The 113542-nt window shown below is 65.4% G+C and carries 103 protein-coding genes, 2 other RNA genes and 3 pseudogenes (2 of these 108 only partly in view); 47 read left to right on the plus strand and 61 right to left on the minus strand.

Annotated elements, in window-relative coordinates; genetic code table 11:
* Window positions 1–261, minus strand: the beginning of a protein-coding gene (locus HLH45_RS06005; RefSeq protein WP_008572264.1) for an isovaleryl-CoA dehydrogenase. 903 nt of this gene lie to the left of the window's left edge; only the first 261 of its 1164 coding nucleotides appear in the window; its start codon is at window positions 259–261; the stop codon falls past the left edge of the window.
* 128 nt (window positions 262–389) lie between these two features.
* Here HLH45_RS06005 and HLH45_RS06010 point away from each other — a divergent pair, with 128 nt between their 5' ends.
* The 3 genes from HLH45_RS06010 to HLH45_RS06020 all read left to right on the plus strand — a co-directional run bounded on the left by HLH45_RS06010 (window position 390) and on the right by HLH45_RS06020 (window position 1992).
* Entirely contained in the window at window positions 390–1010 is a 621-nt protein-coding gene (locus HLH45_RS06010; protein WP_014089035.1) for a TetR/AcrR family transcriptional regulator, read from the plus strand.
* An 86-nt stretch (window positions 1011–1096) separates the two neighbouring features.
* Complete coding sequence (locus HLH45_RS06015) at window positions 1097–1471, plus strand: hypothetical protein (protein WP_008572267.1); 375 nt, start codon at window positions 1097–1099, stop codon at window positions 1469–1471.
* Window positions 1468–1992 (plus strand): RES family NAD+ phosphorylase, encoded by a 525-nt coding sequence (locus tag HLH45_RS06020; protein ID WP_008572268.1) that lies wholly within the window; start codon window positions 1468–1470, stop codon window positions 1990–1992. The genes HLH45_RS06015 and HLH45_RS06020 overlap by 4 nt, the downstream gene beginning before the upstream one ends.
* A gap of 106 nt (window positions 1993–2098) precedes the next feature.
* Here HLH45_RS06020 and HLH45_RS06025 read toward each other — a convergent pair whose 3' ends face one another.
* The 4 genes from HLH45_RS06025 to HLH45_RS06040 all read right to left on the minus strand — a co-directional run bounded on the left by HLH45_RS06025 (window position 2099) and on the right by HLH45_RS06040 (window position 5178).
* Window positions 2099–2434 (minus strand): DUF3325 domain-containing protein, encoded by a 336-nt coding sequence (locus tag HLH45_RS06025; protein ID WP_008572270.1) that lies wholly within the window; start codon window positions 2432–2434, stop codon window positions 2099–2101.
* Window positions 2431–4050, minus strand: coding sequence for a PepSY-associated TM helix domain-containing protein (locus HLH45_RS06030; protein WP_008572272.1), 1620 nt, complete (start codon window positions 4048–4050; stop codon window positions 2431–2433). The genes HLH45_RS06025 and HLH45_RS06030 overlap by 4 nt, the downstream gene beginning before the upstream one ends.
* Window positions 4047–4358: a DUF3649 domain-containing protein gene (locus HLH45_RS06035; protein ID WP_008572273.1), complete on the minus strand. Its 312-nt coding sequence runs from the start codon at window positions 4356–4358 to the stop codon at window positions 4047–4049. Before HLH45_RS06035 ends, HLH45_RS06030 begins: the two co-directional genes overlap by 4 nt.
* Window positions 4359–4533: 175 nt before the next feature.
* Window positions 4534–5178 carry a DUF4198 domain-containing protein gene (locus HLH45_RS06040; protein WP_008572279.1) on the minus strand — a complete coding sequence of 215 codons (645 nt, stop codon included), beginning with the start codon at window positions 5176–5178 and terminating at the stop codon, window positions 4534–4536.
* Between the two features lie 282 nt (window positions 5179–5460).
* On the opposite strand from HLH45_RS06040, the gene HLH45_RS06045 reads away from it, so the two are divergent.
* The 3 genes from HLH45_RS06045 (at window position 5461) to HLH45_RS06055 (ending at window position 8473) form a co-directional block, all read left to right on the plus strand.
* The gene (locus HLH45_RS06045; protein WP_008572280.1) at window positions 5461–5979 is read left to right on the plus strand and encodes a c-type cytochrome; all 519 of its coding nucleotides are present in this window, start codon (window positions 5461–5463) and stop codon (window positions 5977–5979) included.
* A gap of 276 nt (window positions 5980–6255) precedes the next feature.
* On the plus strand, window positions 6256–7974 hold the full coding sequence (locus HLH45_RS06050) for an ExeM/NucH family extracellular endonuclease (RefSeq protein ID WP_008572281.1): 1719 nt from the start codon (window positions 6256–6258) through the stop codon (window positions 7972–7974).
* A 253-nt stretch (window positions 7975–8227) separates the two neighbouring features.
* Window positions 8228–8473 carry an SHOCT domain-containing protein gene (locus tag HLH45_RS06055; RefSeq protein WP_074038650.1) on the plus strand — a complete coding sequence of 82 codons (246 nt, stop codon included), beginning with the start codon at window positions 8228–8230 and terminating at the stop codon, window positions 8471–8473.
* Window positions 8474–8563: 90 nt separating this feature from the next.
* On the opposite strand, the gene HLH45_RS06060 is transcribed toward HLH45_RS06055, so the two are convergent.
* The gene (locus HLH45_RS06060; RefSeq protein WP_008572283.1) at window positions 8564–8950 is read right to left on the minus strand and encodes a MerC family mercury resistance protein; all 387 of its coding nucleotides are present in this window, start codon (window positions 8948–8950) and stop codon (window positions 8564–8566) included.
* Between the two features lie 52 nt (window positions 8951–9002).
* Here HLH45_RS06060 and HLH45_RS06065 point away from each other — a divergent pair, with 52 nt between their 5' ends.
* Window positions 9003–10328, plus strand: a complete 1326-nt coding sequence (locus tag HLH45_RS06065; RefSeq protein ID WP_008572284.1) for a GTP-binding protein — start codon at window positions 9003–9005, stop codon at window positions 10326–10328.
* 163 nt (window positions 10329–10491) lie between these two features.
* On the opposite strand, the gene xopR is transcribed toward HLH45_RS06065, so the two are convergent.
* On the minus strand, window positions 10492–11706 hold the full coding sequence (gene xopR / locus HLH45_RS21925; RefSeq protein WP_074053275.1) for a type III secretion system effector protein XopR: 1215 nt from the start codon (window positions 11704–11706) through the stop codon (window positions 10492–10494).
* Window positions 11707–11802: 96 nt separating this feature from the next.
* Window positions 11803–12678, minus strand: a complete 876-nt coding sequence (locus tag HLH45_RS06075) for an EamA family transporter (protein ID WP_008572304.1) — start codon at window positions 12676–12678, stop codon at window positions 11803–11805.
* A 66-nt stretch (window positions 12679–12744) separates the two neighbouring features.
* On the opposite strand from HLH45_RS06075, the gene HLH45_RS06080 reads away from it, so the two are divergent.
* The 4 genes from HLH45_RS06080 to HLH45_RS06095 all read left to right on the plus strand — a co-directional run bounded on the left by HLH45_RS06080 (window position 12745) and on the right by HLH45_RS06095 (window position 15972).
* Window positions 12745–13407 (plus strand): alpha/beta hydrolase, encoded by a 663-nt coding sequence (locus HLH45_RS06080; RefSeq protein ID WP_014089045.1) that lies wholly within the window; start codon window positions 12745–12747, stop codon window positions 13405–13407.
* Between the two features lie 81 nt (window positions 13408–13488).
* Window positions 13489–14583, plus strand: coding sequence for a cell division protein ZapE (zapE, locus tag HLH45_RS06085; protein ID WP_033478637.1), 1095 nt, complete (start codon window positions 13489–13491; stop codon window positions 14581–14583).
* Window positions 14584–14982: 399 nt separating this feature from the next.
* Window positions 14983–15444: a MarR family winged helix-turn-helix transcriptional regulator gene (locus HLH45_RS06090; RefSeq protein WP_005912321.1), complete on the plus strand. Its 462-nt coding sequence runs from the start codon at window positions 14983–14985 to the stop codon at window positions 15442–15444.
* A gap of 99 nt (window positions 15445–15543) precedes the next feature.
* The gene (locus HLH45_RS06095) at window positions 15544–15972 is read left to right on the plus strand and encodes an organic hydroperoxide resistance protein (RefSeq protein WP_008572311.1); all 429 of its coding nucleotides are present in this window, start codon (window positions 15544–15546) and stop codon (window positions 15970–15972) included.
* 234 nt (window positions 15973–16206) lie between these two features.
* On the opposite strand, the gene HLH45_RS06100 is transcribed toward HLH45_RS06095, so the two are convergent.
* The gene (locus tag HLH45_RS06100; protein ID WP_033478646.1) at window positions 16207–17010 is read right to left on the minus strand and encodes a DUF2884 family protein; all 804 of its coding nucleotides are present in this window, start codon (window positions 17008–17010) and stop codon (window positions 16207–16209) included.
* Window positions 17011–17228: 218 nt separating this feature from the next.
* Between HLH45_RS06100 and HLH45_RS06105 the strand changes: the two genes are divergently transcribed.
* A complete protein-coding gene (locus HLH45_RS06105) occupies window positions 17229–17645 on the plus strand; it encodes a hypothetical protein (RefSeq protein ID WP_008572318.1) in 417 nt (138 codons plus the stop codon).
* A gap of 299 nt (window positions 17646–17944) precedes the next feature.
* Here the strand turns inward: HLH45_RS06105 and xopE are convergent, their stop codons facing one another.
* From xopE to HLH45_RS06120, 3 genes are all read right to left on the minus strand, one after another.
* A complete protein-coding gene (gene xopE, locus HLH45_RS06110; RefSeq protein WP_008572319.1) occupies window positions 17945–19147 on the minus strand; it encodes a XopE/AvrPphe family type III secretion system effector in 1203 nt (400 codons plus the stop codon).
* Window positions 19148–19327: 180 nt separating this feature from the next.
* Complete coding sequence (locus tag HLH45_RS06115) at window positions 19328–20356, minus strand: NADPH-dependent curcumin/dihydrocurcumin reductase (RefSeq protein WP_008572320.1); 1029 nt, start codon at window positions 20354–20356, stop codon at window positions 19328–19330.
* 134 nt (window positions 20357–20490) lie between these two features.
* Complete coding sequence (locus tag HLH45_RS06120) at window positions 20491–21462, minus strand: aldo/keto reductase (RefSeq protein ID WP_008572321.1); 972 nt, start codon at window positions 21460–21462, stop codon at window positions 20491–20493.
* A 234-nt stretch (window positions 21463–21696) separates the two neighbouring features.
* Here HLH45_RS06120 and HLH45_RS06125 point away from each other — a divergent pair, with 234 nt between their 5' ends.
* Together HLH45_RS06125 and HLH45_RS06130 are read left to right on the plus strand one after the other, a co-directional pair.
* Window positions 21697–22551: a class I SAM-dependent methyltransferase gene (locus HLH45_RS06125; protein WP_008572322.1), complete on the plus strand. Its 855-nt coding sequence runs from the start codon at window positions 21697–21699 to the stop codon at window positions 22549–22551.
* 93 nt (window positions 22552–22644) lie between these two features.
* Window positions 22645–23217, plus strand: a complete 573-nt coding sequence (locus HLH45_RS06130; protein ID WP_008572323.1) for a pseudouridine synthase — start codon at window positions 22645–22647, stop codon at window positions 23215–23217.
* Between the two features lie 330 nt (window positions 23218–23547).
* Here HLH45_RS06130 and HLH45_RS06135 read toward each other — a convergent pair whose 3' ends face one another.
* Both HLH45_RS06135 and hrpB read right to left on the minus strand, forming a co-directional pair.
* Window positions 23548–23979, minus strand: coding sequence for a hypothetical protein (locus tag HLH45_RS06135; RefSeq protein ID WP_008572324.1), 432 nt, complete (start codon window positions 23977–23979; stop codon window positions 23548–23550).
* A gap of 465 nt (window positions 23980–24444) precedes the next feature.
* A complete protein-coding gene (gene hrpB / locus HLH45_RS06140) occupies window positions 24445–26946 on the minus strand; it encodes an ATP-dependent helicase HrpB (protein ID WP_008572326.1) in 2502 nt (833 codons plus the stop codon).
* A 231-nt stretch (window positions 26947–27177) separates the two neighbouring features.
* Here hrpB and HLH45_RS06145 point away from each other — a divergent pair, with 231 nt between their 5' ends.
* Complete coding sequence (locus HLH45_RS06145; protein WP_008572328.1) at window positions 27178–27462, plus strand: hypothetical protein; 285 nt, start codon at window positions 27178–27180, stop codon at window positions 27460–27462.
* 176 nt (window positions 27463–27638) lie between these two features.
* Here the strand turns inward: HLH45_RS06145 and HLH45_RS06150 are convergent, their stop codons facing one another.
* The 9 genes and pseudogenes from HLH45_RS06150 to HLH45_RS06190 all read right to left on the minus strand — a co-directional run bounded on the left by HLH45_RS06150 (window position 27639) and on the right by HLH45_RS06190 (window position 35759).
* Window positions 27639–28112 carry a YehS family protein gene (locus HLH45_RS06150; RefSeq protein ID WP_003489391.1) on the minus strand — a complete coding sequence of 158 codons (474 nt, stop codon included), beginning with the start codon at window positions 28110–28112 and terminating at the stop codon, window positions 27639–27641.
* Window positions 28113–28279: 167 nt separating this feature from the next.
* Window positions 28280–28639, minus strand: a complete 360-nt coding sequence (uraH, locus tag HLH45_RS06155; protein WP_029818319.1) for a hydroxyisourate hydrolase — start codon at window positions 28637–28639, stop codon at window positions 28280–28282.
* Window positions 28609–30030: an FAD-dependent urate hydroxylase HpyO gene (hpyO, locus tag HLH45_RS06160; protein ID WP_008572332.1), complete on the minus strand. Its 1422-nt coding sequence runs from the start codon at window positions 30028–30030 to the stop codon at window positions 28609–28611. Before hpyO ends, uraH begins: the two co-directional genes overlap by 31 nt.
* Window positions 30027–30518: a 2-oxo-4-hydroxy-4-carboxy-5-ureidoimidazoline decarboxylase gene (uraD, locus tag HLH45_RS06165; RefSeq protein ID WP_008572333.1), complete on the minus strand. Its 492-nt coding sequence runs from the start codon at window positions 30516–30518 to the stop codon at window positions 30027–30029. Before uraD ends, hpyO begins: the two co-directional genes overlap by 4 nt.
* Window positions 30515–30910, minus strand: a pseudogene (gene hpxZ / locus HLH45_RS06170) (oxalurate catabolism protein HpxZ). Before hpxZ ends, uraD begins: the two are co-directional and overlap by 4 nt.
* Entirely contained in the window at window positions 30907–31797 is an 891-nt protein-coding gene (gene puuE, locus HLH45_RS06175) for an allantoinase PuuE (protein ID WP_008572337.1), read from the minus strand. The pseudogene hpxZ and the gene puuE overlap by 4 nt, the downstream one beginning before the upstream one ends.
* Window positions 31794–33050, minus strand: coding sequence for a (S)-ureidoglycine--glyoxylate transaminase (locus HLH45_RS06180; RefSeq protein ID WP_008572338.1), 1257 nt, complete (start codon window positions 33048–33050; stop codon window positions 31794–31796). Before HLH45_RS06180 ends, puuE begins: the two co-directional genes overlap by 4 nt.
* Window positions 33040–34260, minus strand: a complete 1221-nt coding sequence (locus HLH45_RS06185) for an allantoate amidohydrolase (RefSeq protein ID WP_228996816.1) — start codon at window positions 34258–34260, stop codon at window positions 33040–33042. Before HLH45_RS06185 ends, HLH45_RS06180 begins: the two co-directional genes overlap by 11 nt.
* Window positions 34261–34826: 566 nt before the next feature.
* The gene (locus tag HLH45_RS06190; RefSeq protein ID WP_008572345.1) at window positions 34827–35759 is read right to left on the minus strand and encodes a LysR family transcriptional regulator; all 933 of its coding nucleotides are present in this window, start codon (window positions 35757–35759) and stop codon (window positions 34827–34829) included.
* Between the two features lie 366 nt (window positions 35760–36125).
* Between HLH45_RS06190 and HLH45_RS06195 the strand changes: the two genes are divergently transcribed.
* Both HLH45_RS06195 and HLH45_RS06200 read left to right on the plus strand, forming a co-directional pair.
* Window positions 36126–37013, plus strand: a complete 888-nt coding sequence (locus HLH45_RS06195; RefSeq protein WP_011346013.1) for an alpha/beta fold hydrolase — start codon at window positions 36126–36128, stop codon at window positions 37011–37013.
* Between the two features lie 240 nt (window positions 37014–37253).
* Window positions 37254–37330, plus strand: a non-coding RNA gene (locus HLH45_RS06200) — sX9 sRNA.
* A 4-nt stretch (window positions 37331–37334) separates the two neighbouring features.
* Here HLH45_RS06200 and gvpU read toward each other — a convergent pair.
* The 8 genes from gvpU to HLH45_RS06240 form a co-directional block, all read right to left on the minus strand.
* Window positions 37335–37793 (minus strand): gas vesicle accessory protein GvpU, encoded by a 459-nt coding sequence (gene gvpU / locus HLH45_RS06205; protein ID WP_008572349.1) that lies wholly within the window; start codon window positions 37791–37793, stop codon window positions 37335–37337.
* A gap of 223 nt (window positions 37794–38016) precedes the next feature.
* Window positions 38017–39597: a gamma-glutamyltransferase family protein gene (locus tag HLH45_RS06210; RefSeq protein ID WP_008572350.1), complete on the minus strand. Its 1581-nt coding sequence runs from the start codon at window positions 39595–39597 to the stop codon at window positions 38017–38019.
* The gene (locus HLH45_RS06215) at window positions 39597–41057 is read right to left on the minus strand and encodes an AtzE family amidohydrolase (RefSeq protein WP_046931963.1); all 1461 of its coding nucleotides are present in this window, start codon (window positions 41055–41057) and stop codon (window positions 39597–39599) included. Before HLH45_RS06215 ends, HLH45_RS06210 begins: the two co-directional genes overlap by 1 nt.
* Before the next feature lie 438 nt (window positions 41058–41495).
* A complete protein-coding gene (locus tag HLH45_RS06220; protein ID WP_046931962.1) occupies window positions 41496–42638 on the minus strand; it encodes a nucleoside hydrolase in 1143 nt (380 codons plus the stop codon).
* Window positions 42639–42788: 150 nt separating this feature from the next.
* Entirely contained in the window at window positions 42789–44339 is a 1551-nt protein-coding gene (locus tag HLH45_RS06225; RefSeq protein WP_033478995.1) for an adenosine deaminase family protein, read from the minus strand.
* A gap of 127 nt (window positions 44340–44466) precedes the next feature.
* Window positions 44467–45780: an NCS2 family permease gene (locus HLH45_RS06230; protein WP_033478996.1), complete on the minus strand. Its 1314-nt coding sequence runs from the start codon at window positions 45778–45780 to the stop codon at window positions 44467–44469.
* Window positions 45781–46145: 365 nt separating this feature from the next.
* A complete protein-coding gene (locus tag HLH45_RS06235; protein WP_008575629.1) occupies window positions 46146–47102 on the minus strand; it encodes a PDR/VanB family oxidoreductase in 957 nt (318 codons plus the stop codon).
* Between the two features lie 17 nt (window positions 47103–47119).
* Window positions 47120–48172, minus strand: coding sequence for a Rieske 2Fe-2S domain-containing protein (locus HLH45_RS06240; RefSeq protein WP_008575627.1), 1053 nt, complete (start codon window positions 48170–48172; stop codon window positions 47120–47122).
* Between the two features lie 125 nt (window positions 48173–48297).
* Here HLH45_RS06240 and HLH45_RS06245 point away from each other — a divergent pair, with 125 nt between their 5' ends.
* Window positions 48298–49215 carry a LysR family transcriptional regulator gene (locus tag HLH45_RS06245; RefSeq protein WP_008575625.1) on the plus strand — a complete coding sequence of 306 codons (918 nt, stop codon included), beginning with the start codon at window positions 48298–48300 and terminating at the stop codon, window positions 49213–49215.
* Between the two features lie 211 nt (window positions 49216–49426).
* Entirely contained in the window at window positions 49427–50239 is an 813-nt protein-coding gene (locus HLH45_RS06250) for a TatD family hydrolase (RefSeq protein WP_008575623.1), read from the plus strand.
* Window positions 50240–50376: 137 nt separating this feature from the next.
* Here HLH45_RS06250 and HLH45_RS06255 read toward each other — a convergent pair whose 3' ends face one another.
* Window positions 50377–51045, minus strand: a complete 669-nt coding sequence (locus HLH45_RS06255; RefSeq protein WP_008575621.1) for a VOC family protein — start codon at window positions 51043–51045, stop codon at window positions 50377–50379.
* Between the two features lie 332 nt (window positions 51046–51377).
* Here HLH45_RS06255 and HLH45_RS06260 point away from each other — a divergent pair, with 332 nt between their 5' ends.
* Entirely contained in the window at window positions 51378–52256 is an 879-nt protein-coding gene (locus tag HLH45_RS06260; RefSeq protein ID WP_008575620.1) for a hypothetical protein, read from the plus strand.
* Window positions 52257–52542: 286 nt separating this feature from the next.
* Here the strand turns inward: HLH45_RS06260 and HLH45_RS06265 are convergent, their stop codons facing one another.
* Complete coding sequence (locus HLH45_RS06265; RefSeq protein WP_008575617.1) at window positions 52543–53430, minus strand: LysR family transcriptional regulator; 888 nt, start codon at window positions 53428–53430, stop codon at window positions 52543–52545.
* 96 nt (window positions 53431–53526) lie between these two features.
* Between HLH45_RS06265 and HLH45_RS06270 the strand changes: the two genes are divergently transcribed.
* Complete coding sequence (locus HLH45_RS06270; protein WP_031420749.1) at window positions 53527–54807, plus strand: MFS transporter; 1281 nt, start codon at window positions 53527–53529, stop codon at window positions 54805–54807.
* Between the two features lie 19 nt (window positions 54808–54826).
* Here HLH45_RS06270 and HLH45_RS06275 read toward each other — a convergent pair whose 3' ends face one another.
* Window positions 54827–55255 carry a MerR family transcriptional regulator gene (locus HLH45_RS06275; protein WP_008575614.1) on the minus strand — a complete coding sequence of 143 codons (429 nt, stop codon included), beginning with the start codon at window positions 55253–55255 and terminating at the stop codon, window positions 54827–54829.
* An 89-nt stretch (window positions 55256–55344) separates the two neighbouring features.
* Here HLH45_RS06275 and HLH45_RS06280 point away from each other — a divergent pair, with 89 nt between their 5' ends.
* The 6 genes from HLH45_RS06280 (at window position 55345) to purU (ending at window position 61212) form a co-directional block, all read left to right on the plus strand.
* Entirely contained in the window at window positions 55345–56265 is a 921-nt protein-coding gene (locus HLH45_RS06280; RefSeq protein WP_046931961.1) for an alpha/beta fold hydrolase, read from the plus strand.
* A gap of 278 nt (window positions 56266–56543) precedes the next feature.
* Window positions 56544–57425: an NAD-dependent protein deacetylase gene (locus HLH45_RS06285; RefSeq protein ID WP_033479224.1), complete on the plus strand. Its 882-nt coding sequence runs from the start codon at window positions 56544–56546 to the stop codon at window positions 57423–57425.
* A gap of 59 nt (window positions 57426–57484) precedes the next feature.
* Window positions 57485–58603, plus strand: a complete 1119-nt coding sequence (locus HLH45_RS06290; RefSeq protein ID WP_008574873.1) for an NADH:flavin oxidoreductase/NADH oxidase — start codon at window positions 57485–57487, stop codon at window positions 58601–58603.
* A gap of 34 nt (window positions 58604–58637) precedes the next feature.
* Window positions 58638–59516 carry an NAD(P)-dependent oxidoreductase gene (locus HLH45_RS06295; protein WP_008574876.1) on the plus strand — a complete coding sequence of 293 codons (879 nt, stop codon included), beginning with the start codon at window positions 58638–58640 and terminating at the stop codon, window positions 59514–59516.
* Between the two features lie 213 nt (window positions 59517–59729).
* Window positions 59730–60122 carry an XVIPCD domain-containing protein gene (locus HLH45_RS06300; protein ID WP_008574877.1) on the plus strand — a complete coding sequence of 131 codons (393 nt, stop codon included), beginning with the start codon at window positions 59730–59732 and terminating at the stop codon, window positions 60120–60122.
* Window positions 60123–60333: 211 nt separating this feature from the next.
* Complete coding sequence (purU, locus tag HLH45_RS06305) at window positions 60334–61212, plus strand: formyltetrahydrofolate deformylase (RefSeq protein WP_171309876.1); 879 nt, start codon at window positions 60334–60336, stop codon at window positions 61210–61212.
* Window positions 61213–61326: 114 nt separating this feature from the next.
* Here the strand turns inward: purU and HLH45_RS06310 are convergent, their stop codons facing one another.
* Both HLH45_RS06310 and baeS read right to left on the minus strand, forming a co-directional pair.
* The gene (locus HLH45_RS06310; RefSeq protein WP_008574880.1) at window positions 61327–62010 is read right to left on the minus strand and encodes a response regulator; all 684 of its coding nucleotides are present in this window, start codon (window positions 62008–62010) and stop codon (window positions 61327–61329) included.
* The gene (baeS, locus tag HLH45_RS06315; RefSeq protein WP_008574883.1) at window positions 62007–63386 is read right to left on the minus strand and encodes a sensor histidine kinase efflux regulator BaeS; all 1380 of its coding nucleotides are present in this window, start codon (window positions 63384–63386) and stop codon (window positions 62007–62009) included. Before baeS ends, HLH45_RS06310 begins: the two co-directional genes overlap by 4 nt.
* Before the next feature lie 160 nt (window positions 63387–63546).
* Between baeS and HLH45_RS06320 the strand changes: the two genes are divergently transcribed.
* From HLH45_RS06320 to HLH45_RS06330, 3 genes are read left to right on the plus strand one after another with little or no spacing between them, the layout of a single operon-like run.
* Window positions 63547–64770, plus strand: coding sequence for an efflux RND transporter periplasmic adaptor subunit (locus tag HLH45_RS06320; RefSeq protein WP_008574885.1), 1224 nt, complete (start codon window positions 63547–63549; stop codon window positions 64768–64770).
* Window positions 64771–64779: 9 nt separating this feature from the next.
* Entirely contained in the window at window positions 64780–67929 is a 3150-nt protein-coding gene (locus HLH45_RS06325) for an efflux RND transporter permease subunit (RefSeq protein ID WP_008574887.1), read from the plus strand.
* Window positions 67929–69377, plus strand: coding sequence for an efflux transporter outer membrane subunit (locus HLH45_RS06330; protein ID WP_008574889.1), 1449 nt, complete (start codon window positions 67929–67931; stop codon window positions 69375–69377). The genes HLH45_RS06325 and HLH45_RS06330 overlap by 1 nt, the downstream gene beginning before the upstream one ends.
* Before the next feature lie 235 nt (window positions 69378–69612).
* Here the strand turns inward: HLH45_RS06330 and HLH45_RS06335 are convergent, their stop codons facing one another.
* From HLH45_RS06335 to HLH45_RS06350, 4 genes are all read right to left on the minus strand, one after another.
* Window positions 69613–71574 (minus strand): choice-of-anchor X domain-containing protein, encoded by a 1962-nt coding sequence (locus tag HLH45_RS06335; RefSeq protein ID WP_008574891.1) that lies wholly within the window; start codon window positions 71572–71574, stop codon window positions 69613–69615.
* 415 nt (window positions 71575–71989) lie between these two features.
* On the minus strand, window positions 71990–72889 hold the full coding sequence (locus tag HLH45_RS06340; protein WP_008574893.1) for a methylenetetrahydrofolate reductase: 900 nt from the start codon (window positions 72887–72889) through the stop codon (window positions 71990–71992).
* Between the two features lie 107 nt (window positions 72890–72996).
* Complete coding sequence (locus tag HLH45_RS06345) at window positions 72997–73662, minus strand: epoxyqueuosine reductase QueH (RefSeq protein WP_011346036.1); 666 nt, start codon at window positions 73660–73662, stop codon at window positions 72997–72999.
* The gene (locus HLH45_RS06350) at window positions 73662–74576 is read right to left on the minus strand and encodes a LysR family transcriptional regulator (protein ID WP_008574897.1); all 915 of its coding nucleotides are present in this window, start codon (window positions 74574–74576) and stop codon (window positions 73662–73664) included. Before HLH45_RS06350 ends, HLH45_RS06345 begins: the two co-directional genes overlap by 1 nt.
* Window positions 74577–74764: 188 nt before the next feature.
* On the opposite strand from HLH45_RS06350, the gene msuE reads away from it, so the two are divergent.
* From msuE to HLH45_RS06370, 4 genes are all read left to right on the plus strand, one after another.
* The gene (gene msuE / locus HLH45_RS06355; RefSeq protein ID WP_008574899.1) at window positions 74765–75352 is read left to right on the plus strand and encodes an FMN reductase; all 588 of its coding nucleotides are present in this window, start codon (window positions 74765–74767) and stop codon (window positions 75350–75352) included.
* Between the two features lie 141 nt (window positions 75353–75493).
* Complete coding sequence (locus HLH45_RS06360; RefSeq protein WP_008574901.1) at window positions 75494–76477, plus strand: DUF1852 domain-containing protein; 984 nt, start codon at window positions 75494–75496, stop codon at window positions 76475–76477.
* Window positions 76478–76505: 28 nt separating this feature from the next.
* Window positions 76506–77534 (plus strand): methionine synthase, encoded by a 1029-nt coding sequence (locus HLH45_RS06365; protein ID WP_033478903.1) that lies wholly within the window; start codon window positions 76506–76508, stop codon window positions 77532–77534.
* Between the two features lie 60 nt (window positions 77535–77594).
* Window positions 77595–77671: non-coding RNA, sX9 sRNA (locus tag HLH45_RS06370), on the plus strand.
* Window positions 77672–77885: 214 nt separating this feature from the next.
* Here HLH45_RS06370 and kdgT read toward each other — a convergent pair.
* The 3 genes from kdgT to HLH45_RS06385 form a co-directional block, all read right to left on the minus strand.
* The gene (gene kdgT / locus HLH45_RS06375) at window positions 77886–78842 is read right to left on the minus strand and encodes a 2-keto-3-deoxygluconate transporter (protein ID WP_033478904.1); all 957 of its coding nucleotides are present in this window, start codon (window positions 78840–78842) and stop codon (window positions 77886–77888) included.
* Between the two features lie 153 nt (window positions 78843–78995).
* Window positions 78996–80453 (minus strand): OprO/OprP family phosphate-selective porin, encoded by a 1458-nt coding sequence (locus HLH45_RS06380; RefSeq protein WP_046931958.1) that lies wholly within the window; start codon window positions 80451–80453, stop codon window positions 78996–78998.
* 836 nt (window positions 80454–81289) lie between these two features.
* The gene (locus HLH45_RS06385; protein WP_008576182.1) at window positions 81290–82168 is read right to left on the minus strand and encodes an SDR family oxidoreductase; all 879 of its coding nucleotides are present in this window, start codon (window positions 82166–82168) and stop codon (window positions 81290–81292) included.
* 136 nt (window positions 82169–82304) lie between these two features.
* Between HLH45_RS06385 and HLH45_RS06390 the strand changes: the two genes are divergently transcribed.
* A complete protein-coding gene (locus tag HLH45_RS06390; RefSeq protein ID WP_008576183.1) occupies window positions 82305–82736 on the plus strand; it encodes a winged helix-turn-helix transcriptional regulator in 432 nt (143 codons plus the stop codon).
* A 193-nt stretch (window positions 82737–82929) separates the two neighbouring features.
* Here the strand turns inward: HLH45_RS06390 and HLH45_RS06395 are convergent, their stop codons facing one another.
* From HLH45_RS06395 to HLH45_RS06430, 8 genes are all read right to left on the minus strand, one after another.
* On the minus strand, window positions 82930–83205 hold the full coding sequence (locus HLH45_RS06395; RefSeq protein ID WP_008576184.1) for a hypothetical protein: 276 nt from the start codon (window positions 83203–83205) through the stop codon (window positions 82930–82932).
* Between the two features lie 489 nt (window positions 83206–83694).
* Entirely contained in the window at window positions 83695–84090 is a 396-nt protein-coding gene (locus tag HLH45_RS06400; RefSeq protein ID WP_008576186.1) for a hypothetical protein, read from the minus strand.
* A gap of 24 nt (window positions 84091–84114) precedes the next feature.
* Window positions 84115–84477 (minus strand): MAPEG family protein, encoded by a 363-nt coding sequence (locus tag HLH45_RS06405; RefSeq protein WP_033479071.1) that lies wholly within the window; start codon window positions 84475–84477, stop codon window positions 84115–84117.
* A 201-nt stretch (window positions 84478–84678) separates the two neighbouring features.
* The gene (locus HLH45_RS06410; RefSeq protein WP_008576190.1) at window positions 84679–85113 is read right to left on the minus strand and encodes a hypothetical protein; all 435 of its coding nucleotides are present in this window, start codon (window positions 85111–85113) and stop codon (window positions 84679–84681) included.
* Window positions 85114–85214: 101 nt separating this feature from the next.
* Window positions 85215–85559, minus strand: a complete 345-nt coding sequence (locus HLH45_RS06415; RefSeq protein ID WP_033479067.1) for a hypothetical protein — start codon at window positions 85557–85559, stop codon at window positions 85215–85217.
* A gap of 30 nt (window positions 85560–85589) precedes the next feature.
* Window positions 85590–86006 carry a hypothetical protein gene (locus tag HLH45_RS06420; RefSeq protein ID WP_008576194.1) on the minus strand — a complete coding sequence of 139 codons (417 nt, stop codon included), beginning with the start codon at window positions 86004–86006 and terminating at the stop codon, window positions 85590–85592.
* Window positions 86007–86742: 736 nt separating this feature from the next.
* Window positions 86743–87174 carry an SRPBCC family protein gene (locus tag HLH45_RS06425; RefSeq protein WP_033479073.1) on the minus strand — a complete coding sequence of 144 codons (432 nt, stop codon included), beginning with the start codon at window positions 87172–87174 and terminating at the stop codon, window positions 86743–86745.
* A 431-nt stretch (window positions 87175–87605) separates the two neighbouring features.
* Window positions 87606–88019: a hypothetical protein gene (locus HLH45_RS06430; protein WP_033479069.1), complete on the minus strand. Its 414-nt coding sequence runs from the start codon at window positions 88017–88019 to the stop codon at window positions 87606–87608.
* 96 nt (window positions 88020–88115) lie between these two features.
* Between HLH45_RS06430 and HLH45_RS06435 the strand changes: the two genes are divergently transcribed.
* A protein-coding gene (locus HLH45_RS06435) for an IS3-like element ISXca2 family transposase (RefSeq protein ID WP_087944180.1) occupies window positions 88116–89224 on the plus strand; the annotation gives its coding sequence in 2 pieces (ribosomal slippage) (window positions 88116–88368 and window positions 88368–89224; 1110 coding nt in all).
* Window positions 89225–89283: 59 nt separating this feature from the next.
* Here the strand turns inward: HLH45_RS06435 and HLH45_RS06440 are convergent.
* Window positions 89284–89568, minus strand: a complete 285-nt coding sequence (locus HLH45_RS06440; RefSeq protein WP_033479477.1) for a hypothetical protein — start codon at window positions 89566–89568, stop codon at window positions 89284–89286.
* A gap of 786 nt (window positions 89569–90354) precedes the next feature.
* Between HLH45_RS06440 and HLH45_RS06445 the strand changes: the two genes are divergently transcribed.
* Window positions 90355–91302 carry an integron integrase gene (locus HLH45_RS06445; protein WP_008577987.1) on the plus strand — a complete coding sequence of 316 codons (948 nt, stop codon included), beginning with the start codon at window positions 90355–90357 and terminating at the stop codon, window positions 91300–91302.
* Between the two features lie 274 nt (window positions 91303–91576).
* Here HLH45_RS06445 and ilvD read toward each other — a convergent pair whose 3' ends face one another.
* Window positions 91577–93415 carry a dihydroxy-acid dehydratase gene (ilvD, locus tag HLH45_RS06450; RefSeq protein ID WP_008577983.1) on the minus strand — a complete coding sequence of 613 codons (1839 nt, stop codon included), beginning with the start codon at window positions 93413–93415 and terminating at the stop codon, window positions 91577–91579.
* A 383-nt stretch (window positions 93416–93798) separates the two neighbouring features.
* On the opposite strand from ilvD, the gene HLH45_RS06455 reads away from it, so the two are divergent.
* The gene (locus HLH45_RS06455) at window positions 93799–95160 is read left to right on the plus strand and encodes a glycoside hydrolase family 5 protein (RefSeq protein ID WP_033479475.1); all 1362 of its coding nucleotides are present in this window, start codon (window positions 93799–93801) and stop codon (window positions 95158–95160) included.
* A gap of 126 nt (window positions 95161–95286) precedes the next feature.
* Complete coding sequence (locus HLH45_RS06460; protein ID WP_031420773.1) at window positions 95287–95475, plus strand: hypothetical protein; 189 nt, start codon at window positions 95287–95289, stop codon at window positions 95473–95475.
* 56 nt (window positions 95476–95531) lie between these two features.
* Here the strand turns inward: HLH45_RS06460 and HLH45_RS06465 are convergent, their stop codons facing one another.
* Window positions 95532–96077 (minus strand): gamma carbonic anhydrase family protein, encoded by a 546-nt coding sequence (locus HLH45_RS06465; RefSeq protein WP_008577979.1) that lies wholly within the window; start codon window positions 96075–96077, stop codon window positions 95532–95534.
* A pseudogene (locus HLH45_RS06470) lies at window positions 96074–96298 on the minus strand (hypothetical protein). The gene HLH45_RS06465 and the pseudogene HLH45_RS06470 overlap by 4 nt, the downstream one beginning before the upstream one ends.
* Before the next feature lie 240 nt (window positions 96299–96538).
* On the opposite strand from HLH45_RS06470, the gene HLH45_RS06475 reads away from it, so the two are divergent.
* From HLH45_RS06475 to HLH45_RS06500, 6 genes are all read left to right on the plus strand, one after another.
* Window positions 96539–97849: an MFS transporter gene (locus tag HLH45_RS06475; RefSeq protein ID WP_008577978.1), complete on the plus strand. Its 1311-nt coding sequence runs from the start codon at window positions 96539–96541 to the stop codon at window positions 97847–97849.
* 149 nt (window positions 97850–97998) lie between these two features.
* Window positions 97999–99246, plus strand: a complete 1248-nt coding sequence (locus HLH45_RS06480; RefSeq protein ID WP_008577977.1) for a cyclic di-GMP phosphodiesterase — start codon at window positions 97999–98001, stop codon at window positions 99244–99246.
* A gap of 382 nt (window positions 99247–99628) precedes the next feature.
* A complete protein-coding gene (locus HLH45_RS06485) occupies window positions 99629–100159 on the plus strand; it encodes a MarR family winged helix-turn-helix transcriptional regulator (RefSeq protein WP_011346056.1) in 531 nt (176 codons plus the stop codon).
* Between the two features lie 167 nt (window positions 100160–100326).
* Window positions 100327–101319: a SphA family protein gene (locus HLH45_RS06490; protein WP_008577975.1), complete on the plus strand. Its 993-nt coding sequence runs from the start codon at window positions 100327–100329 to the stop codon at window positions 101317–101319.
* Window positions 101320–101352: 33 nt separating this feature from the next.
* A complete protein-coding gene (locus HLH45_RS06495; protein ID WP_014089098.1) occupies window positions 101353–102120 on the plus strand; it encodes a coniferyl-alcohol dehydrogenase in 768 nt (255 codons plus the stop codon).
* Window positions 102121–102151: 31 nt separating this feature from the next.
* Window positions 102152–103633 (plus strand): benzaldehyde dehydrogenase, encoded by a 1482-nt coding sequence (locus tag HLH45_RS06500; RefSeq protein WP_008577973.1) that lies wholly within the window; start codon window positions 102152–102154, stop codon window positions 103631–103633.
* 270 nt (window positions 103634–103903) lie between these two features.
* On the opposite strand, the gene HLH45_RS06505 is transcribed toward HLH45_RS06500, so the two are convergent.
* On the minus strand, window positions 103904–104791 hold the full coding sequence (locus tag HLH45_RS06505) for a helix-turn-helix domain-containing protein (RefSeq protein ID WP_014089100.1): 888 nt from the start codon (window positions 104789–104791) through the stop codon (window positions 103904–103906).
* Window positions 104792–104887: 96 nt separating this feature from the next.
* Between HLH45_RS06505 and pobA the strand changes: the two genes are divergently transcribed.
* Together pobA and HLH45_RS06515 are read left to right on the plus strand one after the other, a co-directional pair.
* Complete coding sequence (gene pobA, locus HLH45_RS06510; RefSeq protein WP_008577971.1) at window positions 104888–106072, plus strand: 4-hydroxybenzoate 3-monooxygenase; 1185 nt, start codon at window positions 104888–104890, stop codon at window positions 106070–106072.
* Window positions 106073–106512: 440 nt separating this feature from the next.
* A complete protein-coding gene (locus tag HLH45_RS06515) occupies window positions 106513–107025 on the plus strand; it encodes a nuclear transport factor 2 family protein (RefSeq protein WP_014089102.1) in 513 nt (170 codons plus the stop codon).
* Window positions 107026–107140: 115 nt separating this feature from the next.
* Here HLH45_RS06515 and glpK read toward each other — a convergent pair whose 3' ends face one another.
* From glpK to HLH45_RS06540, 5 genes and pseudogenes are all read right to left on the minus strand, one after another.
* Complete coding sequence (gene glpK, locus HLH45_RS06520; protein ID WP_031420778.1) at window positions 107141–108640, minus strand: glycerol kinase GlpK; 1500 nt, start codon at window positions 108638–108640, stop codon at window positions 107141–107143.
* A gap of 139 nt (window positions 108641–108779) precedes the next feature.
* Window positions 108780–109601, minus strand: coding sequence for an MIP/aquaporin family protein (locus tag HLH45_RS06525; RefSeq protein WP_008577967.1), 822 nt, complete (start codon window positions 109599–109601; stop codon window positions 108780–108782).
* Window positions 109602–109775: 174 nt separating this feature from the next.
* Window positions 109776–111290, minus strand: a complete 1515-nt coding sequence (glpD, locus tag HLH45_RS06530) for a glycerol-3-phosphate dehydrogenase (RefSeq protein WP_008577966.1) — start codon at window positions 111288–111290, stop codon at window positions 109776–109778.
* 223 nt (window positions 111291–111513) lie between these two features.
* Window positions 111514–112341 carry a DeoR/GlpR family DNA-binding transcription regulator gene (locus HLH45_RS06535; protein ID WP_008577964.1) on the minus strand — a complete coding sequence of 276 codons (828 nt, stop codon included), beginning with the start codon at window positions 112339–112341 and terminating at the stop codon, window positions 111514–111516.
* Window positions 112342–112682: 341 nt separating this feature from the next.
* A pseudogene (locus tag HLH45_RS06540) lies at window positions 112683–113542 on the minus strand (PDR/VanB family oxidoreductase); it runs 123 nt beyond the window's last position.

The following is a 113542-nucleotide window of genomic DNA, read 5'->3' on the forward strand; positions in this document are numbered from 1 at the left end:
CGCACCGCCAGCGCGGGAGATTTCTTCCATCGCCACCACGTGCGCCAGATAGCCCATGCCGCTGCCGCCGTACGCGTCTTCTACGGTCAGACCGAGCAGCCCTTGTTCGCCGAGCAGGCGCCATAGCTGGGCGGGGAACACGTTATCGTGGTCGGCTGCCGCGGCCAGCGGAGCGATATGGTGGCTGGCGAAGGCGGCCACGCTTTCGCGCAGCAGGTCGATCTCTTCGCCAAGCTCGAAGTTCAAGGACGGCACATGCATGCAACAACTCCACAGGGATCGGGATGTGCCGGGTGGGAGCGGGCGGGCCGCGCGGCGGATGCGGCCAGACTAGCGGTCCGCAACAAAAAAGTGAACTAAAATTCAACTATTGAACCAAGAATCACACCATGGCTTATCGACGCTCCGCCCTGATGGAAGAACGCCTGGCCGGCAATCGCGAACGGATCCTGCACGCCGCCCGTGTCCTGATCGCCGAAGGCGGTTACCGCAATGCACCGGTCACCGCGGTGGCCGCGGCGGCGGGCGTATCGACCGGGCAGATTTATCGACATTTCCCGTCGAAAGCCGAACTTTTCGTAGAAGTTCTAAACGAAGCGGTACAGCGCGAGATGGCCATCCTGCGTGCCATTGCGGCCACCCAGGCCAGCGCAGCCGAGCGCCTGCGTAGCGCGATCGCCACTTTCGTACGGCGGGCGCTGGCCGGCCCGGCATTGGCGTACGCCTTCATCGCCGAGCCGGTGGAGAGCGAGGTCGACGCCGAGCGCATCCGCGGCCGCCGCCTGTTCGGTGAGGTGTTTCGCCAGCTGCTTGCCGAAGGCGTGGCGGCCGGGGAGTTTCCGCAGCAGTCGCTGGATGCCGCGGCTGCCTGCATCGTTGGCGCGTTTACCGAGGCCCTGGTGGGACCGATCGCCCCCAGCCGTGGTGACCCGCAACAGGGCGAGCAACTGGTCGAAGCGATCTGCGGCTTCTGTCTGCGCGCGGTGGGGGCAGCGCAAGCGCGCAGCTGACAGTGCACTGACCGAGCGCATGGATGTGCCTCCCAGATGCAGCTGACTGTGCATATACTGTGCACCTACCTTGCCGGAGCCGTGCGATGGTCGCCGTTCTCAATCCCCTGGCCTTGACCGAACGCCTGCGCGTGCCGGACCGAACCATCCTGTCGCCGTCGGCCATGGCCGGTCTGCTGGATCTTTCGCAACAGGAACTGGCCGACCTGGCCGGCGTGCATCGCAACAGCCTGCGCGTGCACCCTGAAAGCCCGCGCGTGCAGGACTTGCTGCGCAATCTGTCGCGGCTGCTGGTGGCGATGGCGCAGGTGCAACCGGACGAGCGCCAGGTGGTGTTCCACCTCAAGAACACGCCGATCCCCGCGTTCGAGTTCGCCACCTTGCTGGAAGTGGTCAAGCAGGGGCGCACCGACGATGCGCTGACCTATCTGCGCACGGTCGCCGCAGGGGCCGCCGGTTGAAGCTGAGCGCCCCGGCGCACTGCACGCTCTATCGCGCCTTTACCCCGCGCTGGGCCGCCGAACCGCTGAGCGGTGCCGGTGCGGCGCGCTCGGGTGGGCGCTTCAATCGCTTCGGCCAGCCGGCGCTCTATCTGTCGCTGCAACTGGAAACCGCCGCGGCCGAATATGCCCAGGCAGCCCCGTTCCTGCCACCGTTGACGCTGGTCAGCTACGCCGCCGATCTTCCGGCGCTGGCCGATCTGCGTTTGCTCGATGCCAGCTGGGATGCGGTGTGGGCCGACTGGGCCGACGACTGGCGCAAGGCGCTGGTCAACAAGATCGAACCGGTGAGCTGGGTGCTCGGCGACCTGTTGCGCGAAGCAGAGATTCCCGGCGCGATCTTCCCCAGCATGGCGCGGCCGGAAGGCGTCAACGTGGTGCTGTTTCTGGACATGCTGCAGCCCGAGCGCGTGCTGCAGGTGCTTGACGATGGCCGCCTGCCGCGCGATGGCCGCAGTTGGGGCGACCCGCCGACAGTTTAGCTCGGCGATTCCGTCGGCCGGTCACGCGTGTGCTTCATGCTGCTCGTTGCCGCCGGGTCGGCATGCAAACGCACGCAGTAGACCTCTGATCAGCCGCGAACCACCTTCAACCAATCAGCACCTGCATCACACCCGCCAGCACCGGCGCAGCCACTGCGGCCGGTACGATCGCGCCGCGCCGGTACGGCAGCAGCCACAGCGACAACACCGCTGCACTGGCGGTCAACGTGCCCAGCCACAGCACTGCGCCGATGCCCCAGCCCTGCGCATGCACCGCCAACGCGAAGGTGACACACAGCAGCAACCAACCCAGCACACGCAGTTGGCGCGACCGTGCAGTGCCCAGCAGGCGGCCGCGAAGTTCCAGTTGATGCTTGTCCATCGCCAGGCATAGCGCAGCAAAGCCGGAAAAATTCAGCGCCAGCAACAGCAACACGCTCATGCGCTTTCCTGGATCGGCGCGGTGTGCGGCACGGGCGTTGCGGCAGCCGCAGCGCGCGCGCGTCGTGCCGAAGCCGGCTGCGGCGCTTTCCAACGCTGCAGGCGAAAGGCGGCAATGCCTAGGCTAAGGCCCAGGAACAGGCACACCAGATCCACACCGGCCAGTGCCCATTGCCCGGCCGGCAGCGTCACGCCCAGATGCGCATCGGTGGTGATCGCGTTGAGCACCGGCACCAGCGCGAACAACGCCGCGCCCAGATAGAGCTGCCAGCTCCACATCGCACGCCGCGGCCACACGAATGCGGCCAGCAATGCCGTGGCCCACGCAGCAAAAAACACATTGGCCTCCATCGCTGCACGCGCATCCAGGCCGACCGGCAACACGCGGTTGGCCCAGAAGAAGCTGGCAAAGGCGATCGGCAAACCGGCCACGGTGCCGATATTGAGTGCATCCACCAGGCGCAGCCCGAAACCGATTCGCCCGGCTTTCAGATGCTTGGGGCGTTCTTTCACTGCCCACATCACCACGCCGCTGGCCACCATCAGGCAGCCCAGCAGGCCGGAGCCGAAAAACAGCGCGCGCAGCCATGGCCCGGCGAAATGGGCCAGATGCAGGCCCACCATCACCCCGCGCGTCTGGCTGGCACCGCCCGGCGGCCCGCTGCGTTGCAGGCGCTCGCCGCTCACTGCATCGAACAGGATGGAGGGCACGTCGGTGGAAAGGTTGTCGGCCAACTGGCTCACCCCGACGGCAGCGTGCGCATCGTTGGGCAGTGACACCGCCACATTGCTCACCTGGCCACCACGCCAGTCGCTGCGCGCACGTGCCACGAACTGCTCCAGCGGCAGCATGTGCGCCGGTACACCGGCGGCCTTGCGCGTATCGGCCACCCGGTTGGCCGCCTCGTCGTAGAAGCGCATCTCATCGCCGGCATAGCGCGCCTTGATGCCCCACGGCAGGTACATGAACATCAAGGTCACGATGCCGGTGTAGGTAATCATCGCGTGGTACGGCAGCGCGGTCACCGCGCTGACGTTGTGGAAATCCAGCCACGACCGTAGCCCCTTGCCGGGGCGGAAGGTGAAGAAATCCTTGAAGATTTTCTTGTGCGTGATCACCCCGCTGATGATCGCCACCAACATGAACATCGCGCAGAATCCCACGATGTAGCGCGCCCACATCACCGGTACGTAATGCAGGTCGAAATGCAGCCGGTAGAAGAACTCGCCGCCCAGCGTGTCGCGTGCGGCGATGTCCTTGCCGGTGGCCGGGTCGATGATGGCGGTGCCGTACATCTGCCGGCGCTCTGCCGGTTTGCCGTCGGCGGGCGCGGGATTCTGCCAGTACATGCTCACCACCGGAGTGCGCGGATCCGGCAAGGTGATGTTCCAGCTCACTGCATCGGCTGCGTGTGTCTGCAGATACTGCTCGGCACTGCGCAGCGCGGTGGCGGTGCTCACGGTGGTGGTGGGCAGTTCCGGGCGCATCCAGCGGCTGATTTCGTCGCGGTAATAACTGGCCGTGCCGCCCATGAAGATCAGCAGCAAGACCCAGCCGACCAGCAGCCCGGTCCAGGTGTGCAGCCACGCCATCGATTGGCGAAAGCCCTGCTTCATGCCGCGCTCCGTTGCAGCCACGTGGCCAACGCAAACATCAACGCCGCCGGCACCGCGATGCCGGCCCAGGCACGCCACACGCTGGCGGTGGCGAAGGCCCACAACGGCGCACACGCGCACACCACGATTCCGATCAGCATGCTGGTCAATACCGCTTCACTGCGCGGCATCGGCAGCACCAGCGCCAGCAACAGATTGGTGGCGCTGGCCAGCGCGTAGCCACCGAAGATGGCTGCCAGCGTGCGCGCAAGCACGCCCAGCCAGGGGCGCCTGAACCAGGCAAGCGGCAGGGGCGAGGCGCTGGACATCACGCCACCGCGCGCGATGGACGTGGGGCAACCGCCATACCGCAACGCAACGTTGCCCAGCCGGGCGGGCCGGCAACCGCAAGTGGTTCCCGCGTGTGGCATGGGACGCGCAAGCCCGGCGTCGCGGCCGCGCAGCGGCCGTTCCATGAGTGCGCGGGAGATGTGCCGACCACGCTTACTCGGCCAGGAACGTCAGCGTGCTGATGTGATGCACCATCGACACCTGCTTGCCGGCGATCTCGCGCTTCACCGGTTCCTTGTGGGTGGCCACCAGGATGTGACGGCCGGCGCGCAGCGTGGGCAGCGTCACCTGGCCCTTGGCATCGGAGGTCAGCGTCTTCTGCCACTTCTGCGGGTCGATCACCGTCACTTCCACCTTGGGCAGCGGCTTGTTGCGATAAAGCACGGTCAGCGTATTGCGATTGGCAGCGGTGGGGACCAGCTCGAAATCGAGCTTTGCAGCCGGTGTGGCACGGCCGGCGCGTGCGTAATAGCTCACCGTCTCGAAGCCGCCGGCTTCCCCCTTCCACGGCTCGAACACGCTGTCGTCGCTCAACCACGCATCGCCGCTGCCGGCCAGCGGCGCGGTCAGGAACTCGGTCCCGCGCTGCAGCGGGCCGGCTTTGCCGGCAGTGCCGAACACGTTCGGCTTGACCACGCGCTTGATCTCGTCTTCGCCGTGGTCCAGCGCGTCCTGCGCTGGTTCGCCGAAGAAGATGCGCACCGGGCCGCTGCCGTCGCGCTCGATCCAGATTTCGTGGGCCTGGGCAGACAGACTGATGCTGGCCAAGGCCAGGCAGGACAGCAGGAAGGACTTCATCGCGGCGACTCCTCAAGGACGGGACCGGCGAGGCGAGAACCGCGCCACCGTGGTTGTTGGGAATGATACGCAATTCCCACAACAGAGACCAATGCGCGGCATGCGGCGCTGCGGCAATTGGCCAGCCGAGGCGAGCGTGCCCGCGGACAGAAGCATCCGCCCACCGGGCGCGCAGCGCCCATCGCTGCGAAAACTGTCATACAGGCTGGTCAGACTGGCGCAAAGTGTGCTCTATACTCCGGCGCTAGCAGAGGTCTTCGACCAACAGCCAGGGGTGAGCGCGTGCGGAATTACGACCTCGAGTTCCTGAAAAAATTCTCGATGGTGATCGGTTTACTCGTGGTGATCACCCTGGGCCTGATCGCCCTGGCAGCGTATTTGCAACGCGCTATCCCCGACGAAGTCTCGCCCACCGCCGCAAAACGTGTGCAGCAACGCATTGCGCCTGCCGGTGCGGTGTATGCCGGCGCCACGGGCGCGTCCGCGCAGGCCGCAGCCCAGGCCGCGGCGCTGGCCAAGGCCGCCTCGCAGTCTGCTTACGGCGGTACGACCGACGGCAAGACCATCTTCAACAACCTGTGCACCGCCTGCCACACCACCGGTGTCGGCAAGGCGCCCACGCTGGACCATTCGCATTGGGATGCACGCATCGCACAGGGCAAGGACACCTTGTACAAGCACGCGATCGAGGGCTACACCGGTCCGGATGGCGGCATCATGCCTCCCAAGGGCGGCAACCCGGCGCTGACCGAAGAGCAGGTGCGCGCCACTGTCGATTGGATGCTGGGCAACCTCAAGTAAGGGCTCGGCAAGTCGGCGGAGGAGGATGGGTCTGCGATTCCCGCCTGGTACCGCGCATTGGCTGTGTTGCGCGCCTGATCAAACGCCTCGCGTGCAGAGGTGACCTAGGCGCTGCAGCACTGCATCAGTGCACGCGTTAGCCGCATCACGGTTGCGCAGCGTATGTGCCTGGCGGTCATTGACCATCGTTTGCTAGCCTGTTTCCGCGCTTTTTCGTTATCACGCGCCGCCTTTCCGGGCGGCGTTTGCGTTTGATCCACTCACTGGAGTCGTTCGATGTCGCCTCGCCCGCTGGTTGTGCTCGGTTTGGTTGGTCTGTTGGCCCCGTTGCTGTGCAGCGCCGCCGATGGTGCCGCGCAGCGGCTCTCGATTGCCGACGTGCAGGGCGAAGACAGCCGCAGCCCGTACGACGGTCGCGTGGTGGAGGTGGAAGCAATCGTCACCGCCGATACGCGCGCGGGGCTGGCCGGCCTGTTCGTGCAGCAGCCCGGGTTCGAACCGCGGCGCTCGCATGGCCTGTTCGTCACCGGGGCCGGCAATGCCGAGCTGGCGGTGGGCGACCGCGTGCGCATCGTCGGCACCGTGCGCGAGGTTTCGGCAGGTGGCGAGGCGAGCCTGACCACCGTGGACGCCAGCAGCATCGAGCGGCTTGCCAGTGGCCAGCCGGTGCCGGTGCGCATGCTCAGCGGCCCGCCGGCCAACTGGGAAGCGCTGGAAGGCGAGCACGTGCGCATCGCCTCGCTCACGCTCAATGGCAGCGACCGCCTGGATACGTACGGCGAGCTGGTCGCCGCGTTCGGCGGACGCCTGTGGCAGCCGAGCGAGGTCGCCGCTGCCGGCACGCCGGCGTTCGCGCAGGTGCAGGCCGATAACGCACGTCGTCGCGTGTTGCTGGACGATGCGCGCAACGGCCGCAGCCCCAAGACGGTGTCGTATCTGCCGGCCGATCCGGTGTTGCGCAGCGGCAGCCTGCTCAAATCGGTCGATGGCATCGTCGATCAACGCTACGACGGCAACTATCGCATCCAGGTGCTGAGCCCACTGACCTTGCCGGCGATGCCCACAGCCGTTGCGCCGCAGGTGGGCGGCGATCTGCGTATTGCCTCGTTCAACCTGGAGAATTTCTTCAACGGCAATGGCCGTGGCGGTGGCTTCCCGACCAAGCGTGGCGCACGCACGCACGAACAGTTCCAGGCGCAGCTGGCCAAGCTGGTCGCCACCATCGTGCCATTGGACGCCGACGTGGCTGCGTTGATGGAAGTGGAAAACGACGGCAACGGCGCCGATGCGGCGGTATCGCAACTGGTGGCCGCGCTCAACGCTGCCGGCAAGGACAAGGATTGGCAGTTCGTCGATACCGGCAGCGGCCCGGGCGACGATGCGATCCGGGTCGGCATCCTCTATCGCAGCTCGCAGGTCACCCCGGTCGGCAAGCCGGCCACGCTGACCGGCGGGCCGTTCGAGAACCACAGTCGCGTGCCGCTGGCGCAGGCGTTTCGCAGTGCGCGCGGAGCCACCTTCGTGGTGGTCGCCAATCACTTCAAGTCCAAAGGCTGCGGCAACGCCAGTGGTGCCGACGCCGATCAGCAGGACGGCCAGGCCTGCTGGAATGCCACCCGGACCGAATCGGCCAAGCGGTTGCACCAGTGGCTGCAGACCGACCCCACTGGCGCGCAGACCAAGCTCGCCGTGCTGCTGGGCGACTTCAATGCCTATGCGATGGAAATGCCGATGCGCAGCCTGCGCGCCAGCGGCTGGCAGGACGCGTTTGCAGTGGCTGGTGTGAAACAGCCCTACAGCTACGTTTACGACGGCCTGAGCGGGCGCCTGGACCATGCGTTGCTCAGCCCGGCGATGGCCAAGCAGCTGCGTGGCGCGGCCGAATGGCATATCAATGCCGATGTCATGGACGACGCCGGCTACGCCAAGCGCAACCTGCCCGGGCCGTGGCGCAGCTCCGATCACGACCCGGTGTTGCTGGCTTTTTCGTTGTAGCGCGATCTGGTGGGTCATGTTTACTAGTTTTCATCATCATCTGATCGGAGGAATAATGAAGTTTCTGTGTGTAGCGGCGCTGCTTTCTGTCAGCGTCACTGCTCTTGCAAAGGAGCCAACTCTGATCGGAGAAGGCAAGTACATGCTCGTCGAGCAGAACATCACGATCTTTGGAAGTTCAGACAAGATCGTTGCAAAGCTTATGCAGCAGGCTGGTAAGTTCTGTCAGGCCAAAAACGGGAAAGAGGCCTTTTTGCTTCAAAGAGATGGCTCGGAAGCTATTCCAGGCACGATTAACAACAGCGGCCATCTAAGGCAGGCCGCTCGCGGAGCAACGGGAACCATCTACTTTCAGTGTGGTGCACCTGAGCCCGTAGCGTCAGCTTCAGACAGCGCGGCCAAGTATGAGAATCTCGCAAAACTCAAAGCACTACTTGATGCTGGTGCAATTACGCATGGCGAGTACGACGCCGAGAAGAAGAAGCTCTTGGGCAATTGAGGATTAGCCAAGAATTCACTCGAGCCGAATCTGATTCTTGAGTCTTCCTGATGCAGACGTTGTGCACCTAGTTAGATTTGACCGCTAGGTCTAGCAGTGTGTGCGGCGACGCAGCCGCAGATTGAGCAGATGCGTGCTGGCCAGCAGCAGGCTGCCGGCGACCGTGACCGGTGTTTCCAGCGCATCGCCGACCAGACCGCTCGCTCCAATCACCAGCCCGGCCAGTCCGCACAGCGCCAGCACCCAGACCGGCGCCGGCAGGGCGTGCCGGCGATGCGTGCTCCATAGCGCGTAGCCGCTCAGCGGCACCGCCGCCGTGGCGAACATCACATGTATCCACTCGGCCCGGCTCCAGGCGCCCAGTAGCGGGAGCGTGGCGGCCAGCAGCGGCAGGGCGAGGCAATGCAACAGGCATAACCCGGACAAGGCGATGGCCGAGCTGTCCAGCAGGGAGGCGGTGGCGCGCATCAGAAGCATCCGGTCCAGTAAGTGTTATATAGTAACACTCCTTTCCCGCCAGGTTCTCAGGATGTCTCTGTCCCCCCAGCGCGATGCGCGCCTTCCCGTCACCGTGTTGTCCGGCTTTCTGGGTGCGGGCAAGACCACCTTGCTCAACCGCATCCTGCACAACCGCGACGGCTTGCGGGTGGCGGTCATCGTCAACGACATGAGCGAGGTCAACATCGACGCGCAGCTGGTTCGCGAGGGCGGCGCGGCGTTGCGGCGCACCGAAGAGACGCTGGTGGAATTCAGTAACGGCTGCATTTGCTGCACGCTGCGCGACGATCTGCTGCAGGAAGTGCGGCGGCTGGCCGAGCAGGGTCGCTACGACTATCTGCTGATCGAATCGACCGGTATTGCTGAGCCGATGCCGGTGGCAGCCACCTTCGCGGTGCGCGATGCCGATGGTTTCAGCCTGTCGGACATCGCCCGGCTGGACACCATGGTGACGGTGGTGGACGGCAGCCATTTCCTGGAAGACTTCGGCTCGGCTGCCACGCTGGCCGACCTGGGCCAGCAAGCCGGCCCGGACGACACGCGTGGGCTGGTGCAGTTGCTGGGCGAACAGGTGGAGTTCGCCGATGTGCTGGTGATCAGCAAGTGCGACCGCATCGACGCGCAGCAGCTGCAACGCCTTCGCGCCGTGTTGCGCGCGCTCAACCGCGACGCGGCAATTGTGGATGCCGCGCACGGCGAAGTGCCGCTGCAGCAGCTGCTGGACACCGGGCGTTTCGATTTCACCCGTGCGCAGCTGGCGCCGGGCTGGATGCAGGAGCTGCGCGGCCAGCACACGCCCGAGACCGAGGAATACGGCATCAGCAGCTTCGTGTACCGCGCACGCCGGCCATTCCATCCGCAGCGCTTCGCGCGCATGGTGCACAGCGGCTTGCCGCAGGTGATCCGCAGCAAGGGCTTCTTCTGGCTGGCCAGTCGCATGGATTGGGTGGGTGAACTGTCCAGCGTGGGCGGTGCCACCCAGACCAGCGCGGCCGGGTTCTGGTTCGCTGCGCGCCACCGTGTGGATGCGCAGTCGGTCGGCCAGCCGCTGCAGACCAGCGTCACGCCACTGCCATACACCGATATCGGCTGGCAGCGGCAACAGACGCAGTGCTGGACCGCGCCACTGCCGCAACCGCACGAGGTGGGCGATGCCAACGAATACGCCGCGATGCAGCGGTTGTGGCATCCGCTCTGGGGCGACCGCCGCCAGGAGCTGGCGGTGATCGGCGTGGACATGGATGCACCGCGCACACGCGCCGCGCTGGACGCGTGCCTGCTCAGCGACCAGGAACTACGGCAGGGGCCGGCGCAATGGCAACTGCTGGACGACCCATTTCCGCACTGGGCGCGTTGAAGGCAGCACTGCTGCCGCCCGACAGGCGAGCCGCGGACATCGCCAGTCCCATTGCACTGGCGAGATCGCAGTTTTGGTCAACGGCACGCTGTGTCGTGGCTGACGCCAGGGCGTGCGTGGGCGCTGGCGGTCCGCGGACGCTTTGCGCGCAACGACGACGCGCTCAATAGCCGTTGTTGATCGCCTCCTGATGGTCGTCGCGTTCGTTCTGCTCGGACAGCGCACGCTCCTGCGGCGTGGTGGGGATGCTGTCCATCAAGCGTGGCGCACCCATCCGATGCAACTGGTCGTCGGTGCGCTTGACCATGTCTTCCAGCGCCAGCACGTTGGTATAGCCCTGCATCATGCGTTCCAGGCGTCGGATCTTGTCGGGCGGAGCATCGCTCTCCTTCAAGGATTGCAGGCGCCGCTGCGCGCGCGTGTAATACCGTGCCATCTTGGTCATGTCGATATTTTCGCGGACCGCAAGCAACGCACGGCGATTGGACTGCATCACGTCATATTGGACCATGGCCAGCCGACTGCTGGTGGTCCTCGGCGCAGCGATCTTCTCCAATGGCGCCAGCGCCGCCAACATCCCATCGAGCTGCCGATCGCGCACGGCGTCGCGCTCGGCGATCAGGGCCGCTCGCATCTCGAACACCGACCTTTCCTGCGGGCTAGGCGCCCGGCGCTCCTTGTAGAGGCGCCGGCCGATGTGATGGCACTGCTCGTTGAGCGCGGCCAATTCCAGATTCATGTTGCGCACCGGGCGTAGCCGCCTGGACGGCGAGGGCGGAGCCGGTGTCGCCGCTTTCGGGGAAGCAGCCGGTGCCGGCCGCACGGGGAACGTCGGCTGCTGCGGCGGCCGTAGCGGTTCGCGCCTGGCCACGTTTGGAACCTGCTGCTGCCGCTGTTGCTCGGGAGCGCGTTGACGTTGCTGAAAGCGTTCTGACGCGCGTGGCGGCGACGGCGGTTGCTGCGGTGGCGCTGCTGTGTATATCGGCGCACGATTGCGCGGCTGAGGCATCGCCTCGGGCGCCTTCCATCGCGCATCGACGCCAGCCTGCAGTGCCGGTGGACGCGGGTGCGTGCCTTGCCTGGCAGCGTTCGGTGCCGATGTGGCCAGCGTAGGCTGGCTCTGCGCCGTTTTCGTGGCTGGCGCTCCCATGCACATCGACGGCAGCTGTTTGCGTAGCATGGCCAGCGACTTGCGTGCCGAAGCCAGCATGCCTTGCCGCGATTTGGCCGCGCCCTGCGCGGTGCCGGCCTTGGGCGCGTGAGACAGCAGGTGCGGCGACGGCGTCGCACCTGCTGTCGCTGCCGTATCGGTGGCTGCCGGATTGAACGGCTCCGGGGCAACCGGATGAGTGCTGCGAAAGAACGAAGTCAGGCGCATCACAAACTCCCGCGGGAATGCACGCTCATGCTAGCGACCGCCAACCGGCGCGGAAGGCGGATGGCGAACCGACGTCGCGCAGGCCGAAAGCGGGCGTCAACCCAGACGTATTCCCCAGGCGATCGCCGCGATGGCCGGTGCGGCCAGTGCCAGCCCCAACCAGCCGCGCAGGCCCAGGCGTTCGGCAAATCCCAATGTGCCCACCAGTGCCCCCAGCACGACCACACCCAGATTCATGCTGGCAAACACGGTCGCCGGGCTGTGCGGCAGCAGCTGGTGGGCACGTACGTAACACAGGATGTTGCCGAAATTGAGCGCACCCAACAGCACGCCGGCAAGCATGCTGCGGGTGCTCAGGCGTGCGCCACGTGCCCAACGCACGCTCTGCACGCCAAGCATCAGCAAGAAGGCCAGCGCAAAGCACAAGGTCAACGAGGTCAGCGATGGTGTCCCGGCCTGCGCGATGTGCTTGAGCAGCAGGTCGATGAGCGCAAAGCCCATCCAGACGCCAATCAGCCAGGGCAGGCCGGTTGTGCTCGGCAGCGGATCGGTCGCTAGGTGCTGACGGGGGCGTCGCACGATGCACACGATGGCCGCCATGCCCAGCGCAAGCCCTGCCAGTTTCCAGCCATTGACCGGTTCGCCGAAAACGGTGAAGGCGGCGGCCAACGAGAGCACCAGCGACAAGCGTTGCGCGACATCGGTGCGCACGACCCCGGCCACCGCGACCGACCGCGCCAGCACCAGGAAGATGGAAGGCAGCGCCACGGCCAACAGCAGCAACGCCAACCAGGGAGTGGTCGTGGCGCTTAGCGTGTCCAGCGCCGGATGCAGGATCAGCCAGGCCAGGAGTGCAGCGGTGGCGTAGTTCCAGGTAATGGCCTGAAACACGTCGATCCGGTGGCGTGGCGCAAGCTTCAACAGCACCGACACCAGGACACTGCAGACAACGGCAAACAGCAGAAAATGCATGGGCAACGCAACGAAGTGTGCAGGCAGGGCGATGAACGCGGCCGGCGGGGCGGCTATTATGCAGGCATGTCCAATCCCTCATTCCCCACCGAATCGGCTGCGTTGACCTTGGACGGGCCGGTCGGCCCGCTGGATGTCGCGGTCGATCTGCCCGAGCCGGATGTTGCCGCACACGCGGTCACCGCCATCTTCTGCCATCCGCTCTCCACCGAGGGCGGCAGCATGCACAACAAGGTCGTCACCATGGCCGCGCGCGCGCTGCGCGAGCTGGGCATCACCGTGGTGCGCTTCAATTTTCGCAGCGTCGGCAATTCGGCCGGCGCGTTCGACCATGGCGATGGCGAGCAGGACGACCTGCGTGCGGTTGCCGAGTGGGTGCGTGCGCAGCGGCCAGGCCACACGTTGTGGTTGGGCGGTTTCAGCTTCGGCGCGTATGTCTCGTTGCGCGCCGCCGGCTCGCTCGAACCGCAGGTGCTGATCTCGATCGCGCCGCCGGCCGGGCGCTGGGATTTCAGCGACATCCAGCCGCCGGCGCAATGGTTGGTGATCCAGGGCGATGCCGACGAGATCGTCGACCCGCAGGCGGTCTACGACTGGTTGGAAACGCTGGAGCAGCAACCCGAGCTGGTGCGCATGCCCGACACCAGCCATTTCTTCCACCGCAAATTGATCGACCTGCGCGGTGCGATCCAGCATGGTGTCCGGCGCTGGTTGCCGGCCGCAGCCTGACCGCGGCACGGCCCACGCGTATCGCCAGGCGATGCGCTGTTGAGCGGTCCGCGCAACAGCCGGCGGCCCGCGGAGAATGCAATGAGTGAGATGACCCCGTCGCAGCGCTACGCCGCCGGCGTACAACGCGGCGACTGGCGCGCCGACCCTGCGCAGCAGGCGGCCTTGGCCGAGCTGGACCGCATCCACGAGGCGCTGGTGGACAGCGCGCAAGATGGTTGGCTGGACCGGCTGTCGGCGTTCTGGAAAAAGCCCGAGCCGGTACGCGGCTTGTACTTCTGGGGCGGTGTCGGGCGCGGCAAGACCTTTCTGGTCGATCTGTTCTACGACGGCCTGCCGATCAAGCAGAAATACCGCACCCACTTCCACCGCTTCATGCGCGGCGTGCACGAGCAGTTGCGCGAGCACGCCGGGCAAAGCGATCCGCTGGCACGCATCGCCCAGCAGTGGCGCGAGAACCTGCGCGTGCTGGTGCTGGACGAATTCTTCGTTACCGATATCGGCGATGCGATGCTGCTGGCACGTTTGCTCGAACGCCTGTTCGCCGAAGGCGTGACGCTGGTGACCACGTCCAACACCGCGCCGGAAAACCTCTATGCCAACGGCTTGCAGCGCGACAGTTTCATGCCGGCGATCGGGTTGCTGCAGAAGTTCTGCGTGGAGCTCTACGCCGAAGGCACCGAGGATTACCGCATGCGCGCGCTGACGCGTTCGCCGGTGTATCGCGCGCCGTTGGATGCGCAGGCCGACGATTGGCTTGCGCAGCGGTGGCCCGAGTTGAGCGGCAACGCCGAGGCGCGTGCCGGCAATATCGAAATCGAGGCGCGCAAGATTCCGGTGCGCGCACGCGGCAAGAGCATCGCCTGGTTCGATTTTGCTGCGCTGTGCGAAGGCCCGCGCGGACCCAGCGACTACATCGAGATTGCGCGCGAGTTCACCACCGTGTTGCTGGGCGGTATTCCGCACTTCGACCGCATGAACGAAGACGCCGCGCGCCGCTTCGTCAACCTGATCGACGAGCTGTACGACCGCCATGTCAATCTGGTCTGCACCGCGCAAGACGCACCGCCGGCCCTATACAGCGGCCAGCGCCTGGCCGGTGCATTCGAGCGCACCGCTTCGCGCCTGATCGAAATGCAGAGCGCGGAGTATCTGGCAACGGCGCATCGCGCGTGAGTCGGTCATCGGATAGGCGATGACCTGTGCGATTGCCACTGCCGTGCATGTGCGGTGGTGGCACTGCACTGCCGGCAGCGTGACCGCTCAACTGCGGTTGACGACGATAGTCGGGTTGTTGCTGGTACGTCCTTCAATTCCTTCGTGGAGCCGATGAGGCGCCCCAGGTGATGCCGTGCGCATCCGGCGATCGTGATACGTGCCGCCGCCATGTCACGCGCGGCTGTGGCATCCCTGCCACAGCGCCTGATCCTGCAGCGCTACTGCGAAGGCCCCAGCTCCCAGCCAGCGTCCGAAGTTCTGGTCGCAATGGCCGATGGTCCCCTACGGAGCCAAGCCGCAGAGAACATCCCAAAAAATCGCTTGCAATTAGATTGTACACTATGTAAATTGCGCCCCATGGACACCGCCACGGCCACCACTGCCCGCACCGATGCGCTGCTGCAGCTCGACAACCAGCTGTGCTTTGCGTTGTATTCGGCCAACCTGGCGATGCACAAGCTCTACCGCGGCTTGCTGAAGGCGCTGGACCTGACCTACCCGCAGTACCTGGTCATGCTGGTGCTGTGGGAGACCGATGAACGCAGCGTGTCGGAGATCGGCGAGCGCCTGTACCTGGATTCGGCCACGCTCACGCCGTTGCTCAAGCGCCTGCAGGCGGCCGGGTTGGTGACCCGCACGCGTGCGGCCAACGACGAGCGCCAGGTCATCATCGCGTTGACCGAGACCGGCCGTGCGTTGCGCAGCAAGGCGGGCGCGGTACCGGAACAGGTGTTTTGTGCGTCGGCCTGTTCGTTGGACGAACTGCGTCAACTCAAGCAGGAACTGGAGAAGCTACGCTCCAGCCTTGGCGCCGGGTGAGCTTCCGGCATGTCCACTGTTTTGCAACGCGTCGTACACGATTCAATCGTCAACTATTGAACCCTCATGCGCCCCTCGCGCTCACCCTGGAGAACCACCATGGCCTCACCTGAAAAAGTCCTCTACACCGCCCACGCCACTGCCACCGGCGGCCGCGAAGGCCGTGCCGTGTCCTCGGACAAGGCGCTGGACGCCAAGCTGTCCACCCCGCGCGAGCTAGGCGGCGCCGGCGGCGACGGTACCAATCCGGAGCAGCTGTTCGCAGCCGGTTACGCTGCCTGTTTCATCGGTGCGATGAAGGCCGTGGCCGCACAGGACAAGCTCAAGCTGCCGGGCGAAGTGAGCATCGACAGCAGCGTGGGCATCGGACAGATTCCGGGCGGCTTCGGCATCGTCGTGGAACTGCGTATCGCCGTGCCGGGCATGGACAAGGCCGACCTGCAGGCGCTGGTCGACAAGGCGCACCAGGTTTGCCCGTACTCCAACGCAACCCGCGGCAATATCGACGTCACCCTGACCCTGGCGTAATGCAGGCCTGGCCGTGATGCGCAGTGCGTGTCACGGTTTCAACGACGGCCCGGCGCATGCGTCGGGCCGTTGTGCGTTGTGGCTTGAGAAGATTGCGGGTTCGCGCACGCGTTGCCCGGCGATGACGCGCCAGCGGGCACTTCGGCGTCGCCTGTCATGGCATGCGACGCGCGGCGTACGCACCGTGACGCACGGCAAGCGCATCGAGCAGACGTGCGCAAGGCGATACGCTGCTTAGCGCCTCGCCGTAGCCGCCACGCCAGTGGAAGCCACGACATCCGCCGGCTGCGGGTGCGCGTTGAGCTCCAGCATCTGCAGGCGCTCGCCGTTGAAGCGGTACTCCAGCGCTTGCTGCACGGCGTAGAGCGCTTGCGCCCGCACGCACAGGGTGCGGGCCTGCGCCTGGAGCGCGTCGCTGCGGCCCTGCATCTGCTGCTGCATCTGCGCATCCAGGTCCGCACCACGGCGTTCCATCTGCGCAGCGCGTCCGCTCATCACCGTCCACATCATGCTGCGGGTGAGGCTGCCGGCCAGCTCCTCGGCGGCATGTTCGACGTTGGCTTCAAAGCGTTCGTCGAACAACGCTTGCTCCCACCGTCCACGCCCGAGGCTGCCATCGACCTGCGCGCGTGCGGCTGCGCGCAGCTGCTCGACCTTGCGCTGCTGGCGCTCGCTGCCGGACAGCACGTGCACCACGCCATTGAGCGCATCGAACGTGATGTCAACCACCGACTGGGCAAGCGACGCCACCGCCGGCATCAACGTGCGCGTGCCTTGCTCCAGCTCGCGCAGGCGTTGCGCGTCGGCGGCGCTGACCGGCTGTGGTTGGCGGTCCACGTTGAGCTCGCCACCGTGGAAAAAGATCTCGCGCGGCAGGCCCTGTTTGCGGCGCAGCCAGATACCGCCGGTATCTGCGAGCACGTCGTAGGAGGTGCTGACAGTGCATTGCTGCGAGGACAGCCGCGGCGCTGCGGTCTGGGCCTGTGCGGCGCAGGCCACCAGCAGCCACAACGGTGCGAAAAACACGGTGCTGCGCATGCGGTGGCCTTGGAATCGGGCCTTCAGCATTGCGCACGGTGCAGGGCGCCGCCATGGGAAGGAAGTCAGGGTGCCGCCAGTGCGCGTCGATAGGCGGTTGCAGCGAAGCGTGAACCCGGTCGAGCATCGGCGCACTGACGGCATTCAAACGACGCGCTCACTTGATTCTCACGGCTGATGGTGTGAATTATGTTGCACAGCAGCATCGGAGCCACGCAATGCTCGACCCACGCATCGAAAAGGTAGACCTGGCGCTTACCGAGATTGCCCAGGACCCGTCGGAAAAGGTGGCGCTGTGGCAATGGGCATGCCGCGAGATGCTGCACGAGACGCTGATCGGCATGCACCAGCTTTCGCATCTGGCCGGCATCGCCCGGCAGGTGGCCACCGACTGGCGCGAGCCGGTGGATGTCATCGCTCCCGCAAAGCCCTACCTGGCCGCGTCGGCGCTTGCCGACCGCCGTCTGCCGCAGGTGCTCGACGGCCTGGGCAGCACGCACGACGACAACGACCGCGCCACCCTGTGGCGATTGCGTTACGCGAGCCTGATCGCCTCGACCCTGCAAGGCATGCAGGCGCTTGCCGAAAAGCACCGCATCGACCGCCAGGCGATGGCAATCGGGCCGTTGAACTAGCGGCGATCGGGCCGCACCCTCGTAATCGTGAGTGTCTTGCACGTAGCAGTCGACGCTTGCGCGGCCGGCAGAACGGGCGCGCGACCGAGCGGCATCACCGGATCATCTTCAACCCCAGGTTTTTCTGCACGATGGTGCATGACGGCGTGGTCTTGCCCTGAGGCTGCCGTGCGGCGCAGCCGCATTCCACCGTCTGCCACCAATGTCTTGCGCAGCACGTGAGTCCGGCGGGCCGCCACCGGCCTATCAGGGCAGCGATGAAAATGATCAGGCAGCTGCTCGTCTGAATCGAATGACGTTCATCTCGCTCCCACAACAGGCGGGCGCCACCCGCGTCGATACCAGAAAGCCTGCCTTGCATTGGTTCGGGCATTGGTGACAAAACGCTTCAGCCGTGTGTGAGAAGTTGGCGCCCAACTCAAGGGCGGGCGACCCAAGGCATCCAGGCGCGCTGCATCTTTCAGGATCGCTGTCGTCGTGCGCGGCGAGATGGGCTGTGCGTCATCCAGTCCGTAGGCTTGCCGCGCCGCATCGGCGGCCAGCGCCTTACGCGTCCGCGGCGATAACTCTTGCAGCCTCTGGCGCGTACTTTGGACCAGGTCGGGGGCGATGACCGGAGTTGAGGCATAGATCTTGCGAGGTACGGGCGGGGTGCGAACGACGCTCTCTACGCCGCGCAGATGTGCATGGAACTCGGTTTGCGGATCCTCGATTTCGGCTTGCAATGCGCGGGTCCTGGCCAGCGCATCGATTGCACCCGGCTTGTCGAAGCGCTCAATCGGATAGGTGGATGTGCGGTGGTATGTGCCGGCCCAGCGCGAATCCCTGAGTAGAACCGCCGGACCATCGGACCACGAGTCGAGAACGACGGCCGAGTCTTGGGCCTCTGCCGAGCCTGGAGGCTGGTACAGCGCGTACATGTGGGCGCACGCTTGGTCACAGACGTTGGTTATCTGCCCGCCACCCTCCATGCGGGCCGCATGCCGGCGTGTGTTGATCGCTGCGTTTTGGTCACAATTGCCTGCGCTGACAGCCAGCGCGCAACCTGCCATCAAATTGATGTCATGTTTCCCGGGCCAGTAAGACAGGAAACTGTAAGACAGGTAACTACAGGTGGAGCTGCGCCCATTGCTGAGCCGAAAATCGCTCTCGATATTGCCTCGTCCATGATGCAAGGCCAGCCGTGTCTCGTGCACGGTTGCCGTCGCGTCGGCCAGGCGTTGACGGTCGCGAACGTCTTCAATGGGCCTGCCGCTGAGGCGCATTCCGAGTTGGTAGGCGGCCTGCTGGACTTCGTGCGGCTGCAGGGTCGGTTTCCCGGAGCGCCTCCGCCTCGCACGGGCAGCGCCGAGTCTCGCCAAGCCCTGCAGGCTAGGCGGCACCGATGGCTCGGGTAAAGGCGCGGGGGCGGTGACCTGCTCTGAGGCAGGGCTTTCGGGATGCTCAGGTGACGCTGCCACGCTCGACCCAGACATCGCCGGCTTTGAAATGCATAGTCCCATGTCGCTCTCCGATCATTGAACCCCGCATCCAGTGTGGCAAGGTGCTCGGCGAACGTTGCTGGTTCGCCGAAGTCGTGTGTGGGATCACGAATGATTGGCGCTGGCGCCGCCGCGCATTGGGTTGCTTGGGAATGGAAAATCGCAAGCGCGAAGGGGCGTAGAGAGGCACGACGAATGCCGTTAGTCCAGAGCGACCACGGCCTTGCCGAAGTTCTTGCCGCGCAACACGTCGATCAGGCCCTGCGGGGCGCTGTCCAGGCCGTGCAGCACGTGCTCGCGGTACTGAATTTTGTCTTCGCGCAGCCACTGGCCCATTTCGCGCAGGAAGGCAGGCATCAGGCGGATGAAATCGTGCTGGATGAAGCCGCGCACCGTCAGGCGTTTGCGCAGCACCTGGCCCATGAAGTCGGGCAGGCGATCCGGGCCGGGGTGGGCTTGCCCGCGGCTGTTGTAGGTCGCGATCACGCCGCAGACCGGGATGCGTGCAAAGTCGTTGAGCTGCGGCAGCACCGCATCGAACACCTTGCCGCCAACGTTTTCGAAATAGATGTCGATGCCGTCCGGCGTTGCGGCGCGCAACTGCTCTGCAAAGTCGTCGGCGCGGTGGTCCAGCGCCACGTCCACCTGCAGCGTGTCACGCAGGTAACGTACTTTTTCTTCGCCACCGGCAATGGCGACCACGCGCAGGCCCTGCAGGCGTGCCAGCTGCGCCACCGTGGCGCCGACCGGGCCGCTGGCGGCAGCGACCACCAGCGTTTCGCCGGGCTGTGGCTTGCCGATTTCATGCAGGCCCGCATACGCGGTAAAGCCGGGCATGCCATAGACGCCGAGCGCGGTGCTCAGTGGCAGGCTGTCGTCCTTGGGCAGCTTGCGCAGGGGTGTCGTGGGGGTCAACAGGCTATGCGTCTGCCAGCCGCCGGGCAGCACCAGCAGATCGCCAGGCTGATAGTCGGCGTGATTGGACGCAATGACTTCGCCGACGGTGCCGCCTTCCATCACGGCATCGATGGCCACTGGCGCGGCGTAAGAGGGACCTTCGTCCATGCGGCCACGCATATACGGGTCCAGCGACAGGAAGCGATTGCGGACCAGAATCTGGTCGTGGCCGGTCGGTTCGACGGCGACCTCTTCGATGCGGAAATTGTCGGCGCTGGGTTCTCCGTGCGGGCGCGATGCCAGCACGATGCGGCGGTTGATGATGGACGTCATGGGGAATGGCTCGTAGGCAGTCCGCGCGTGGGCGGTCGGGTGAGCACGGCCGCTGTGCGGCTGCGCGGGAGAGTACTGTCACAGGCGCAGCAGGGTGCATGGTCGGCACACAACGCGACATGCCCCCTGATGCACTAGCGCGTTGCCGATGACTCCGGCGCGCTGGCGCTGTCCAGTTGCGCGATCTGATCGGCACTGAGCGCCACGCGTGCGGCTGCAAGCACATCGTGCAACTGGGTCACGCTGGTGGCGCTGACGATCGGCGCGGTCAGGCCGGGGCGTGCGATCAGCCAGGCCAGCGCAATCTGCGCAGGCGTTGCATTGTGCGTCACGGCCAGATCGTCCAGCGCCTGCAGGATGCGCAGGCCACGCGGGTTGACGTACTGCTTGACCACCGATGCACCGCGTGCGCTGCTCTTGCCGGCGTCGTCGGCGCTGCGATATTTGCCGGTGAGAAAGCCGCTGGCCAGCGAGTAATAGCTGATCACGCCCAGCTCGCGTTCGCGCACGAGGGGCTCCAGCTCGGCTTCGTAACCGGCGCGGTCGTACAGGTTGTATTCCGGCTGCAGGCTTTCGTAGCGCGGCAGCTTGTACTGCTCGGAAATATCCAGCGCATCGCGCAGGCGCGCAGCGCTGTAGTTGGACGCGCCGATCGCACGCACCTTGCCTTGCTCGATCAGTCGGCCGAATGCCGCCAGCGTGGCTTCCAGCGGAATCGATTCGTCGTCTTCGTGCGCCTGGTACAGATCGATCACATCGGTCTGCAGACGCGTCAGCGAATCTTCCACTGCTGCTGCGATGTTGTCCGGCGACAGGCCGGGATGCTCGCTCCACTTGGCGACCTTGGTGGCGATCAGCACCTTGTCGCGCTTGCCGCTGCGCGCAAGCCAGCGCCCGATGATGGTTTCCGATTCGCCGCCGCGATTGCCCGGTACCCAGCCGGAGTAAGCATCGGCCGTATCGATGAGATTGAAGCCGGCATCCACGAATGCATCGAGCAAGGCGAACGAGGTCGCCTCGTCCGCGCTCCAGCCGAACACATTGCCGCCGAAGACGATCGGTTGAACCTGCAGGCCGGAGCGGCCGAGTGCGCGGGGTTGGGTCATCTTGGATGCTCCTGATTCGAACTGGCAACAGGATAGTCACGCACACCGATGTTGCGTGTGACATCTGCGTGGATTCAGCGTTCCGCCGATCGTCCCCAGCAGCTCACAGGATCTGAACATGTCGGCGACGGGGGACGCGGCAACAGGCCTTGTGCGAATGCACGACGGGCACATGGCAGGCCCTGGAGCGCATGCTAGGCTCGCGCTACTTTTTCCCCGGATGAGGGTGCTGCGATGATCGGCAACAAGCTGGCCTGTGCATGTGTGATGGGTGTGGTGGTGGCGATGAGCGCGCCGCTGGCGATGGCGGTGAAGCCTGCCGATAGCGCGAGCTTGCCCGCGCCCGACGCCGCATTGCAGGCGGCCATCAACGGCAACTGGCGCGACCGCGTGTACGTGCAGCGCGATCAGTATCGCCATCCCGGTCAGACGTTGGCGTTCTTCGGCATCAAGCCGACCCAGACCGTCATCGAAATTACTCCCGGCGGCGGCTGGTATTCGGAAATCCTGGCGCCGTACCTGCGCGAAAAGGGCAAGTACGTGGCCGCGGTGGTCGACCCGGCGTCGGCACCGGAAGGCCGCAGCCGCGAATATGCGCAGCGTGCGCGCGACGAGCTGGAGAAGAAGTTCCATGCCAAGCCGGAGGTGTATGGCAAGCCCTCGCTCGTGTCGTATGTGCCCAAGTCGCCTTCCTTTGGCGTGGACAACTCCGCCGACCTGGTGCTGACCTTTCGCAACGTGCACAACTGGCGCATGGCCGGCACTGCCGAGGCGATGTTCGCCGGCTTCTACAAGGTGCTCAAGCCCGGCGGCGTGCTTGGCGTGGTCGAACATCGCGCCAAGGCCGATGTGCCGGCCGACGACAAGAGCGGCTACGTTGGCCAGGCACAGGTGATTGCAATGGCCGAAGCCGCCGGTTTCACCCTGGTTGGCAAGAGCGAGGTCAACGCCAACCCGCGCGACACCAAGGATTACCCGGGCGGTGTGTGGACGCTGCCGCCTAGCAACAGCCATGACAAGGCCGACGATGCCAAGTACCAGGCCATCGGCGAGAGCGACCGCATGACCTTGAAGTTCGTCAAGCGCTGACGCCCGGCTGCATGCCGGCGCGTTGCGCGTGTCGGCATGCAGATGTTTGACGTCATTAGGGCATGTGCAGCGCGTCGCGCAACAGGATTGGCAATGTTGGTGTTGTTGAACAAACCCTACGGTGTGCTCTCGCAATTCAGCGACCGCTCGCAGCCGCCCAAGCGCACGCTGGCCGAATTCGGCTTGCCGCCCGATGTGTATGCCGCAGGCCGTCTGGACCACGACAGCGAAGGCTTGCTGTTGCTGACCGACGACGGTGCATTGGCGCATCGGCTGACCGACCCGCGCCACAAACAGCCCAAGACGTACTGGGTCCAGGTGGAGGGCGCGCCGCAGCCCGAACAACTGCAGGCGTTGCGCGACGGGGTGGTGCTCAACGATGGACCCACCCGGCCGGCACAAGTGCGCATGCTCGACCAGGCACCGCAGCTGTGGCCGCGCGATCCTCCGGTGCGCGTGCGCAAGACCGTGCCCGATGCCTGGCTGGAGCTGCAGATCACCGAAGGCCGCAACCGTCAGGTGCGGCGCATGACCGCGGCGGTGGGCTTGCCGACCTTGCGCCTGGTGCGCGTGGCGATCGGCGATTGGCGGCTGGACGCGCTTGCACCTGGGCAGTGGCGCGCTGAAGACACGGCCAGCGCGCGCCCGCGCCGGAGCCGGCGCTGAAGTGTGGCATCTGTGGCGGGCGCGGTACGCGTGGCATTGCGTTAACGCGTGTAGCCGCTGACAGGACGTTCGCATCGCCAGCGGGCGCAACGACCGGAGCGTGTGAGCGGGCAGATCCTGTTCTTGTCTCCCGCTTCGCCTGAGCCACGCATGGCCGACCGTTATTCGATGGGTTCGATGGTCGTCCCATCATCTGACGCAGACGGCACACAGCGTGGGCCCCTCAATCGCTGACATCGGTGCATTGCGCTGCACGCAGACATGCATGCCACAAACGAAAAACGCCACGGCATCAGGCCGTGGCGTTTATGCATGACTTCGCGCGATGGCTTATTCGATGCCGTCGCTCGGGGTCACTGCACCGCGGCGCTGGTAGGCCGCACGGCGTGCGTTGGCATTGCTGGCATGTTCGCGATCCAGACGATGCACATTGCCGCCGAGCACCTGCTGGTCACGCTGACGCTTGCGGTACACCGCATAGCCGATCAGGCCCAGGCCTGCGACCGCGGCGGCAACCGTCACGGCCGGGTTGCGCTTGACCAGTTTGCTGGCGGCCTTGCCGCCGGTGCGCACTGCGCCGAGTGCGGCGCCGGTCTTGAGCCATTCGCTTGCGCTCGGTCCGAAATGACGCAGGCTGCTGCCGGCGTGGCGTGCCTGATCGCCCGCATTGGACGCGGCATGACGCAGCTGGTCGCCCGCAGTGCCGGCCAGTTCCAGGGCACGCTCCAGGGCGCGTTCGGTGATCACAGTCAGCTTGCTCATCGGAGGCGTTTCCTTTCTGAGTACGTGATCTGCAGTCTGTGCGCTGATGCGTATAGGCGGCGTTAGCGGGACCGGGTGCCGTTTGGCTTACGGTTAGGTAGTGCGCCGCGGTGGATTCCGAGTGCCCGCCTGTTTCACCGCCGCCGCGGGTCCGTGCGTTCAGGTGCCGCGTGGTTTTGCTCTGTGGGTTGCTGCAGCTGTCCGCGCCGCAGGAGATTTCGAGCGCCCTTCTGTTTCACCGCCGCCGCGGGTCTGTGCGTTTCAGGTGCCGCGTGGCTTTGCTCTGTGGGTTGCTGCAGCTGTCCGCGCCGCAGGAGATTGCGAGCGCCTGTCTGTTTCACCGCCGCCGCGGGTCCATGCGTTTCAGGTGCCGCGTGGCTTTGCTCTGTGGGTTGCGGCGGCTGTCCGCGCCGCAGGAGATTTCGAGCGCCCGTCTGTTTCACCGCCGCCGCGGGTCTGTGCGTTTCAGGTGCCGCGTGGTTTTGCTCTGTGGGTTGCTGCGGCTGTCCAGGGATCATCCGGCCACGGATGCCTCGGATACCTCCCCTTCATCTCTTTTTTAACGTCCGGATACGTATTCGCCCAGAAACTCTTCAAGTCCTGGGTCATCTGCAACGGCCGCCCGCCGGGCGACAGCAGGTGCAAGGTCAACCGGATACGGCCGTCGGCGATGCGTGGGGTTTCGGCCAGGCCGAACAGTTCCTGCAGTTTGACCGCCAGCACCGGCGGTAGCGGTTGGCCGGCGTGGTCGAGGGCATAGCTGATGGGGCGCTCCATGCCGGAAGGCACGCTGATGCGGGTGGGCGCATGGCGGTCGATCCACTGGCGGCGCTCCCAGGGCAGCGCGCTCTTCAGTGCTTCGCCCAGGCTGGCCTCATCCAGCGCGTCCAGGCGGGTCTTGCCGGCGAAGGCCGGGCGTAGCCAGGTGTCCAGCGTCTCCAGCAGTGCGGCATCGGAGAGATCAGGCAGCGCCAGCTCTGGCATCCATCTGTGCAGCGACTGCACGCGGGCGCGCCACTGCTGCAGGCTTTCTGTCCACGGCAGGGCGTCCAGGCCGAGTTGACGCACTGCGTCGGTGAGCGCGGCTGCGGCGTGGGCCGGGTCGACGCGGCCGGCCGGGCGGCTGTCGAGCACGATGCGGTCGAAGCTGGATTGGCGGCGGGCGACCAGGGCCCGTTTGTCCGCGTCCCACTGCACCACGTCCTGCTGCACGAAGCGCTCGGGCAGGCTGCGACGCAGGTAGGCTTCATCCACCGGCGCGGCGCGCAGCAACAGCGCATCCTTGGCTTCATAGCGCAGTTCGCTGGCCACCAGCCACGGTTCGCCGCGCAGATCGCTATGGTCGAACAGGCGCGCGCTGCGGCCGTTGGCGAGCAGGTAGCGCAGCGGGTCGGCCGGGTGGCGTGCGGCGATGCGATCGGGAAATGCGTGCGACAGCAGGTCGCCGAGCGCGTGCGCCTCCACGCTGGATGGCGGGGCGCTGTCGCAGCGCAGCCGGCGCCGCCATTGTTTGGCGGCGCTGTCGATGGCAGCCAGGCCGCCACGATCGGCGTCGGCCGCGCTGCGGCCCTGACGAAATGCCGCCAGCGCCCGCCAACGCGCGGCCAGCCCATCGCCACCCTGGCGCAGTGGGTCGCGCGCTTCCAGCAGCGCGGCCAGGTCGCAGGCCAGCGCCACACGCGGCGCATCGCCGGCCTGCGCCAGCATCGCCGCCAGGCGTGGATGCGTGCCCAGCGCGAGCATGCGCCGGCCGAGCGTGGTGATGCCGCCGCTTGCGGTGAGCGCGCCCAGCCGCTGCAGCAGCTCGTGCGCGGCGGCCAGTGCGCCACTGGGCGGCGCATCGACAAAGCGCAGTGCGCTGCTGCCCCAGGCGGCCAGTTCCAGCGCCAGGCCGGCCAGTTCCACCTGGGTGATCTCGGCACGGCGCTGCGGTTCCAGCCGTTGCGACTGCGGCCACAGCCGGTAGGCCCAGCCGCTGGCGACACGCCCGGCGCGGCCGGCGCGCTGGTCGGCCGAAGCCTGCGCAATGGCGGCCACGTCCAGCCGCGAAAACCCGCTGTTGGGGTCGTAATGCGGCTCGCGCGCCAGCCCGCTGTCGATCACCACGCGCACGCCGGGCAAGGTGACCGAAGATTCGGCCACGTTGGTGGCCAGCACCACGCGGCGGCGGCCTTGCGGGTCGGGCTGCAGTACCTCGCTTTGCGCCTCCACCGACAGCTCGCCGTGCAGCGGCAGCACCTGCACCGCCGGATCCAGCGCATCCTGCAGTGCGCGATGCACCCGCGCGATCTCGCGCTGGCCGGGCAAAAACACCAGCACGTCGCCGGGATGCGTGGACAACGCGTGCTCCACCGCGCGCCGCGTCTGCGGCTCCAGCGCTTCGTCGCGGCGCGCCGGAAAGTGCGCAATCTCCACCGGGAAACTGCGCCCGGCACTGCTCAGCCGCGGCGCTTCCAGAAAGCCGGCCAGGCGTTCGCCATCCAGCGTGGCCGACATCGCCACGATGCGCAGGTCATCGCGCACCTGCGCCTGCACATCCAGCGCCAGCGCCAGACCCAGGTCGCCGGCCAGATGGCGTTCGTGGAATTCGTCGAACAGCAGCGCGCCGACGCTTTCCAGCATGGGGTCGTCCTGGATCAGCCGGGTCAGGATGCCTTCGGTGACGACTTCGATGCGGGTGCGCGCGGAGGTCTTGTTCTCGAAGCGGATGCGGTACCCCACCGTTTCGCCGACCGGCTCGTCGAGCTGGCGCGCCATGAACAGCGCCGCGCTGCGGGCCGCCACGCGGCGCGGTTCGAGCATCACGATCCTGCGGCCGGCCAGCCACGGCGCGTCCAGCAACGCCAGCGGCACCTGGGTGGTCTTGCCGGCGCCGGGCGGGGCTTCCAGCACCAGCCGCGGATGCGCAGCGAGACTGTCGCGAATTTGCGGCAACAACGGGGAGATCGGAAAAGCAGGGTCGGTCATGCGCGGGAAGGATACGTTTGTGCTGCATAGAGTGCGACAGAGACCTGTGCGCAACTGCCGGCAGCCCGCTGCGTTCCGGCTCACCACGATACAGCGCACGAAACGCTCCACGCTGCAGCGAAACATTGGGTGCGAGAGACGTAATCGCAGCGCTAAATCGGAAATCCCCGTATCCCACTTGGTCAAGGTCTTTCCACAATCGGCAGGCCACTCCGCCAATCCAGAGACGCTATGAACGACTACGGTTCTTATCGCTACCTGCCTGCCGATGGTTGGTACGCTACCTATCCCCAAGTGACCGATACCGACCAGGTGCGCGTCTTCCAACGTGTGGCGCTATGGCGGGTTGCCCCGCACGGTACCATCGTGGGTCTGATCTCCTCGCCCGACGGCGACCAGGAGGACATCGAGTCGCAGCTTCTCAGTGCCCCGCGCGGACAAGGCGTCCACTACATCCACATGGATGATATGACCGAACAAGAACGCGAGCAGATCCGCAACAGACGTTTCAGCTGATCGCACCTGCTGCGTTTTGGGCGCCGTCACGCGTGATCTGACGACGACGGTACGGATGGCGCATGGCCATTCGTACCGTGGTGGCGATTTAGAGCGTGCGTGCGGTTCTCATGCTCTTGCGCCGACAAAGGGCATCCGCTGGACAAGCGCCAGCGGCCAAGCGCGTGCGCTGAAGATCATCCCGCTTCGCGCATCCGGGCGGTCAGGCCCTTGAGGAAGGCGCGCAGCAGCTGGTCGCCGCAGGGGCGGAAATTCTTGTGGCCGGGTTGGCGAAACAGTGCGGAGAGTTCCGGCTTGGACAGCGGGAAACCGGCGCTGGCGAAGATGGCGTGCATGTCGACGTCCTTCAATTCGAAGGCCACGCGCAGCTTCTTCAACACCAGGTTGTTGCCGACGCGGGTTTCCAGCGGGCGTGGCGGCTGGCTCTCGTCGCGGCCGCGGAAGCGCAGCACCAGGCCGTCGAGAAAACGCGCCAGCATCGCATCGGTGCAGGGCTCAAAGCCCGGCTCGTCTTCCTTCTTCAGCCAGGCCTGTACCTGCGGCTTGTCGAGCGCGAACTCGGGGTCGGCCAGGTGGGTGATGTCCACCACCTTGTCGTCGCTGAGGTCGAGCATGTAGCGGATGCTGCGCAGTACATCGTTGTGGATCATGACCGTTCCGGTGCCCCGGCCTGTCGCCGGAAAGCGGCCATTCTACGGGGCTTGAGTGAAACCGGTCTGACACTGTGCGCAGGCGGTCATGCGCACCGGCGGCGATGGAAGCGCAGGCCGTCGTGCAGACGGGCCCGAACTGCCTGCACCGCGGCACGACGCAGCGCTCAGCTGCCGCGATAGGTGGAGTACCCGTACGGTGACAGCAGCAGCGGGACATGGTAATGGCCGTCGTCGGCGATGCCGAAGGCGATCGGGATGCAGTCCAGGAACGGTGGATCGGCCAGCGCCATGCCGGTTGCCTGCCAATAGCGGGCGAGGTCGAATTCCAGCCGGTAGCGGCCCGGTTGCAGCGCGAGCGCGGCCAGGTCCGGGCAGCGACCGTCGGGATTGGTGACACCCTCGAAGTACAGCGTCTCGCTGGCGAAAAGCCGCAGCGGTACGCCGGCGGCGGGGCGGCCGCTGGCGGTGTCCAGCACGTGCGTGGACAGCGTGCTCATGCCACCGCCTGGGTGGGTTGCGGCCATTGGCCGACGAATTCGGGTTGGTCGTAGGCCAGGTAGCTGTCGACGATGGCCTGGCGGTCGTCCAGGAACAACTGGTCGGCCACTGCGCGGGCCAGCCGCGGCAGTGCCACCTTCAGCCCGGACAGCGCGGCGGCCGAAGGGCCGTGATTGATCAGCGCCGAATAGTTGAATGCGAACAGCCCATGCAGCAGCGCGGCATCGTCAGGCGTGCGTGGCAGCAGTTCGAACCCGGGGCCTAGATAGGGGTGTGCGTCCAGCACCGGATTGGCCTGGCCCGGCGGTGGCCGATAGCGGTCGCCCCAGCAGGCGATGCGCCCGGACAGCGCAGCCAGTTCCGGACGCAGCTGCGGATCGGTGACCAGGCCGGTGGCGATGGCAAGGAAATCAAAGCGGTGTTCGCGCTGCGGCGTGCGCACGACGATCTCGTCATCGCGTTCGGCCACGTCCAGCCACGGCGCGCCAAGATGCAGCGCGAAGCCGGCATGCGCACAGGCGCGCTGGAAGGTGTCGTTGGTGGGCGGTTGGTTGTGCGCGAAGAAGCTGGCCATCATCCGATACTTGTCTGCATCCGGCAGCGCCAGAAAACGCGGAATGATGCCGGCCTGTTCCATGTGCCGGAACGGATTGATGCGCGGCAATTCGCTACGCCGCACGAACACCTCGGCACTGGCCAGGCCCTGTTCCAGCGCAAAGCAGGCATTGTCGAAGGCCGAGGCGCCGCCGCCGAGAATGCCCACGCGCTTGCCGGCCAGTGCGGCGAAATCGATAGGGCCGGAGGTATGCGCGTAGCGCTGCGCGGGCAGCGCGCGGCTGATCCACGCGGGCACCACCCACTGGCCGCCGCCCTGGATGCCGGTGGCCAGAATCAGTTTGCGCGTGAGCAGGGGTGCGCCCATCGCCAGATGCAGGCGATGGATACCCGGTGCGAAGTCCGGCTCCACGCGGACCAGGCGGGTGGCGTTGCGCACCGGCAAGCGCAGCGTTGTGCGATACCAGCGCAGATAATCCATCCAGCGCGCGCGCGGAATCTTGTCCAGCGCGTCCCATGCGGCGCTGCCGTACTGCGCCTCCCACCACGCGCGGAAGGTGAGCGATGGCACGCCCAGATCGATCGAGGTGATGTGCTTGGGCGTGCGCAAGGTCTGCATGCGCGCGTAGGTCACCCACGGGCCTTCCTGGCCCGCCGGGTTTTCGTCGATCACCAGCAGGTTGTGCACACGCTCGCGTTGCAGCGCGAACGCCGCCCCCAGGCCGCTCTGCCCGGCGCCGACGATGATGACGTCGTAGACGTGCCCGCTCGGATGCACGCGCGGTTGCACCCAGGCATCGCCGCCGTGGGCCAGGCATTGCAGGTCGTGGGCGAGGGTACGTTCGAGGTGGGCCAGGCTCATGGCAGTGCCTCCAGGCGCAGGTGAACGATCTTGCCGATTTCGGCGATGGCGGTGGCGATCTCTGCATTGCGCGCGGCCTCCAGCCGCTGCGCCAGCGAAGCCAGAATGCCGGCCTTGTCGTGCAGCCGCACGCAGATCACGAACGGAAATCCGAAACGGTGGCGATAGGCCTGATTGAGCGCGTGGAAGCGCTTGAATTCGTCCTCGCTGAGCCGGTCCAGCCCGGCCGAAGCCTGCTCCGCGGCCGATGCTTCGGTGAGCGTGCGGTCGATCGCGGCCTTGCCGGCCAGCTCTGGGTGGGCGCGGATCAGTGCGACCTGATCTTGCGGCGATGCGTCGTAGACGACCTGCATCAGGCCGTGATGCACATCGGCCAACGGCCGCCGCCGCAGCGCACGTTCAACCACCCACGGCGAGTGCTCGAACAGGTCGCGGTAGCGCGCCAGGAAGGCGGCATCGTCCAGCGCGGGGTCGTCGACCACGCTCATGCGTGCGTGCCTTGCAACGAGACATGCGCAGCCACCACTTTCCAGCCGTCGGCAAAGCGCACCCAGCTCTGGCTTTGCCGCCCGCGTGCGCTGCTGCCCTCGCGAATGAACTCTGCGTGCGTAGTGGCAAAGTCATGCCCGAAGCCGTGTACCTACACATGTGCGAGCTGGCGTTGCGGCGAACCACCGCGGCCGCTGCGAAATGCGCGGATCGCATCGATGCCGTACAACACTTCGCCCACGCCATAGCGCACCGTGCTGGGCGCTGCATGAAACAGCGCATCCATCGCCGCGATGTCGTCGCGCATCAGCGCGGTTTCGTAGGCATGGAAGGCGGCCGTCACTTGCGCGATCACCTCGGGCAGATCGATCCGGGAGGCGGCAATGCTCATGCCGGGTGCACCTGCAGCCAATGGCGCGCAATATCGATGCGGCGCGCAATCCAGGCGTCGCCGCTGGCCAGTACATGATCGACAAAGCGCGCCAGCGCCGCCGCGCGTGCCGGCTTGCCCACGATGCGCCCGTGCAGGCCGATCGAAAGCATGCGCCCGCCTTCGCTGCGCAATTGTTCGAAGCTGTCGCGCAGATAACGGAAGAACGGCTCGCCATCGGCAAAGCCGTTATAGGCGACGAATTTCATATCGTTGGCATCCAGCGTGTACGGCACGATCAACTGCGCACGGCCGTGGCGGTGGTCGTAGTACGGCACATCGTCGGCGTAGCTGTCGGCGTCGTAGACGAAGCCGCCTTCCTCGGCAATCAGGCGGGCGGTGTTGGGGCTGGTGCGCCCCTGATACCAACCCAGCGGGCGGCTGCCGGTGACGCGCGTATGCACGGCGATGGCCTGCGCGATATGCGCGCGTTCGGTGGCCTCGTCCACGTGTTGATAATCGATCCAGCGCAGACCGTGACTGGCGATTTCCCACCGGGCCGCCTGCATCGCGGCCACCGCATCCGGATTGGATGCCAAGGCCTGCGCCACCCCGAACACCGTCATGGGCACGTTGCGTGCAGTGAACAAGCGATGCAGCCGCCAGAAGCCGGCGCGGCTGCCGTATTCGTACAGGCTTTCCATAGCCATGGCGCGTGCGCCGGGGTGCGCGTGTGCACCGACCATTTCGGACAGGAACGCTTCGGACCCGGCATCGCCATTGAGCACGCAGTTTTCTGCGCCTTCTTCGTAATTGATCACGAACTGCACTGCGATGCGCGCGCCGCCCGGCCATTGCGCCGCGGGCGGCGTGGCGCCATAGCCGAGCAGGTCGCGCGCAGCGTTCATGCCTGCGCTTCCGCGTGCCAGGCGGCCAGTGCCGCTTCCACCGCCAGGCCGTGCGTGCAGGCATCACCTTCGGCGCGCAGTACCGCTTCCAGTGCGGCCAGGGTGATCAGCACCTTGTGCTTCATGGCGTTGTAGCCCATCGCGCCGATGCGCCAGATCTTGCCCTGCAGCGGCCCGAACGCGGTGCCGATCTCGATCTCGAAATTCTCGCGCATGCGGCGGCGCACCGCCTCGCCGTCGATGCCGGGCGGAATCACCACGCCGGTGACATTGGTCATGCGATGCACATCGTCGCCGAACACTTCCAGCCCCAACGCGCGGATACCTGCACTGACCGCGCGCCCGGCCGCCGCGTGGCGCGCGCAGCGTGCATCCAGGCCTTCCTGCAGGGCCACGCGTGCGCATTCGCGGGCGCCGTACAGCATGGTGGTGGCTTCGGTGTGGTGATTGAGGCGCTTGTCCGACCAGTAATCCATGATCATCGCCAGGTCGAAATAGTTCGAGGCGATGCGCGGGCCGCTGCCGTTGGCGATGTCGGCGCGCACGATGCCGCGTTCGACATGGCGACGCGCGAAGATCGCTTCTGCGGCGCGCTCGGACACGGTGATCGGCGCCGAGCCGGATGGCCCGCCCAGGCATTTCTGCAAACCGCCGGTGACCACGTCCACCTCCCAGCGGTCGCTGGCGACGGGCATGCCGCCGATGGTGGCGGTGGCGTCCACATAACTCAGCGCGCCAGCTGCGCGGCACAGCGCGCCGAGGCCATCGAGCGGCTGGGCCATGGTGGTGGAGGTGTCGCCGTGCACGGTGGCCACCAGCTTGGGCGCCACGCGCTCGATCGCCTCGGCAATCGCGCCCAGCGGCAGCACCTGGCCCCATGGCGCATCCACCGTGTGGACCTCGGCGCCGAGGCGGCCCAGGATTTCGGTGAGCAACAGGCCGAAGCGGCCGAAGTTGAGCACCAGCACGCGCTCGCCCGGGCTGACCAGCGACACCAGCGCCGCTTCGATACCGGCGCGCGCGGTGCCATCGACCAGGAACGTCCAGCGGTTCTCGGTGCCGAACAACGGCCGATAGAGCGCCATCACCTCGTTCATGTAGGCGGTCATTTCCGGATCGAACTGCCCCAGCAGATCGGCGGCCATCGCACGCAGCACGCGCGGATGCGCATTGACCGGGCCCGGGCCCATCAACAGGCGCTGCGGGGGATCGAGTTCGCCAAAGGTGTGCAGCTGACGCAGATCAGGTGACAAGGGGTTCTCCCAGGTGTTCGATGAAATGGCGCATGACCGCCAGTGCAATCTCGGCATCGGCCGGATCGACATGCTCGTCCGGATGATGGCTGATCCCGCCGGCGCAGCGCACGAACAGCATCGCCGTAGGACACAGCGCTGCCATCACCATGGCATCGTGGCCCGCACCGGAGACCAGCTGGCGCGGTGCGATGCCTTGCGCGGCAACCGCATGTTCCAGCCGCGTGATCAGTGCCGGCGCGCAGGGGCTGGCAGCCAGTGTCTGCAGTGGCTCGATGGCGATGGCGATGCCGCGGTGGATGGCGATCTGCGCCAGTGCCTGTTCGATCTGATGCACGGCGGCATCGCGGCTCGCGTCGCTGCCGGCGCGCACGTCCAGCGTGCAGTCCACACGCCCCGGCACCACGTTGGTGGCGCCGGGTGCCATCTGCAGCGTGCCGACGGTGGCAACCAGATCGCTGCTGCCTACGCGCGCGATGCGCTCGATGGCCAGCAGCGCTTCGGCGGCGGCGCTCAACGCGTCGCGGCGCAGTGCCATGCTGGTGGTGCCGGCATGCCCGGCGCGGCCCTCGAAGCGCAGCGCGAAGCGCCGCTGGGCGGCGATGGCGCTGACGATGCCGAGCGGCAATCCTTCGGCTTCCAGTACCGGGCCTTGTTCGATATGCGTTTCCAGATACGCCAGCACGCTGCCCGGGGCGCGGGCGGCGTGCTGCACGTGGGCGATGTCCAGGTTCCACGCGGCCAGGGCGCTGGCCACCGTGACGCCGGCGGCGTCGGTGACCGCCAGCCTGGCGGGGTCGAGCGTGCCGGCCACCGCGCGGCTGCAGAACATGGACGCGGGAAAGCGCGAGCCTTCCTCGTCGCCGAAGGCGATGACCTCGATGGCGAACGGTAGCCTGCGCCCCTGTGCATGCAGCGCAGCGACGCATTCGATCCCGAGCAGGATGCCGAGCGGGCCGTCGTAGCGCCCGGCATCGCGCACGCTGTCCAGGTGGCTGCCGATCAGCAGCGCCGGCGTGTCTGGCCGCGTGCCGGCGTACCGGCCCACCAATGTGCCGAGGGGATCGATGCGCACCTGCATGCCGGCCGCCCTCATCCAGGTGCCCACCTGTTCCACCGTGGCGCGGTGGGCAGGACCAAGCCAGCCGCGGAATAGCCCGGTATCGCTATCGCTGTAGGGCGCAACGCCCAGCGCGTCGCAGCGTGCCACCGCACGCGCACCGCCAGGAGCGGTGAGGTCGGCGGTCGCTTGGCGGGACGGCAGGGCAGCGGGCATCGACAGGACCAACGGGGCTCGCGGAGCCTTCAACAGCGGTCCAGGAGCAGGCGGGAGAGGTGACGCTTGGACTATAGGGAGGCAGTCCTGTCGCCATCAAAGAGTTTTTTCGCGGGCTTGTGCTGCAAAAAATGCAATGCGGTACCTGGCCCGATGGCATGGGGCTGCCAGCGGCAGGCGTGCCCTTGCGAGAACCTCATCCGGCGAACGCGTGCGCGTGTCAGCGGCACCTCGGCCACGGTCTTGCCCGAACCGGTTGGCGGCAACGCCGCGAATGCACCGCAACGCCGTGGGTGCTGCGTCACGCGCAGCCCATGCGCCACACGCCGCGCGAAGGAAAACCTCGGAACGTGCTCATGGGGCGGGGGCGGCTGTTCATACAGTTCGGGAGGATCGCGCTGCAACTGCATCGGCCGATCGACTGCATGGCGCTGCTGCGGTCAGGCGCGCCTTTGCGCGCGTGCGGCAGCCAACGGCATGACGGGGCTGCCTGGCGCCGCTCAACCGCCGTCCGCACATCCAAGGTCGTGCCGTAACGCAGCCACGCACTCGTCCACGAAGGTGCGCACCTTCGACGAGCCGCGGCGGCCTTCGACATGGACCACGTGCACCGGTTCGGGCGCGATTTCGAAGGCATCCAGCACGCTGACCAGCGTTCCGTTTTGCAGGTGTTGGCGGACCTGGTAGGACGGCACTTGCGTGAGGCCCCACCCATCCACTGCGGCAACGATGGCGGCGTTGAATGCGCTGACGCTCAGGCGCGAGGCAACGTCCACCTCATGCGCACGGCCATCCAGACGAAACGCCCACTTGGGCGCGCGTTCGGCCGCGGAGGTGGAAATCGTTGCATGCTGCGGCAGCCTGTCCGGGTGCTGCGGTATGCCGTGTTCTGCAAGATAGCCGGGCGAGGCACAGACCATGCGACGGACGCTGCCGACCGGGATGGCAGTCAGCGACGAATCGGGCAACGTGCCGATCCGGATCGCCACATCGATGCCTTCCTCCAGCAGCGGCACGACGCGGTCCACCAGCAGTGTCCGTGCGCGCATCGCCGGGTAGCGGCTGAGGAAGTGCGCCACGACAGGTGTGACATGCAGTGCACCGAACATCTGCGGGGCAGTCACGGTGAGCAAGCCGCTGGGGAGCGTATGCAGCCCAGCGGCGCGGCTTTCGACATCCTCCAGCTCGGCCAACAGGCGCCGGCAGTCGCTTGCATACTGCTGGCCTGCCGCGGTGAACCGCATGGTGCGTGTGCTGCGCACCACCAGCAGCACGCCCAGCCGCGCTTCCAGCTGCGCGATGGTGCGCGTGACTGTGGCGGTGGAAATGCCGAGATGGCGTGCGACACCCGCAAAGCTGGTGTGCTCGGCCAGCGCGGCAAACAGCGTCATTTCCTGGATGCGGTCCACCTGCGCCTCGACTTCGACAATCACCTTCGACCGGGCACGCAGCCTAGCAGCCCGATGTGAGCAACCCCTGGATGCCGCATGCGCCATGCAGCGCATGCAAACGCAACAGTGGCCGCGGCATTGCGTGCGATGCAATGCTCAATTGAATCCCAGGGTGGTTCTCGTGCTGGACCGGCGCACCTAGCATGGCCGCCTTTCCACACGCTTTGCCGCACCAGCATGCACGCCGACCCACGCATCAATTCCCACCGGCAACATGCGCCGGCGTTACACGGGCGCCGCTCCATCCTGCGCCTGGGGTGGATTGGCACGGCACTGGCCCTGGGGGCCGGCAGATTGCGTGCAGCCGACACTTCCGGCGCATACACCCCACCACTTGACGGAGGCAGCATGTCCCACGACTCCACCCAGCGCATCAGGTATCGCACCCAGCAGGTTGGCGATGTCCAGGTGTTCTATCGCGAGGCAGGGCGCAAGGACGCACCGGTCCTGTTGCTGTTGCATGGGTTTCCCAGTGCCAGCCACATGTTCCGCGACCTGATGCCGCTGCTGGCAAGCCAATACCGTCTGATCGCCCCGGATCTCCCCGGCTTCGGCATGACCAAGGCACCGCCGCGTGGGCAGTTCGATTACACCTTCGAGGCGCTCTACAAGGTGATCGAAGGCTTTACCGACGCCTTGGGGCTGACGCGTTATGGCCTGTACCTGTTCGACTACGGTGCACCGGTCGGCTTCCGCCTTGCGGCCGCGCATCCGGAACGGGTGAGCGCCATCATCAGCCAGAACGGCAATGCCTACCTGGAGGGCTTCAGCGACCAATGGGACGCCTGGCAAGCCTACTGGCGTGAGCCAAGCGCCGCCAATCGCGAGGCCTGCCGTGCATCGTTGTCGCCGCAGACCATTCGTGAGTGGCAGTACGGTACCGGTGTCGCGCCCGGGGCACTGTCGCCGGACGGCTACATGCTGGATATCGCCTACATGGCGCGCCCGGGCGCCGAAGAGATCCAGCTCGACCTGATCCTGGATTACCGCAGCAACGTGGCAGCGTACCCGGCATTCCAAGCGTATTTTCGTACCCATCAGCCGCCATTGCTGGCCGTGTGGGGCAAGCACGACCCAGCCTTTATCCCGGCCGGCGCACAGGCCTACCGCAAGGATCTGCCAAAGGCCGAAGTGCACCTGCTGGACACGGGGCACTTTGCACTGGAGACGCATGCGGTGGAGATTGCGCACTCCATCAGTGAGTTCTTGTCGCGTACGCTCGCGCCGTCTGTATGACGCGTGGCCGTGTTGATGCCACTGCATCGCCAACGTGCGCTGAGGTCCAACGGCGCTGCCTGACACAGGATCGCCAAATGCTGCCGTTCTGGAGCGGCCTTGCACTGCTTCGAGATGTGGTTGGTAGTCCAGTGTGAGATGGCGCGCACTCACACTGGAGCAGACGGTACGGGGCTTGAAGCACCTAACAAAAACGACTGCGCCGCCGCCAGGCGGGCGCGGCCGGTGCCCGGAATCGGCATGTACCACACGTACACTGCGGTTCTGAGCGCGCCTTCCGCGCCCACCTGACGGCGGCGCGCGACGTGCTGTTGGCCGCGCTCAGTCTGCCGACAGCGACCCAAGGGTGAAGCCGGAAACCGCATTGACCTTGCCACGCCACAACACGCCACGGTTGCTTGGCAGCGGCTGGCCGCCCGGTGAGAAGCAACGCGCATCGATCAGGTGGATGAACTGCGGCGGCGTGCTGCTCTGCTGCGCATCGTCTTCGGAATCGTAGATGCTGGCGTGGCTGGCAAACGCGCGACGGATATCTTCTTTTTCATCGGCCGCGCCGGGGTAGGCCGCAGAGAACTCCTGCGCAAATGCCTCGAAATACCGCTTGCCGCTGACCAACTGGCCGGAAATGACGATGCCTTCGACAAACAGCGTGACGCCGAACTGCACGTCCGAGGTGTTGGCAATGCCGACCAGCTTCTGCAGATACCAATCCACGCTCTGGCCATCGAACGCCAACTTGACGTCTTCCAGCGACGGTTGATGTTGATCTTGGTCTGTCATGTTGCTCTCCTTGAGTGGATTGGACGACGCGTTAGCCGTAACGCAGATGTGGATGGCGCGCCCTTGGCGTGCCTAAGCATGGCACACGGATCGCCAAGGTTGCCGTGGTTGGGTTCGCTACGAAGGCTCCGGCACGACGGTCTTGCGACACATGGACACTTTCACCCGGTGCATGCCCATGGCGCGCATGGGGCGAGCGACCGCAGCGGAACGACCGCCCTAGTCACCACCCCGCCACCACCCCATCGGAGCGCGGATCACTGGCGCCGCTGATCACGCCATCGACCTCACGCACCAAGGCACCGGCATGCCCCATCACCGCGCTGTACGCCGGCAGCAGTTCCACCGCATGCCCGGCGTTGCGCAGGGCCTGCACCACGGCCGGGTCGAAGCGGTCTTCCAGCTTCAACGCCGTGCTGTCTTCGCCCCAGGTGCGGCCCAGCAGCCAGCGCGGTGCGCTGACCGCCTGCTGCAGCGGCATGCCGAAGCGGGCGTAGCGGGAGAACACGGCGGCCTGGGTTTGCGGTTGGCCTTCGCCGCCCATGGTGCCGTAGGCCATCACGCGGCCGTCGTCGAAGGTGGCCAGCGCCGGGTTGAGCGTGTGGAAGGGCTTGCGTCCCGGGGCGAGCGCATTCCAGCCATCGGGGGCGAGGCGGAAGCTGCAGCCTCGGTTCTGCCAGGTGATGCCGGTGCGCGGCAGCACCAGGCCGGAGCCGAATTCGAAGTAGGTGGACTGGATGCAACTGACCGCGCGGCCGTGCGCGTCGATGGCGCCGAACCAGACGGTGTCGCCTGCTTGCGAGGGCTGTGGCCACGGCAGTGCGGCGCTCATGTCGATGCGTGCGGCAAGCGCATCGAGTGCGGTGCTGTCGTCGAGCAGGGCTTGCGCGTCGAGCGTCATCCAGGCGGGGTCGCCCAGGTGTGCGTCGCGGATCAGGAACGCCTGCTTGCTGGCTTCGATCAGCCCGTGCAGGTGTGCGTAGCTGTCTGCGTCTTCCACCTTCAGGCGATCGAAGAGCGCCAGGATCAACAGCGAGGCAAGCCCCTGCGTGGGTGGCGCGTGGTTGTAGAGGCGCGCGCCCTGGATGACAACCGATAACGGCACGCTGACGTCGGCGCGATGGATCGCCAGGTCGTGTGCGCTGAGCGGGCTGTCCAATGCCTGCAGGTCTGCGGCGATATCGTGTGCGATCGCGCCACGATAGAAACTCTCCAGCCCTTCATCGGCGAGCCGCTGCAGGGTGCGCGCGAGCTGCGCCTGGTGCAGCAGCGCGCCTTCGCCCAGCGGGACGCCGTGCGGCTCGAAGATCTCGGCATAGGCGCCGGGTTGCAGACGCAGTTCTGCGCCCTTGCTGGCGGCGATCTGCGCCCCGCCCAGCGTGACCGGCACGCCGGCGCTGGCGTGATGGATCGCATCGCTCAACAGGCGTTGCAGCGACACGCTGCCGTTTGCCTGCTGCAGGGCCAGCGCCCAGCCGGAGACGGTGCCGGCCACGGTATTGGCCGCGCCTGGCCCGCGCCACGGAACGTGGGCGTGGCCGCGATAGAAATCCAGTGTTGCCGCCTGCGCCGCGCGGCCGCAGGCATCGATGGCATGCACGCGGCCATCGGGTTCGTGGATGAGCCAGAAGCCATCGCCGCCGATGCCGGTCATGTGCGGGTAGACCACCGCCAGGCAGGCGGCGGTGGCCACGACCGCTTCGACGGCATTGCCGCCGTCGCGCAAGACATCGCGCCCGGCCTGTGCGGCCAAGTGGTGCGGTGCGACCACCATGCCGCGGCGCGCGCGCAGGGTATGCACCATCAGCGTGACTCCGGCGGCGGGCTGAAGGCGAGCAGGCCGTCGCGTTCGAGTTGCGCGGCCAGCGCAAACAGGCGGTCTTCACGGCCGGGCGCGGCGATCAGTTGCACGCCCAGTGGCAGGCGCCCGGGACGCGGCAACGGTGCGGCCAGCACCGGGCAGGCGGCCAGGCCGAGTGGCTGGGTAAAAATGCCCAGGTTCGCGCGTGCGGAGACGGGCAAACCGTCGATCTGGATGGTGTCCTGGTCGATGCGTGGCGCCACGCACGGGGTGGCCGGCGCGATGAGCACCTCCACCTGGTCCCACAGCGCGTGCATGGCATCGGCAAACCATTGTGCGAAGCGGTGCGCATCGGCCACCGCGCTGGCGGGCAGCTGCAAGCCGGCGAGCAGGCGGTCGCGGGTGGCCGGGTCGAACTGCGCGCCGTGCGCGGTGAGTGCGCTGCGGTGACGATGCCCGCCTTCGGCAGCGGTCAGGACGAAGGCAGCGGCGCGTGCGCGTTCGGCCTCCGGCAGGTCGATCGACGAACGGCTGTTGCAGGCGGTGAGCAGGGCCTGCAGCCCGGCCTCCAGATCCGGATCCAGATTGCGTTCAAACCAGCCGCCCAACCGCGCGACACGCAGGTTGCCGGCATGGCACGAAGGCAGCGGCTGCCCGCGCAGTACCTCATGGATGCGGCGCAGGTCGGCCACCGAGGTGGCGAATGGGCCGGCCACGTCCAGTGCGTCGACAAACGGGAACACGCCATCCAGGGGCACGGCGCCGTGCGTGGGGCGCAGGCCGTAGATGCCGCACAGCGCGGCCGGCACGCGGATGGAACCATTGGTGTCCGAGCCAAGCGCGAACGGCACCAGCCCGGCCGCCACCGCAGCCGCCGAGCCGCCCGACGAGCCGCCCGCCAGGTGCTGGAGATCGTGTGGATTGGCGGTGGTGCCGTAATGCGCGTTGACGGTGGCAAAACCGTACGCGAATTCGTCCATGTTGGCGGTACCCACCAGCACGGCCCCGGCGTCGCTGAGCCGTTGCACCACCGCCGCATCGCGGCTGGCCGGCGGGCAGTGCGCACGCACCGCGGCGCCGGCGGTGGTGACCTGCCCGGCGACGTCGAACAGGTCCTTGACCACGAATGGCACGCCGGCCAACGCGCCCCCGTCGCTGCCCCCGGCAAGCGCGGCCTGCACGCGCGCGGCATCAGCCGCGGCACGCGCCGGCAGCAGGCGGGTGATGGCGCACAGGCGGTCGTTGGCCTGGTTGATGCGCGTCAGCGTCTGGGTGGCCAGTCGCGCGGCCAGCGTGGGCTGGCTGCGCGTGGTGCTGACGATGGAGGCAATCTGGCCGCGCGCACCGCCGCCCTCGTGTGCCGTTGCAGGCGGCGCATGGAAGCTGGCCAGCAGCTGCGCGTGCCCACGCAGCACTTCGGTATTGCGATCGACGCCTGCCTGCCATTGCGCGGGGAGTTGCATGGATCACCTGTTGGAAAGCGGGGATTGGGGAGTTGAGATTCGCTTGTGTGCTTGGCGTGCGGGTCGTGCAAACGTGCTGGCTGATGCGTTGAGAGCCGACACGAGGCTGTCGGGATTGCGCGTCACCGTTACGCGGTCGTTGTGACCGCAAAGACCGCAGACGTGCAGCTTCCGGCATTCGATCTAATCATGCAGCAGCGTCATCGCGTGTCTTTCTGTCTCACGTCCTGATCGAACGGCTCTCCCGCGGAGCGAGAAGGCACGGTTTGCGCGCCACCGGTGCGCGTGCATGGGAGCGTTCGCATCGCAAACGCGGGCTGGGGCGCTGGCGGCGTTGGGCGAGGCTGTCACGGCAGTTGGAGATGTGCCAGGCATTTGTTTCCACATTCCTCACCAGCGACTCTACCGATGCAGCACTGTCATCCGCATATCGAACCTTCATTCGCCCTGCGGGCACCTTGTTCCATCAAGGGGACCGAGGTCCGATGGGAAAAGGGGAAGTGGTAACCCCACTGCCGGTGGTTGCGGCGCGGTGAGGCGGTCGACCAGCAGCTGTTCGAATGCCGGCACGTCCACCGCATGCACCACCGTCTGCGCCTGCTCGCCCAGCCCGGGCTGATACCCCGGTGCCCACGACAAGATGTCGCCGTACCCGGCATCGAAGGCGGTGTTGGTGTCGACGTACAGCGTTTCGGTGCGGGTGGCCAAGTCGGGGCGCAGCCACACGGCCGTGGCCAGTTCGTCCCACATCGGAAAGCCCGGCTCGCGGCGGCGCAGTGCATGGCCAATCGTGGTGTCGGCCGCACTCATGCGCGCCAGCAACTCGGCGGTGAGTTCGGTGGCGGTGGAGGGGTCGACCGGCACCATGGTGATCTGCCGCCACGGCGCGCGCATGACGATGCTGGCCGCTTCCGGGTCCCAGCGGATATTGAATTCGCGTCGCGGCGAATTGACGAACTCGCGTGCGAATTGCTGCGCACTCACGCTGTTGCGTTGCTGCCGTGGATTGAGGCTGCCACCCATATAGACCAGCTCGCGCGCCAACGTGGCAAAGGACGGGTCCAGCGATTGCGCCAGTGCCAGGTTGGTCAACGGGCCGGTTGCGATGATGCTCACCTCGCCCGGGTATTGACGCACCATGCGCAGCATGAACAACGCGGCCGGCTCGTCTGCTGGGCGCACCACGCTGGGATTGCCCAACGCCAGCTCGGGCACCACATCGTGGGCGTGATAGCGCGGCGCGCTTTGCACGGTGTCGCCGTCCACCCAGTGCCTGGTCCATGCGCCTTTCCAGACGAGTTTGCCGTACAGCGCTTCCCAGCGCTCGGTGGCCAACTCGCTGTTGAGCAGCGGATGCACCGGGCCGGGAAGCACTGGAATCTGCGGATGGCCAGCCAGTTCCAGCAGGCGGCAGGTATGCGCCAGCGCCTCATCGCGCCAGATATTGCCGCTGACGGCACTGATGCCCAGCACCTGCACGTCGGGCGATTGCAACAGCAGCAGCTGTGCGGGCGTGAAGCCGTCGATGTCGTCTTCGAGAATGACGCGGCGTCTGGATGAGGGGCGGTGCGGATCGTTCATTGCGTTCTTGTCGTGGAAGGTTGAAGGCGTTGCAACGGCGATGGAGAGAGGCATTTGTAGGAGCTTGCCTGCGCGCGACGGTGCGTACCGGTAAAGTGCGTTCGTGCTCGGGCGCGCTCCTACGTTGCATATGTCATGTCGTTGTCGGTGCTATCTGTGTTGCAGCAATAGCGTGCGCTCGTACTGGGCCAGGTCGGTTTCCAGCTGCCATTGCAACCGCGCCTTTTCGCTGCCCTGGCGGAATGCGCGACAGGCAGCGTCATCGGTTTCGCGCTGCAACGCCGTGGCGCAGGCCTGCGCAACTTTACCGTCGGCATCCCACAGGCTGGTGCCCGGCAGGAAGCTGTAGGTGAGGCCATTGCGGGCCAGCTGTTTGAGCGTGGGGTAGTCGAGGCCTTGTTCCTGCATCGCGCGTTGGTACTCGTGGGTCATGTCCGCACGCGAGACGCCGGCATCGTCGGTGGACAACACCACCGGCACGCCGGCACGCAGATACAGCGCCAGCGGATGCGCCATGCCCTTGACGCCCAGGATCACATCGTTGCTGGTGAGGTTGATCTCCACCGCAACCTGTTCGCGTCGCATGCGTTGCAGCAGTGTCTCCGCATCGTCTTCGTAGGGCAGGTCCACGCCATGACCGATGCGGCGTGCACCGGCATCCACCGCCTGCCGAATATGCGAGCGCAGCTGCGCCGGCGGCACCAGCCCCAGCGCCAGCTCGCCGGCATGCAGCGACAGCGGCACACCGGGATAACGCGTTGCGAAGAAGCGGAACATCGCCATGTGCCGCGCGTAATCGGCCAGCGCCACTGGATTGTCTTCCGGCGCGACGATGTTCAGCGCCACCGCGCGGCTGCCGCCGGCCGCGATCAGCGCATGCGCCAGCGCCATCTGCCCGAACACCATCGGCTGCGGCAGCACGCGCAGCACATACGGAACATAGCGGTACTCGACCGTGCAGCCGGGGCGTGCATCGGCCTGGTCGCAACGCAGTACGCGCCGGACCTGCGCGTCGATGTCGGCAAGATCGCGTTGCGCGGCCTGCACCAGCGGCGCCAGGTCGGGCTGCAACGCACGCAGGTTGGCTGCGTCGTCCTCGCCCTTCCACGGCAGTAACTGCATGCGCTTGGCAGCCTGATCCATCTGCGGCGGGTTGGCGATGATTTCCACATACGGCACGCGGTCGCGTGCGGCCTGCTCCAGCACTGCGGCGACGGTGTCGGCAACGCGGGTGCGGACCACCGCATCGAACTTGCCGAAGGTGCTGAAGAACTGATCGTGGCCGCTGGGGTGCGTTGGGCCTGGCAGGAAGTTGCGCATCGACAGCGAATTCACCATCCGCCCGTACAGCGCGGCATTGCGGGTCGCCAGGCCGCCCGCCGGCTCCTGGCCGGCCCCGCAGGGCGGCGCGCGCAGGCTCAGGTCGTCCAGTTGCACGCAGGCGCCATCGTCGCTGGCCCACTGCAGATAGTCTTCCGCATACACCGAACCGGAGAGGTGGTTATGCAGGTCGCCACCTTTCGGCATGGCCTGCAGCCAAGTGCGTAGCTGTGCCGGCTGCGCGGCCGCCTCACGGAACAACTGCGCCACCTGCAGTTGGCGTTGTTGCGCAGGCGCAGGTGCTGGTGTTGGCCGTGCGTGCACGGCAACGGGCAAGCACGCCCACACGCTCAGGATCAGACAGCGGCGAACAAATGGCATGCAGGAGACTCGTTTGGAGAGACGGTGGCGTGCGACGGCCGGCGGCCCCATAGCTTGCCCACCAGCGCGATCCGAAGCCACCCACGTACGCGCCGGCAAGCAGGCCTGGAACACGTGGAGGCACGCATCATTCCAGCGCATAGCGCAGCACGAACAAGCCCGCGATGGCCCAGGTGGCCGGGTGCACCCCACGCCAGCGGCCGCTGCCGAGCCTGAGCGCGGCATAGGTGATGAAGCCGAACGCAAGCCCCGTCGCAATGGAATAGGTCAGCGGCATGGCGAGCATGCAGATGGCGGCCGGCAAGGCGTCGCCCACATCGTCCCACTGGATCTGCGTGCATTCGCGCAGCATCACCGAGGCCAGGTAGATCAGCGCGGGTGCGGTGGCGTAGGCCGGCACCATCGCGGCCAGCGGCGAGAACAGCAGGGCAAGCAAGAACAAGGCGGCAACCACCAGCGCGGTGAGGCCGGTGCGCCCGCCCACCTGCACGCCGGCGGCGCTTTCCACATAGGCAGTGGTGCTGGAGGTGCCGAGCAGCGAGCCGGCCAGGATGGCGGTACTGTCGGCAAGCAGCGCGCGGTCGAACTGGCGGCGCTGCGCGGGCGTGTGCAGCAGGCCGGCGCGTTGCGCCACACCCATCAGCGTGCCGGTGGCGTCGAACATTTCCACCAGCACGAACACCAGCACCACATGCAGCACCGCAGCGAGCGCACCGCCGCCGCCATGGCCGTGCAAGGCGCCGACGATATCCAGCTGCAGCAAGGTGGGCGCCAGGCTTGGCGGCAGCGCCAGGACGCCTTGGTAGCGCACCAGCCCCAACGCCAGCGCCGCGCCGGTCACCGCAAGAATGCCCAGCAACATGGCACCCCGCACGCGGCGCACTTCCAGCACGCCGATCAGCAGTAACCCGGCCAGCGCAAGCAGCGGCTCGGGCCGGTGCAGATCGCCCAAGGTCAGCAAGGTCTGTGGATGCGCCACCACCAGCCCGGCCTTCTGCAGCCCGATCAGGGCCAGGAACAAGCCAATGCCCGCCGCAATGGCGCTGCGCAAGGTGGGCGGAATGCCATCCACCAACCAGCGCCGCGCGCCGGTGACGGTGAGCAGCAGAAAGAGGCAGCCGGAAACGAACACCAGCCCCAGGGTCTGCTGCCAGCTGTAGCCCAATGTGCCGACCACGCTGAAGGCGAAGAACGCGTTCAAGCCCATGCCCGGCGCCATGCCGATGGGATAGTTGGCCAGCATGCCCATCAACAGCGAGCCGAGTGCGGCGGCCAGGCAGGTGGCGACGAACACCGCGCCGTGATCCATGCCGGTGGTGGCCAGGATGTCGGGATTGACGAAGACGATGTACGCCATCGTCAGGAAGGTGGTGGCACCGGCCAGCAGTTCGGTGCGCACGCTGCTGCCGTTGGCGGCAAGCGCAAAACCGGGCCAGCGCATCAGCATGCGCTCGGGGCGTACAGCCGGTTGACGGCAGGACAAACGAACATCGGCAGAGATCTCATCGATACGGGGCGGGGTGCGTGGCAGGGCACGCACGCGGGCGGCCCATCTTGCCCTGTTGCGCTGCGCTTGCCACGGGCATCGGGCACGGATTGCGCTGCAGGAGCGTTTGCACACAGGTGCGCGGAAGCGTCACGCGGCATCGCGCATCGTTGCGGCGCATGCCGCGCCGCCGCTGCACGCATGGCAGCGCACGTGCCGTGGGCGATGGCGCGCTGTGTCGCCTGCCATCGTGAAGGGCAAGCGAGGCGTCAGGCTGCGCGAGGTGAATGACAACCGCAATGGCGCCGCGACGACCGAGCTCAAAGATCCAGCACCAACTGTGGCGAGCGGCTGCGCGAACAGCACACGGTGATCTGCCGGTTGGCGGCGCGTTCGGCGTCGCTGAGCACGCTGTCGCGGTGATCTGGCGTGCCAGCCAGCACGCCGGTCAGACAGGCGCCGCACATGCCTTGTTCGCACGACAGCGGCACCTCGATACCGGCATCGCGCAAGGCGCTGGCGATGCTGCAATCGGCCGGCACCTGCACCACGCGGCCGCTGGCAGCCAGTTCCACCTCGAACGCGCTGTCGGCATCGTGGGCGAGGCTGGGCGCGGCGGCGAAGTGTTCGCGATGCAGTTGCGCCGCCGTCCAGCCATGCGCCTTTGCCAGCACGGTGAAGTGGTCCATGAACGCCGCCGGCCCGCACAGATACAGCTGGTCGCGCGCACGTGCCTGGCGCAGTTCCTCGGGCACATGCACGCGTGGACTCTGCCCGCCATCGCTCAGGTGCAGGTACACCTGCCCATGCGTAAAGCCTTGTTGCAGCCGCTGCGAAAACGCCACATCCGCATGCCGGCGTGCGTAGTAGTGCAGCACGAAGGGCTCGCCGCGCGCTTCCAGTGCTTGGGCCATCGACAGCAGCGGGGTGATGCCGATGCCGGCCGCCAGCAGCACATGGCGCTCGCCGGGGTGCAGCGGAAACAGATTGCGCGGTGTAGAGATGTGCAGGCGGTCGCCGGGCGCGAGCTGTTCGCACAGATGCCGCGAGCCGCCACGCGAGGCGTCTGCCAGCTTGACGCACAGCAGATAGTGGTCGCGCACATGCGGCGCGCTGGCGATCGAATACTGGCGAACCAAGCCATCCGGCAGATGCAGGTCGACATGCGCGCCGGCCTCGAAGGCCGGCAATTGCGCGCCCACCGGTTCCAGCCGGATCGCGCGCTGGCGGTGACCCTGATCGACGACGTCGGCAACGCGCACTTCATGCAGGCTCATGCGGGTGTCCTCGGCCGTCAGCGCAGGAAGAAGTCGCTATAGCCCTGGCTGCGCAGCCCGCGGCGATAGGCGATGGAACTGCGATCGGCGGGAATGTGCACTTCCAGCAGCGGGTCCAGCGGCAAATACTCCGGCCGCTGCGTTTCCACCATGGCGCGGTCTTCTTCGAACACGCGCAGGTTGAAGGCGTGCACGTCTTCCACCGGCAGATGGGTGTCGAAATTGCGCGCGATCGGCACCAGCAGCCGGGTGGTGTGCTTGGACACCGGGCTGGCGGCATTCATGATCACCAACCGCTTGCCCGGTACCGGGAAGTGGATGGTGAGCGTGGCGGTGAAGGGCAGATGCACCTCGAAATGACGTAGCCACTGGAAGGTCGGGTCCACGTCGGGCAGCGGCATGTCCACCGAATAGTTGGCCACGGTGCTCAGGTAATCGGCGTTGAAGCCGGTCGGCGTTTCGGTGGTGGTGTAGGCCGGCACCTCGCGTTTGTCCGGCTGGGCGAAGGTGGCGGTGTGCACGAAGGCGAAATGCGCCACGTCGATGAAGCCTTCCAGCTGGCGCGCGGCGCTGCCGCCGATGTCGAAGGCCGGGCAGACGATCTGCTGGAAGCCGTCTTCGTCCCAGCCCGGCATCGGTGGAATCTGGATGTCCGCATCGCTCACCCCGGCCGGCTTGGCCAGGCACACCCAGATCAGCCCGTAGCGTTCGGCCACCGCATAGGTGTGCAGACGCATCCTGGCCGGGATGTTCTGGCTGGGGCTGGCCGGGATATGGTTGCAGCGCCCGCCCGCGCCGAAGCGCAGGCCGTGATAGGCGCACACCACGCCGCCGCCATCGGCCGTGCCCATGCTCAGCGGCACCCCGCGGTGCGGGCAGACGTCGCGCGCGGCCACCAACTCGCTGCCCAGCCGGTACAACACCAGCGGCTCGTCCAGCAGGGTGGCCTTGAACGGCGCTTCGCTCACCTCGCTGCTCAGCGCCACCGCATGCCAGTGCCGGGCCAGGCGCTGCCAATCGGCGGCCTCGAAGGTGCAGTGCAGCGGCAGGGCGGGGACGGCGACATCCATGGGCGGTCTCTGGCGTGGGGCGGGAGCGGTGCCGGATTGACTCTAGGAAGCCGGGGGTGTGTGATCAAACATCGATTTTCAGCCCAGCCATTGCAAAAAATGCAACGCCAACCGAGCCCCGCCGCATGCTGACCTTTTCGCGCTTTACCCGGTATTTCATCGAAGTGGCCCGCTGCGGCAGCATCCGCAAGGCCTCCGAGGTGTTGCACGTGTCGGCGTCGGCGATCGACCGGCAGATTCTCAAGGCCGAGGAAGAACTGGGCGCCCAGCTGTTCGAGCGCCTGCCCGGCCGGTTGCGGCTCACCGCCGCCGGCGAGCTGTTGCTGGTGGACGTGCGCGGCTGGGAGAAGGCCTACGCACGCACCCTGGAGCGCTTCGACGAGCTCAAGGGCCTGCGCCGGGGGCATGTGGAGATCGCCATGATCGACGCGCTCAGCGAAGGCGTGGTGCCCGCGGCGGTGGCCGCGCTGGTGCAGGAGTACCCGGGCATCACCTTCAACCTGTCCACCGCGCGCAACCAGCGGGTGATGGAAATGGTGACCTCGGCCGATGTGGATATCGGCCTGCTGCTGGACCCGGTCAGCAGCGTGGACCTGGAGGTGCGCGCGTTTGCGGACATTCCGCTCGGCATTGCGATGCCGGTGGGGCACCCGTTGAGCACCCGTACCGAGCTGCAGCTGAGCGAGACGCTGGAGCACCGTCTGTTGCTGCCGGCCGCGCCGTTGATCGTCGGCGAGCACGCCAAGGTGCTGTACCAGCGCCAGCACATCGATGTGAAGCGGCTCACCCACTGCAACGACGTGCGCACCCTGCGCGGCCTGGTGCGTGCCGGCGCCGGCGTGGGGCTGATGTCGTGGCTGGACGCCGCCCCGGACGTGGCCGACGGGCGCCTGGCTTTCGTGCCGTTCCGCCAGCACCTGACCAAACCGATGACGCTGGCGCTGTGCGTGGCCCCGCAGCGGCAGCTCTCGCGCTCGGCGCAGCTGGCGATCCAGGCGCTGGCGGCAAAGATCGATGCGATGGCGGTGCCGGCGGTGGGGTGAGTGTGTCGCGCAGGCGGCCCTCATCCCTGCCCTTGCCCCGCAGGGGGAAAGATCGCGCGTTCGTGCAGGCTCGTGGCTGCAGGCACCGCTGACCGCATGCAGATCCCGTTGCGGATGTTCTTTCCCCCGCCTGCGGGAGCAGGTGCCCGCAGGGCGGATGAGCAACCTCACCCAGTACAATCACCCCTGTTCTTTCAGGCGACACCGCAGCATGCAATTGATCGATATCGGCGCCAACCTCACCCATGACGCGTTCGATCGCGATCGCGATGCGGTACTGCAACGCGCACGCGATGCCGGGGTGGCGCAGCTGGTGATTACCGGCGCCAGCCGCGAGCATTCGCCGCTGGCCCTGCAACTGGCGGAGCAACACCCCGGATTGCTGTACGCCACCGCCGGCGTGCATCCGCATCACGCAGTGGAATTCACTGCCGAATGCGAAGCGGAAATGCGCACCCTGCAGGCGCATCCGCAGGTGGTGGCAGTGGGCGAGTGTGGGCTGGATTACTTCCGCGATTTTGCGCCGCGCCCTGCGCAGCACAAGGCCTTCGAACGCCAGCTGCAGTTGGCCGCCGATAACGGCAAGCCGCTGTTCCTGCACCAGCGCGACGCGCATGAGGATTTCATCGCCATCATGCGCAGCTTCGAAGGCCGCCTGGGTGCGGCGGTGGTGCACTGCTTCACCGGCACGCGCGACGAACTGTTCGCGTATCTGGACCACGACTACTACATCGGCATCACCGGATGGCTGTGCGATGAGCGCCGCGGTGCGCACCTGCGCGAGCTGGTGCGCAACATTCCGGCCAACCGGTTGATGATCGAAACCGATGCGCCGTACCTGCTGCCGCGCACGCTAAAGCCGATGCCCAAGGACCGCCGCAACGAGCCGATGTTCCTGTCGCATATCGTCCAAGAGCTGGCGCGCGATCGTGGCGAAGATGTCGCGGTGACCGCCGCCAACAGCACGGCCGCGGCGCGTGCGTTCTTCCGCTTGCCGGAGCCTGCCAGCGCCACGAGCGGCTGACAGCATTTCGCAATCGTGCTGCAATCGCGCGCTGTTACCGCAGTGCACGCGTGCCGCACCGAGCCGGCCGTATCTGCCGGCGGTGAGCGCAGTGCTGCTGTGCGCGGCGCTTAGTGGATCGAGCTGCGCGCGGAAGTTTACGCGGCCAGCAATTCCCACCCCTGCGCATCGCGCAGGCGCAGGCCGGGTTCTGGCGCGTCCACGCTGATGCGCAGGCCGTCGGCCCAGGGCAGTTGCCGTTGTTGCGGAAACCACCGCCGGCGCTGGTCGACTACGATCAACAGGCCGTGGTCATCGCCCAAGGCCGCAAAGCCCTCCAGCGGCGGGGCGAACGGTTGCAGGCCGAAGTGATGCGCCAGGCTGCGCGTCACTACCTCGACATTGTTGCTAGGCAGGCCGATTTCGCTCAGGCACAGCAGTTCTTCGCCGCCGAACTGGCCTTCACCGACCGGTGCATCCTGCAAGGCATTGCGCGCGATCAACTCCAGCACTGCGCCATCGGGCCCGGCGAAGTACACCGAGTGCGACTGCCACACGCCGTCCAGGGCGAAATGCTCGCGACCGTGTGCATCGCTCAGCAAGGTGGCGCGTGCGCTAATCCACTGCGCAGCGGCTTGGAAGCGCGACGGGGCCACGTTGAAGGCCAGATGCACGCTGCCCACCGGCCGCTGCGCCTGCACGCACTCCAGTGTGCTCCAGCCGATGCGCACCGCGTTGCCATGGATGGGCAACTGCAGTACATCGCGGTAGAAGCGCAGGGTCAGGTCGGGGTCCAGGCAGGGCAGTACCAGATGACGCAGATGCATGGCGGCAATGTCGTTGGAAAACCGGCATTGAACGACCTCAAGCGCAGTTGAGGTCAAGCGTTTCACTCTGCGCGTCGTAACCGGTGGTGAGTAAGTGCCGGCCGGCGGGCTGACCTGACTGAGTTTTGCCTGCAATTGCTGGCATCGATCGATTTCAATGTTCACAGCCACTCGTTAGTTGCCCGACAGTTCGCTGCTTCGCAGGCCGGGCCTTCGCATACGCAAGCGGGATTTCCATCGGCGTGGACGCGGCGTGCGCATCATTGCCTATGCTTTAGAAAAGCATGGGAGATGTACAAATGGGAAACTGCCTGCGCATACCCTCTGCAAACATGGCGCCCGCGTTGCCGGAGCATGGCACCGCCGAAGCGTCCACCAGCAACCCCATGCCGCATGCAGGAAACATGACGGCTGGGCCGCAGGAGCACACTGCCGTCGAGGGTTGCGCCGGACGCCAGATTGCCGATATGTGGCTGTCATCCCTGGAGCGACCGGCCCGCAGACCCTCCGGGAGTAGGAGCCAACCCACCGCCCAGTCGCGCCCCCAATCGAAGTTGGAGAAGTTGACCGAGCAACGCCAATCGATGCTACAGCGCGCGATCATTCTGGAAGACCAGTGGCGGAGTCTTCAGGAACGCTGCGCGAGAACAGGTGTCGGCGGCCGGCAAGCATTCAATCTCGATATTCTCAAGGGAATCATTGACCGGGACAAACAGGCGTTGGAGCGCATGGGCGGTGAAGGTAGCTATATCGCTGAGCGCCACCTTCACCGAATCGAACGCACACTGCTGGATTTTGAGAAAAAAATCAGCAATAAAAAAAAACTGGAATCGCATCTTGCAAAAGCGAACGATTTCCTGGCCCGGCTGAAGCTGCTGAAAGACGAGCTCTCAAGCCGAGGCGAAAACAAGGGCATCTTGAATGATATCGATTTAAATATAAAAGACTTGGAAGGCATCTTGAATGAACTGACGAGGATTGATGCCAATGGTGCCGGCATCGAATACGACGGCTGCCGTGGAGGTGCCATCGCGTACTTCGATAGTGTCACTATATCGCTTGAAGCGATGCTTCGAAGTCAGGATTCGGGCTATTCTGATTATCTGCGGCCTGCGCTGGCCAATGTCCTACAGGATGGTTACTCACCAAGCAGGCGGAAGGCGGTAAGCGATGCTGGGATGCGCGGTGGCGCCAGCGATGGCATTTCTTGAAGAGCGAGCCCGCAGAGTCTCAATGGTCTCCATAGGACGGCGATTGGTCTTCCAAAGCGCAGCCACGTAACGTCTGCCTCGGTGTTCCCTGTGCGAGTAACAACCCGGCACTGCCCAGACGTCGATGATCTGGGAAACGATGGGTTGCTACTCGAACGATGTCTGCAGTGAGCGCCGGCCCCTCGCGGTCGGTGCATGCGGTCGGCAATGATCAGGGCCCAGGGTCAACATCGTTCCAACGGCATCAAGCAGGAACGTCGCTGTATCGTAGGTCGTGTGGCCAGCGCTAGATCAACTTGGCCAGCGCCCACAAATGCCGCACCAACGGTGTGGTTTTCAGTCCACCCGGCGCGGCGGCCAGGGCCAGTCGCGCCAGCGGCATATGGCCTTCGATATCCAGATAGCGCACGCCGGGTCGCTGCAGCTGCGCGGTGGAGGCGGGCACCACCGAAACGCCCAGCTCGGCGGCCACCAGATTGATGATGGACGACATCTGTGGCGCTTCCTGGGTGATGCGCAAGGTCACGCCGGAGTCGCGGCAGGCGGAGAGGATTTCGTCGTACAGGCTCGAGCCGAAATTGCGCGGAAACAGGATGAAGGGTTCCCCGGCCAGCGCCGCCAACGGCGCGCTGTTGCGCGTGGCCAGGGGGTGCGCGGCGGAGACGGCGATCTTCATCGGCTCGTCGGCAAAGCGCAGCAATTGCAGATCCGGTGGCGTGCTCAGCCCATAGCGCACGAACGCCGCATCCAGACGGCCATCGGCCAGCCCGACCAGCAGGCTGGCGGTATTGGTTTCTTCCAGCAGCAACTCCACCTGCGGCCACTTGCGGCGGAAGTCGCGAATCAGGCGCGGCACCACTGGGCTGAAGGCGGCAGAGGCGGTGAAGCCCAGGCGCAACCGTCCGGATTCGCCACGCGCCACCCGGCGTGCGGTTTCGGCGGCGCGTTCCACATCGGCAAGCACGCGCCGCACCTCGCCCACAAACGCCTCGCCAGCCGGAGTGAGCTCGGCGCCGCTGTGGGTGCGCCGAAACAACGGCGTGCCCAGCTCGCGTTCCAGGGTCTGGATCTGCTGGCTGAGCGGCGGTTGGCCAATGCCCACGCGCGCGGCGGCGCGGGTGAAATTGCCTTCTTCGGCAACTGCAAGGAAATAGCGCAGGTGACGCAGCTCCATCCATCTGTTCCAGATATGGCAACTGCCAGCATCATATATTGGACAGGGGGTGGCGGCAGGCGAATACTCCCCTTCCCACGTCACACGTGCACTGCCGTGTCTTCCTCCGATCATCGCCCGGGTTTGCTGCCTGACCCACCCACCCGTTCCGACCCAGATGCCGACGCACCTGCAGCGGTGCGCATTCGCCTGGCGCTGTTTCTGGCCGGCTTTGCGACCTTTTCGCTGCTGTACAGCGTGCAGCCGCTGTTGCCGGAATTTGCGCGTGCCTTCAAGGTGGACCCAGCGACCGCCTCGCTGCCGTTGTCGCTGGCGACCGGTGCGCTGGCGCTGGCGATTTTTGGTGCTGGCGCAGTGTCGGAAAACCTGGGCCGGCGCGGATTGATGTTCGTGTCGATCGCATTGGCAGCAGGACTCAATCTGATTGCTGCGTTCCTGCCGCACTGGGGCGCGCTGGTGGTGGTGCGTACCTTGTCCGGCATCGCGCTGGGCGGGGTGCCGGCGGTGGCGATGGTGTACCTGGGCGAAGAATTGCCGGCCAGCAAGATGGGGGCGGCCACCGGCCTGTACGTGGCCGGCAATGCCTTTGGCGGCATGAGCGGGCGCATCGTGATGAGCGTGCTGACCGACCACACCGATTGGCGCACCGCATTGGCGGTGTTGAGCGTGTTCGACCTGCTGTGCGCGCTGGCGTTCTTCTGGCTGCTGCCGCCGTCGCGCAATTTCGTGCGCCGGCACGGCATCAACCTGCGCTTCCATCTGCGCGCCTGGGCCGGGCACCTGCGCGATCGCAATCTGCCGTTTCTGTTCGCGCTGCCGTTCCTGTTGATGGGTGTGTTTGTGTGCCTGTACAACTACGCCGGCTTTCGCCTGGGCGGGCCGGAATTCGGCTTGAGCCAGAGCCAGATCGGGATGATCTTCAGCGCCTATGTGTTCGGCATCGTCAGTTCCTCGGTGGCCGGTGCGGCATCGGACCGGTTCGGGCGCGGGCCAGTGGTCACGATCGGCATCGTGCTGTGCGGGCTCGGCGTGGCGCTGACCCTGGCGCACGTGCTGGCGTTGGTGGTGGCCGGCATCGTGGTGGTGACGATCGGGTTCTTCATCGCGCATTCGGCCGCCAGCGCATGGGTGAGCCGGCTCGGTGGTGCGCATCGCAGCCATGCCGCGTCGCTGTATCTGCTGGCGTATTACGCCGGCTCCAGCGTGATCGGCGCGCTCGGCGGCTGGTTCTGGCAACACGGCGGCTGGGCCGCGTTGGTCGGCATGTGCCTGACATTGTTGATGCTGGCGCTTGCGTCGGCATACGTGCTGCGCCAACGTGCCGACGATGCACGCCCCTATGGCCGGTTTGCCCCGCATCCTGCGCGGGGCGAGTGATGCAGCGCGCCCGACGCTTCTAGCGCGCCCGCTGGCGCCGTGTGGCTTGCGCGGCTGAAGACGTGGCGGCCGTTGCATCCCCGGCTGCCTGCGCCAAGGTTGCCAACAGATGCGCACGCCGCCGCTCCAGATCGGCCAGCTGGCGCTCGATCAGTTGCAGGCGCGCGCGATGCGCCGGCGCGGTTTCCGGGCACATCTGCGCGCCTTCCACCAGGCGCATGCACTCAGGAAAGCCGACAATCTCATCCAGGTTGAAACCTGTTGCAATCAGGCGCTGTATCTGGCGCACCTGTGCGATGCATGCGTGAGGAAAGACCCGGTAGCCGTTGGCGCTGCGCGAGGATGTCAGCAACCCGTGCGCATCGTAATGACGGATCGAACGCACGCTGGCGCCGGTCTGTTGCGCCAGCGCACCAATGCGCAGCAAGGGTTCGGAGCAAGCGGCCATGCGCCAAGCATACGCTGCGCGCACGGCTTGACCCTCACATTGGTGTGAGGCTGCACGATCACGGCTCTTATTCGTCTGGAGCTCACCCGATGTCCGTTCGCCTGTTGCCCGGCAGCCGCATGCTGCCGCTGCGCTACCTGTTGGCGTGTGTGATGTTGATATGTTCGATGTGGGCGACAGCCAGCCCGAGCGACATTGCGGCCGCACGCAGCTATACCGTCACCGCACCCGATGGCGTGCGCCTGGCGGTGCAGGAGCACGGCGCCACCGATGGCACGGCCATCGTCTTCGTGCATGGCCTGCTCGGGAGTCGCATCAATTGGGATGCACAACTGGCCGATGTGCGCCTGCAGCGGTATCGGCTGATTACGTACGATTTGCGCGGGCATGGCGCTTCCGGCAGGCCGGCTGCCGCATCGGCGTATCAAGACGGCATGCGTTGGGCTGACGACCTGGCTGCCGTGTTGAAGGCCGCAAACGCGCGCCAGGCGGTCCTGGTGGGCTGGTCCCTGGGCGGCGCGGTGATCAGCAACTACCTGAGCCGATATGGCGATACCGGGCTTGCCGGCGTGGTGTACGTCGACGGTGTGATCGAACTGCGCGCAGAGCAGCTGGGCGCGCATCCGGCGGTCTATCGCGATCTGGTTTCGCCCGATCTGCGTACGCATCTGCAGGCGGTGCGGGATTTCCTGCGGCTGTGCTTTGCCACCCAACCGCCGGTGCCGGTGTTCGAGACCTTGCTGGCCAACGCATCGCTGGCCTCGTGGGACATGCAGCGTGCCGTGCGAGGCATGTCGATCGATATCGCCGGCCTGCAGCGCACGCGCCTGCCGGTGCTGCTGATGTACGGCGCGCGCGATGCCCTGGTCGCCACCGAGCCGACCGTGGCGCGTGCGCGCCAGCTCCAGCCGCGCGCGCAGACCGTGCTGTATCCGGATGCCGGGCATGCGCCGTTCCTGGAGGACAGTGCGCGTTTCAATCAGGATCTGCTGCGCTTTGTCGAACACTGAACGCGCCGCGCATTGAGCACCGGCAGCCACAACATGCCCCACCGCGGACGGCTCGAAACCACCCGCGCGGCCATGGCGTGATGCTGTACCGTCTGCGTGCCTGCATCCAGGACGGCGCGTTGCGCGTATTCGGTGTACATCTTCACTCGTCGACGACGGTGTGATGTGCACAGCTATGCGCGAACAAGCGCGCCGGTCTGGCGGCCGACACGGCGCCGCGGCGGGCCGGGCACGTGGCGCTGGCGCAACGTGCTCCCATGGCTTTCCGGAACTACCACATGACCGCTGTCCCTGCCCACGACGATCACCCGCTGCAGGACTTCATCGCGCGCCATCGGCGCCTGTTCGTGCTCACCGGTGCCGGCTGCAGCACCGATTCGGGCATTCCCGATTACCGGGACCTGCAAGGCGGCTGGAAGCGTCCACAGCCGGTGACGTTCCAGGCGTTCATGGGCGAGCTATCCACGCGGCAGCGCTACTGGGCGCGCAGCCTGGTCGGCTGGCCGCGCTTCGGCCAGGCACAACCCAATGCCACCCATCACGCGCTCGCTGCGCTGGAAGCGCGCGGCCAGTTGGAAGTGCTGCTCACCCAGAACGTGGACCGCCTGCATCAGGCCGCTGGCAGCCAGGCGGTGATCGATCTGCATGGCCGGCTCGATGTGGTGCGCTGCATGGGCTGCGAGCGCCGCATGCCACGCAGCGAATTTCAACTGTTGCTTGAGCAGGCCAATCCGGGCTGGGCAGCGCTTGAGGCCGCGCAGGCGCCCGATGGCGACGCCGATCTGGACGATGTGGCCTTCGAGCATTTCGTGGTGCCGCCGTGCCCGGTGTGCGGTGGCGTGCTCAAGCCGGATGTGGTGTTCTTCGGCGAGAACGTGCCGCGCGAGCGGGTGGAGCGCGCCTTTGCGCATCTGCACGCTGCCGATGCAGTGCTGGTGGTGGGTTCGTCGTTGATGGTGTACTCGGGCTTTCGCTTCGTGCAGACCGCCGCGCGCAACGGCTTGCCGATCGCCGCGCTCAACTTCGGGCGCACGCGTGCGGACGCGCTGCTGACGTTGAAGGTGGAGCAGTCGTGTGCGCAGGCGCTGGCGTTCCTGCACGGGCCGACGGACCTGCCGCGTGTACGTAGCGTCAATGACGCCGGTGCGCGCTCTGCATGACGCAGTGATCCATCGCAGCGGTTGTGCCGGCGCGCGCGGCGCAGTGCAATAAGCACCCCATGTCAGCTGTGGATGCCGCCTTGAGCCAGTTGTTCTCCCCCATCACCTTCGGTCCGCTCGCGCTCGCCAACCGGATTGTCATTGCGCCGATGTGCCAGTACTCGGCACAGGACGGCCGCGCCAGCGATTGGCACCGCATCCACCTGGGCACCTTGTCGCAATCGGGCGCCGGCTTGCTGATTCTCGAAGCGGCGGCGGTGGTGCCGGAAGGGCGCATCAGTTACGCCGATCTTGGTTTGTACGACGATGCGACCGAGCAGGCCCTGGCCGAGGTGTTGCAATCGGTACGACGCTGGTCGCCGATGCCGATCGGCATCCAGCTGGCGCACGCCGGCCGCAAGGCGTCGACCGATCTGCCGTGGAAAGGCGGGGAGGCCATCGCACCCGATCATGCGCATGGCTGGCAGACCGTGTCTGCATCGGCGCTGCCGTTCCGGCAGGGACAGCCGGCGCCGCAGGCATTGGACGAGGCGGGGATCGATGCCGTGGTGGACGCCTTTGTCGCATCGGCAAAACGTGCCGAACGGCAGGGCCTGGAGTTGATCGAACTGCACGCCGCACATGGTTATCTGATGCATCAGTTCCTGTCGCCGCTGAGCAACCAGCGCAGCGATGCGTATGGCGGGTCGCTGGAAAACCGCATGCGGCTGACGCTGCGCATCTTCGATGCGGTGCGTGCGGCAGTGTCCGAAAAAATCGCCGTTGGCGTGCGCATCTCGGCCACCGATTGGGTCCAAGGCGGTTGGGATGTGCAGCAGAGCATCGCCTTGTCGCAGGCGCTGGATGCACGCGGCGCGCATTACATCCACGTCTCCAGCGGCGGGCTCGATCCACGCCAGCAGATTCCGTTGCAGGCGGGCTATCAGATTCCGTTCGCGCAGGAGATTCGCGCGCAGGTGAACACGCCGGTGATTGGCGTAGGCTTGATCACCGAGCCGGCGCAGGCCGAGGCGATTTTGCAGGAAGGCCAGGCCGACGCGATCGCGCTGGCGCGTGGCATCCTGTACGACCCACGCTGGCCGTGGCATGCCGCCGCGGCACTGGGCGCATCGGTCACGCCGGCACCGCAATACCTGCGTTGCGAACCGCGCGATGCGCGGGGCGTGTTCGCCAACTGACTGCACCTGACGTCATACCGAACAAGGACACCGCATGCCGATAGGATTTCTGGGCTTGGGCACGATGGGCCTGCCGATGGCGCACAACCTGCTGCGTGGCGGGTTCGCGTTGAGCGTATGGAACCGTTCGCCCGAACGCGCCCAGCCGCTGCACGACGCTGGCGCCACGGTGGTGGAGCAACCGCACGATGCCGCGCACGGCCCGCTGCTGTTTTCGATGCTGGCCGACGACGATGCAGTGCGCCAGACCGTGCTGGAGCGTGGCGTACTGGATGCGCTGCCGGCGGGCAGCGTGCACGTCAACATGGCCACCATTTCGGTGGCGCTGGCACACGAGTTGACCGCGCTGCATGCCGAACGTGGCGTGGCCTACGTGGCCGCGCCGGTGCTTGGGCGTGTGGATGTAGCCGAAGCCGGCAAGCTCAATATCCTGGCCGCCGGCGATGAAGCGGCCGTGGCTCGGGTGCAGCCGATGTTCGATGCGCTGGGGCAGAAGACCTGGTACATCGGTCGCGCACCGGAGCAGGCCAATGCAGTGAAGCTGGCCGCCAACTTCTGCCTGGCCAGCGCCATCGGCGCCATGGCCGAAGCCAGTGCGCTGGCACGCGGTCACGGTGTGGATGCCACGCAATTTTTGGGCATGCTCACCAGCACCTTGTTCGCCGCGCCCGCCTACCAGGGCTATGGCCGGCTGATCATGCAGCGCCAATACCTGCCGGCAGGTTTCACCGCCACGCTGGGGCGCAAGGATGTGGACCTGGCCATCCAGGCCGGCGCCGACAAGCAGGTGCCGATGCCGTTGGGCGAACTGCTGCGCGCAGGGCTGGACGAGGCCATTGCGCATGGCGACGGCAACGCAGACTGGGCGGTCCTGGCGGACGTCTCGGCGCGGCGGGCAGGGCAGGTGGCCTGATCACCTTGCGCAACGCGGATTGAGCCCTGTGCAAGGCACTTGGCTTCATGCCACGACGGCCCACCGCTTGCTCACCCAAACATGCAGCGGACCTTCTAAAATGCCGGCTCGTTACAGCCGCCGTTCCAGGGAGGATGCGATGCGACACCTGCAGATCACGCTTGGCTTGGCCGCGCGCGCGCCGCGCGCACGGGCTTGCGCCGGTGGCACGCGATGACCGACGCACCGGTCATCCACCAGGGCCCGGTGGGCCCCGACCATCCCGAGCACCCGGACCACTACCTGTTCGCACAGATCCGCGAAGCGGTCAGCGTGCTGGACGCCGAGTTAGGCAAGCCCGTGGACCAGGCAAGCGAGCGCATGGCCGCGCGCCTGCTGCCGCTGGCCAAGCAGCATGGCTTCGACCAGGTGGACTACGTGGTGCTCAGCCGCCATCTGGGCGAAGTCGGCGAGAACGTGTTCCTGGTGCGTGGCGAGCTGTCCGACCCCGCGCATCTGCGTGCACACATCACCACGCAGGAAGCCATGGAAACATCGGTGGACGCATCGCTTGCGCAGCTGGAGGAGATCAACCGGCGGCTGATGCTGCGTTTGCCGCCGCGCTGAGTGCCGATGCCGGACGTGCGTGGCGGTGCCGCGCATCCGGCATCGGTGCACGCATGGCCCTGCCGGGCGACACGTGATGTTGGCTGCACGTCATCTTGCAGTACGAGCGCAACGCCGCCACGGTCAGAGCGTCAAACATCGGCTGGACGGCACGCCGGTTTTTGCACCCGTTCGCACTGCAAAAGTTACCGACGCAAGCACTGCGTCGGTGATGTCGTGCATTGGCTATCATGCGCCGATGCGCTCCGACTACATCCTCACCCTGTCCTGTCCCGACCGCACCGGTATCGTCTATCGCGTGACCGGGCTGCTGTTCGACCTGGCCTGCAACATCCTCGACGCGCAGCAATTCGGCGACGACGAAAGCGGGCGATTCTTTCTGCGCGTGCATTTCCACAAACCGGCAAAGACCGACATTGCCGCGCTGGAGCAGCGCTTTGCCGTGCTGGCTGATCAATTCCAGATGACATGGCAACTGCATGACGCACGCCGCCGCGCGCGCCTGCTGGTGCTGGTGAGCAAGCAGGGCCATTGCCTCAACGACCTGTTGTTCCGCATGCACAGCCGGCAATTGCCGGTGGACATCGCTGCGGTGGTCTCCAACCACACCGACTTCGCGCCGTTGGCAGCCTCCTACGGCATTGCCTTCCACCATCTGCCCGTGAGCGCCGACACGCGCGCCGCGCAGGAAGCGCAGCTGCTCGCCCTGGTCGATGATCTGCAGATCGATCTGGTGGTGCTGGCGCGCTACATGCAGATCCTGTCGCCGCAGCTGTGCCGGGCACTGGCCGGGCGCGCGATCAATATCCATCACAGTTTCCTGCCCAGTTTCAAGGGCGCGCAGCCGTATCACCAGGCGCACGCGCGCGGGGTCAAGATCATCGGCGCCACCGCGCACTACGTCACCGAAGATCTGGACGAAGGCCCGATCATCGAGCAGGACGTCGCCCGCGTGGACCACGCCATGACCCCGCGCGACCTGATCCGCCTGGGCAGCGACACCGAATCGCTGGTGCTGGCGCGCGCAGTACGCCGCCACGTCGAACACCGCATCGTGCTCAATGGACATCGCACGGTGGTGTTTCGTTGAGGCGGGGAGTCGGGATTCGGGATTGGGGATTCGCGAAAGCGGCTTGACCGATTGCGTTTCAGCCATGGCGCTACCGCTCTTGCCAATCCCGAATCCCGAATCCCCAATCCCGAATCACGGCTCGAAGCGATACCCCGCGCCATAGACGGAGCGGACCCAGTCCTCGCCGCCGGCGTCGGCGAGCTTGCGGCGTAGATTCTTGACGTGGCTGTCGACAGTGCGGTCGGTGACGATGCGGTGGTCGGCGTAGAGCCGGCCCATCAGTTGCTCGCGCGAGTACACCCGCCCCGGGGCGGCGGCGAGGGTGCGCAGCAGGCGGAACTCGACCTGGGTCAGGTCCAGGGCGCGGCCGTCCACGCTGGCGCGACAGGCATCCTCGTCGATATGCAGGCCCGGTGCCGGTGCGCCGTGGGGGTCGTGGCGATGACGGCGCAACACTGCCTGGACACGCGCCACCACTTCGCGCGGGCTGAACGGCTTGCAGATGTAGTCGTCCGCGCCGATCTCCAGGCCCAGCAGGCGGTCGATTTCCTCCACGCGTGCGGTGACCATGATGACCGGCACCGCGCTTTCCTTGCGCAGGTCGCGGCAGATGTCCAGGCCGCCACGGTTGGGCAGCATCAGGTCCAGCAACACCAGGTCCGGCTGCTGCGCGCGGAATGCGCCCAACGCTTGCGCGCCATCGGCGATCCAGTCGTGCGAATAGCCGGCCGCGTGCAGGTACTCGCCCAACACCGCGGCCAGGCGCGGTTCGTCCTCGACGATCAGCACATGCCCGATCGGGGACGCGCTGCTCATGCGGCCAGCGCCGGCAAGCGCAGCACCATGCGCAGCCCGCCCAGTGCGGAAGCCTCGGCGTGGATCGAGCCGCCGTGTGCCTCGGCGATGTTGCGGCAGATCGCCAGGCCCAGGCCGCTGCCGCCGCTGGCACGATTGCGCGAAGCCTCGGTGCGGTAGAAGCGTTCGAACAACCGCGCGCGCTTGTCTGCATCCACGCCTGGCGCGCTGTCTTCGACCACCAGCTCCAGCACCGCGCCGCGGCGCACGCAGTGCACCTGCACCGTGCCACCGGCGTCGGTGTAGCGCAGCGTGTTTTCCAGCAGGTTGCCCAGCAGTTGCTGCAGACGGCGCTCGTCGCCGTCCAGCTGCAGCGGGCCGGCATCGATCTGCGCCTGCACCTGCAGCTGCGCGGCGGCAAAGCGCGCGTGCAAGCCGTCCAGCACGGTTGCCAGGATGACCGCCAGATCGACGGGAGCGCGCCGATACGCCAGCGCACCGACATCGGTCAGCGACACGTCGTACAGGTCCTCGATCAGCTTGCCCAACTGGCCGACCTGCTGGTGCAGCGACCCCAGCGAGTTGGGTGTCATCGGCCGGATGCCGTCCTGCAGTGCTTCCAGTTCGGCGCGCAGGACCGCCAGCGGCGTGCGCAGCTCGTGCGAGATGTCGGCCATGAAGTCGCGCCGCGCGCGTTCGTTGTGCTCCAACGCTTGCGCCAGCAGGTTGAAATCGCGCGCCAGCTGGCCCAGTTCGTCGCGCGCCGCGGCGTCGATGCGGGTGGCGTAGTCGCCCGCAGCGAGCAGGTGGGTGGCCTGGGTCAGGCCACGCAGGCGCCGCAGCAAGGTGCGCGACAACAGCCAGCCGAGCAGCGCGGCGACCAGCAGGCAGGCGCCGCCGATCGCCCACCACGCGCGTTGCTGGGCGGCGTAGAAGCGCGCGTCCGCCGCTGCCAGCGCCTTCTGGAACGGCAGCATCGCCATCCAGCCGACGGTGCGGCCGCCAACCACCACCGGGCGCAGGATGTCGTGGCGGCCGACATCCGGATTGCCGATCACCGGCGTGTAGTCCTGGTCGAGCAGCGCGAAGCGAAACACCGCGCCGGTCTGGTCGGAAATCGGCGGTGCCTCGCGCGGCGGGCCGGGGCCACGCTCCGGGCGCATCAGGACGAACCAGGCATCGGGATTGTCGCGCACGAACTCCCAGCTGCCGTGCCGCGCGTATTCGGCCCTGACCCGCGGCAAGGTCTCTTGCATGCGCTCCACGCCCTGTTCGTTGAGGTAGTCCAGGAACTGGCGTTTGACGAAGGCCTGCACCGCGATGCCGTTGATCAGCAGCACTGCCACGCACGCGGCGAGGATGGCGAGAAACAGCTTGGCGGTGATACCCAGTTTCATCGAAGAGGTGATGCGAAGCGCGGTAACCGCAGCTGCTGCGTATTAGCCGGGTCGGGCCAGGGGAAATCAAGCGAATCGACGCCGCGGCCGGCAATCTCCAAATTTGCTGCACATTCGCGCCGTAGCGTGGCCACATTCGGATAAACCGTGAGTTCGTCGCATGTTGCCCGTCGCTACCCATCGTTTTCGCACTGCGTCCGTGCGCTTGCTGCTGCTCGCCGCCGCGACCACGCTCATGGCCGCGTGTTCTTCCAGGCAGCCGCCGCAGATGCCGCAGACGCAGGTCGGCGTGCAGACGTTGAAGGCGCAGCGGCTGGCCGTGGACCAGACCTTGTCCGGTCGCACCGTGGCCTACGTCACCTCGGACGTGCGCCCGCAGGTCGGCGGCATTTTGCGCAAGCGGCTGTTCACCGAAGGCCAGGACGTCCAGGCCGGGCAGGTGCTGTATGAAATCGATCCGGCCAGCTACCAGGCCGCGTACGACACGGCCAAGGGCGATCTGGCGCAAGCCGAGGCGGCAGTGTTGTCGGCCAGGCCCAAGGCGCAGCGCTACCAGACCCTGGTCGGGCTGGATGCGGTCAGCAAGCAGGACGGCGACGATGCGTTGGCCACGCTGCGCTCGAACCAGGCAGCGGTGGTCGCGGCCAAGGCATCGTTGCAGACCGCGCGCATCAATCTCGACTACACCCGCATCACCGCGCCGGTGTCCGGCCGCATCGGCACCTCCAGCTACACGCCGGGCGCGCTGGTCAGTGCCGGCCAGAGCGAGGTGCTGGCCACCATCAACCAACTCGACCCGATCTATGTGGACGTGACCCAGTCCAGCGCCCAGCTGCTGCAGTTGCGCCGCCAGCTCGACGCCGGCCAGCTCAAGGCAGTGGATGGCAAGGCCGAGGTGACGCTGCAACTGGAGGACGGCAGCACCTACGCACACAGCGGCACGTTGGAGGTGGTGGATGCCGCGGTCGATACCGCCACCGGCACGGTGAAGCTGCGCGCGGTGGTGCCCAATCCCGAGCGCGTGTTGCTGCCGGGCATGTATGTCACCGCGAAGCTCTCGATGGCCGTGGACGAGCAGGCCATCCTGGTGCCGCAGCAGGCGATCAGCCGCAACAGCAAGGGCCAGGCGGTGGCGATGGTGGTCGGCAGCGACAACAAGGTCGCGCAGCGGGTGCTGACCACCGGCGATGCGATCGGCGACAAGTGGGTGGTGCGCCAGGGATTGAAGGCTGGCGACAAGGTCATCGTGCAGGGCCTGCAGAAGGCGTCGGTCGGCGCCGAGGTCAGGGCCGTGGAAGTGAGCCAGACCGCTGCGGCCGACTCGGCCGCCAACGCGTCGCCATCCACGCAGGGCACCGCCGCGGCGGCGCCCAAGGCCGACTGAGGAACCGCCATGGCCCGCTTCTTCATCGACCGTCCCATCTTCGCCTGGGTCATCGCCATCGTGATCACCCTGGCCGGCGCGCTCTCGATCCTGTCATTGCCGCTGGAGCAGTATCCCAACATCGCCCCGCCGACGATCAACGTCAGCGCCACCTACACCGGTGCCTCGGCGCAGACCGTGCAAAACTCGGTCACGCAGATCCTCGAGCAGCAGATGACCGGGTTGGACCATCTGCTGTACATGTCTTCCAGCAGCAGTTCCGCCGGCACCGCCTCGATCACCCTGACCTTCGATTCCGGCACCGACCCGGACACCGCCCAGGTGCAGGTGCAGAACAAGGTGTCGCAAGGCGAGGCGATGCTGCCGGAGGCGGTGCAGAGCAATGGCGTGACCGTCACCAAGTCCACCGGCAGCAGTATGTTCATGGTGCTGGCCTTCACCTCCGAAGACGGCAGCATGGACAGCACCGACATCGGCGACTACATGGTGTCCACGCTGCAGGACCCGATCAGCCGGCTCAACGGTGTCGGCGGGGTCAACGTGTTCGGCTCCGAATACTCGATGCGGGTGTGGCTGGATCCGGACAAGCTGCGCACCTATGCGCTGATGCCCGCGGACGTGAGCAACGCGATTTCGGCGCAGAACGCCGACGTCTCCTCCGGCGCGCTGGGCGCGTTGCCGGCGGTGCAGGGTCAGCAGCTCAACGCCACGGTCACCTCGCGCAGCAAGCTCAAGACCCCGGCGCAATTCGAGGCGATCGTGCTGAAGTCGCAGCCCGGCGGCGCCACCGTGTATCTGCGCGACGTGGCGCGGGTGGAGCTGGGTTCCAAGTCGTATGCATCCAGTTCCAAGTACAACGGCAAGTCAGCCTCGGGCATGGGACTGGAGCTGGCGACCGGCGCCAATGCGCTGGATGCGGCCAAGGCGGTGGAAGACAAGCTGGAACAGCTCAAGCCGTACTTCCCCACCGGGCTGAAGTACGAGATCGCCTACGACACCACGCCGTTCGTGCGCATTTCCATCGAGGAAGTGGTCAAGACCCTGCTCGAGGCGATCGCGCTGGTGGTGCTGGTGATGTACCTGTTCCTGCAGAACTGGCGCGCCACGCTGGTGCCGGTGATCGCGGTGCCGGTGGTGCTGTTGGGCACCTTCGGCGTGCTCGCCTTGCTCGGCTATTCGATCAATACGCTGACCATGTTCGCGATGGTGCTGGCGATCGGCCTGCTGGTCGATGACGCCATCGTGGTGGTGGAGAATGTCGAGCGCCTGATGAGCGAGCAAGGCATGTCGCCGCGGCAGGCCACCCACACCTCGATGGGGCAGATCTCCGGCGCGCTGGTGGGCATCGCCCTGGTGCTGACCGCGGTGTTCCTGCCGATGGCGTTCTTCGGCGGCGCCACTGGCGAGATCTACCGCCAGTTCTCGGTGACCATCGCCGCGGCGATGCTGCTGTCGCTGCTGGTGGCGCTGACCCTGAGCCCGGCATTGTGCGCCAGCCTGCTCAAGCCGATCGCGCGCGGCGGACACGTCTCGCGCCAGGGCGTGCTCGGGCGCTTCTTCGGCTGGTTCAACGCCCGCTTCGACCGCAGCGCCGAGGGTTACGGCCGCGGCGTGGGCACGTTGATCGGCCATCGCAAACTCGGCGGGCTGGTCTACCTGGCGCTGCTGGTGGTGATGGCGCTGTTGTTCTGGCGCCTGCCCAGTTCGTTCCTGCCCGACGAAGACCAGGGCATGCTGATGGTGATGTTCACCACACCGGCCGGCGCCACGCAGCAGCGCACGCAGCAGTCGATCGATCAGGCCACCGACTTCATCCTCAAGCAACCGGAAGTGGCGGGGATGATGACCATCTCCGGCTTCAGCTTTGCCGGCAGCAGCCAGAACTCGGGCATGGGTTTCATCAAGCTCAAGGATTGGGCGCAGCGCGATGCGCCTGCGCAGGAGATCGCCAACCGCATCACCGGCGCGATGATGGGCGCGCTGCCCGATGCGCAGGTGTTCGCACTGTCGCCGCCGGCGATCAACGGCCTGGGTACCAGTTCCGGTTTCACCCTGCAGTTGCAGGACGTGGCCGGCAAGGGCCACGACGCGCTGGTCACCGCCAGGCAGCAACTGCTGCAACTGGCCAACGCCGACAAGGACCTGACCGCCGTGCGCTTCAACGGCCTGGACGATGCGCCCACCTACCGCGTGCAGATCGACGACGCCAAGGCTGGCGCGCTCGGCCTGGATGCGGCGGACATCAACACCACGCTGGCCACGGTGATGGGCGGCAGCTACGTCAACGATTTCCTCAACAACAACCGGGTCAAGCGCGTGTACGTGCAGGGCGAGCCGAGCGCGCGCATGCTGCCTGCCGACATCGGCCGCTGGTACGTGCGCAACAGCAGTTCGGAGATGGTGCCGTTCTCGGCGTTTTCCAGCAGCGCGTGGGCGTATGCGCCGCAGGTGCTGAGCCGCTTCAACGGCGTGGAGTCGATGGAGATCACCGGCAGCGCTGCCAGTGGCATCAGTTCCGGCGAAGCGATGAACGGCATCGCCGGGCTGGTGGGCAAGATCGGCAAGGACGTGGGTTACGCCTGGTCGGGCATGTCCTACCAGGAGCAGGCTGCCGGCGCGCAGACCTGGATGCTGTACGCGGTGTCGCTGGTATTCGTGTTCCTGTGCCTGGCCGCCCTCTACGAAAGCTGGTCGATCCCGATCTCGGTGATGCTGGCGGTGCCGGTGGGCATCGTCGGCGCACTGCTGGCAACGTGGCTGCGCGGGCTCTCCAACGACATCTATTTCCAGGTCGGCCTGCTGGCGACGATGGGCCTGGCCGCCAAGAACGGCATCCTGATCGTGGAGTTCGCCAAGGAACTGGAAGAAAAGGGCCAGCCGCTGATCGAAGCGACCTTGCATGCCGCGCGCATGCGCTTGCGCCCGATCGTGATGACCTCGCTGGCGTTCCTGCTCGGCGTGCTGCCGATGGTGGTCAGCAGCGGCGCCGGCTCCGGTGGACGCCATTCGCTGGGCACCGGCGTGCTCGGTGGCACCCTGGTCTCTACGCTGCTGGGCATCTTCTTCGTGCCGTTGTTCTACGTGATGGTGCGCAGCGTGTTTCCGGGCAAGGCGTCTGATCACGCGACAGCCGCTGAGACGTCCGAGGTGGCCCCGTGATGCGCTTTAGCTTTGCAAGTGTGGCAGCGGCCTGCGCCATCGCCTTGAGTGGTTGCGTCAGCATGGCACCGCATTACGCGCGCCCGGATGCGCCGGTGCCCGGGGTGATCGGCGACACCGGCAGCACCGGCAACGCAGGCACCGGCATGCCGAATGCAGCCGCTGTGGATTGGCGGCAGGTGGTGACCGATGCGCGTCTGCAGCAGGTGGTCGCGCTGGCGTTGGACAACAACCGCGACCTGCGTGTGGCAGTGCTCAATATCGAGCAGGCACGCGCGCAGTACCGCATCCAACGTGCGCGCCTGTTTCCCGCCGTCGATGCCACCGTCTCGCATGCCGCGCAGCGCGCTGCGGCAGCGACCAGTTTCACCGGCGCCCCGCAGATCATCCGCAGCGCCAGCGGCGAGGTGGGCATCAGCAGCTGGGAGCTGGACCTGTTCGGCCGCATCCGCAGCCTCAAGAACCAGGCCCTGGAAACCTATCTTGCCAGCGAGCAAACCCAGCGCAGCACGCGTCTGAGTCTGGTCGCTGAAGTGGCCAACGACTGGTTGACCGTTGCCGCCGATCAACAGCGCCTGGCGCTCGCGCAGCAGACCCTGGACAGCCAACGCAAGACCTTGCGTCTGACCGAGCTGCAGCACGACAACGGCATCGTCTCCGGTCTGGATCTGGCGCAGATCCAGACCAGCGTGGAAAGCGCGCGCGCTGATGTAGCCAACTACATCACTCAGCTGGCGCAGTCGCGCAATGCCTTGAATCTGGTCGTGGGCACGCCGGTGCCGGCTGCGTTGTTGCCTGCCAGCGATGCGATCGAGACGGGCGTGGCGCTGGCGCCGTTGCCTGCCCAGCTGGAATCGCGGGTGTTGTTGCAGCGCCCTGACGTGCTGTCGGCCGAGCACACGCTCAAGGCCGCCAATGCAGATATCGGCGCGGCACGTGCGGCCTTCTTCCCCACCATCTCGTTGACCGCCAATGCCGGGCGCGGCAGCGATGCGTTATCCGGCCTGTTCGATGGCGACCATACATGGTCGTTCTCGCCCAGCGTGAGCTTGCCGATCTTCCGTGCCGGCGCGTTGAAGGCCGAACTGGATGTGGCCACGCTGGAAAAGGACATCACCATTGCGCAGTACGAATTGGCGATCCAGACCGCCTTCAGTGAAGTGGCCGATGCACTGGCCGAACGCACGCAGCTCGAAGAACGCATGCATGCGCAGCAGGCGATGGTGGACGCCGCACAACGCAGCTTCAGCCTGTCGGATGCGCGCTATCGCCATGGCGTGGACAGTTACCTGGTGACGCTGGATGCGCAGCGCACGCTCTACAGCGCGCAACAGACATTGATCAGCTTGCGGCTGACCGAGGCGAGCAATCGGGTGACCTTGTACAAGGTACTCGGCGGTGGCGCCGATGCGCAGAGCGGCGCGTCTGTGGCGGGTGCGGCGCGTTAGCGTATTGCCCGCACGCTCGTAGGAGCGGCGCAGCCGCGACAGACATTGCCGGTCATGCCTGTCGCGGCTGAAGCCGCTCCTACAACAAACATATTCCGATCAAACTGCACCAGCGTCAGCTTAGGCACCTGGTCAAATCGGCGCTGCACCGGGACGTGCCCGGGACAGCGCCTTGCCCAATCCCTGATCCCGATCCCTGGCTTTTCAGTAGCCGAATGGCTGATCATCCCGGCCCTCAACGCGCCGCATTCGCATTCATCACCGCGTTGCGATTGGCATCCAGATACTGCGCCGGATCGCGCATGCCGGTGGTGTGGCATTGGCCGGTGGTGTGGCCAAGATTGACGCCGCCCGGCAGCTGCGCGTTGACCTCCTCCACAACCCCGTCTTCGGGGTCCTTCAAGACAAGGTCCGAGGCAGCGTTGCAGTAGTCGTTTTTATACCACTTCTTGCTCTTGGCGAACGAGGTGGTGTAGTAGTTGACCTTGGCGCGTGCGTCGGCCGGAATGCCGGCCAGCCAGGCCTTGGCGCCGTCGTAGGTCATGTCGGTGTTGGTACCGCAGCCCTCACCGAACCATGAACCCACTGCGGCCAGCACGCCGGCCATATTGGTGCCTTGATACGGCGTGCCGACCGATTGCATTACCAGCCCACCGGTGGCGTTATCCAGCCCGCTCCAGTAGTAGGTATACAGGTGCAGCGCGGCCATACCACCCTGGCTGTGCGCCACCGTGGAGAACGACGACCATTGGCTGGCGAACTGCGCAAGCCGCTGCGCGAACTGGTCGTTGCTGCGGTTCTGCTTGGCATCCAGGAAGGTGGATGCATTGGTGAATTGCGCCTGCGGCCATACGCCGTTGGAGCAATAGCCATGCACCAGCACCAGTTGCGAACCGGCGGCCTGTGGCTGCGCCGTCGCCATCGCAGACGCCAACGCAGTCGGGCGCGGGCCCATGCGCATGCTTTCATCGATTGCAGTGCTGGCGCGCGCGATGCTGGCGCGGCGTAGCGCTGGCACTTGCAACGGCAGCGTGCCGGCCTGCACCAGCGGAATGTAATGGTCCGGGTCTTCGATGCGTAGGCTGCGCAGCGTAAACGGCGCCCGCGCACCGGCCCGCGCAATCCAGCGTTCGTCCAGGCTCAGTGGCAGCTGGCCTTGCTGCGGCGTCAGCATGCCGCCGATCCACGCCACCGGTACGTCCTTGCCCTTGGCATCGGTGCCCCATACCTGGGCGAACACGCGGTAATGCGACGGCGCGTTGCCTCGCGCAGCCACTGGCAGCGCGATCGTTAGCCGCGTGCCCGCTGCGGCGCGTGCGTCCAGGGCATTGCCGAGCAGACGCAGGGAGGTATCCACCACCGGCACCACATGCTCGCTGGTCCGCACGAACGGCTGGCCGGCCTGGTCATGCCCATGCACGACGACCTGGGCAATCCAGGTACCCTCGCTGGTCGGTTGGAAAGTGCCCCCGTACACGCCATCGCCAGCGGCGCCATCGCCGTGCTTGCCGTCGTCGGCCATCGGCAGGCTGCGTACACCGCCTTGCGGATCGATCACACGCAGGCTTGCTTCGTCGATCGTTCCGGCTTGTGCCGTCAGCAGCGTGGCGCCACGTGCATCGTTGCCGCTCAGCAACGCGTTGAGCGTGAGCGACTGGCCAACCTGCTGCTGACGCGTGCGCAGGTACGAAGCAAGCTGCGTGCGCGCATCGCCTTCCATCAGCACATAGCCGTGTTGCGGCACCGGCGAGGCCGACTGCAGCGTCAGCGTCCAGGTGCCATTTTGTGCGGACTCCACGGCGTAACGCATGCCGCTGGTGCCGTGCTCGGCGGTGCCCAGCAGCGTGCGCTGCGCTTGCAGCGGCGTCGCCACGGCGGCGGTGCGCGCGCCGGCAAGCTGAGGTGCAGCCACTGCCGCCTCCCAGGCCTGATCGCCGGACAGCACCATGAAGCGCAGTTGCCCGTTTTCCACCGGCAAGCTGCCTTGCCAGCGCGCGGATTGACCGGCCGGTGCCAGTTCCACCGGCAGCAATGCACTCTTGGACAGAATCGCCGACTCGGCCGGATCTGGCGCACGCATCTGCGCGAACTCTTCCGGTGGGCCAGCCAATTGTTTGGGTTGCAACTCGGCCGCCGCAAGCGGCGCACAGAGCAGTGAGAGGGAGCACAACAGCGACAACAGCGACGGCTTCGGCATGGCAGGATCTTCTCGTGAGCGTTCTAGAAACAATGCCCTCGGGCAGGGCAACGACATCGGATGGAGCGCTCCCTCGCGTGATTGCTAACCTTCATACCTCGCTCCAGTGACAAGTCTGCTGGGCGCTGTCACCTCACGCGCGGTAAGCGCTTTACTAGAAACAAAGAACACAGCCTATAATCAGGATCGCGGGCGCGATGGTCTTCCCGAGAAATGAGGGCGGCAAACGATGACGCCCTTCTTTTCCACTTTCTTTGCCAATGCCTCTGCAGCGGACAGCATGCCTTTGCTGACGCTGCATGTGGCGCAGTGAGTTGCCCTAATCCTTGCCGGCCTTGCCACTGACTGATAGCCCGATCAGTCGCGGTGTGACGGTCTCAAGCCAGTATTGAATTGCAACCGGCGTTAGCGTGCCTCAGGCCCGATCCGCTCGGACGGCACTGGTGCGATCTTGTGACGCGTTGCGCGAATGATAGTGGGCAACCCACTGCACAGACTGGGCGATGCCGCCGAACGGAAACAGGTGCAGGCGGACATCTCCATGGGCTTGCGTCAGGCGGCTGGCGAGGCGATCGACAAAGCGATCCGGCCCCGCGTTGCCGAATAACTTGCCAATGGAGATGCCATAGTTTGAGAGCACCGACGCGCAGGCGCCGACACCGCAGCTTGCCGCATAGCGTGCGAGAACGGCGACACTGGCAGGACCAGGCACGCCCACCCGCACCGGATGCGTCATGCCACGCGCGCGCAACGCTTCCAGCCAGGTCACCACGATGTCGGCGTCGAACCCGAACTGCGTCACGATCAGGGGCGCCATGCCGCGCTCCTGGATGCTGCGACACTTGCGTTCCAGCACGTCCCATTGTTCTGTCGTGCGCAGGATCGGATGCCCCTCCGGGTGACCCGCTACGCCGATGGTGCCGATGCCTGAGCGTTCAAACACACCCGTCTCGATCAGCGACACGCTGTCGGGAAACGGTCCCTTCGGAGTGGAAGGATCGCCCGCAATCACCAGGCAGCGGGTGACGCCGGCCTCATCGACCAGGCGCGCGACACATGCCTGCAGTTCTTCGAGCGAGCCGATGCGACGCGCGGAAAGATGGGGCACAGGTTCGAAACCAAGGCGACGCACCCTCTGTGCTGCGGCCAGCCGCACAGCCTCGTTTTGGCCTGGCAGGTAGGGAATGAACATGGCGCAGCCAGGCAGGATGCGTGGGGCCGCATTGGTCAGCGCGCCGATGTCCTTGGCGCTGACCTCCAGCGAATAGGCCTCGGTCACGGTGCTCGCGAAGTTCGGCGTGTCGGTAGAAATCACGGGTCTTGCCGTCTTGTCATGATGATTGGGTGGCATCGCCACGACGCACTGATCCAGCGGAAAGGAGCCAAAATCCCCATGTGGTCTCCGCTGGACTGGCGAAAGGCTCAGTCTTCCGGCGCGTCATCGCCGTAGAACTTCACACCGAGTTGAATGCGCTTGCGGCCGCTGTCCACACGATGCCGATTGGTGTCGCGCAGGGAATAGACGCAGCCGCAGTATTCCTGTTGATAGAAGTTCTCGCGCTTGCTGATCTGAATCATGCGCGAGGCGCCACCGCCCTTGCGCCAGTTGTACTCCCAATACATCAAGCCGGGATACCTGGACGCGGCGCGAATGCCGCAGTCGTTGATCTGCTGCATGTTTTTCCAGCGCGAGATGCCCAGCGAACTGGTGATCACCGGAAAGCCGTGCTCGTGGGCATACAGCGCGGTGCGTTCGAAGCGCATGTCAAAGCACATGGTGCAACGCACGCCGCGCTCAGGTTCGTTTTCCATCCCGCGCGCCCGCTCGAACCAGTTGTCCCGATCGTAGTCGGCATCGATGAAGGGCACGCCGAACTGTTCGGCAAAACGCACGTTCTCATCCTTGCGCAACTCGTATTCCTTGCGCGGATGAATGTTGGGGTTGTAGAAAAAGATGGTGTAGTCGATGCCGGAGGCCAACATCGCCTCCATGACCTCGCCAGAGCACGGCGCGCAGCACGAATGCAGCAAGACCTTGGTATGGCCATCAGGCAGCGGAAGTGGCATGCGTTGGGCAGTGGAATCCATCAGTGGGGTCCTTGCGTGTAGGCAGTGGCATTGGCGGGCGCGCGCGCCAGTTCGATGAAGGCGCGCAGGTAATCGATCGCGATGTCCGCCTCGCGCGCGCCCAGATAGATCTGCTTGGGGATGCCGCGCGCACCCAGCCGCACCGGCACCACGTCCATCCTGGCCGCGTATTCCTCCACCAGCCAGCGCGGCATGGCGGCCACGCCGCGGCCGCTGGCCACCATCTGCATCATGATGTCGGTGGTTTCGATGGCCTTGTGGCGCCGCGGCGTGACGCCGGCCGGCAACAGGAACTGGCTGTAGATATCCAGGCGCTCAAGATCCACCGGGTAGCTGATCAGCACTTCGCGTGTGAGCTGCTGTGGCTTGACGTAGGCCGCCGACGCCAGCGCATGGCGCTTGGCCACGACCAGTACCTGCTCGTAGTCGAACACCGGCTCGAACCTGAGCCCTGGCTTGAACAGCGGGTCGGGCGTGACCAGCAGATCGATCTCGTAGCCGAACAACGCGCCGATGCCGCCGAACTGGAACTTCTGCTTCACATCCACATCCACATCCGGCCAGGTGGCCAGATACGGCGCCACCAGCTTGAGCAGCCACTGGTAGCAGGGATGGCATTCCATGCCGATGCGTAGCGCACCGCGCTCGCCCTGGGCAAACTGCCCCAGCCGCTCTTCGGCCAGATCCAGTTGCGGCAGCACCCGGTTCGCCACCGCCAGCAGGTACTGGCCGGCCTGGGTCAGGCGCAGGCTGCGCCCCTCGCGCAACCAGATGTCGGTGCCCAGCTGCTGTTCCAGCTTCTTCATGCTGTGGCTCAGCGCCGACTGGGTCAGATTCAGCACGCCTGCGGCGGCAGTCAGCGAGCCTTGCTGCTCGACCTGCTGGACGATGGTGAGATGGATGCGCTCAAGCATTCAATGATCCGAATTCATGGATTGTTGAAATAACACCATTTTACTTCATCGAATGCGAGCCCTAACATCGGGACTCGTCGTTCAGCCGCTGCCGTGCGAACGGGTTCGGACCAAGGCGCGGCCGATGGGTCGGGCCGCAAGCGTCCTGGCGCACTGCACGACGTCCCCACTGCGTAAGGTTGCCCAGCATGACTGTCAAACACCCACTGCGCGTCGTTGCGGTCTCCGGCGGGATGCAACGCCCCTCCAAGGCCGTCGCCCTGGCAGAACACCTGCTGGAGTTAATCGCCGATCAGGTGCCGTGCGAGCGCCATTTGGTCGAACTTGGAGCGTTGGCGCCGCACTTCGCGGGCGCGCTCTGGCGTACCCAAGTGCCCGACACGGTGGAGCAGGCGCTCTGCCTGGTGGAGCAGGCCGACGTGCTGGTGGTGGCAACACCGGTCTACCGCGGCTCCTTCACCGGACTGTTCAAGCATTTCTTCGATTTCATCGATCAGGACGCCTTGATCGACACGCCCGTGCTGCTCGCCGCAACCGGGGGCAGCGACCGCCATGCGTTGGTGATCGACCATCAGCTACGTCCGCTTTTCAGCTTCTTCCAGGCACGCACCCTGCCGCTGGGCGTTTACGCAACCGACCGCGACTTTCTGGACTACCGCGTGCACAACGACGCGCTGGCCGAACGGGCCAGGCTGGCGGTGCAGCGGGCATTGCCGTTGATCGAGCTGACCGGGCATGCACGGTCGATCGCCGCGCCGGGCGTGGCTGCGGCCTGAGGGCCCAGCTCGCGGTAGCCAGGGAACCGGATCGGTCGGCAAGCGCGCGCTGATCCACTTCCCGGCCTGCATGCCGCCGGCATGACCCGTTACGCAGCGCATGCGCGCGTTCCCATCTTAGAAACAAGGCATCGGTTCGCAATGACTCACGCATTGAATTTCACCATCAAGAGCCTGCGCTTCGATGAGGACTACCGTCCCTCGGCCACGACGCGCAACACGACCAATTTCGCCAACCTGGCCAGGGGTCAGCGACGTCAGGAAAACCTGCGTAACACGCTGGCGATGATCGACAACCGCTGCAACGAGCTGGCGCACTGGGATAACCCCGACCGCGACCGTTACGCGGTGGAGCTGGACATCATCTCCGTCGAAATGCACATCGGCGAACGCGCGCTGGACGATGCGTTTCCGTTGATCGAGATATTGAAGCCCACCATCGTCGATCGCCACACCGGCGCGCGTATCGACGGCATTGCCGGCAATAATTTCTCCTCCTACGTGCGCGACTACGATTTCAGCGTGCTGCTGCCCGCGCACAATCAGGATGCGTCCGGCTTCAACGTCCCGGACGATTTTGGCGAGCTGCACGGCAAGCTGTTCAAGCACTTCGTGCATTCGCCCGCATATTGCGCGCACTTCCGGAAGCCGCCGGTCATCTGCATCAGCGTCTCCACCAGCAGAACCTATCACCGCACCGGAAACCGGCACCCCATCCTGGGCATCGAATACCGCCAGGACGCGTTTTCGTTGACCGACCAGTATTTCGAAAAGATGGGCCTGCAGGTGCGCTATTTCATGCCGCCCAACAGCGTTGCGCCCTTGGCGTTCTACTTCTTCGGCGACCTGCTCGGCGACTACACCAACCTGGAGCTGATCGGCACCATCGCCACGATGGAAACGTTCCAGAAGATCTACCGGCCAGAGATCTACAACGCCAACGCTGCAGCAGGGCCGACCTATCGGCCGAGCCTGAAGCATCAGGACTATTCGTCCACCCAGATCGTCTACGACCGCCAAGAGCGCAGCCAGCTCGCCGTGACGCAGGGAAAGTTCACCGAAGAGCACTTCATCCGGCCCTACGGCAACCTTCTTGCGCAGTGGGCATCCAGCCACGCTTCCTAATCAACCAGAACCCATCCCATTGCTCATCATGACAAAGCTGCTTCCCACCTCAACCGCCGGTAGCCTGCCCAAGCCGTCCTGGCTTGCCCAGCCCGAAACGCTCTGGTCGCCCTGGAAATTGCAGGGCGCCGAATTGATCGAAGGCAAGCAGGACGCGCTGCGTTTGTCGCTGCAGGAACAGCAGCACGCCGGCATCGATATCGTCAGCGACGGCGAACAGACCCGTCAGCATTTTGTCACCACGTTTATCGAACATCTCAGCGGTGTCGATTTCGAAAAGCGGCAGACGGTCAGGATTCGCGACCGCTACGACGCCAGCGTGCCGACCGTCGTCGGCGCGGTCAGCCGCCCAAAGTCGGTGTTCGTGGACGACGCCAGGTTCCTGCGCCAGCAGACCCGCCAGCCGATCAAGTGGGCGCTGCCTGGCCCGATGACGATGATCGACACCCTCTTCGATGCGCACTACAAAAGCCGCGAAAAACTGGCGTGGGAGTTTGCCAAGATCCTCAATCAGGAAGCCAGGGAACTCGAAGCGGCCGGCGTGGACATCATCCAGTTCGACGAACCGGCCTTCAATGTCTTCTTCGACGAGGTCAACGACTGGGGCGTTGCCACCCTGGAGCGCGCGGTGGAAGGGCTGAAGTGCGAGACCGCCGTCCACATCTGCTATGGCTACGGGATCAAGGCCAATACCGACTGGAAGCAGACGCTGGGCTCGGAGTGGCGCCAGTACGAAGAGTCGTTTCCCAAGCTGCAAACATCCTCGCTCGACATCATTTCGCTGGAATGCCACAACTCGCACGTGCCGATCGATCTGATCGAACTCGTTCGCGGCAAGAAGGTGATGGTCGGTGCCATCGACGTGGCAAGCACCACCATCGAAACACCGCAGGAAGTGGCCGAGACGCTGCGAAAGGCGCTGCGCTTCGTCGATGCCGACAAGCTCTATCCCTCCACCAACTGCGGCATGGCGCCGCTCGCCCGGCACGTGGCGCGCGGCAAACTCGGTGCGCTCAGTGCAGGCGCGCAGATCGTGCGTGACGAGCTGTCGGCTTAGGGCAACTAACAACACTCCTACGCAGCCGTCAGGCGGGCGCGGCCGGTGCTCGGAATTCTCATGTACCGCTTGTACATTGCGGTTCTGAGCACGCCGTCCGCGCCCACCTCACGGCTGCTCGCTACGTTTTGTCAGCCGCTCCTAGTCCCATTGCCACAGCAGTGTGCCCCGTGCCGTCGGGCGGGCCCGGGGTGCGCGCAAACGCGGCAGATGCCGGTCGTGCACATCGTCCATATCATCGCCAGCGGCTGCGCACGGGCGTCGCCGGCGCTTGATCGCGCCGGCGCCATGCATGGCGCAACGCGCATAGCCACGCATCCCATCGCAGGCCGCATGACGCCGGCCCGGCTCTCAGCCGCTGCGTGCAACCCCACGGCGTGCATACAAGGCCGTCAGCAACGGCACCAGCAACGAGGTGACGATGACCGCGCTGGCCACCAGCGCCGTCGCGGCCGGCGCGGCGGGTGCGAACTGCGGTGCCATGCCGGCGATCAGCGCCGGAGTGGCCACGGCGGCACCGGCGGTGCTGGAGGCCGCCACCCCGGCCGTGCCGTTGCCGCCGCCGATCCAACGGTCGGCCAGCAGCAGGGGTAGCCCGGTGATCACGATGACTGCCACGCCCAGCAGGACCCCGCTTGCGCCGGTGTGGGCGATGGTGGACAGATCCAGCGTGTTGCCGAGCGCGAAGCCGAAGAAGGGCACCAGCGTCGTGGTCGCCTGCGCGAAGAACTGCCGCAATTGCGCATCGAGGTTGCCGAGCGCAAAGCCTAGCAACAGCGGCAGCACCGCACCGACGAACAGCAGTGGGTCGAAGCTGGCCAGGCCGCTGGCACCCAGGATCAGCATGGAGATCAGCGGGCCCGATTCCAGCGACATCAGCACCACCGCCCCTGCGTCTTCGCTGCTGCCGTATTGCTGCATCAACGCGGCGTACAGCCCGCCGTTGGTCATGTCCATCGCAGCCACCAGCGCCAGGACCGACAGCCCGGCCAGCGGCCCGCTCGGCACGCCGCCGATGGGAAGCAGCGGTGCGCACAGGACTGCCACCAGCCAGGCCACTGCGATCTTGGTCAGCACCAAGCTGCCCGAACGGCGCAGCACCCGTCCGGAGGCGCGCAGCTGGATGGTTGCCCCCATGCAGAAAAACCACACCGCCAGGATCGGAACGGTGCCGCTGATCAGCCCGTTGCTGAAAGATCCCAAGGTGCTGCCGGCCTGCGGCCAGAGCGTGTGGCAAACCGCCCCGAGCAACAGGGGGACCAGCATCATCCCGCCAGGAAGCCGCTCCACCGTGGCCTTGATGTGCATCTGCGTTCCAGTGAGCGCGTCACCACGCGCGGGGCTGGCAGCATCGCGCAGGCACCTGCGTGCATGCAGATCCCGGCGCGAACGCGCGCAGCCGCACACGAATGCGCCGGCCATGACCGCCACAGCGGCCATGACCGGCGCTGCCGACCTTGCTCAGTAATTGACCTGCAACTGCAGGCGCAGCAAATCGCCTTCCACTACCGGATACGGCGCGGTGCTGACGTCGGTGCGCTTCATCTTCGAATAGGCGAACACCAGTTCCAGCGCATCCATCGGCTGCCATTCGACACCGGCTTCCACTTCGTCCAGACGCATGCGCGGGGCATTGGTGTCGAACTTGGAGCCGCCGCGGTAGGTCTGCCATTTCAGGTAGGGCAGCAAGGTGCCGTAGGTGAAGTCGTGCTTGAACATGGCCTGCACGTAGCCGCCGCTCAACGAGCGGGTGCGGATGCGGCGTTGGGCCACATCCAGTTCCGGGCCACGGCCCACCGTCCACTCCGCCTGCAGGCCGAACGGCTGCGGGTAGTAGATGATGTGCGCGGCCACGCGCTGGTCGGTATAGCCATTGGGCTCGGTGATGGCCGGGGTAAAGCTGCGGCCGCCGATATTCACTGCCGCCGCAGTCGGCACGAAGCGGCCGGCGTAGGCGTCGGCGCCCACTTCCAGGTACTGGCCGTTGGCGAACTTGAACGGGTAGGTGGCGTGCACCACCGCGTGCATGCTGTCGTTGCGCTCGGCGCGGTTGGCGCCCTGGCCGTTGTACACACCGGCACCGATTACGCCGTAATCGCCGGACCCCTTCAATCCCGACTTGACCAGGTCCTGGAAGCGGCCCTTGGCCACGGTGGGGCTGTAATAAAACACCGCACCGATATCGCGTTCGTCGCGCAGGCCGGAGTTGAGTGCATCGGCACGATCCAGCGAGAGCCGGTTCTGGCTGGACTGCAGATTTTCCCAGCCGTACGGCATTTTCGACTGACCCACACGCACGCGGTATTCGCGCTTCTTGTCGAAGAAGATATCGGCGTAGGCATCGCGCAGCTGCGCAAAGTTGGAGGTGGCGGAGCCGGTGGGCGTGCTGGCGAAATCCGGCTGGAAATACAGCGACACGTGCTCGTTGAGATCGCCGCTCAGCACCAGGCGCGCACGGCGGATGCCCAGGCTCTGGTCGTTGCCGATAAAGCGGTCGCCCGGCGCGCGCAGGTCCTGCGCATCGCCGCCGATGCCCTGGTTGTAGCGGATCTGCGTGTAGCCGCGCAGGCTCAGTTTGTCGTACCACTTCTTGCCGGCGTCGCCGGACTTGGCCGGCGCTGGCGTTGCAGCCGGCGCCGGCGCAGGCGCGGCCTGGGCAACGGCAGTGTCGGCGGGCGTGGCGGCGCCCGGCGCGGGCGGGAGCGGTTGCGCAGGCCTTGCCGGCATTGCCGACGCCGGCAGCTTGCCGTTTTCGTCCACCTGCACGAAGGTGCCCAGCTTGTCGCGCCCTGGCGCCGGCTCGGCGAAGATCTGCTTGGTCTTGCGGTCGACGTACAGCTCCAGCTCGGCGGCCAGCGTGCTGCCGCTGGCGGTCGCGCTGAGGGCGCACAGAACAGTGGCGAAATTGCGTTTTTTCATTGGTCCGGCTCGTGCAAGGGAAACGGGTCGGCGGCTGCGTCGATCCGGTGCTGCCAAGAAGGCGGCTGCACGGCGTGGAAGCGCCTGCCAGGCGCCGGTCGTCCTGACGTAGCGGCAATGGCAGCAGTTATATTTAGATTTGATGTCAGTTTGGTGACACTGGCGGACCTCGCTGCCGTGGCCCTTGTGTCACGGTCGTGTCGGGGCGATGGCAGTTATGCGACCAACGTGAGGCGGGCCCAGCTGCGCGCGATGGGGTGCAGACGCTCGTACAGAACTGGATTCGGAAGGTGCGGTCGTGGGCATGGCGGAGATTGCGCACGGGCCGTCCAAGCTTTCGACGTGGCCCATCGCCGATGGCTGCGCGGCATGAGACCTGCTGGATTCGCCAGCGTGCGCAGCGTTTGCGCCACCATTGGGTAGCCGCAGGCACGTGTCATCGGCAGCGACATCGGCCCGGTCACGCGGCCGTCTGCTGCGCGGGGGGATATGTCGCGCAGCGCCAGGCTGTGCAGGTCTCCAGCGCTGGCAGCGACCCAGTGCCGCATCGGCGCGCTCACCGCGCCACGCGTTGACCAACCGAGACGCGCACGGCTGCTGATCGGCCGTTCAGAGCAGCGCCACACCCGATCGCCTGAACCAGTGCCACTGGTCCAACGCACTGGAGATCATCCCGACACACGCAGCCACGCCGACCAGCCGGCCATCGCCGCTGGTTGCATGCGGTGAAGCGCCACGAAGTTCGCCGGGTTCCAAGGGGTCACGTCGCACTTGCTCAACGCTGCGCGAACCACTGCGTGCCGAACGGCTGGGCAGCGCAGTGGTCGCGCCGTGACTCAGCGCGCCGCGAGTGCCGCCGCCACCGCGTCGCGCAACGGCGTGGTGGGGCGGCCGATCAACCGGCCCAGCGTCTGGCTCTCATCGAACAGGGCGCCGTCGCGCGAGGCGGCCGAGCACTGCGCCAGCACCTGCGCAAAGCCGGCCGGCAGGCCGATCTGCACCAGCGCTGCCGCGTAATCGGCTTCCGGCAGGTCGTGATAGGCCACCGGCTTGCCCGACTGCTGCGCCACCTCGGCGGCGTACTCGGCCATCGTGAAAGCGGCATCGCCTGCCAGCTCGTACACCTGGCCGGCCTGTGGGGCGTCCGAAGCCAGTACTGCAGCCGCCGCCGCGGCATAGTCGGCGCGCGTGGCGGCGCTGATTTTGCCGTCGCCCGCACTGCCGATCACCGCGCCGTGGGCGACTTCTGCGGCGATCGAGCCGGTGTAGTTCTCGGTGTACCAGCCATTGCGCAACAACGCGTGCGGCACGCCGCTCTCGCGCAGCAGCGCCTCGGTGGCCACATGCTCGGCGGCCAGCGACAGCGTGCTGGTATCGGCATGCAGGATGCTCGTATACGCCAGCAGCTCCACCCCGGCGCGCTTTGCAGCCTCGATCACGTTGCGGTGTTGCGGCACGCGCTGGCCGACCGCATTGGACGAGACCAGCAACACGCGGCCCACGCCGGCGAAGGCGGTGTCCAGGCTTTGCGGGTTCGCATAGTCGGCCTGACGTACCGCGATGTCGCGTTTTGCGAACTCGGCAAGTGACGCGGTATCCCTCGCCGTTGCTACGATGCGGTTGGCAGGCAGATGGCCAAGCAGCGCTTGGACAACCAGCGCACCCAACTGCCCGCTGGCGCCGGTGACAAGAATCAGGGGGGATGTAGATGTCATGACGGGCTCCGTTAGGTTTGCATAAAAGATTTGGTCTACTATCTAGACCTCATTGGTCGCCCGCATAGTGTCAGCCCCGCCCCGGCCTCCGCAAGGAGGCAGTTTCGCTCCCCCTGGTTACCGTGAGATACCCCACGTGAATGCGATTGCCCTGTTCCCGCTGCCGCCGTCCCTGGAAGGACCCTTCGACGCCACCAAGTGCCCGGTGCGCGATGTACTCGACCAGATCGGCGACAAGTGGACCCTGCTGATCCTGCTGACGCTGATCCCCGGCCCATCCCGCTTCAGTGCCATCCAGCGCGCCGTGCCGGACATCTCCAAGCGCATGCTGACCCAGACGCTGCGCAATCTTGAGCGCAACGGCATGATCACCCGCAAGGTCTACGCCACCAAGCCGCCGAGCGTGGAATACGCGCTCTCCAAGCTGGGAATTTCACTCCTCGGCCCGGTCTCGCAACTGCTCACGTGGGCGGGCGAAAACCACGGCAGCATCCGCGCCGCGCGCGAGCGATTCGATCGCGCGCAGCAGGCAGCAGTGGCGTTGGATCCCGACGAAGCGATGGCATAGGCGCAGTGCTGCGTCACCGCGATTCAAGCCAATGCGCTGAGGTGGTGCAGCGGCGCTCCCGCGTGCGCATCGGCTGGGCGGTCGGCCGTGACTGCAGAAGGCACTCGTGGTGTCCCTGCTTGCATCTCTCTCATGTGCGGTCTGACGCGTGAGTCAGGCCGCGCTGTGAAGTACTGTCGGATGGAATGAAGTGTCAGGGCGCCAGCCGGCCACGACACAGCGTCAGTGCAGCCCAGCCAACCCCGCCGCCAGCGATGCCACCCCAAATGATGCCATCGGTGAAGCGATAGCCAGTAAGGTGTGCCACACCGGCACCGATGACGAAGCCGGAAAGCGAGAACCAGGCAACCATCCGACGGCCCGCCAAGGCCCGATCTTTCGCGGCACGCCTGCGACGAATCTTTTCTCGTGCTTCCAGATCCGGCTGAAGTATGGCCTGCGCGATTGCCTCTGCTTGTGACTGATCCATGCACCGATTCCTGAAGAGCGCCAGCGCTTGAATTACGCTGCCGCCTGCCCGCGAGACGGGCTTGGCTTGAAAGAGTTGTTAGGCCGCATTCTGCGCCGCCACACGCGACCGGAACAGTAGAAACTCCAGGCGGTGATTGCAGTTGGCGCAGTATAGGTCCCGTCCGATGCCGGGGCGCTCAACCTTGCGAACAAGATGCAGCGGGTAATCTGGCAGTGGCCCCTCCGGCAGGCCCCAGTAATCCGGAAAGTACGACCCAAAATCTGCATCACAGAAGTCGCAGAGGACAATCTCTTGGCCCCAAATTTCAAAGGCGTGGTACTCGTGCTCTCCGCGAATGCACTCGTCTAGCTCGCCAGGCACATGCCCGCAGTCGAAGCACGGGGCCACATCAATCTCTTGCAGTTGAAGTGAGCATGGGGCAGCTGGTCATACGGCCTGACGCTTGAGGTACGCCGAGCCGCAAAGCGGGTTCGGCTTGAATGATGGTTACGACGCATCGCCGAACTCGCGCAGATGCGGCACATACGCTGAGAGCACAGACACACAGAGGCACTCGGAGACTATGAGCCACTCTTGCATCGAGTCTAACGATGCGGTGACGTGCAGGAAGTGACCTGCGGTGCGATCCCGCCAGCCGCCGGAAATGACCTTGTAGAGGACGTGGCCTGTAGTGAGCGGGCTTTCCCAGTACTCAAGCATGTCCCCCTCGTCCATCACCTGGAATGCCCGAACGAAAGGAAAGTGGATCTCAAGGTGGCGGTCGACTCCCGCCGGCGCCGCTACAACAATGCGCAGGCCAGAGCTGGTGCTGATGATCTCGGTAACGTCTGCGCCTTCATGCCATTGGACCTCGGAGCCGACAGGTTCTAGAAACGTCTGCATGCGGCCCAATGCCTCAATGAATTGTTAGACGGCAACACTAACTGCAAGCAGCACGAGTTGCCAGATGAGCAGGAGCACAGTGGGATAGAAGGTCAGTGCGAACCCCAGCGCTCTGGCGCCAGCACCGCCACTGTAGGTCGCAAAAAACGTCAGCCTTCCAAGCAAGAACGCACAAGGGCATGCCGGAACTGCGGCTTGGATGCCGCGGTGCGGGTTCATGAGGGCGGCGACGTAGACCGGCAGCGCAAACGCTAGCTGCTCTGTCGTATTTTGAAGCAAAGATTGCAACGTTTTAGCACGAATGGTGCCATCACTCATCGCGCTGCCGTCAATGTCTGCAGGCGTAACGAAGCGATGTTTGGCCATGCGTGCGATAGCGACAAACATCCCCGTGGCCGGCAACAGCAAGCTGATAACTGCCCGCTCTGGTGTGTCCCAGCGCAAGAACGCTCGTGATAGCAGGAACACAACGAGTAGAGAAGCAAAAAGGCCAGATGCCATACCGAGGACCACGCCTCGCTGCTTTCTGTCTAAATGCACCGTGGCTCCCTCTGCCGGCGGACGTTCGAGGACACCTTGGCGTAGGTTTCAGGCATTGATGCGCCTCAAGCGGTAGGTCATTTCTTCCGCGATTTCCGGGTCACTGCATCTCGCAAACTCTTCAATGACCGCAATGGACTCGGGTGTATCGATATCAGCGAGCGCATGGCTAAACCATTTCGCGATGACGCCTGGCTCAGAACACGTGTACTCGAACATCTGAAACCCGTTCGCAAGCACCTGTCGAATGTACGTAACGCTGGATGGGCGACGAAGCAACTGGATTTCGCGCGTGATCTTTTGATGGAGCTCATGGCCGGGCATCACCAACAGCCTGTTGAAAACCTCAGCCCTCTGTTCCTGATCCGGAATGCTTTGAGCATGGCAAACGAGATCGTATGTGGCCTGCCAATCATTGTTGGCGATGGCTGCGGCCATCCCGTGCAGGACTTTTTCTTTGATCGTGGCCGATGGTTGGCTCATGCCGGATGACCTACGCCTAAGCTAAGCGGGCTGCGCGGTCTGGGTGGTGACCGAGCGGGCAGTTTACTCCACGCAGATTTGTATGAGCGCATGGTTAGGATCTACGGCGATGCGCCGAAGGGACTTGGCTTCTTGTAGCAGCCCAAGAGCGTATGCTCGAACTGAACAATGGACACGGTCCTGTGATCGATCGTCTGGATTCGTGAGGCGGCCAGCGTTACCAGTGATTGTTCTGCACCGACAAGCCGCTCCTTGACTCCGAGGCTGAGCTGAAGCAGAGGAAAGACATGCTTTGAGTCTGCGATCCGGATGAAGTCGTGTAGAGGTGCACCGCTCTCGCATTCGTACACGCTGAACCAGTGAGGGCGAAAGTCGCCAATCTCTCTCAGCTCCGAGCCACACTCGCTGCAGAATTTTGGCATGAAACTAACCCTGAGTTGAGCCACATTGGGGGCAGCGCCGGCTTGTACGAAGTGTTAGGCAGTTCCGCCGTGCCGTTCGGACCACGCCTGCCAATAAGTGGAGCTTGCCTGATCGAGGGACGCAGTTGCCAGTGGCTGGCCGGTGTCGAGCGCGAGCTCCAGTGCCCGATAGGCAAGTGTGAGCGTGCATAGCGTTGTGTATATGGTCAGAGGTTCCTCACTCACGATCGAGAGCAGCTCAGGTGAGCGCTCAGCGATTTCGCGTGGATCTGCAAGCACCGTGCCATCATGATCTTCGAGCTGAAACAGGGTGCAGCCTCTCAGCAGAAGCACGAACCCATCGCCCTCAGGCTGGAAAGCCCTGCGCAGGTAAGGGATTGAGATGGAGAGAGCCAGATCGCCAGGCACAGTTCCCTCGGCTCGATCCAGGGAGACGTCGTGGAGATAACCCCAAGCCGTCGTATGACTCATGAAGCGCCTAACGCTTGAATTAAGCCGCGCGCGATGCGGGCGTGGGTTGAATGAATTTCTAGACGCCAGCCGAAGTAGCTGGAGCCTGCTCTAACTCTGACGTAAATATATCCGCTAGCCAGATGGTGTGGCCCTCCGAGCCGACACACTCGACGGCGAAAGCGGCCTCACCGCCTGGCTTAGCCGCATGCATCAGAACGACCGCTCCAAGGTCACCGATCTGGGGAGACCTTTGGCTGAAGTCATGGTCTATCCGAGCGTCGGGGATGTTTGCGATAACGCGAACTAGGTCGAACTCAGAGATTGGCATTGCGGGATCCAGTACCTGGGTTAGGCCGCGCCACGACGCGGCATCGGCATGAATGAGCCATTAGGCGGCCTACCCTTTCATCCATACCGCTGGGTGGACCTATGAGGGAGTCAATGCCCTCATCCCGAATGGTGCGCAACGCCTCGTCGCGTGCGATCTGGTCCGTTGCGAATAGGTCATCACAGACGGTGGAGTTATCGAACTCATCAAGAGCCTCAAGAGTCCAGTCGGTGTCGAGCCGCAATAGATCTCTAAGCGACCAGTACGGCCATCGGTCGAAACGGAGCGGCATGGGGGCGGTGCAAAAAGTTGATAGTTCTCCTAAAGAGTCTTTGATGCATTTGCATCTGCTCATCACCCAACGCCTCAGTTAATCAAGGTTGCGAAACAACATCGGCCTTGATGAATTTTTAGGAAAAACTACCATCAAGGCATTTTGCTTTCGACAAGTTCTTTCAAGTACGAAAATACGTCAGGCCCAGCATCTTCGCCTGACGACTTATTTGGCGGGGAAGGGCGAGGGTCTTCCTGACGCACAAGCATAGAGCTGCTTCCCTCACTTTCGGTCAGCTCATAGGTCATGAAGAAATAGTGCTCTGGAATGTCTTGCAGATCGGGACGCGGGAAGAAGAGTGAGTACTTGAGGCGCGACTCCGGCAAGAACTCAAGAACCGTGCCTTTCTGTTCAAACACTTGCCCGTTCCACTCGTTCCGAAAAATGATAGGGGTGCCCACTTCCCACGTGGTCAGCAGATCAGAGCCATATTGCCATTGCTTGACTAGCTCAGGCACGGTCAACGCCCTCCAGACTTTACTGGCAGGTGCAAGAATCCTTACGAGTGAATCGGACGTTTTCATCTGCATATCCCGAGGATGTTGCGTGTCGGCCCAACGCCTGCATTCAGCTGAGTTGCTAGGCGACCTTGGCTCGAATGAGTTGTTAGGCAGTGAGTGGCTGCCAAGGCTGGATTGTGCAACCATGATCCCCAGCACTGCCCCCTCGACCCAGTGTGCCACAGCTTGCGGGATGGGGCTGGCCAAGCGACTCTGCGGCGCGGGATGCCAAAGAGGCTAAGCGCAATGAGCGAAGTACGGTAACAACGGACGAGTACGAGGCCCCACACTTGCCGCAACCCACGCCGGTGATGACTACCGCTCTGAGCCGAAAGCTTGCATGCCAGCGAACCGACCGAAGTCGGACGCACCAATTGGCTCGCTCCACCACGGCCGAATGTTTGACATGAGAAGCCCGAGCCGGCTTACCGGGGCGGGTCCTCTCGATGGAAGGGTTAGGCATGGCGCGCCTGCACCGTAATCTTTTCCAGCTTTGAGTCAACGAATTCGTAGTGAACTGAGTATTTCTCGTGCTCAAACCGAACCCAATCTCGAATGATTCCGAGGAAGTTGGCGCGACCCTCTGAAAGCTCAATTGCGTTTCGCTTTGCATGTGTGATGGCATCGCCCTTCGAGCCAAACCTGGGTAGGCCTACCGGGTCACCCTCGAACGGATTGAACCCATTGATCTCGGTATCTTCTATGAAGAGGGTTGATAGCCTCTGCTGTGAATCGAACAAGAACTCCAGGCCAAGCTGCGGAACTTCAGCGACGTACTGATCTGGTTGGTTCTCGTGGATGCGGTCGTATCGGTATACGACATCGATCTCGTAGGTTTCAAACAGATCACTGAGAACATCGCTTTTCAACGCCGTTCCGATCAGGTCAAGGTGTCGACTCCCCGTAAACTTGATCCAGCCATAACTAGAGGTCTCCGGGCACACTAGCCATCAAGGAGACCACCAATGCGCAAGAGCAAGTTCACCGATAGCCAGATCGTCGCCACGCTGAAGCAGGTCGAGGGTGGCCGCCAAGTCAAGGATGTGTGTCGTGAGCTAGGGATTTCCGATGCGACGTACTACGTCTGGAAATCCAAGTACGGCGGCATGGAGGCCGCTGATGTGCAGCGCCTTCGCGACCTGGAGACCGAGCACAACAAGCTCAAACGCATGTACGCCGAGCTGGCGATGGAAAACCATGCATTGAAGGATGTCATCGCAAAAAAACTGTAGACCCGGCGCACAAGCGCCCGCTTCTGGCCTGGCTCATCGAGCAGCATGGCTGGAGCGAGCGCCGGGCCTGTTCGGTGGTTGGCGTGGCGCGCTCGACGATGCGCTATCAGCGTCGTCCCGATCGGGATGATGAGGTTATCGCGCTGTTGTCCGAGTTGGCCGAGCGTTTTCCTGAGCGTGGATTTGGAAAACTTTTTCAAATCATCCGCCGTCGCGGACATGTGTGGAACCACAAGAGGGTCTGGCGCGTGTATTGCCTGATGAAGCTCAATCAACGTCGTCGCAGCAGGCGCCGGGTACCGACGCGTCATCCACAGCCGCTGGCCTGCGGTGATCGCCCCAATGCTGGATGGTCGATCGACTTCATGTCCGATGCGTTATGGGACGGTCGGCGTTTTCGCACGTTCAATGTCATCGACGATTTCAGTCGGGAAGCCTTGGCGATCGAAGTGGACCTGAATCTTCCGGCCGCCCGCGTCATCCGCACGTTGGAACGCATCGCAGCTTGGCGCGGCTATCCGAACAAGCTACGTTTGGACAACGGGCCGGAATTTGTCGCGCTGGCCTTGTCCGAGTGGGCCGAGCGTAAGGGCATCGCCTTGGACTTCATTGAACCGGGGCGTCCGATGCAGAACGGTTTTATCGAACGCTTCAACGGCAGCTACAGGCGCGGCGTGCTGGACATGCATCTCTTCCGCACGCTGAGCGAGGTCCGCGAACAGACCGAACACTGGCTTGCCGACTACAACCAACAGATCCCGCACGACAGCCTGGGCGGACTAACGCCCGCTGAGTTCCGTGATCAACATCAACCGCAGACCTCTAGTTTTAGCTGGCATTGAATTGCGGGGAGTCGACAAAGGTGCTTCATTGGCGTGCCTAACGCTTGGGCTAAGCCGAGTTACGAAGCGACGTCGGCTTGAATGAATTGTTTGGCCTCATCATCTATCAGGCCTGTGCTGTAGGGAAGACCTGCAACAAAATGCGCGAAACGCTGGTCGCGCGATGTTGCCGCCTCCTGTTCGCATACCCGAACAAAAGCTGTCCTCTCCTCTAACGATGCGCCTTGTAGTTCAGCTGCTATCCCTTCCGCAGCTGAAATCGCCGAGTCAGGATCAACGACATCATCCCCGGAAAGCTCCAAAAAGACGAACGCAGCAATAAGAGATCTGCAGAGGCTTTCCATGAGGCCTAACACCTAAATTTAGCCGAGCCGCGAAGCGGGTTCGGCTTGAATGAATTGTTAGCCCCCGACACCGAGCACCTCGTGTCGATAAGCCGTTCGCTCCCCCTCACCGAGCACCACAACTTTCTCAGGGCGCGCGCATCTGGATAACAGCAGCTTTTCATAGTAGGCGGGGTCATACATGACATTCCACGGCAGAAGGCCATGACAGGTCGATAAGAATTCTGAGAGGAGACCCGCATCGTAGTGTTTTGCGCCCAGGTAACCAACTCCAGCAAGAGCCTGTGTCGGGTGCTTGAGCAGGTCAAGTGTTGGCTCAGATATGCCTAAGGGAATCCACTCGCCTCTATTGAGGTTCTTGCGCCAAGTGGCGGTGAGTGAGATCACTCGCGAGGCATCGAGCCTGGGAATCTCAGTAGGAAGTGCTAAGAAAAGATCCAAGAAAAGTGCCACATAGATTACGTTTGGAAACATCGGACTGCCCGCCTGTGCGAGCCCAAAAGATCCATCTACAAGCGGAACCGCGTACACCATCCCGGGTTTGTAGCTTGGCCGCCTTGGCTGCATTGACTCTGTCATTTCGGGGGGGGGGGGCTAACTACTATTGGACCGCCTAAAAGCGGTGTTGCGCCAAGTATCGACTAAGCCCGGATAACTAGGAAGGGGAATTCCTATTCCGCAGCAATGACTTGCCGAATGGCAACCGACAGTCTCGGCATCGATGCTGGGGGCGTTATCCGACGTTTGAGCAGGCGTATGAGTTACACCCGTGAAGCTGCAGGCGCAATGACGCGCCTGACCCCCAAGCTGTTGGATCAGGTCCGTGGTCGGCTGCGGCTTCGCCATTACAGCCTGCGGACTGAGCAGGCGTATGTGGGCTGGATCCGGCGCTTCATTCTGGCCAATGGCAAACGGCATCCAGGACAGATGGGGCAAGTAGAGGTCGAGGCGTTTCTCACCGACCTGGCGACGCGGGGTCAGGTGTCGGCCGGCACGCAGAATCAGGCGCTGGCGGCGCTGCTGTTCCTGTATCGCGAGGTTCTGGGCGTGGAGTTGCCCTGGATGGAGAATCTGGTGCGCGCCAAGCGACCGCGGCGCATTCCCGTGGTGCTCTCGGCGGAGGAGGTCGCGCGCTTGCTGACGATGCTGGAGGGGTCTTGCCGGCTGATGGCGGGGCTGCTGTACGGCAGCGGGATGCGGCTGCTGGAATGCCTGCGCTTGCGGATCAAGGACGTGGACGTGGTTCGCGGCGAGATTGTGGTGCGCGATGGTAAAGGGGGCAAGGATCGGCGGGTGCCGCCGCCGCACAGTCTGCGTGGAGAATTGATGCAGCAGCGCGAACGGGCGTTGCTATTGCACGCCGCTGATCTCGCCGAGGGCGCAGGGCGGGTATTCCTGCCACATGCACTGGCGCGCAAGTATCCCAATGCCAATGTCGAGCCCGGATGGCAGTATCTTTTCCTCGCCGCGCGTCGCTCTGTGGATCCGCGCAGTGGCCGCGTTGGTCGGCATCACGTATCGGAAGAAGTCCTGCAGCGTGCGGTGCAATCGGCACGGCGCCAGGCTGGCATTGCCAAGCCTGCAACCTGCCACACGCTGCGGCATTCGTTCGCAACACACTTGCTGGAGGCCGGCCACGATATTCGCACGGTGCAGGAGCTGCTCGGCCACAAGGACGTGACAACCAAGCAGATCTATGCGCATGTGCTGGGACGCGGTGCGTCGGCAGTATGAAGTCCGCTGGACGGACTCAGCGGTTCTGGTGGCGACGTCTAACGCGCAGGGCCGCGATGCAATGAATGGATGCTTGCGACCACGCCAGTGAAATCGCATGTTCTGACACACCAGAGCGTGCGATGAGGGCGGCCAATCGCGGCACTTGCTTGCAGCGACTCAGTACTCGACTGCAGGCAAGTTGCGATGACTGCGTTGCATCAGCATGTTCCACCGAATGCGTTGCACCGCGCTGGCCATCCGAAGCCAGCTGGCCACGCCGCGCTCGCTGTCCCTAGCCGTCCAACAACGCCTTGTCCCGCACCGCACCCTTGTCCGCACTGGTCGCCAGCAACGCGTACGCCTTCAATGCAGTAGTGACCTTGCGCGGGCGCACTTCCACCGGCTTCCAGCCCTTGGCATCTTGCTCGGCACGACGAAGGGCGAGTTCCTCGTCCGAGATCAGCAGATTGATCGAGCGCTTGGGAATGTCGATCAGGATCCTGTCGCCGTCGCGCACCAGGCCAATCGCGCCGCCTGCGGCGGCTTCCGGCGATGCGTGACCGATCGATAACCCCGAGGTGCCGCCGGAGAAGCGGCCGTCGGTGAGCAGGGCGCATTGTTTGCCCAGGCCCTTGGATTTGAGATAGCTGGTGGGGTAGAGCATTTCCTGCATGCCGGGGCCGCCCTTGGGGCCCTCGTAGCGGATGACCACCACGTCCCCCGCAACCACCTCATCGGCAAGGATGCCCTTGACTGCCGCATCCTGGCTCTCGAACACGCGGGCCGTGCCTTCGAACACGTGGATGGATTCGTCCACGCCTGCAGTTTTCACCACGCAGCCGTCGCGGGCGATATTGCCGTACAGCACGGCCAGGCCGCCTTCCTGCGAGAACGCGTGTGCGACATCGCGGATGCAGCCGTCGCTGCGGTCGGTATCCAGGCTGTCCCAGCGCGTGGCCTGGCTGAAGGCGATCTGCGTGGGAATGCCGGCCGGGCCGGCTTTGTAGAACGTGTGTACTGTTTCATCGTCGGTCTGGGTGACATCCCATTGCGCGATGGCCTCGGCCAGCGTGCGTGCGTGCACGGTGGCGGCGTTGGTATGCAGCAGGCCACCACGTGCCAGCTCGCCGAGAATGGCCATGATGCCGCCAGCGCGATGCACGTCTTCGATGTGGTACTTGGGCGTATTCGGCGCGACCTTGCATAGCTGTGGCACGCGCTTGGACAGGCGGTCGATATCGTGCATGCCGAATGCAACCTCGCCCTCTTGTGCGGCAGCGAGCAGATGCAGGATGGTGTTGGTCGAGCCACCCATGGCGATATCCAGCGTCATCGCATTTTCGAAGGCTTCGAAGGTGGCGATGCCGCGCGGCAGGGCAGTGGGATCTTCGCCGCCGTACCAGCGGTGACACAGTTCCACCGCCACGCGTCCGGCGCGCAGGAACAGCTGCTCGCGGTCGGCGTGCGTGGCCACAACCGTGCCGTTGCCGGGCAGCGACAGGCCCAGCGCTTCGGTCAGGCAGTTCATCGAGTTGGCGGTGAACATGCCCGAGCACGAGCCGCAGGTGGGGCAGGCGCTGCGCTCGAACTCGGCCACCTTTTCGTCGGAGGCGGTGTCGTCGGCGGCGATCACCATCGCGTCGATCAGGTCGAGCTTGTGCTCGGCCAGCTTGGTCTTGCCGGCTTCCATCGGGCCGCCGGAAACGAACACGGTGGGGATGTTGAGCCGCAGCGCGGCCATCAACATGCCGGGGGTGATCTTGTCGCAATTGGAAATGCACACCAGCGCGTCGGCGCAATGCGCATTGACCATGTATTCGACCGAATCGGCGATGATCTCGCGGCTTGGCAACGAATACAGCATGCCGTCGTGGCCCATCGCGATGCCGTCATCCACGGCGATGGTGTCGAACTCCTTGGCCACGCCGCCGACGCGTTCGATCTCGCGCGCGACCAGCTGACCAAGATCCTTCAGATGCACATGCCCGGGCACGAACTGCGTGAACGAGTTGGCGATGGCGATGATGGGCTTGTGGAAGTCGCCATCGCGCATGCCGGTGGCACGCCACAGGGCGCGGGCGCCGGCCATGTTGCGGCCGTGGGTAGAGGTTTTGGAACGGTACTCGGGCATGGCGAATTCGACGGCTGATTGGCGAGCGGTGGCTGGCAATTAGAGCGCGTCGTGACTGTTGCTGCTGCAACCGTCGCCGCACGCGCAGGGTCCGCACGGTAGCACGCACGCCGACGTGCACCTGCAGTGCAGCGGCGGGCGCTGCCGGCATGCCGTGCAGTGACCGCACGTACGCCATTGCCTTGCGAGGCTGCACGTGCGCGGCGCCTTTGCCTGTCATGTAATGCGATGTAAACGTATGCGTCCGGGCATGCAGTGGCAGGAGTGCGAACCGGCGCGCAGATCCGGGCGCTGGGGCGCGGCCACCATCGAACCGGACCGCTGCGGCCGAGGGGAGCTGCGCCGGCGAGGATCTTTCCAACGGCACCGCAGGAGGCGCCCCGATGTCCGACCATCCCTCTCCACGCCGCGTACCAGCGGCATCATCTCACTCCACCACGCCACCGGTCGCCGGCGGCATCAGCCGCCGTCGCGTGCTGCAAGGCGCGGCCGGCGCTGCGGTCGTGGCCACCACCGGCTGGGTAGGCCATGCGGCCGCGCAAAGCGCCAGCCTGCCGTTCGCTGGCCTCAACCTGTCCGGTCTGGCCTCCAATAGCTATGTGGAGAACGCCGAGATCGGCACGCATTACCGCGCCATCACTGCCCAGCATGTGGCCGCGGCGGGGAGCTGCCCGCTCTTCCGTCTGCCGACCACTGCCGCACGCTTCACGCGTGGACAGGGCGCGCCATTGAACGAGAGCTACTGCAGGCAGGTGCAGGACGCGCTGGACAACATCGCTGCGCGCGGCAAGCGCGCCATCGTGGAGTTGCACGATTACATGCGGCTGCCGCAGCGGGTGGCGGCCAAGAGCGGTTATCGGCGCGATGCCAGCGGTGCAGTGGTCGATGCGCGTGGCAACCGTGTCGGCGACCTGGCGGCGGCCGGGTTGTGGGCCGACACCTACCCGCTGCGCAACTTCAATTACGTGGGCTATCTGGACAGTCGCGACCAACTGCTCAAGCTCTACGAATACCGGGTGATCGGCACGCCGGGGTGTACGCTCTACAACGACGCCGGCTTGCCGGATCTGTGGGCGCGTCTCGTCAACCGGTTCAAGCAGCACCCGGCGGTGTTCGGCTGGGGCGTCATGAACGAGCCGTACCAGGGCGCCGAGCGCAACGCCGATGGCAGCGTGCTGTCGATGGCCGCATATTGGCAGAAGACCGCCACCGCCTGCTCCAAGGCCATCATCGACCGCGATCGAAACCATTTCGTGTTCGTGTGTGGCAACGGCTATGCCAGCGCCCGGCGCTGGCAGGACGATTCGATGGGCCTGTTCGACATCCCGGACCCATACGATTGCATCGTGTACGAGGCGCACAACTATCTCGACAGCGATGGCAGCGGGGGCGGTAACTGGATCGGGCCCGGTGGACGCAACGAGGTGATCAAGCCGGATACCGGCATCGACATGGTCAGCCCGTTCATCGAAGCGCTGCAGCAGGCCGGCAAGCGCGGTTATCTGGGCGAGCACGGCTATCCGGCCGGCAATCGCAGCGCGGAGATCGCCACCACGCGCATGCTGGCGCACTTGCAGGCCTACAACATTCCCAGCACGCAGTGGTGCTTCGGCCCCGGGTGGCCGGACGACGACGTGCTTGGCATGAGCCGCGACGTGGGTGCGGACATCCAGGCCAAGGCCAATCTGGCGGCCGTGCAGGCGTTTTTCGACGTGCGCCTGTCCAGCTACGTTCCGCCCCGCTAGCGGGCATCGCCGCCGCTACGGGGAGGTGGCGGCGGTTTACACTGCGGCATGCACATGGACATCCCCTGCCGCGCTGGCTGCGCGGCCTGCTGTATCGCTCCATCCATCAGTTCGGCCATTCCCGGCATGCCGCACGGCAAGCCGGCGGGGGTGCCGTGCGTGCAACTGGACGGGCAGGGCCGCTGCCGCCTGTTCGGCCTGCCGACGCGGCCGGCGGTCTGCACCAGCCTGCGTCCGTCCCAGGACATGTGCGGTGCATCGCGCGCCCAGGCGCTGGCCATGTTGACGGCACTGGAGCACGCCACGCAGCCGTAGCCGCGCGCGCCTGGTACCGTCGCGCCCGCGCCAGACAGGTGCGCCGGTGCTGCGGCTCAGCCGGCGGGTGAGGCGCCCAGGTACTGATCCTTGAGCCGCACGTAATGTTGCGCGGAGTAATGCAGGCTTTCGATTTCCTTGTCGCTGAGCGTGCGCGCCAGGCGTGCAGGATTGCCCAGCCACAACTCGGCTTCGCCCACCACCTTGCCCGGGCCCACCACTGCGCCGGCACCCACAAAGCCATACCGTTTGACCGTTGCGCCATCCAGCACGCAGGCGCCCATGCCGATCAGGCACAGGTCTTCGATGGTGCAGGCATGCAGGATGGTGCCGTGGCCCACGGTGACGTCCTCGCCGATCACGGTGGGGTAGCCGGCCTTGTTGAACGGGCTGTGGTGACTGACGTGGATGATGGTGCCGTCCTGCACGTTGGTACGCGCGCCGATCTGCACATGATTGACGTCGCCGCGGATCACGGTGCCCGGCCAGACCGAGACGTCATCGCCCAGGCTCACCTCGCCGATGATGGTGCAGGCAGGATCCACGTAAACGCGGGCGCCCAGTTGCGGGGTGTGGTGCAAAAAGGAGCGAATCGGGGTCACGGCATCTCCGTCAGGTCAGCGTGCCGCCCACTGCGGACACGCTGCGGATGATACCTGCGCTGCGGTTGCCGCTGCGGCAGCGCACCGGGCTGCAGTCACCAACGCACGGATGCAATGTGTGCGAGGTGGCTGGCAGAGGTGGCCGGGTGGGCCGACGTGCAATGGAGTGTGTCGCGTCGCCAGAGATTCCAAAGCCGCGGGCAGCACGTGACGCGGTGCATCCGGAGACATCGCAGCGCTGGCCAAGTGTGTTGGCGCATTTCCGATAAGCGCACAGCGTTGCGGTCATCGGCCTTGAACCGGCAGCGCAATGGGCTAGCGTGTGCAGGCGGTCGCAAGCCATTGCGCATCGGCGATTGCACGCATCGCTGCACCGCGGTGTAGCCGGTCTCGCACACTGCGCCGTTCAACGGCCACTGCAGTGCCTTCGCCTCAACCCTCTCTCACCACAGGACATGCCAATGCCTCAGCACACTGCATCGTTTGGGCATTTCGTGCTGGAGCGCATGACGCCGTTTCAGTGGAGAGCCGTTGCGGTGTGCGTGTTGCTGACGATGCTCGACGGCTTCGACGTGATGGCGATGGCGTTCACCGCACCGCACGTGTCGGCAGACTGGCAGCTGTCGGGCAAGCTGCTGGGCATGCTGTTCAGCGCGGGCCTGATCGGCATGGCGCTTGGCGCACTGGGGTTGGCGCCGCTGGCCGACCGCATCGGCCGTCGCGCGCTGACGCTGGCATGTCTGGCCATCCTGACCGTCGGCATGGGCATGTCGGCAGTGGCCAGCACTGCATGGCAGCTCGGGGCGCTACGGCTGCTGACCGGTCTGGGTATCGGCGGTATGTTGGCCTGCGTTGCGGTCACGGCAGGGGAGTTTTCCAGCCCCCGTTGGCGCAACACTGCCATCGTGCTGCAGGTGACCGGCTACCCGGTCGGTGCCACGCTGGGTGGCATGATTGCCGAACTGTTGATGCAGCAGTGGTCGTGGCCCGCGGTGTTCGTGCTCGGGGCGGTGGCATCGTTGCTGTGCGTGCCGTTGGTGCTTGCATTCCTGCCCGAGTCGCTGGAGTTCCTGATCATGCGCCGGCCACCCGATGCCGTCGCGCGCTTCAACGCCGTGCTGGCGCGGATGGGAATGCCGCCGCACGACGCATTGCCGCCGCTGCCGCCGCAATCTGCCACGCAGGCACAAGGCTATCGGGCCCTGTTTGACGCTGCCATGCGGCGGCACACGCTGCTGATCGCGCTTGGCTTTTTCTCGCTGATGTTTGCGTTCTACTTCGTGATCAGCTGGACGCCGAAGCTGCTGGTGACCGCCGGCGCGTCGGCCACGGACGGCGTCACGGGCGGGGTGCTGTTGAATCTTGGTGGCATCGGCGGCGGCTTGCTGTTCAGCGGGTTGGCATCGTGCGTGCGGCTGGCGCGCCTGACGATCGGGTCCCTGTTGCTGATGGGCCTGGCGATGCTGGCCTCCGGCCTGTGCAGTACGCAGTTGAGCTGGGCGTTCGCCGTCGCCTTGCTCACCGGGGCAGCGATGTTTGCTGCGGTGGGCGGCATGTACGCCATTGTTCCGATCGTCTTCAACGCTGCGGTGCGTTCGACTGCGCTGGGCTGGGCGATCGGGGTGGGGCGCTTGGGTGCGATCTTGTCGCCGTTCTGCGCCGGGGTGTTGCTGGACGCCGGATGGTCACCGGCCATGTTGTATCTGGCCTGCAGCGTGCCGTTGCTGTTGGCCATCTTCGCCGTGCTGGCGATGCGGTTGCCCAACCGCTGAGCGGCCCGTCCACAGCCGCGTCCGGCATCACATCCGGGCCGTTCCTCGACCCGGCCGCGGGCCAAAGAAATCGTGCCATGTGCCGATAACACCGCAGACCGCCAAGTCGTGGCGAACTTTTCCTGGACATTGTGCAGACCAGCGCCGGCATGCTCAGAACCATCGACTCAGATCAACTCCGCCCCGGCATGTACGTCTACAAGCTGCTGGGCGCGTGGGTGCACCATCCGTTCTGGAAGACGTCGTTTCTGGTCGATTCCGACGATGTGGAGAAGATCCATGACAGCCGCATCGAGCAGTTGGTGATCGATACCGCGCGCGGGCTGGATGTGGAGGCGCCCACGCCCCCTGGCGTGTCCGCCGAACCAGCCGCGCCGCCGAGCCCGGCACCTGCTGCGCCCGAACCGCCGGAGCCTGCCGCCGCGCCGCGTAGCGTGCGCACCAACAGCGTGACCGCCCAGGTCGGCATCGAAGCGGAGGTGGTACGCGCACGCCGCATCTTCGAAGACGGCCGCGACATGGTCGAGGCGATGTTCCGCGATGTGCGGCTGGGGCGCACCGTCGACACAGAAGCGGCCATGCCGCTGGTGGAAGCCATCAACGACTCGGTGCTGCGGCATCCGCAGGCCTTGATCAGCGTGGCGCGGCTCAAGACCGCCGACGACTACACCTATCTGCATTCGATGGCCGTGGCCGGGCTGATGAGCGGGTTGGCGCGCCAGCTCGGCCTGCCCGAATCGCAGGTGGTGGAAGCAGCGATGGGCGGCCTGCTGCACGACATGGGCAAGGCGGTGACACCGTTGGAAATTCTCAACAAGCCCGGCCGGCTCACCAACGACGAAATGGAGATCATGCGCCAGCATCCGCTGGATGGCCATCGGCTGCTGGTGGCCGGCGGCGTGCAGAACGCGGTGGTGCTGGAAATCGCGCTGCATCATCACGAAAAGATGGATGGCAGCGGCTATCCGAATCAATTGGTGGGCGAGAATATTTCGTTGATGTCGCGCATGGGTGCGGTCTGCGATGTCTACGACGCCATCAGCTCGGACCGCCCTTACAAACGCGGTTGGGATCCGGCCGAATCGCTCAAGCAAATGGCGTCCTGGAAGGGCCATTTCGACCCGGTGGTGTTCCAGGCTTTCGTGCGCCGGCTGGGGATTTATCCGGTCGGCTCGCTGGTGCGGCTGGAGTCGCAAAAACTTGCGGTGGTGATCGAACAGACGCCCGATGCGCTGCTCAAGCCCAAGGTGCGCGTGTTCTATTCGGCCAAGTTGCGCAGCCACGTGTTGGTGCAGGACATCGACCTGTCGCGTCCGGACTGCCATGACCGCATTGCGCAGATGGAAAGCCCTGCCGAATGGGGCTTCCGCGATCTGGAAAAGCTCTGGCTGCCCTAGACGGGCTATACAGGCGTTGAATCGGCAGCCGCCGCGGCAATGCGCGCGGTGCGTCATGCGCGCCGATCACTGCGACACTCCTTGCACAGAAGCGCCACCCCGCTAGCGAACGCGACCATGCTGCGCTGCAGCTTGGCAATGTAGTTATGATCAATAACTATTCCGGAACGCAATCACTTGCCGGCCGGAACCATGTCTCAGCCTTGCCCGGATCACCGTCGCCCCCCGTCAGCCGCAGCGCCGGCCCGACGCTGCAGGCTGCGTGCGTGGCAGGGCGTCGGGGCTGACGCACCCGCGGCGCGTGCACCCGCGGCGTGCCTGTCCACATCGGCAGGCCCGGTGGCGTCTACAATGCGGTGCACGCCGTGGATCGGCGTTGCGGATGCGGCGCATTGCGCGTACCGGTCCGCCCGCTGCCCCCGTCGCGAGAACCGCCATGCCCGTCACCGCTCTTGCTGCACCCTTGCCCGACGCCGTCACCTCGGTGGATCAGGCGCGGCTGCTGCGGTTGCTGGGGTATCGCATCACCCGCACCGAGTTGATGGTGCGGCGGATGTTCCAGGAGTGCGTGGCCGCCTTCGACCTCAAGCCGGTCGACTTCTCGCTGCTGATGCTGGTGGATGGCAACCCCGGCATCAACCAGCGCCAGATCGGCGATGTGCTGCACGTGTCGCCGCCGAATCTGGCGATCGTGGTGGCCAGGCTGGTCAAGCGTCGCCTGCTGCGGCAGGTGCGTGGGCGGCAGGACCGGCGCATGCAGCACCTTTCGCTGACCGCGGCCGGTGCCGCGCTCCTGGCCGCCGCCGAGGCCGAAGTGCTGCGCATGGAACAGCAGCTCAGTGCCGTGCTCGGTTCCAGCGAAGCACCGTTGTTGCGCGCCCTGGACCGTCTGGACCGTCTGGACACGCCGTAACCCGCCTCGGTCGGCGGCCTGCCGCCCGGCAGCCATTCCCAACGAACGTTTCCACTGCACGTGCTGTGCGTCGCGCGGCGCGCGCGCTTGCCTGCCGTCGCTGATGTGGCACGCACCGCTGTTGCTTCCCAACGCTGGAGATATCTGCAGTGATTCGATCATCGGTGATGCGTGGTGCGGGTGTGGCAGCAGGCTGGCGGCTGCGCGCGTTGCTCGGCCTGGCGGCATGCCTGGCAGCGGGTGCGGCGCCTGCGCAAAGTGCGCCACAGAGCGCGGCGCTGACCAATGGCATCAATACCGGGGGCACCAGTTTCCTGGATGGCTTTACCAGCACCACGCCCGGCTTGGCGGTGGTCACCTATCTGCGGCACAACGCGCTGGATGCCATCAAGGACGCACGTGGCAACGATATCCCGGTGTTCGACAACCCGCGGATCGATTCCACCGTGTTGCTGACCCAGTTCGCTTACGTCACGCCCTATCACGTATTCGGCGGCGCGCTCGGCATCACTGCGCTGGTGCCGCTGGTCAATCTGGATGCCTCCTTCGGCCGCAACAGCATTGCCACGCTGCGTGACAATGGCGCCGGCGTGGGTGATGTGACGTTCGGGCCGTATCTGCAAATGCCACCTGTGATCCGCAACGGGCGACCGGTGTTCTCGCAGCGGTTCGAATTCGACGCCGTGGCACCGATTGGCAAGTACGACGGCAATCGCGATCTCAACCAGAGCTCCGGTTACTGGTCGCTCATTCCAAGCTACGCATTCACGGTACTGCCCACGCCCAATTGGGAACTTAGCGCACGCATCAACTACATCTATAACTTTCGCAGCGAGCGCCGTCCGAACTTGCCGCCAGGCTTCGACTTCCGCAATGGTCAGGCAGGCGATGCGGGATGGATCAACTTCGCCACCTCCTGGGAGGTGGCACCGAAGCTGCGGCTGGGCATCAATGCGTATTACCTGACCCAGTTCCGCGACAACCGCACCAACGACCAGCGCGTGCCGGACAGCCGTCAACGCGCGTTCTATGCAGGGCCGGGTGGCGTGTGGCGCTTTGATGCAAACAACATCCTGTTCGCCAACGTCTATCTACCGGTGGAGGTGCGCAATGCCGCGTCCGGCAACAATGTCAATTTCGAGTATGTCCATGTGTTCTAGCGCCGGCACGGCTGGCTCCTTTGGAGGATGGCGATGAATTTGCAGAACAAGACGATCGTGGTGACCGGCGTGGCGTCGGGCATTGGCGCGGAGGTCGCACGGCTGGCGCGGTTTCATGGTGCCAAGGTGATCGGGGTCGATCGCACGCCCGTGCAGATGACCCTGCACGGCTTTCACCAGGCCGATCTCGGCGACCCGGCATCCATCGATGCCCTGGTGAAGGCGTTGCCGGACCACATCGATGCCCTGGCGAACATTGCCGGCGTGCCGGGCACCGCGCCGCTGGATGTGGTGGCGCGGGTGAACTATCTGGGCTTGCGCCATCTGACCCAGGGGTTGCTGCCACGCATCGTGCCGGGCGGTTCCATCATCAATGTCGCCTCGATCCTGGGCGCCGAATGGCCGCAGCGTCTGGACCTGCACAAGCAGCTGGCGGCAACCGACAGCTTCGAAAGCGGCCGCGCGTGGCTGGCGGCGCATCCGGTGGCGCACGACACCTGCTACCAATACTTCAAAGAGGCCTTGATCGTGTGGACCTTGCTGCAATCGCGGCCCTGGTTCGCCGACCACGGCGTGCGCGTGAACAACGTCTCTCCGGGCCCGGTGTTCACCCCGATCCTGGGCGATTTTGCTGCCATGCTCGGCGAGGAACGTGTCAAGGCAGACGCCAAGCGCATGACCCGCCCGGCCTATGCCGATGAAGTGGCCGAGGGCATCGTGTTTCTGGCATCCGACGCAGCCCGCTGGATCAACGGCATCACCCTGCCGATCGATGGCGGGCTGGCTTCCACCACGCTGTAATCCCCACACGTTTTTAGCAGGAGGCTAGACCATGAATGCCCTTACCAGCGCAACCGCCGCTGCGACCGACTCGCCCGCGTGGCATGGCTGCATCTTCAATGGCGACTGGGTGCCCGGTCGCGGTGGCAGCGTGCCCATCCATGAGCCGGCAACCGGCGCCTTGCTGCATGAAGTGGGCAAGGCCGACCTGGCCGATGTCGCCGCTGCCATCGCACAGGCCAAGCAGGCGCAGCGTGCCTGGGCCGCGACACCGCCGCGCGAACGCGCAGCCGTCTTTCATCGTGCTGCGCAGGCGATGCAGGCACGCAGTGCCGAAGCCACGTTGCTGATTGCGCGCGAAACCGGCGGCATCCTGCCCAAGGCCCAGCGCGAGGTGGACGAATCGGTGGTGTTCTACCAGCAGGCTGCCGCAATGCCGTTGCAAGCCAGCGGCCAGATGTTGCCGACCGCATCCGGCCAACTCAGCCTTGCGCGCCGCCTGCCATTGGGCGTGATCGGGGTGATTTCGCCGTTCAATTTCCCATTGATTCTGTCGCTGCGCTCGGTGGCGCCGGCGCTGGCGATGGGCAATGCGGTCATTCTCAAACCCGACCCGCGCACGCCCTACACCGGTGGCGTGATCATCGCGCAGGTGCTCGAAGAAGCCGGCCTGCCCAAGGGCCTGCTGCACGTGTTGCATGGCGATGCGCAGATTGGCCAGGCGCTGGTGGAATCGCCGGATGTCCCGATGATTGCGTTCACCGGCTCCACGGCCGCCGGCCGCCGCATCGGCGAAATTGCCGGCCGCCATCTGAAGAAAGTCTCGCTGGAATTGGGTGGCAACAACGCGGTGATCGTGCTCGACGACGCGGATCTGGACAAGGCCGCCTCGGCGGTCGCGTTCGGCGCCTACATGCACCAGGGCCAGATCTGCATGGCGACCGGGCGTGTGCTGGTGCACCGCAGCGTGGCGCAGGCACTGACCCAACGGCTGGCCGAAAAAGCCCGCCATTTGCCGGTGGGCGACCCGGTCAGCGGCACCGTGGCATTGGGCCCGATCATCGATCAACGCCAGCTGCAGCGCGTCGTCGACATCGTCAACGATAGCGTCGCAGCCGGCGCGGTCGTGGAGGCCGGCGCCACCCATGAAGGCCTGTTCTATGCGCCGACCGTATTGTCCAACGTGCGTCCTGGCATGCGCGCGTTCGACGAAGAAGTGTTCGGCCCGGTGATCAACATCACCGTGTTCGACACCGACGACGACGCTGCCGAGTTGGCCAACCAGGGCGAGTACGGGCTGGCGGCCGGCATCCTGTCGGCATCGGTCTCGCGCGCGCTGGCCCTGGGCGAGAAGTTGCACACCGGCCTGCTGCATATCAACGACCAGACGGTGGCCGACGAAGTCGTCAATCCATTCGGCGGCACCGGTGCGTCGGGCAACGGCACCAGCGTCGGCGGCCCCGCCGATTGGGAGCAGTACACGCACTGGCAATGGCTGACGATCAAGAGCGAAGTGCCGCAGTATCCGTTCTGATCGCAATGGCTTGGGAATGGGGCGGCTGGCTCGGCCTCTCCATCGCTGTATGGATGGCGGTCACGTGCCCGGCCATTGCCTTGGATTTTTGGTGCGGCGTTGCATCAGTTCTGGATGCAGGCAAAGGCTTCACTGGTCGAGCGCGCGGTGCCCTCGCCACGTGCAGCGTGTCCTGCGATGGTGGGCGGGCAAGGACCCTGCAGCTGGTCTGCAGAACGTTCTCCCTGCTACGCGCGCAGCGAGTGAGCGAAGTCGTTCTGCTGGTCGCTCCTACTGACCGGCCCGAAAGCGCGTCGGCGAGCAACCGGCGTGCCGTGCGAAGTAGCGACTGAAATAGGCGGCGTCGAAAAATCCAAGGCTGGCGGCAATCTGTTGCACGCTCAGGCTGGTGTAACGCAGGGTGCGGCGTGCTTCCAGCATGATCCTGCGCTGCAACAACTGCAGTGCGGAGGCGCCAGCCAGGCGCTGGCATAACGCGTTTAGGTGACCGGGCGTCAACCCGAGTTGATCGGCGTAGCGGGAAATCGGCCAGTGGGCGCGGTAGTGCTGGTCGATCAAGCCTTGATAGGCGCGCAGGTGGCGCAGCGCCGGGTCTGCCTGCGGGCTGATCGCTGCGGCATGCCGGGCCCGCTCCAGTGCCGTACGCGCCATCCAGATGACCAGCTGCGCCGCTGCGGCCTGCGCTGCGAGGTCATCGCCGATCGACCGGCGTGCGTGGTCCTGCGCAATGCTGCCAAACAACACATCCAGCCATTTGCGCGCATGCTGGGCGTGCACAACGGCTGGCGCGGCCATGACCTGTTGCAGTAACGGCGCAGCGTTCAGCGCCGTCCTGACCAGCGGCATGCACATGGTGATGACGTGGCCACGCACTGCCGGGTCGAAGGCAAAGCCATGCACGCAGAGCGGCGGAAGCCACACCACGCTGGCACCGCGCAGGCGTTGGGTGCGCCCATCCAGCTGCAGCGTGGCCGGTCCGCGCTGCACATAGACCAGTTGCGCCAAATCCTCGTGTCGGTGCGGCACGATCTGCCAGTCGTGCAGTCGGCTGCGTGCGGCAATCGATTCCCAATGCAGCAATTCGGCGGCATCGGCGTGTTGCTCGCCGTACAAGCCGAAGGCAGGGACTGCGGCAGTGTCGGGCACGGATGTGGCCATCGTCGAAAAGTCCAAGGACTGCACGCAATCATCCCTTCAACGCAGCGCTTTGGCTACCGACACTGCACGCATCGCCATCCAAGCCAGGAGCAGTGCATGCGAACGCAGGTTGCGATCATCGGCGCCGGGCCATCGGGCCTGTTGCTGGGCGAACTGTTGCGGCTCGCCGGCATCGATTGCGTCATCGTCGAGCGGCAGACGCCCCAGCATGTGCTGGCGCGCATCCGCGCCGGGGTATTGGAGCAGGGCAGTGTGGAACTGCTGCAGCGCGCCGGCGTCGGCGAGCGGTTGCAGCGCGAAGGCTTGCTGCATCACGGCTTCGAATTGTCCCTGGACGGGCAGCGCGAGCGTATCGACCTGCTGCGCGGCTGCGGCCGCGGCGTCACCGTTTATGGGCAGACCGAGGTCACCGCCGATCTGATGCATGCGCGCCAGCGCAGCGGGGCACCTACCCATTACAACGCGCAGGACGTGGCCCTGTGCGATGTGGAAGGCACCACGCCTGCTCTGGAGTTCACGCAGGACGGCCAGCGCAGGCGTCTTGACTGCGACTACATCGTCGGCTGCGATGGGTATCACGGCGTCAGCCGTGCCAGCATCCCCGCCGAGCGGCTGCGCCTGTTCGAGCGCGTGTACCCGTTCGGTTGGCTTGGGGTGCTGGCCGATACGCCACCCGTGCACGAAGAACTGGTCTACGCACGTCACCGGCGCGGGTTTGCACTATGTTCGATGCGCTCGCCCACCCGTACGCGCTATTACATCCAGGTGCCGGCCAGCGCGCAGGTGGAGGCCTGGAGCGATCAGGCGTTCTGGGACGAGTTGCGTGCACGGCTCCCGCCTGCGTTGGCGGCGCAACTGGTCACCGGCGCATCGATCGAGAAGAGCATCGCACCGCTGCGCAGTTTCGTCGCCGAGCCGATGCAGTATGGCCGCTTGTTCCTGGCTGGCGATGCTGCGCATATCGTGCCGCCCACCGGCGCCAAGGGCCTGAATCTGGCGCTTGGCGATGTCGGCCTGTTGGCGCAGCTGTTCGAGCGTTGGAAGACAAGCGGCGATGCCGGTGTGCTGGAACAGTATTCGACCTTGGCCTTGCAGCGGGTGTGGAAGGCCGAACGGTTCTCGTGGTGGATGACCACCCTGTTGCACCGCTTCGATGACGAAGACGCATTCACTGCGCGGCTGCACGGAGCGGAGCTGGACTATCTGCTCGGTAGCGAGGCGGGCCGCGCGACGCTGGCGGAAAATTATGCAGGTCTCCCGTTGGCCGCGCTATCGGACTGATGGCGCATTGGTGATCGCGAACTAGCAGCCGCCGCGGAGCGGATTTCTAGGTGGATATCCTGGTTCGATGTCGCCTTGGCTGCGCAAGTGCGATGCGTGCGCACACAGCGCTTCCCCAAACCGGCATGAATGATGCGCGTCAGCGCACATGCATTGCTTCCACTGCGGTCATCGCCCGCTCGACCGCGACACCCCGGGTCCATTCTGTACACGGTGCAGCAGCACGCTGGCGCTCACCACATGGGTGATGTTTTTCTCACCAACGGTTGCACAAGTGCCCAGGTGCATGCTCAGGCGGCTAGCGGGCCGGTGAACGGCACCGGTAGGGTGGCGATGACGCGTTAATGCAGCTGTGCGCACGCGCGTCTTCCCCCCGCTCAACGGACACGTTGCTGGCATCCCCGATGAGCGCACTGCCACTCTCCACCCAGGAGTACTCCATGAAGAAATTGCTCTCCCGTGCCTTGTTGCTGGTCATGCTCATCGCACCAATGGCTGCGTTCGCGCAGACCGCGGTAACGGCCAATCCCGATCATCAGAAGATGCTGCTCGGCAGCACCTGGTATGAAACTGCCAACAAGCGGCTGGTCTACGATTTCTGGCGCACCGTGTTCGAAGCTGGCCAGGTGCAGTACGCGCCGATGTACATGGACAAGAACTACATCCAGCACAATCCGAACGTGGCCAATGGGCGCGATGCGTTTATCGCCTTCCTGACGGCATTCGTGAAGCCGACGCCGGTGCAGCCGCGGGTGCGATTGCCCTTGGTCGCCATCACCGCCGATGGCGATCTGGTCACCCTGGTGTCGGTGCGCACCTTACCCAACCCCAATAAGCCCGGCACCACGTACACCACCACCTGGTTCGACATGTTCCGGATCGAGAAGGGCCTGATCAAGGAACATTGGGACCCGGACACCATCGCCGGACGTGCCAGCACCGGCGGCCAGTAACCACCGCTGCACACCAGGCTGCGTTGTGTGGCCCTGCGTGTGTCCTCGACGCTCGAAGATGAGCTCATCACAGCGCCCACCTCACAGTGGGCGCTGTCGTGTTGCGGCCCCAGTGTCAGCTGATGCGGAATCCCATCGTCGCTTCCACTGCTTGCTGCCAGCCGGCGTAGAGCGCTTGGCGCTTGTCGTCGGCCATGGCCGGTTCGAAGCGGCGATCCACGGCCCACTGTTTGGCGATTTCTTCGCGGCTGCCCCAGAATCCAGTTGCCAGCCCTGCCAGATACGCCGCACCCAGCGCAGTGGTTTCCGCCACTTCCGGGCGGAGTACCGGCACATTGAGAATGTCACTCTGGAACTGCGCCATGAAGTCGTTGGCGATGGCACCGCCGTCGGCACGCAGTTCTTTCAGCTCGATGCCGGAATCGCTTTGCATCGCGGTGAGCACGTCGCGGGTCTGATAGGCCATCGATTCGACTGCTGCACGCACGAAGTGTTCCTTGGTGGTACCACGCGTCAGCCCGAACACCGCGCCGCGGATGTCGCTGCGCCAGTACGGCGCGCCCAGGCCGACGAAGGCCGGCACGATGTACACGCCATCGTTGTCGCCGGCACGCTCGGCATAGGCTTGCGAGTCGCTGGCCTTGCCCAGCATGCGCAAGCCATCGCGCAGCCACTGCACCACCGAGCCGGCAACGAAGATCGCGCCTTCCAGCGCGTATTCGACCTTGCCGTCGATGCCCCAGGCAATCGTGGTCAGCAAACCGGCCTTGGACGCCACCGCCTTGTCGCCGGTATTCATCAGCATGAAACAGCCGGTGCCATAGGTGTTTTTCGCCATGCCCGGTTCGAAGCAGGCCTGGCCGAACAACGCGGCCTGCTGGTCGCCGGCGATGCCGGCGATGGGCACCTGTTCGCCATAGAAGTACTGGGTCTGGGTCATGCCATAGACCTCGCTGGACGAACGCACGTCCGGCAGCATCTGCGCGGGCACGTCCAACATGGCCAGCAGTTCAGCATCCCACTCAAGCGTATGGATGTTGAACATCATGGTGCGCGAGGCATTGGTGTAGTCGGTGACGTGCACCTTGCCGCCGGTGAGATTCCAGATCAGCCAACTGTCGATGGTGCCGAACGCCAGTTCGCCTTTCTGCGCGCGTTCGCGCGCGCCTTCGACGTGGTCGAGAATCCACTTGACCTTGGTCCCGGAAAAATACGCATCGATCAGCAGGCCGGTCTTCTCGCGCACCATCTGCTCATGCCCGGCCTCCTTGAGCTGGGTGCAGATGTCCTTGGTCTGCCGCGATTGCCACACGATGGCGTTGTAGATCGGCTGGCCGGTGGCCTTGTCCCACACCACCGCGGTCTCGCGCTGGTTGGTGATGCCGATCCCGGCGATCGCGCGCGCATCGATCTGCGCGTTGTTGAGCAGCTCGGTGATGGTGGTATAGACGCTGGTCATGATCTCGCGCGGGTTGTGTTCCACCCAACCCGGCTGCGGAAAGATCTGGCCGAATTCGCGCTGCGCCACGCCGGCCACCTTGCCCTGGCGGTCGAACAACATCGCGCGTGAGCTGGTGGTGCCTTGATCGATCGCAAGGACGTACTGCTTTTCCATCGAAAATTCCTCGAACAATGCCGGCATTGGCGCACGGCGAGAAAGGTCGGTGCAGGCGATGACGCCGCGTGGCCATCAGGGTTTGGCCACAGGTAACCTCACGCGTCGTCAGCGTGATTGTTGGCTTGGCGCAGCACCATCACAGTGGATCGAGCGGTTTGCTGCCGCCTTGCAGATGGCGCACCCGCGCCGGCAGGAATGGCAGGATCAGCCACTGATAGGCCAGCGCGCCGATCGGCCCGCCGATCAACGGGCCAACGATCGGGATCCACCAATAGTTGTCCTTGGCCGGCAACGCGGCCTCGCCCCAGCCGGCGAAATACGCGAACAGGCGCGGGCCGAAGTCGCGCGCCGGGTTCATCGCCCAGGCCTCCAGATAGCCCATCGACGCGCCCAGCGTGGCGACCAGCAAGCCGATCATCAACGCGCCGGAGTTGGCAGTGGGTGCGGCCTCGTTGAACTGCTCGGTGATGGCGAAGATGCCGAAGATCAGGAACGCCGTGATGATGATCTGGTCGACCAGCGCATGCATCGGCGTGACCGCCAGCCCCGGTGCGGTGAAGAACACCCCGGCTGCGCCGCCGGCTTCGCGGGTGAGCTGCTGCACCTGGTTGAAGTGATCGATCACCGGCCCGTACAACTGATAGACGATGGCCGCGCCCAGGAATGCACCGACCACCTGCGCAAACCAGTAGGGCAGTACCTTCTTCCAGGAAAAACCGCGGAACAGTGCCAGCGCCAGCGTGACCGCCGGATTGGCGTGCGTCCCGGACACCGAGCCGGTCACGTAGATCGCCAGTGTCACCGCCAGGCCCCAGGCGATACACACGCCCCAATAGGCGTTTTGATAAGGGCTGGGGTCGTACAGGATGTACATCGCCGCCACCGAATCGCCGAGCGCGATGATGATGAACATCGCGACCGCCTCGGAGATCAACTCACCTACGAGTTGCCGGCTCATGCGTGCATGCCCGCAAGGTCGAAGATGCAGAAAACAGCGTGCAGCGCGCTTGCTCCCGCGCAGCGGTGGTCGGTGATGCTCATCTGGGGTGCCCTCCACGTGACTTGGGTGACGCTGGCTGAAGCGCCGGAATACGTTGCCGGGCGACCCGTCCTCGCCGGCAACGCGGTGTGTTCAAGCAGAAACGGCATCGCGTTGCCGGATCGGCTGCGTCTGCAGATAGTCTTCCAGGCGCTGCCGCCCGGCCGCATCGATCCGCAGGCCGAGCTTGCTGCGCCGCCACAGGATATCGTCGGCAGCCACCGCCCATTCATGTTGACGCAGGTAATCCACCTCGGCCTGGTACAGGTCCGCACCGAAGTGCGTGCCCAGATCGGCCAGGCTCTGCGCATCGCCAAGCAGTTGTTCGGCGCAGGTGCCGTAGTTGCGCACCAGCCGCTGCGCAGTCGCCGCCGGCAGCCAGGGGCGCGCGCGGCCGACGCGTTCCAGCAGGCTGGCGATATCGCGCTGCTCGCCGCCTGGTAATGCCTCCCCATGTGCGGTCCACGCCGGCTTGCGTGCGCCCAGCGCGTGGGTGAGCCGGTCCACTGCCTCTTCGGCGAGCTTGCGATAGGTGGTCAGCTTGCCGCCGAATACGTTGAGCAACGGCGCACCCTCGGTGACCACTTCCAGCTGGTAATCGCGGGTCACTTCGGCTGCGTTGTCTTCGGCATCGTCCAGCAACGGGCGCACGCCACTGTAATTCCACACCACATCGGCGGGGGAGATCTGCTGCTGGAAATACAGGTTCACCGCATCGCACAGGTACTGCACCTCGGCAGCATCGATCTTCGGCGCGGCGGGGTCGGCTTCGTAGTCCACGTCGGTGGTGCCGATCAAGGTGAAGTCGTGCTCGTAGGGGATGGCGAACACGATGCGCCGGTCCGGTTGCTGGAAGATGTACGCATGGTCGTGATCGAACAGCTTGGGCACCACGATATGGCTGCCCTTGACCAGCCGCAATGCGTGTTCGTGCGGCACCGAGGCCACGGTGTCCAGGAACGCCACTGCCCAGGGGCCGGCCGCATTGGCGAGCGCGCGCGCCTGCACCGTGCGGCGTCGGCCCTCGCGGTCTTCGAGCTCGGCATACCAGAAGCCGGCATCGCGCCAGGCGCCGACACAGCGCGTGCGGGTGTGGATCTTGGCGCCGCGCCTGGCGGCGTCCATCGCGTTGAGCACCACCAGCCGCGCGTCCTGCACCCAGGCATCCGAATACACGAAGCCGGTGCGCAGCGATTCCTGCAGCGGCGCACCGACCGGGTGCGTCCGCAGCGACAGCCGCCGCGAGCGCGGCAGGCTGCGCTTGCTGCCGCCCAGATGGTCGTACAGGAACAGCCCGGCGCGGATCATCCATGCCGGGCGCAGGTGCGGTTGGTGGGGCAGCAGGAAGCGCAACGGCCAGATGATGTGCGGGGCCAGCCGCAGCAACACTTCGCGCTCGGCCAGTGCCTTGCCGACCAGCGCGAATTCGTATTGCTCCAGATAGCGCAGGCCGCCGTGAATGAGTTTGGTACTGGCGCTGCTGGTATGCGCGGCCAGGTCGTCCTGCTCGCACAGGCACACCGACAGACCGCGCCCGGCCGCATCACGGGCAATGCCGACCCCGTTGATGCCGCCGCCGATTACCAGAAGATCGTATATCTCGCCCATCGGTGCCTCCGTCCGGGCGCGCTGATGAGCGAACCCAAGTTGTCATGTTCGAACATATTCGAACATCGAACCTTGCGGGGGCGTGAAGATGGACAGCTTTAGTATCAGCAGTGACGTACGCGCGAATCGGCTATGAAAGAGCGGATTAAGAGATGGCGTACCTATCAGGCCCAATGGTTTTCGGCGGCTATCACGTAAAAACGATCAAAAACGAACATCGAACTCAGGCGGTTCCGTCCGCGTCCGCCAGGTGCACCCGGGTACCGGCCTCGGCCAGGACGCTCGCCAACTCCTGCGGCGGCGGCCGGTCGGTGAACCAGTCGTGCACCTGGGCGAGGGCGCCCAGCCGCACCATGGCGTTGCGACCGAACTTGCTGTGATCGGCGGCCAGCAGCACGTGCCGCGAGTGCTCGATGATGGCCTGCGCCACGCGCACTTCCTGGTAATCGAAATCCAGCAGGGTGCCGTCCAGATCGATACCGGAAATGCCGATCACCCCGAAGTCCACCTTGAACTGGCGGATCAGCTCCACCGTCGCCTCGCCGGTCACGCCCTGGTCGCGCCCGCGCACCACACCGCCGGCCACGATCACCTCGAAACTGGGGTTGGCGCTGAGCATCACCGCCACGTTGAGGTTGTTGGTGATCACGCGCAGCCCGCGGTGCTGCAGCAACGCGCGTGCGACTTCTTCGTTGGTGGTACCCAAGTTGATGAACAGCGAGGCATCGTCGGGAATGAAACGCGCCACACGTGCGGCGATGTGCTGCTTTTCGCGGGCCTGCAGCGCCTTGCGTGCGGTGTAGGCCAGATTCTCCACGCTGGAGGGCATGCTGACGCCGCCGTGATAGCGGCGCAGCACGCCGGCATCGCAGAGCAAGGTCAGATCGCGGCGGATGGTCTGCGGCGTCACCTCAAAGCGTGTGGCCAAACCTTCGACCTCGGCAAAGCCCTGCTGCCGCACCAGCGCCACCAATTGCTCCTGGCGCGGGTTCAACGCCGGCGCCGGGACCGTCCTGTAGTGAGTCGACTCCATGCGCAGATGATCGCGCATACGCGTGAGGATGCAAACACGGCGGGGTGCACGCTGAGCGCGACAGGGGCTTGCCGGCGAACATCGGCCTGAAGCGGTGCACGCGTGGCGACATGCCGGACGCGCTGCGCTGAGGCTGCACGGTTCTGGAGGCATACGATTACCCGGCAGGCTCGGCCAGGGCTCGGTAAAGATCGCCGCCTTCGGTGTGTGCGTGCTGAAGCGCCAACGAGCAGGTGGCCAGCAACGCGCGGACACGCAGTGGGTCGTGCCGATGAAACGCGGGCGCCGCAAACGCGTTGCTCGCTAAGCCCGGTATCGACCGCAACCGCCAGACGGTGCGCAGCCGGCCGGATGCCGGCTCAGCCCAGCTCGCTGCGATAGCCGGTGTCGATGCTGATGCTGCCGCCTACCGCACGCGACACGCAGGCACAGAGCTTGCGATTCTCCCGGCGCTGCTCGTCGCTGAAGAACACGTCGCGGTGATCGATATCGGCGGAGCTGTCCAGCACGTCCACCGCGCACAGGCCGCATTCGCCACGGCGGCACTCGGCGATCAGCTCCACCCCGGCGTCGGCCAGTGCGTCCAGCATCGATTCGTTTTCAGCGACCGGCACTTCCAGGCCCAGCCCCGGCAATTTCACCACGAACGCCTGCGCCGGCACCCGCCCGCTATTGCCGAAGGTTTCGAAGTGCAGGCGCGCACGCGGCCGGCCGGCGGCGTGCCAGTGCTGGCGTACCGCCTCGAGCATGCCCAGCGGCCCGCACACATACACCTCGGCATTGGGCGACAGGCGCGCCAGTTCGGCAGCCAGATCCGGCGGGCCGCGCTGTCGTCGCATTGCAGTTGCAAACGTTCGCCCAGCAGTGCTTCCAGCGTGTCGACATACGCCATTGCGCTGCGCGAGCGGCCGGCGTACAGCAGACGAAACGCGCGGTGGCCACGCGCCAGCCGCTGCGCCATGCCGACGATCGGGGTGATGCCGATGCCGCCGGCAATCAGCAGGATTTCCTCGCCGCTTTCATCCAGCGCGAAGTTGTTGCTGGGCGGCGACATCTCCACCACATCGCCCGGCGCAAGCGTCCACATATGCAGCGAGCCGCCGCGGCTGTCGGGCATTTGCCGCACTGCGATCTGGTAGTACCCATCGGCACGCGGTTCGCCCACCAACGAATACGAGCGCACATCGTCGCGACCATGCAGCTGCACACGAAAATCCAC

Source organism: Xanthomonas euvesicatoria (assembly GCF_013112235.1).
GTDB lineage: Bacteria > Pseudomonadota > Gammaproteobacteria > Xanthomonadales > Xanthomonadaceae > Xanthomonas > Xanthomonas euvesicatoria.

Bases quoted from the DNA above. Each gene is read 5' to 3' on its own strand.
- baeS (WP_008574883.1), bottom strand. From the start codon at position 63,386: ATGAAACTGGGTATCACCGCCAAGCTGTTTCTCGCCATCCTCGCCGCG.
- xopR (WP_074053275.1), bottom strand. From the start codon at position 11,706: ATGCGCCTGACTTCGTTCTTTCGCAGCACTCATCCGGTTGCCCCGGAG.
- HLH45_RS06275 (WP_008575614.1), bottom strand. From the start codon at position 55,255: ATGGCCGCTTGCTCCGAACCCTTGCTGCGCATTGGTGCGCTGGCGCAA.
- HLH45_RS06040 (WP_008572279.1), bottom strand. From the start codon at position 5,178: ATGAAGTCCTTCCTGCTGTCCTGCCTGGCCTTGGCCAGCATCAGTCTG.
- kdgT (WP_033478904.1), bottom strand. From the start codon at position 78,842: ATGCACATCAAGGCCACGGTGGAGCGGCTTCCTGGCGGGATGATGCTG.
- HLH45_RS06410 (WP_008576190.1), bottom strand. From the start codon at position 85,113: ATGAGCCAACCATCGGCCACGATCAAAGAAAAAGTCCTGCACGGGATG.
- HLH45_RS06475 (WP_008577978.1), top strand. From the start codon at position 96,539: ATGCCTCAGCACACTGCATCGTTTGGGCATTTCGTGCTGGAGCGCATG.
- HLH45_RS06195 (WP_011346013.1), top strand. From the start codon at position 36,126: ATGTCCCACGACTCCACCCAGCGCATCAGGTATCGCACCCAGCAGGTT.
- uraH (WP_029818319.1), bottom strand. From the start codon at position 28,639: ATGGCCGCAACCCACCCAGGCGGTGGCATGAGCACGCTGTCCACGCAC.
- uraD (WP_008572333.1), bottom strand. From the start codon at position 30,518: ATGAGCGTGGTCGACGACCCCGCGCTGGACGATGCCGCCTTCCTGGCG.
- HLH45_RS06245 (WP_008575625.1), top strand. From the start codon at position 48,298: ATGCTGACCTTTTCGCGCTTTACCCGGTATTTCATCGAAGTGGCCCGC.
- purU (WP_171309876.1), top strand. From the start codon at position 60,334: ATGTCGTGCATTGGCTATCATGCGCCGATGCGCTCCGACTACATCCTC.
- HLH45_RS06495 (WP_014089098.1), top strand. From the start codon at position 101,353: ATGAATTTGCAGAACAAGACGATCGTGGTGACCGGCGTGGCGTCGGGC.
- HLH45_RS06420 (WP_008576194.1), bottom strand. From the start codon at position 86,006: ATGAGTCATACGACGGCTTGGGGTTATCTCCACGACGTCTCCCTGGAT.
- HLH45_RS06490 (WP_008577975.1), top strand. From the start codon at position 100,327: ATGCGTGGTGCGGGTGTGGCAGCAGGCTGGCGGCTGCGCGCGTTGCTC.
- HLH45_RS06350 (WP_008574897.1), bottom strand. From the start codon at position 74,576: ATGCTTGAGCGCATCCATCTCACCATCGTCCAGCAGGTCGAGCAGCAA.
- HLH45_RS06335 (WP_008574891.1), bottom strand. From the start codon at position 71,574: ATGCCGAAGCCGTCGCTGTTGTCGCTGTTGTGCTCCCTCTCACTGCTC.
- HLH45_RS06215 (WP_046931963.1), bottom strand. From the start codon at position 41,057: ATGCAACTCCCCGCGCAATGGCAGGCAGGCGTCGATCGCAATACCGAA.
- HLH45_RS06505 (WP_014089100.1), bottom strand. From the start codon at position 104,791: ATGGCCACATCCGTGCCCGACACTGCCGCAGTCCCTGCCTTCGGCTTG.
- HLH45_RS06380 (WP_046931958.1), bottom strand. From the start codon at position 80,453: ATGAAAAAACGCAATTTCGCCACTGTTCTGTGCGCCCTCAGCGCGACC.
- HLH45_RS06090 (WP_005912321.1), top strand. From the start codon at position 14,983: ATGGACACCGCCACGGCCACCACTGCCCGCACCGATGCGCTGCTGCAG.
- HLH45_RS06365 (WP_033478903.1), top strand. From the start codon at position 76,506: ATGACAAAGCTGCTTCCCACCTCAACCGCCGGTAGCCTGCCCAAGCCG.
- HLH45_RS06240 (WP_008575627.1), bottom strand. From the start codon at position 48,172: ATGGATGTCGCCGTCCCCGCCCTGCCGCTGCACTGCACCTTCGAGGCC.
- HLH45_RS06135 (WP_008572324.1), bottom strand. From the start codon at position 23,979: ATGAGCAAGCTGACTGTGATCACCGAACGCGCCCTGGAGCGTGCCCTG.
- HLH45_RS06535 (WP_008577964.1), bottom strand. From the start codon at position 112,341: ATGCGCGATCATCTGCGCATGGAGTCGACTCACTACAGGACGGTCCCG.
- HLH45_RS06405 (WP_033479071.1), bottom strand. From the start codon at position 84,477: ATGTTTGTCGCTATCGCACGCATGGCCAAACATCGCTTCGTTACGCCT.
- HLH45_RS06250 (WP_008575623.1), top strand. From the start codon at position 49,427: ATGCAATTGATCGATATCGGCGCCAACCTCACCCATGACGCGTTCGAT.
- HLH45_RS06210 (WP_008572350.1), bottom strand. From the start codon at position 39,597: ATGGTGCATACCCTGCGCGCGCGCCGCGGCATGGTGGTCGCACCGCAC.
- HLH45_RS06265 (WP_008575617.1), bottom strand. From the start codon at position 53,430: ATGGAGCTGCGTCACCTGCGCTATTTCCTTGCAGTTGCCGAAGAAGGC.
- HLH45_RS06515 (WP_014089102.1), top strand. From the start codon at position 106,513: ATGAAGAAATTGCTCTCCCGTGCCTTGTTGCTGGTCATGCTCATCGCA.
- HLH45_RS06425 (WP_033479073.1), bottom strand. From the start codon at position 87,174: ATGAAAACGTCCGATTCACTCGTAAGGATTCTTGCACCTGCCAGTAAA.
- HLH45_RS06060 (WP_008572283.1), bottom strand. From the start codon at position 8,950: ATGCTTCTGATGCGCGCCACCGCCTCCCTGCTGGACAGCTCGGCCATC.
- HLH45_RS06300 (WP_008574877.1), top strand. From the start codon at position 59,730: ATGACCGACGCACCGGTCATCCACCAGGGCCCGGTGGGCCCCGACCAT.
- HLH45_RS06500 (WP_008577973.1), top strand. From the start codon at position 102,152: ATGAATGCCCTTACCAGCGCAACCGCCGCTGCGACCGACTCGCCCGCG.
- HLH45_RS06280 (WP_046931961.1), top strand. From the start codon at position 55,345: ATGTCCGTTCGCCTGTTGCCCGGCAGCCGCATGCTGCCGCTGCGCTAC.
- HLH45_RS06525 (WP_008577967.1), bottom strand. From the start codon at position 109,601: ATGAGCCGGCAACTCGTAGGTGAGTTGATCTCCGAGGCGGTCGCGATG.
- HLH45_RS06225 (WP_033478995.1), bottom strand. From the start codon at position 44,339: ATGCCATTTGTTCGCCGCTGTCTGATCCTGAGCGTGTGGGCGTGCTTG.
- HLH45_RS06145 (WP_008572328.1), top strand. From the start codon at position 27,178: ATGAACGACTACGGTTCTTATCGCTACCTGCCTGCCGATGGTTGGTAC.
- HLH45_RS06010 (WP_014089035.1), top strand. From the start codon at position 390: ATGGCTTATCGACGCTCCGCCCTGATGGAAGAACGCCTGGCCGGCAAT.
- puuE (WP_008572337.1), bottom strand. From the start codon at position 31,797: ATGAACGCTGCGCGCGACCTGCTCGGCTATGGCGCCACGCCGCCCGCG.
- HLH45_RS06485 (WP_011346056.1), top strand. From the start codon at position 99,629: ATGCGGCGCATTGCGCGTACCGGTCCGCCCGCTGCCCCCGTCGCGAGA.
- HLH45_RS06015 (WP_008572267.1), top strand. From the start codon at position 1,097: ATGGTCGCCGTTCTCAATCCCCTGGCCTTGACCGAACGCCTGCGCGTG.
- HLH45_RS06080 (WP_014089045.1), top strand. From the start codon at position 12,745: ATGTCCAATCCCTCATTCCCCACCGAATCGGCTGCGTTGACCTTGGAC.
- HLH45_RS06345 (WP_011346036.1), bottom strand. From the start codon at position 73,662: ATGGATTCCACTGCCCAACGCATGCCACTTCCGCTGCCTGATGGCCAT.
- HLH45_RS06440 (WP_033479477.1), bottom strand. From the start codon at position 89,568: ATGGAAAGCCTCTGCAGATCTCTTATTGCTGCGTTCGTCTTTTTGGAG.
- HLH45_RS06445 (WP_008577987.1), top strand. From the start codon at position 90,355: ATGACGCGCCTGACCCCCAAGCTGTTGGATCAGGTCCGTGGTCGGCTG.
- HLH45_RS06455 (WP_033479475.1), top strand. From the start codon at position 93,799: ATGTCCGACCATCCCTCTCCACGCCGCGTACCAGCGGCATCATCTCAC.
- HLH45_RS06285 (WP_033479224.1), top strand. From the start codon at position 56,544: ATGACCGCTGTCCCTGCCCACGACGATCACCCGCTGCAGGACTTCATC.
- HLH45_RS06255 (WP_008575621.1), bottom strand. From the start codon at position 51,045: ATGCATCTGCGTCATCTGGTACTGCCCTGCCTGGACCCCGACCTGACC.
- pobA (WP_008577971.1), top strand. From the start codon at position 104,888: ATGCGAACGCAGGTTGCGATCATCGGCGCCGGGCCATCGGGCCTGTTG.
- HLH45_RS06235 (WP_008575629.1), bottom strand. From the start codon at position 47,102: ATGAGCCTGCATGAAGTGCGCGTTGCCGACGTCGTCGATCAGGGTCAC.
- HLH45_RS06105 (WP_008572318.1), top strand. From the start codon at position 17,229: ATGCTCGACCCACGCATCGAAAAGGTAGACCTGGCGCTTACCGAGATT.
- glpK (WP_031420778.1), bottom strand. From the start codon at position 108,640: ATGGAAAAGCAGTACGTCCTTGCGATCGATCAAGGCACCACCAGCTCA.
- ilvD (WP_008577983.1), bottom strand. From the start codon at position 93,415: ATGCCCGAGTACCGTTCCAAAACCTCTACCCACGGCCGCAACATGGCC.
- HLH45_RS06130 (WP_008572323.1), top strand. From the start codon at position 22,645: ATGTTGGTGTTGTTGAACAAACCCTACGGTGTGCTCTCGCAATTCAGC.
- hrpB (WP_008572326.1), bottom strand. From the start codon at position 26,946: ATGACCGACCCTGCTTTTCCGATCTCCCCGTTGTTGCCGCAAATTCGC.
- hpyO (WP_008572332.1), bottom strand. From the start codon at position 30,030: ATGAGCCTGGCCCACCTCGAACGTACCCTCGCCCACGACCTGCAATGC.
- HLH45_RS06330 (WP_008574889.1), top strand. From the start codon at position 67,929: ATGCGCTTTAGCTTTGCAAGTGTGGCAGCGGCCTGCGCCATCGCCTTG.
- HLH45_RS06030 (WP_008572272.1), bottom strand. From the start codon at position 4,050: ATGAAGCAGGGCTTTCGCCAATCGATGGCGTGGCTGCACACCTGGACC.
- HLH45_RS06385 (WP_008576182.1), bottom strand. From the start codon at position 82,168: ATGACATCTACATCCCCCCTGATTCTTGTCACCGGCGCCAGCGGGCAG.
- HLH45_RS06320 (WP_008574885.1), top strand. From the start codon at position 63,547: ATGTTGCCCGTCGCTACCCATCGTTTTCGCACTGCGTCCGTGCGCTTG.
- HLH45_RS06065 (WP_008572284.1), top strand. From the start codon at position 9,003: ATGTCTCTGTCCCCCCAGCGCGATGCGCGCCTTCCCGTCACCGTGTTG.
- glpD (WP_008577966.1), bottom strand. From the start codon at position 111,290: ATGGGCGAGATATACGATCTTCTGGTAATCGGCGGCGGCATCAACGGG.
- HLH45_RS06120 (WP_008572321.1), bottom strand. From the start codon at position 21,462: ATGACCCAACCCCGCGCACTCGGCCGCTCCGGCCTGCAGGTTCAACCG.
- HLH45_RS06115 (WP_008572320.1), bottom strand. From the start codon at position 20,356: ATGACGTCCATCATCAACCGCCGCATCGTGCTGGCATCGCGCCCGCAC.
- msuE (WP_008574899.1), top strand. From the start codon at position 74,765: ATGACTGTCAAACACCCACTGCGCGTCGTTGCGGTCTCCGGCGGGATG.
- HLH45_RS06480 (WP_008577977.1), top strand. From the start codon at position 97,999: ATGCTCAGAACCATCGACTCAGATCAACTCCGCCCCGGCATGTACGTC.
- HLH45_RS06400 (WP_008576186.1), bottom strand. From the start codon at position 84,090: ATGCAGACGTTTCTAGAACCTGTCGGCTCCGAGGTCCAATGGCATGAA.
- HLH45_RS06290 (WP_008574873.1), top strand. From the start codon at position 57,485: ATGTCAGCTGTGGATGCCGCCTTGAGCCAGTTGTTCTCCCCCATCACC.
- HLH45_RS06395 (WP_008576184.1), bottom strand. From the start codon at position 83,205: ATGGATCAGTCACAAGCAGAGGCAATCGCGCAGGCCATACTTCAGCCG.
- HLH45_RS06325 (WP_008574887.1), top strand. From the start codon at position 64,780: ATGGCCCGCTTCTTCATCGACCGTCCCATCTTCGCCTGGGTCATCGCC.
- HLH45_RS06035 (WP_008572273.1), bottom strand. From the start codon at position 4,358: ATGTCCAGCGCCTCGCCCCTGCCGCTTGCCTGGTTCAGGCGCCCCTGG.
- HLH45_RS06220 (WP_046931962.1), bottom strand. From the start codon at position 42,638: ATGAACGATCCGCACCGCCCCTCATCCAGACGCCGCGTCATTCTCGAA.
- HLH45_RS06260 (WP_008575620.1), top strand. From the start codon at position 51,378: ATGGCGCCCGCGTTGCCGGAGCATGGCACCGCCGAAGCGTCCACCAGC.
- xopE (WP_008572319.1), bottom strand. From the start codon at position 19,147: ATGGGACTATGCATTTCAAAGCCGGCGATGTCTGGGTCGAGCGTGGCA.
- HLH45_RS06150 (WP_003489391.1), bottom strand. From the start codon at position 28,112: ATGATCCACAACGATGTACTGCGCAGCATCCGCTACATGCTCGACCTC.
- HLH45_RS06295 (WP_008574876.1), top strand. From the start codon at position 58,638: ATGCCGATAGGATTTCTGGGCTTGGGCACGATGGGCCTGCCGATGGCG.
- HLH45_RS06310 (WP_008574880.1), bottom strand. From the start codon at position 62,010: ATGAGCAGCGCGTCCCCGATCGGGCATGTGCTGATCGTCGAGGACGAA.
- HLH45_RS06125 (WP_008572322.1), top strand. From the start codon at position 21,697: ATGATCGGCAACAAGCTGGCCTGTGCATGTGTGATGGGTGTGGTGGTG.
- zapE (WP_033478637.1), top strand. From the start codon at position 13,489: ATGAGTGAGATGACCCCGTCGCAGCGCTACGCCGCCGGCGTACAACGC.
- HLH45_RS06230 (WP_033478996.1), bottom strand. From the start codon at position 45,780: ATGCGCTGGCCCGGTTTTGCGCTTGCCGCCAACGGCAGCAGCGTGCGC.
- HLH45_RS06100 (WP_033478646.1), bottom strand. From the start codon at position 17,010: ATGCGCAGCACCGTGTTTTTCGCACCGTTGTGGCTGCTGGTGGCCTGC.
- HLH45_RS06095 (WP_008572311.1), top strand. From the start codon at position 15,544: ATGGCCTCACCTGAAAAAGTCCTCTACACCGCCCACGCCACTGCCACC.
- HLH45_RS06025 (WP_008572270.1), bottom strand. From the start codon at position 2,434: ATGAGCGTGTTGCTGTTGCTGGCGCTGAATTTTTCCGGCTTTGCTGCG.
- HLH45_RS06050 (WP_008572281.1), top strand. From the start codon at position 6,256: ATGTCGCCTCGCCCGCTGGTTGTGCTCGGTTTGGTTGGTCTGTTGGCC.
- HLH45_RS06460 (WP_031420773.1), top strand. From the start codon at position 95,287: ATGCCGCACGGCAAGCCGGCGGGGGTGCCGTGCGTGCAACTGGACGGG.
- HLH45_RS06075 (WP_008572304.1), bottom strand. From the start codon at position 12,678: ATGCATTTTCTGCTGTTTGCCGTTGTCTGCAGTGTCCTGGTGTCGGTG.
- gvpU (WP_008572349.1), bottom strand. From the start codon at position 37,793: ATGACAGACCAAGATCAACATCAACCGTCGCTGGAAGACGTCAAGTTG.
- HLH45_RS06360 (WP_008574901.1), top strand. From the start codon at position 75,494: ATGACTCACGCATTGAATTTCACCATCAAGAGCCTGCGCTTCGATGAG.